Below are 114372 nucleotides of genomic sequence, written 5' to 3'. Positions count from 1 at the left end.
CCGGACGCCGGGGACGAACCACTCACGCGAACACCTCGTCGACGACCCGCAGCAGACGTTCCCGGTGCGCCCGCTCGACGACCGCGTGGACGAGCACCCGCCACATCGTCGCCACCACCGGCAGCAGGTCCGCACGCCCGGAGCGCACGTTCGACACGAGCTGCACCCCGGTGAAGTACGGCACGACGGTCCCGCCGAGGGCTTCGGGCGACAGGTCCGTGGTGACCTCGCCCCTGGCGACTGCAAGCCGGAACTCGTCGACCACACCCGCGATCCACTGCTCGTAGAAGCTCGCCGTCTGCCGGGCCAGGACACCGTGCTCCAGGGAGATCCGGATGCCGGCACGGACGACGACGTCGCGCATCAGCAGGTCGGCGATCCCGCGTGACGCCCGCACCAGCGTCCCGATCGGCGACGGGTCACCCGCGCTCATCGCCGCGAACGTCCGGGCGTTCTGCTCGTCGATCACGGCGAGCGCCACCGCGTGCTTGGTCGGGAAGGTCCGGTGCAACGCCCCCTGGCTGACGCCCGCGGCCCGCGCGATGCCGGCGATGCTCGCCGTCGCGTAGCCGTCGCGGTCGAACTCCCGCGCAGCCGCCTCGACGATCACGTCGCGTCGTCCTGTCCCACCCACGTCACGCACGGCTCAACGCTACCGGGCGGGAACGGGGGAGAACCCGGTGTCGCCCGGACCACGGGCACTGCCACGCTTGTCCCCATGAGCACACTCGCCGCCCGACCGCTCCCCCGGGCACGTCGGACCTTCGTCCTCGGCCTCGTCGACCCCCGGACCTGGCGCGACTTCGCCTTCCACATGGCGGCGCTGCCGCTGGCGATCGCCGGCTTCACCTGGTCCGTCCTCACGCTCTCGGCCGGCATCCCGTTCGCGGTCCTCTGGGTGGGACTCCCCGTGACGGCGTTCCTGGTGGTCGGGAACACCTGGTTCGGGGCCGCGTTCCGTCGGGTCGCTCGTGGGCTCCTCGGCGTGGACGTGCAGACGCCGCCCGCGCCGCGCGGTCGCCCCGGGGTCGTCGGGTGGACGACGGCACGACTCCGCCACGCACCGAGCTGGCGTGCGCTCGCCTTCGGCCTCGTCGCGTTCGTCACGTCGGTCATCGCCTTCGTCGTCACGATCACCGTCCTCGTGACCGCCGTCGGCCTGACCACCAACTGGGTCTGGTCGCACTGGCTCACGCCGATGACCGACGAGGACGGCGTGCTCCACTCCGGCATCCAGGTCGGCACCGTCTTCGTCGACACCCCCCTCATGCAGGCGGTCGCCACGGTCGTCGGGCTCCTGCTGCTGGTGTTCGTGTGGCCGCCGGTCAACCGTGGGCTCGCCGCAGGACAGGGCGCCCTGGTCCGCAGCCTGCTCGGCAGCACCACCGGTGAGCGCCGGGTCGCCGAGCTCACCCGGTCGCGCGACGACAGCGTCCGGGGTGCCGACGACACGCTCCGTCGCGTCGAGCGCGACCTGCACGACGGCACGCAGGCACGGCTGGTCGCCCTGGCGATGACGCTCGGGGACGCGCAGGACCGCCTGCAGGACGGGGAGGACCCCGCCTCGGTCGGTCGCCTGGTCGAGCACGCCCGGCGGTCGACGCAGGAGACGATCACCGAGCTCCGCGAGATCGCGCGCGGCATCCACCCCGCGGCGCTCGACGAAGGCCTGGAGGCTGCGATCGCCTCCGCCGTGTCCCGCACCACCCTGCCGGTGCAGGTCCGCCACGACCGCACCCTCCGGCCGTCGGCCGTCGTGGAGAGCGCCGCCTACTTCACCGTGGTTGAGCTGCTGACGAACGTCGTCAAGCACGCCAGGGCGACGCGCGCGCAGGTCGTGGTGTCGCGGGACGGCGCGGACATGCTCGTCACGGTCGAGGACGACGGCGTCGGCGGGGCGCACGTCTCCCTCGACCCGCAGACCGGCGGGACGGGTCTCGCCGGCGTGGCCGACCGCCTGCGCACCGTCGACGGGACGCTGACCATCGACAGCCCCGCCGGTGGTCCGACCCGCATCGCGATGCGCTTCCCCGGGGTCCCCGCGTGAGGATCCTCGTCGCCGACGACAACGTCATCCTGCGCGAGGGACTGGTGTCACTGCTCGGGTCCCGCGGACACGAGGTGTCGGCGGTCGCGTCAGGCGACGCGGCGGTCGCCGCCGTGCGGTCTGATCCACCCGAGGTGGTCGTGATGGACATCCGGATGCCGCCGACCCACACGGACGAGGGGGTCCACGCCGCGATCGCGATCAAGGCAGCAGCGCCGGAGGTCGGTGTCCTGCTCTTCTCCCAGTACGCCGAGGCTCGCTGGGCCCGCATGCTGCTCGACGTCGCCCCGGCCGGTGTCGGCTACCTGCTCAAGGAGCGGGTCGCCGACATCCGTCCGTTCCTGGACTCGGTGCAGCGCGTGGCGGCTGGCGGCCTCGTGCTCGACCCCGAGGTCGCGGCGCTGCTCATCGACCGCCGCACCGACCGGTTCGCGGCGCTGACCGCCCGTGAGCGCGAGGTGCTGGAGCTCATGGCCGAGGGCCGGACGAACGCCGCGATCGCCGATCGGCTGTTCCTGGCCCCCGGCACGGTCGAGAAGCACGTGACGACCCTGTTCAGCAAGCTCAGCCTGGCCCCGGCGGCGGGCGACCACCGCCGGGTGCTGGCCGTGCTGGACCACCTCGCCGCGCGACCGTGATGCGCGCGGGTGCGGCTCAGGCCTGGTCGGCGCGGAGGAACTCGGCGACCGGGGTGCTGCCGGTGTTGAACCGGTAGGTGCTGCCGGCGGTGCCACCGGTCTCGAGCACGTCGGCGATCACGTGCGCGACGTCGCCGCGGGACACGTTCGACGCCTCGCCGTCCCAGTCGACCTGGCCGGTGGGCTCGTCGTCGGTCAGGGTGCTCGGCGCGACGATGGTCCACTCGAGTCCGGAGTCGCGCACGACCGCGTCGGCGACCATCTTGGACTGGGCGTAGGCGAAGAAGTCGTTGTCCTGGGGAACGCCGTGGTCGAGCACCGAGCCGGACCACGACACCATGACGTACCGCTCGACGCCCGCGCGCGCAGCTGCCTGCACCGACAGCACGGCGGCGTCACGATCGATGGCCCAGGTCCGGTCCACCGATCCTCCGCCGGCGCCCGCTGACCACACGACGGCGTCCTGACCGCGCACCAGGTCCTCGAACCCGGCGATCGTCTGCTCCTGGATGTCCGCCACCTTGGGGTCGCCCCCGTGGGCGCGGGCCTCGTCGGCCTGCTCGGCCTTCCGGATGACGGACGTGACGTGGTGGCCCCGGTCGCTGAGGATGCGCGTCGCGAGGAGTGCGACCTTGCCGTGGCCGCCGAAGATGATGATGTCGCTCATGGCCTCGACGCTACGCGGGGCGCCTCAGCAGCAGGTGACCGCAGCACGGCTCGACCGCCCCGGAGACAGGAATCGCGTCACCGCGCCGAACCCGAATCGGCACGGCGACGCGATCACCGTACGTCACCGTGCCGAACCCGAATCGGCCCGGTGACGCCTTCGCAGAGGCCGGTACCAACGGCATCTGACGACCTGAGTAGCAAACCATCCGGAGGCAGGCCGCGAAAGGCCCCCAAACGGGAACGCGCGTTCTCTGGCTAGTGGCTTCGTTTCCCGTCCGGACCCCACGACCGGTCGCCGTCGTGCGCGGTCAGACCGGACGGCGACTGCCACCTGGCGGAGGGTGTGGGATTCGAACCCACGAGACATCTCTGCCCACCTGTTTTCAAGACAGGCTCCATCGGCCACTCGGACAACCCTCCACGACCCGACCACGTGGCGAGACGTGACCGGGTCCCTGGAAGTGTACCGGGCCTCCCGGCTGCGGAGCGTGTGGAACGCAGCAGACGAACGCTAGCGGGGCAGCGTGTCGAGCGCGGCCGCCAGGCCGTCGTCTGTGACGCCCCCGGTGATCTCGCTCGCGGCGTCGACGACGTCGTCCGGGGCCTGCCCCATCGCGACCCCGCGGCCGGACGTGGACGCCCACCGCAGCATGTCGATGTCGTTGCGGCCGTCACCGGCGGCGAACACCCGGGAGCGCGGGATGTCGAACCACTCGCGGACGCGTTCCATCGCGGTGGCCTTCGTCACGCCCTCGGGAGCGATGTCGAGCCACGCGGTCCAGCCGACGTTGTACGAGACCTTGTGCAGGCCCATGCGGTCGACGATCTGCAGGAACTCCTCGAGCCCGTGCTCGGGGGAGATCACCACGACGCGGGTGGCCTGCACGCCGAGCAGCTGCTCGAAGGGCACGTGGTCCCCGTGCTTCGTCATGGCGTCGTCGGGGAACTGCCCGGAGAGCAGGTAGCGGCCGTCGGGCGACTCGACGCCGTACGCGCCGTTCGCCAGGGCGCCCCGGATGGTCTGCAGGACGTCGGTCGGGTCGAAGGTCTCGACGTGGACGCGCACGTACCCGTCGATCGCTCCGGGGGCAGTGGAACGGCGGAGCGTGACGGCGCCGTTGGCGCAGACCAGGTACTCGGGCTGGATGCCGATCTTCTCGAGCACGGGCACGGTCATGCCCTCACTGCGACCGGTGGAGAGCATGACCTCGTGCCCGGCGGCCGCTGCGGCCCGGATGGCGTCGACGGTGGCCTGGGTGACGACGCCGTCCTCGCGCATCACGGTGCCGTCGATGTCGAGGGCGACGAGCCAGCGCTTGACGCGCGTGGCGGAGGCCGACCCGTGGGACGACGACGATCCGGGTGTGCTGGTCATCGGGGTTCGATCACCTCGACGCCGCCGAGGTACGGGCGCAGGACCTCGGGGATGACGACCGTGCCGTCCGCCTGCTGGTGGGTCTCGAGGATCGCGACGAGCCAGCGCGTGGTGGCCAGCGTGCCGTTGAGCGTGGCGACCGGGGCCGTCTTGCCGCTCTCGGTGCGGTAGCGGATGTCGAGGCGACGGGCCTGGAACGTGGTGCAGTTCGACGTCGAGGTGAGCTCGCGGAAGGTGCCCTGCGTCGGGACCCAGGCCTCGAGGTCGTACTTGCGCGCAGCACTCGTGCCGAGGTCGCCGGCGGCGGTCTCGATCACGCGGTAGTGCAGCCCGAGGTCCTGCAGCATCGACTCCTGGTACGCCATGAGCTTGGCGTGCTCGGCGTCGGCCTGGTCCGGGTGGACGTAGGAGAACATCTCGAGCTTGTTGAACTGGTGCACGCGGAGGATCCCGCGGTTGTCGCGGCCCGCCGACCCGGCTTCGCGCCGGTAGCAGGTCGACCAGCCGGCGTAGCGGAGCGCCTGGTCGTCCTCGTCCGGGAACGCCAGGATCTCGTCGGCGTGGTACCCGGCCAGGGCCACCTCGCTCGTGCCGGTCAGGTAGAGGTCGTCGGCTTCGAGTCGGTAGACCTCGGCCGCGTGCTCGCCGAGGAAGCCGGTGCCGGCCATCGTCTCCGGGCGCACGAGCGTGGGCGTGATGAGCGGGACGAACCCGTGCTGGACCGCGCGGTCGAGCCCGAGCGACATCAGCGCGATCTCGAGCCGGGCACCGAGGCCCTTGAGGAAGTAGAACCGCGAGCCGGAGACCTTCACGCCGCGGGCGATGTCGATGATGTCGAGCGCCTCACCGAGGTCGGCGTGGTCCTTCGGCTCGAAGGCGAACTCGGGCTTGGTGCCGACGGTGCGGAGCGTGACGAAGTCGTCCTCACCGCCCGCCGGGACACCGGGCAGGACGACGTTGGGGATCGCGCGGACGACCCGGTTGAAGGTCTCCTCGGCGGCGGTCGCGGTGGCCTGTGCCTCTTTCACGCCGGCGGCGAGCGCCTGGGCCTGCTGCACGAGCGCGGCCTTCTCGTCCTTCGGGGCCTTGGCGACGGTCTTGCCGAACGCGTTCTGTTCGGCACGCAGGGCCTCGTACGACGTGATCGCGCTCCGCCTGGCGGCGTCCGCGGCGACGGCCTGGTCGACGACGTCGACGGAGGCGCCGCGCGCAGCCTGTGAGGCCTTGATGACATCGGGTTCGTCGCGCAGCAGCTGTGGGTCGATCACCGGTCCATCCTAGCCAGGGCCGCCTGCGGCCCGGAGCGGAGTCCCCGTCCAGTCCGGTGCGCACTCCCCAGGGCTCGCCGGTACCGTTGTCGCATGCCTTCGCCCTCGGAGACCGCGCCCACACGCCCGGACGCCCTCGCCTCAGAGCGGCAGACCGCCGCCGTCATCTACAACCCGGTCAAGGTCGACCTGCCGAAGCTCAAACAGACGGTGGAGCAGCACCAGCGTGAAGCGGGCTGGAACGAGACCCTGTGGTTCGAGACCTCGGAGGAGGACCCGGGCGGCGGGATGACCCGCGAGGCCCTCGAGGCCGGCGCCGACGTCATCGCTGCCGCCGGTGGTGACGGCACCGTGCGCGCCGTGGCCGAGGTCGTGCACGACTCCGACGCGGCCCTGGCCCTGCTGCCGAGCGGCACGGGCAACCTGCTCGCGCGGAACATCCCCGCGCCGGTCGACGACCTGCGCGCGAGCGTCCACACGATCTTCCACGGTGAGGAACGCGCCATCGACTTCGGCACCGTGCGGGTCGAGCGCCCGGGCGGCGACCGCGAGGAGTTCGGCTTCCTGGTGATGGCCGGCCTCGGGCTCGACGCCCGGATGCTCGCGAACACGAAGCCCGAGCTGAAGAAGAAGGTCGGCTGGCTCGCCTACGTCGACTCGCTGGTCCGCTCGCTGCGGGACGCCGACGCGTTCGAGTTCCGCTACCGCCTGGACGGCGAGGGCAACCGCTCGGTGCGCGCCCACTCCCTGATCGTCGGCAACTGCGGCATGCTCCAGGCCGGCGCGACGCTGCTCCCCGACGCCGAGATCGACGACGGTGTGTTCGACATCGTCGTCATGCGACCCCGCGGGTTCTTCGGCTGGGTCCGGATCGCCGCCCGCATGCTGTGGGAGAACGCGATCCTGCGCTCGTTCCGCCGGTCCGCCCTCGGCCAGACGGTGATCGGCAAGCGCATCACCACCCGTGCCCGTGAGGAACGCCCGCTGCGCTACCTGCGCGGCGAGGAGTTCACCGCGCGGCTCGAACGTCCGGACGAGTTCGAGATCGACGGTGACCCGGTGGGCGAGGTCGTGGCCTTCCGTGCCTCGATCGACGCCGGCGGGCTGCGCGTCAAGGTCGCCGGGCCCGAGGACCAGACCCGCGCGACGCGGCAGGTGCGGGGCGCGCACCGCCGCTGAGTGCGGGCGGGCGTCAGCGCTCAGCACCGGCGCTGAGCGCGGGCGGGCGGGCGTCAGCGCACGTCGGGCACGCCGGAGACGATCGCCTGCAGCCACTCACGCGCCTCGACGAAGGCGGCGTCCGAGTAGCGCAGGGACACCTCGGTCTCCTGGCGGTCCGCCCGCGGGTACGACCCGAGGAACGTCACGCGGGGGCTGAACCGGCGCAGACCGAGCAGGGCGTCGGCGACCCGTTCGTCGCGCACGTGACCGTCGAGGTCGATGACGAACCGGTAGCGACCGAGCTCGTCGCCGATCGGCCGCGAGGACAGCAGCCCCATGTTGATGCCCCTGGTGGCGAACTGCTCGAGCATGTCGACGAGGGCGCCGGGGTGGTCGGCGGGCAGCTCGACGATGACGCTCGTCTTGTCCGAGCCGGTGCGCTCGGGGATCGAGAGGGTCTTCGACACCAGCACGAACCGGGTCACCGCGCTGCTGTTGTCGCCGATCGACTCCGCGAGCACGGCCAGGTCGTGGTGGTCGGTGATGCCGGGCGGGGCCACGGCGGCGTCGGCGGTCGGCACGGCATCGAGGAGGGCGACCGCGGCGGCGACGTTCGAGGACGCCGGGATGTGGCCGTGCCCGGGGACGTTGGCCTCGAGCCAGCGGTGCGTCTGGGCGTAGGCGACGGGGTGCGCGTTCACCGTGCGGACGTCGGCGAGCGCGGTGCCGTGCCGGGCGACGAGCACGAAGTCCACGGGGACCAGGTACTCCCCCACGATCCGCACACCCGGGATCCGGGCGAGGGCGTCCTGCGTGGCGCTGACCCCGCCGTCGACGCTGTTCTCGATCGCGATCACGGCGCCGACCGAGCGGCCGGACATCACGTCGTCGAGTGCCTCGCCGACGTTGTTGACGCTGCGCCAGGGCTTGCCGGCCGCGGCGTCGACGAGCTTCAGGGCCGCCTCGGTGAACGTGCCGGCCGGTCCGAGGTAGCTGTACGTGTCGGACTCGACCTCGGGCTGGCTCATGCCGCCGAGCCTATTGCACCGGCTCGACCCGCCCCGCGGCGGCCCGGGCCCGCTCAGTCGGTCGCGGTGCCCGTCAGCCGGGCCTCGCAGATCGCGGTGTCGTCCTCGTCGCGCGGGTACGTCAGCGCGGCGAACCGAGCGTCGGGGTCGAGCGTCGTCAGGAGGGACTTCGCGATCCCGTCGAGCTGCACGACCTGCTCGTCGGACAGGGCGTCGATGACGAACCGTCGCGCCGTGCGGACGTGGTCCGGGGCGGCCTCGACGATGGTCGCGTACCCCGCGTCGGTCAGCCGGACGTCGGTCGCCCGGCGGTCGTCCACGGACGGGCACCGCGACACCAGCCCGCGCTTCTCGAGTCGGGACACCACGTGCGACAGCCGCGGCAGCGAGGCGTTCGTGGCCGAGGCGAGCGCGGACATCCGGAGCGTGCGGGTGTCGGTCTCCGAGAGCATCGCGATGACCATGTAGTCGAAGTGCGTCAGGTCGGCATCCCGCTGGAGCTGCTGGTCGAGCGCTGCCGGCAGGAGCTCCATGACGGCGACGAGCTTCATCCAGGCACGCAGCTGCTCGCGCGTCAGCCAGGGGGTCTCGTCGGTCATGACCCCATCCTACGAAATGGTTGTCGTTTCAACTACTGATTCGGGCAGATCTCCGTGATGTCACTGAGCCGACGACGAGCGCGGCGACGACCACGACGAGCAGGACGCCCTCGACGAGCAGCAGTCGACCGGTGTAGTCGAACGGCACGACGGTGGGGTTCTTCGCCCCGTGGGCCTTCGCCGCGATCTCCGGCACGACCACCAGGACGAGCACGCTGCCGAGCACGACCGCGGTCTGCACGACGACGAGCACCCAGACGCGCAGGGCCCGACCGGCAAGTCGCAGCCCGAGGCCGACGAGCACCACGAACGGCGACAGGATCGCGTCGTGCAGGATCACCGCGGCGATGAGCCAGACCGCGAGGCCACCGATGCGGTTCGGCTTGACGGTGGTCACGAGGACGTAGGCGCCGAAGGCCAGCACCAGCACGCCGAGGACGACGAGCACGATCCGCGTGGCCCTCACGAGCGCACCTCGATCCGCTCGATCCACTTGGTCTGCAGCACGCCGGGCCGCCCGGGAGCGATGATCCGCGCCGGGAACCCGTGGTCCAGGTCGAGCGTCGCACCGTTCAGCTCGAGCGCGACGAGTGTCGTCGGGTCGGCCGCGTACTCCGGCCCCATGTCCATGATCCGGTAGCCGCCGTGGCGTTCCAGGCTCGTCACGCGGACGTCCGAGGACGGCTCCGCCTGCACGGCCGCGAGCAGGTCACGCATTCGGATGCCCTTCCACCTGGCCATCTGACTCCAGCCCTCGACACAGGAGATCGGCAGCGACACCTCGGTCATGCCGAGCGCGACGAGCTCCGCCCGCGAGAACGTCCGCGTCACGGCCGGCCCCACCACCGTGAGGGTCCAGTCGGCGGCCGTCGCGGTGGCGAGCACCCCGGCGGCACGCGCGGTGCGGTTCACCGGCAGACCGGCCGGACCGAGTCCGCGCTGGCGGGGTGCGAAGACGTTGAACGGTTCCCCGAGCCGCGAGGACTGCCCCACGGTCAGGACCACGACGCCGGCAGTGGCCGCCGCGACCCCGGCGAAGAAGCCGCGTCGGGCGACGCGCTCACGTCGACTCCCGTCGACGAGGCTCGTGCTGGGCGACACAGCACGCGGTCCGGCAGGCGCGTCCTGTCGCGCACCGCGAGCCTCGGGCGACGGACGGGAGGCTCGGGGCGGCTCCGCCACGCCGGTCGCGGGGGCAGCGGGGGCGCCGTCGACCCAGCGCAGGACGCGACCCACGACGCCCCGGGGGTACGGGGCGGACGCGGGGCGAGCCTCCAGGCCGGTGTACGGGGGCAGCTCGCTGCCCACCGTGTCGTCGCGGACGAAGCGACCCTCGGCGTCGTAGGAGTCCTTCGCACGCCAGTAGCGGACGATGACCGGCAGCTTCGTGGCGATGTGGATCACGAGCGAGCCGATGAGCACGTACGACAGCGCGTAGTGCACCTGGCGGAACGGGAACGGCCACGGGTACCACTGGTACGTGTTCACCAGACCGGTGCCGACCTGCACGATCGCCGCGGAGACGAACACCGCGATGGAGAGCCGTTCGAGCAGGTGCAGCACGCCACGCACGGGCGGGTCCTGCAGCAGCGCCGGCATCACCGTGTTGAGCTTGGCGAACAGGAGCGGGATGATCGCGATCCCCGCCGTGATGTGCAGGCCCTGCGTGAACTGGTAGAGCTGGGTCGGCCGGGTCGGGAACCGCATCCACGGCAGGGGGTCCTGCAGGAAGTGGCTGAACAGGCCGGTGCCGAAGCAGATCACGAACGCGATGCCGAGCAGGCGTCCGAAGACCACCGCGGAGCGCGCGTTCCGGTTCGGGGACGCCAGCACCGCGCGGCTGTCGCCCAGCAGACGGCGGAGCATCGGTAGCCTCGACGGATCATGCGACTTCGTCACGGCCATCTGCTCTCGACCGTGCTCGCCGTCGTCGGCGTGCTGGCCCTGGCGGGCGTCATCGCCGTCGGCGTCACGCATCTGGGGTTCCTCCGGTCCGGTCATCGAACGTCATTCGTTGCGTGGACCCTGATCGCTTGGACGGTCTTCGTCATCGCGGTCATCGCACTGCGGTTCGTCCCGGCCCGCCTGGTCACCATCATCGTCCTCGCGGGTGCACTCGTGGTGGGGATCGCCGCGATGGCCGGGCCGCCGAACACGAGCACCGACTCGGCGCGGTACTCGTGGGACGGCATCGTGCAGCATGCCGGGGTCTCCCCCTACGCGCACACCCCCCAGTCCGAGGCGCTGGCACACCTGCGGCCCGACTGGCTGTTCCCGGACAAGGTCGACGGCACGTGCGAGAACCTGAAACCGCGGCTGCACGGGCTCGGTGACGGCGCCGACGGCCACTGCGTCGCGATCAACCGCGTGGACGTCCCCACGATCTACCCGCCGTTCGCCGAGATGTGGTTCGCGCTGGTCCGCTCGGTCGTTCCCGCCACGGCGCAGTACTGGCCGTTCCAGCTCGCCGGGCTCGTCGTCTCGCTCGGCATCACCGTCGGGCTGCTCCTGGTGCTCCGCCGCACCGGCCGTCCGCTCTGGTGGGCCGCGATCTGGGCCTGGTCCCCGCTCGTCGCCGCCGAAGCGGTCACGAACTCCCACGTCGACGTCGTCGGGGCCGCGCTGGCCACCGGCGGTGCCGTGCTCGTCGCGTTCGGACGGCCGATCTGGGGCGGGATCATGCTCGGCGCGGCGACGTGCACGAAGCTCATCCCGGCGCTCGTGTACCCGGCGCTCCTCGGGCGATGGCGGGCGTGGTGGTCGATCCCGGTCGGCATCGCGGTGTTCGGGCTGCTCTACGTGCCCTACATCGCGTCGACGGGGACGAAGGTCCTCGGGTACCTGCCCGGCTACCTGACCGAGGAGGGCTACGAGGACGGGTCCCGGTTCGCCCTCGTGTCGCTGGTCGTCCCCGGTGACGCGGGCACCGTCGTGGTCGGGCTGGCCGTGCTCGTCGCCGCGGTGCTGGCCTGGCGGCTGTCCGACCCGAGCCGGCCGTGGTCCGGCGAGGTGCTCATGATCGGCGTGACGTTCCTCGCCGTGACCCCGCGCTACCCCTGGTACGCGCTGCTGCTCATCCCGTTCGTGGCGCTGTCCGGCCGGTGGGAGTGGTCCGCGCTCGCGCTCGCGATCGCCGTGCGCGGGGCTTGGCCGAACGTCGACGCCTACCGCTGGTGGCTCGGCGGCGCGGTGCTCGTCATCGTCGTCGTCACCCTGATCCGCACCGAGCGGTCGGACTGGGTGCGGTGGCGGGACCGGCTGGTCCCCGGGCGGGACCGGCGGCTGCACGTATCATCGCTGCCATGACCGCCCGCGCGCTCCCGTCGACGGGGCTCCTCCCCGTTCCGGCTGCCGGAGCTGCGCCTGGGTCCTCGGTGTTGCCTGCGTCCGGGCTGCTCCGCCGCGTGCGTGCCGAGTCCTCGATCCCGCCGCGACCCCTGGGCGACGACGGCCTCGTCGACCGTTTCGGCCGCCGCGCCGTCGACCTGCGGGTGTCACTGACCGAGCGCTGCAACCTCCGCTGCACCTACTGCATGCCGGCCGAGGGGCTGCCCGTCATCCCGACCGACGCGCTGATGACCGCGGCCGAGATCGAGCGGCTCGTGCGCCTGGGCGCCGACCACCTCGGCGTCCGGAAGGTCCGCTTCACCGGGGGCGAGCCGCTCCTCCGCGCCGACCTCGTCGACGTCATCGCCCGGTGCGCCGCACTCGGTGTCGAGCTCTCGCTGACGACGAACGCGATCGGGCTGGCCTCGCGCGCCACCGACCTCTGTGCCGCCGGACTCGAGCGGGTGAACGTCTCGCTCGACACCGTCGACCCGGACGTCTTCGCCACGGTGACCCGGCGTCCGTTCCTCGCCCGGGTCCTCGACGGCATCGCGGCCGCTGCGGACGCCGGTCTCGGGGTCAAGGTCAACGCGGTGCTGCTCCGCGGCGTGAACGACCACCTGGCGCCGGAGCTCCTCGCCTGGTGCCTGGAGCGCGGCCACGAGCTCCGCTTCATCGAGCAGATGCCGCTCGACCCCGGGCATGCCTGGGACGGCACCTCGATGGTCACCGCTGCCGAGACCCGCGAGCTCCTCAGCGACCAGTACGTGCTCACGCCGGACACCGCACCACGTGACGGCGCCCCGGCCGAGCGCTTCCGGGTCGTCTCGCGGGCGACCGGGCAGGACCTCGGCACGGTCGGCATCATCGCCAGCGTCACCGAGTCGTTCTGCGCCGACTGCACCCGCACGCGCCTGACCGCCGAGGGCCACGTCCGCAGCTGCCTGTTCTCCGACGAGGAGGCCGACCTGCTCGGGCCGATGCGCTCCGGTGCCTCGGACGCCGAGGTCCTCGACGCCTGGCGACTCGCGATGTGGGCGAAGCCGCGCGACCACGGCGACGACCAGGACGGCATGGTGCACCCGGCGCGCGGCATGTCCGCGATCGGAGGATGACGATGACCACGATCCGGTTCTTCGCCGCCGCACGGGCTGCGGTCGGCACGGACGAGCTGCGCTCCGACGCCCCGACGCTCGCCGAGGCGCTGGGCAGCGTGCCGGCCGTCGACCCCGAGCGGTGGGCGGCCCTGCAGGAGCGGTGCTCGTACCTGGTCGACGGCGTCACCACCCGCGACCGGGCGACCGCGCTCGCCGGGGTCGGGCTGGTCGACGTGATGCCGCCCTTCGCCGGCGGCTGAGACCCGGGGTGGGGGCGCGCGCTCCTTCCCATGACGCCCGCGATGGGAAGCGGTTTCGCGCGTTGCGGGTCGGAACTTCCCACTCGCTACGCGCGGGACAACCCCCTACGCGCGGAAGGGCCTCCTCCGCGCGAAACGACCCGCGCGCGCCCGACCCGCCCGGCCCCGCGCCTACGGGCTGACGGACAGGACGATGAACGCGGCGAAGATCACCAGGTGCACCCCGCCCTGCAGCCGTGTCGCACGACCAGGCAGCACCGTGAGCACCGCGGCGACGATCGTCAGCGCGAGCAGCACGATCTGCGCCGACCCCAGCCCGAGCAGCAGCACCCCGTCGGTGAAGAACGACGCGACGGCGATCGCCGGGATCGTCAGGCCGATCGACGCCATCGCGGAGCCCATCGCCAGGTTCAGGCTCGTCTGGATGCGGTTGCGCGCGGCTGCCTTCGACGCGGCGATGCCCTCGGGCAGCAGGATCAGCAGCGCGATGACGACACCGACGAACGACGGCGGGAAGCCGACCGCGGCCACGCCGGCCTCGATCGCGGGCGACTCCACCTTCGCGAGCCCGACCACGGCGACGAGCGCCAGCAGCAGCAGCCCGAGCGAGGTCAACGTCGCGCGGCTGGTGGGTCGCTCGGCGTGGGCGTCCTCGGACTCGGTCAGCACGCCGCCCGCCCGGTTGACGGGCAGGAAGAAGTCCCGGTGCGCGACGGTCTGCGTGACGACGAACAGGCCGTAGAGCGCCAGGGACGCCAGCGCCACGAACACGAGCTGCGCCATGGTGAACGACGAGTCGTCGGTGCCGGTGGTGAACGTCGGGAGCACGAGCGTCAGCACGGCCAGCGCCGCGACGGTCATGGTGGCCGCCGAGGCACCCTCCTGGTTGAAGCGCACGGTGTTGTGCCGCAGCGTCCCGATCAGGATCGCGAGCCCGACGAGCCCGTTCATCGTGATCATCACCGCGGAGAACACGGTGTCCCGCGCGAGTGTCTCGGCCTTCGGTCCGCCGGAGCTCGACAACGTGATGATGAGCGCGACCTCGATCACGGTGACCGCGACGGCGAGCACGAGCGACCCGAACGGCTCCCCCACGCGGTGCGCGACCACTTCAGCGTGGTGCACCGCGGCGAGGATCGTCCCGGCGAGCACCACCGCGACGACGACGACCGCGACCGTGCCGAGGTCGTGCATGACGAACGCCGGCACGAGCACGAGGGCGGCGATGATCGGCGTGCCGACCGGCCAGGCCCGGAGGATCCTCGAGGTCATCGGGCAATCCTGCCACCGACGCGGCCAGCTCACCGACGCGTCCGGCTCACCGACGTGGGGCGTAGACGTCCACCTCGTCCGGCGGAACCGCGATGCGCACCGCGTCCCCGCTCACCAGTCCGAGTCGGGCTGCCCGGGCCACGGTCACGTCGGCGACGAGCTCGCCAGCCCGGACACGGACCAGTCCGTCCCGCGGCTCGACCGTGCGCACCCGGCGCGCCAGCCCGGCACCGTCCCGCGTGACGACGGCGGCCGTCGGGTGGTACGCGGCCAGGACCACCCGCCCGGGAGGCTCGGTGCCGGTCCCCGACACCAGCTCGCCTCCGTCGTCGAGCGCGATCCCGGTCGCCGTGGCCGTCCCCGGGACGAGCGCGAGCCCGGAGAACGCGGCGCCGAAGGCACTGGTCGGGCGGCCGAGGACCTCGGCGGTGGTGCCGGTCTCGACCACCCGGCCGTGCTCGAGCACCACCACGCGGGACGCGAGGGCGACGACCTCGATCGGGTCGTGCGTGACCAGGACCGTCGGCCGGCCGGCGGTCGCCGTGACGAGGGCTGCCCGGACGTGCTCGCGGGCCTCGACGTCGAGTGCCGAGGTCGGCTCGTCGAGCAGCAGCACCGCCGGGTCCGCGGCGAGGGCCCGTGCGATCGCGACCCGCTGCGCCTGCCCGCCCGACAGGGAGCCGGGGTCGCGCGGTGCCAGGGCGAGCGCGTCGACGACCGTCAGGGCCGCGTCGGCGCGGAGCCGGGCCTCCCGTCCATGCACACCGGAGGCACGCGGACCGTAGGCGACGTTGCCAGCGACAGACAGGTGTGGGAACAGGTCCGGGCGCTGTGCGACCAGGCCGACCCGGCGGCGGTGCGAGGGCACGCGGTGCCGGCCGTCGTCGACGGTGCGGCCGCCGATGGACACCGCGCCGGCGTCGAGGCGGACCAGCCCGGCGACGGCCTCGACGACGGAGGACTTGCCGGCGCCGTTCGGCCCGATCAGGGCGACGCATTCGTCGAGACCGACCTCGAGTGTGACGTCGACGTCGCGGCCCCGCAGGACGACGTGGGCGTGCAGGCCGCTCATGCCGTCACCGGCCGGAGACCGGAGCGGACCGAGGTCGCGCCGATGACGACGACCGCGACCACCACGAGGACGAGCGCCAGGGCGATCGCGGTGTCCGGGTCGACCTCGCGCTGCAGGTAGATCTCGAGCGGCAGGGTCCGCGTGACGCCCTGCAGGCTGCCGGCGAAGGTCAGGGTCGCGCCGAACTCCCCGAGGGCCCGGGCGAAGCAGAGCACCAGGCCCGAGGCGATGCCCGGGAGTGCCCGCGGGAGCGTGACGGTGAGCAGGACGCGGGTCGGATCCGCGCCGAGCGTGGCGGCGACGCGCTCGTACCGGTCGCCGCTGGTGCGGAGGGCACCCTCGACCGACGTGACCAGGAACGGCATCGCGACGAACGTCTGCGCCATCACGACCGCCGCGGTGGTGAACGCGATGCGGACGCCGTGCGCGTCGAGGAAGCTGCCGACGGGTCCGAGCCGACCGAAGGCCGCGAGGAGCGCGAGCCCGCCGACGACGGGCGGGAGCACGAGCGGCAGCAGGACGACCGCACGGGCCACGCCGACCCAGCGGGAGCGGACGCGGGAGAACACGACGGCGAGCGGCAGGCCGAGGACGAACGCGATGCCCGTCGCGGCAGCGGCGGTGCCGAGGCTCAGGCCGAGAGCGGTCAGCGACGCGGGGGACGTGACGAGCGCGGCGAAGGAGCCCCAGTGCACCCGGCCGACCATCGCGAGGACGGGCACGACGACGAACAGGCCGCCGAGGACCGCGGGGACGGGGAGCCACCAGGGGGTCTTCACGGGGTGGGTCGCCGTGCGCTCACGGGGCGCCGAACCCTGCGTCAGCCAGGACCTTCTGTCCATCCTCCGATCGGACGTACGCGCTGAACGACCGGGCGAGATCGGCGTTCGCAGCTCCGTGCACCACGCCGATCGGGTAGGTGTTGACGACCTTCCGCGCCGCGTCGAACGTGACCCCGTCGACCTTGCCGCCCGCGCCGCGGACGTCCGTGACGTAGACCAGACCGGCGTCGGCCTGACCGGACTCGACCTTGCCGAGCACGTCGGTGACCGACTGCTCCTCGCTGACCGGGCGGAGCGTCACGTCAGCGGCCTGCTCCACCTTCTGCGTCGCCGCACCGCAGGGCACGGGCGCGGCGCACGTGACGACCTGCAGGCCGGGTGCGGTCAGGTCGTCGAGGTCGTCGATGCGCTTCGGGTTGCCGGGCGCGACGGCGATCTGCAGGGTGTTCGTCGCGAAGGCCGGTGCGCTGCCGTCGATCAGGTCGGCGGCGGTGAGCTTCTGCATGTTCGGCTCGTCGGCGCTCGCGAAGACGTCGGCGGGGGCACCGTTCTGGATCTGTGTGACGAGGTCGCTCGAGCCGGCGAAGGAGAACGTCACCGTCGTGCCGGGGTGCGCATGCTCGTAGTCCTTCCCGAGCGTGGTGAAGGTCTGCTGCAGGCTCGCGGCGGCGAAGACGGTGATCGAGCCCGTCGGGCCAGCGGTCGCCTGGCTCGTGCTGCTGGGCGTACTCGTGCCGCTCGCCGTGCCGCTCGCCTGGCCGGTGCTGCAGCCGGTGAGCAGCACCAGCGCTGCAGCTGCGACGGTGATCGTGGTCGTGGTCTTGCTGCGCACAGTGCGTCTCCCTCGGACGCAGGCGCGTCTCCTGGACACCAACCTAGCCGCAGATGCGACTCAGGTGGTGGGGAGCCCCTCGCGCTCCCATGCCTGCATGCCCCCGTCGAGCACCACCGCGGTGCGGCCGGACGCGGTCGCCTCGGTGGCCCACGCGACGGCGCGGGGGCCGCGGGCGCACACCACGACGACGACGCGCCCGTCGTCGGCCGGCAGGTCCTCCGGCGGCACGGCACCCGGCACGACACCCTGCGCGCGCTCCTCCGGCGTCCGGACGTCGACGACGAGCACGTCGTCCGCCGGGTCCGCGATCCGGGCGGCGAGGGCGGACGCGGCGATCACGGGCAGCACGGTGTCGTCGGCGGGGGCGTGCTGCGCCGGACGGTGCGACGCGGCCCCCCGGCGGAGCGGGCTCTCGGTCCAGCGCCACCGCCGGGCGTCGACGCTGAGCACCCGGCCGAGCAGGGGCTCGCCGAGTCCGGCGACCAGGGCGGTGACCTGCGCGGCCATCACGGAGCCGACCGCACCGCAGAGCGCGGGCAGGACACCGTCGAGCGCGCACGAGCCCTCGTCCGGCTGCACGTCCGGGTGCAGGTCGTGGAAGTCGACGACCCGGTCGTCGAACACGGTGACCTGCCCGTCGTACCCGAGGGCGCTCCCCCAGACGAACGGGACGTGCCCGGCCGCACAGGCGTCCGAGACGGCCCGGGTGACCAGCAGCGAGTCGGCGGCGTCGACGACCACGTCGTGCCCCGCGACGAGCCCGGCGTGGAAGCGCTCCACGACGGCGTCGACGCGGCACTCGGGGTCGACGGCAGCGGCACGCTCGGCGGCGACCTGCGCCTTGGGACGGCCGACGTCCGCCGCGGTGAAGAGCGTCTGCCGCGCGAGGTTCGACGGGTCGACGACGTCCGGGTCGACGATCGTCAGCCGGGCGATCCCGCTGCCAGCCAGGTACGCCACGACCGGGGCGCCGAGGCCACCGGCGCCGAGGACGAGGACCCGCGCCGCCGCGAGCCGCTCGAGCGTGCGGTCACCGCCGGCGTCGAGCGCGGCGGTGCGGGAGCCGAGGCGGCGGCGGGCCGGGGTGAGCGGGGCGGTGGCCGGGGCCGCGTGGTCAGGGGTCGGGGCGGTGTCGTCAGTCGTCGTCATCGGGGGTCTCCACGGTCACCATCGTGGCCTTGACCGAGGCGACGGCCACGGACCCGACCTCGAGCCCGAGGTCCCGGACGGCCTCGGCGCTCATGAGCGAGACGACCCGGTGCGGCCCGCACTGCAGCTCGACCTGCGCCATCACGGTGTCCGTGACGACCTCGGTCACGATCCCCACGAAGCGGTTGCGCGCCGAGCTCCTGACGGACGACGCGGGGTCGGGCAGCGCGCCGCCGTGGGCCTTCGCGTGCACGGCGAGTTCGCGCCCGTCGAGCACCACACGACCGGCATCGTCCGAAAGACGCGAGAAGGTGCCGGCGTCCACGAGCCGCCGGACCGTGTCGTCACTCACCCCGAGGTACCGCGCCGCGTCCTTGACCCGCAACCGACTCATCCCCGGATGCTAGCGGCTCTGCCCCACTCGACGCCCGCAGGTCCGACCCGTCGGATGCTGTGAGGGCTCCGAACCACAATGTGACATTCTCAGGAGCACGGGGCAGATCATCGGGTCGTCGCCCAGGGGCCGTCGATACCGTCGGCCCCGTGAGTTCCCCCCGTACCGGCACCATCGGCGTGCCCCGTCAGGTGTCCGCCCCCGCGGTGCGGACCCGGCTGCGTGGCGTGTCCGGCGCCGTCGGCCTCGCCGTCGTGCGGACCCCGGAACTCACCATCGGTGCCCTGGCCGTCCTCATCACGGCCGCCTTCTCGTGGGTGCCGTCGCTCTGGTACGACGAAGCCGCCACGGTCACGAGCGCCCAGCGGTCCTGGGCCCAGCTCTGGGCCGAGCTCCACTCGGTCGACGCCGTCCACGGCCTCTACTACGCCCTCATGCATGCGTGGTTCTGGCTCGTCGGCTACACGCCGTTCACCCTCCGCTTCCCGAGCGCACTCGCGATCGGCGTCGCCGCGGCCCTGGTCGTGGCACTCGGGCGCCGCCTGGGTGGCCGGCGACTCGGCATCGTCGCCGGTCTCGTCTTCCTCGCGCTGCCCCGTGTGCAGTGGGCCGGGTCCGAGGGCCGTCCCTACGCCACGATCACCACGCTGTCGGTCTGCCTGACCCTGGTCGGCCTCACCGCCATGCGTCGCACGCGGTCGCGCCACCACGCCACCCGCTGGTGGATCGCCTACGGGGCACTCGCCCTGGTCGCGGTCACGTTCAACGTCTACCTGTCGCTCGCCGTCGTCGCGCACGCCGTCGTCCTGCTCTGGACCCTGCTCGCCCGCCGGTCCGAGCTCCGGCGGGCCGACCTGTCCGTCCGCGCCCAGCTCGCACCGCCACTCGTGCCCGGGCGGGCGCTCGTGCGGTGGGCGATCGCGTCCGGTGCCGCAGCGTTCATCGCCTCCCCGTTCGTGCTCGCGGTGGTGTCGCAGTCCCGGCAGGTCGGGTGGATCGGCCCCGTCGGCGACCGCACCCTCGCGCAGGTCTTCGCCACGGCCTGGTTCGGCGCGGACGACGCCACGGCCGCCGTCGCCTGGACGCTGATGGTCGTCGGCGTCGTGGCCGCGGTCGTGCAGGCCCGTCGCCCCTCCCCCACCGTCCGGGCGCTCTTCCGGATGCAGGCCGTGCGGGTCGCACTCCCGCTCATGGTCGTGCCCACCGCGGCACTCGTCGGGGCGACGGCGCTCGGTGAACACCTGTACTCGCCGAAGTACGCCAGCCTGAGCCTGCCCTTCGTCGCGATCCTCATCGCCCTCGCCGTCACGCTCCTCCGCCCGCGGGCGTGGGTCGCGGGGGCCGTGGCGTTCCTGCTCGTCCTGTCCATCCCCGCGGCCGTCGCCGTGAAGCAGCCGATGGCGAAGCAGGACTCGACCTGGGCCAAGGCAGCATCGATCATCGCCGCCGCGCGGGACGCCCGCCCCGACGCCGACGAAGGAGTCGTGTTCGGCAGTGTCTACGGGCACCCCGGCACCACGGCCGACATCATACGGGTCTCCTACCCGTGGGCGTTCACCGGCATGACCGACCTGGGCGTGCGGAAGAACGGCGCCGAGACCGGTGTGCTGTGGAACCAGACCGGCGACGTCGCCACGACGGTGCCGGCACGCCTGGGCGACATCGACACCGTCTGGTTCGTCGGCGGGACCTCCCGCAACAAGGAGCCGAAGACCACCGAGGTGCTCGAACGACACGGCTTCGTCGCCGAGCAGCGCTGGAAGACCGGCACGGTCATCATGACGGAGTACGTGCGCGTCCGCTGACCTCCGAGGGCGTGGACGCTCGGTGTGCCATGCTGCCGTCATGCAGCACGACGTCCGCCCGATCGAGCCCGCCGACGCCGAACGGCTCGGCGACCTCCTCGCTCGGAACCGCGACTGGCTCGCTCCGTGGGACCCGGCCCGCCCCGAGACCTTCTTCACGGTGGACGGGCAGCGCGCCGAGATCCAGTCGGCGGTCCGGCGGCGACAGCAGGGCGTGATGATGCCGCTCGTCATCACCACCGACGGGGTGGTCGTCGGACGGATCAACCTCAACTCGATCGTGATGGGGGCGTTCTGCTCCGCGACGCTCGGCTACTGGGTGTCCGAGGACGCCGCGGGCAACGGCGCAGCGACCGCGGCGGTCGGACTCGCGACCCGGATGGCCTTCGACCGGCTCGGGCTGCACCGTGTCGAGGCGGGCACGCTCCCCCACAACGAGCGGTCGCAGCGGGTCCTCGCGAACAACGGCTTCGAGCGCTACGGCTACGCGCCGCGCTACCTCCGGATCGCCGGCGAGTGGCAGGACCACGTCCTGTTCCAGCGCCTGGCCGACTGAGCCCACCGGCAGCGCCCGGACGGCACGAGGCTCGTGCTGGGCGACTGTCCTCGCGGACCGAGGCCCGAGAACGGTCGCCAGGGACGAGCCTCGTCCCGCTCGAGGCGGGCGAGAGCGCGCGAGCGCGAGAGCGGTCAGTGCACCACGCGCGCGCCGTGCACCGGCCCGGTGGCACGCACCGCGACGAGCCCGGCGGCGCTCAGCGCGACCTGGACCTCGAGCGCGGCGTCGATGTCGGCGACCAGGAACGCGACCGTCGGCCCGCTGCCGGACACCAGCCCCGCGAGGGCGCCCGAGCGCTCCCCGACCTCGAGCGTGGCGGCGAGCCCGGGCTGCAGGTGCATCGCCGGGGCCTGCAGGTCGTTGTGCAGGCAGTCGGCGAGCAGGTCCGGGTCGCCGGCACGGAGGGCCTGCAACACGTTCGACTCGACGACCGGCGTCGACGGCGCCGGCGCGATGTCGGCACGGTAGCGCTCGCGGTGTTCGTCGAGCGCGCGGTACACGGCGGGTGTGGACAGGCCGTCGTCGCTGAGCGCGAGCACCCACTGGAACTCGCCCTTGGCCAGCGCGGGGCTCAGCTCGTCGCCGCGCCCGGTGCCCACCGCGGTGCCGCCGGCGAAGGCGAACGGCACGTCCGCGCCGAGCTCGGCCGCCAGCCGCAGGAGTTCGTCGCGACCCAGGGCCGTGCCCCAGAGCGTGTCGACCGCCAGGAGCGTCGCCGCGGCGTCCGCCGAGCCACCGCCCATGCCGCCCGCGACGGGCACCCGCTTGTCGATCGTCAGCCGCACACCGCCGGAGTACCCGGCGGTCTCCGCGACGAGCCGCGCGGCCCGGATCGCCAGGTTCGTGCCGTCGACCGGCACGCCCGTGGTGTCGACCGAGCCGGTGAAGGTCACGGTGAAGTCGTCGGCCGGTTCCGCGACGACGTCCTCGAACAGGGACACCGCCTGGTACGCCGTCGCCACGTCGTGGTAGCCGTCGTCCTGCAGGGCACCGACGGACAGGAACACGTTGATCTTGCCGGGAGCGCGCGTCCGAACGCGGGTCGGTGCCGCCAGCGAGGTCATGTGCCCAACCTATCCCGCTCCGCTCCCGCTGCCCTCCGCCCGCTCACGAGGCAGCAGCTCACGAGGCAGCCGCGAAGCCCCGCACCAGGTCCGCCAGGATGTCGTCGGGGTGCTCCAGGCCGATCGACAGCCGGATGAGCCCCTCGCCCACACCCGCGGAGGCCCGCTCCGACGGGGTCATCTGCACGTGGGTCGTCGACGCCGGGTGCACGACGAGCGACCGGACGTCACCGATGTTCGACACGTGGTCGAACAGCTGCAGTGCCGCGACGAAGCGACGACCTGCCTCGACGCCGCCGGCCAGGTCGAACGCGAGCACCGCAGAGGGACCGGCAGGGACGTACCGCTGCTGCAGGTGGTGCCACGGGGAGCTCGGCAGCCCGGCGTAGTGCACGTGCTCGACCTGCGCGTGGGCTTCCAGCCACGCGGCCACCGTGGCGGCGTTCTGCACGTGCCGGTCCATGCGGAGCGACAGCGTCTGGATGCCCTGCAGCACCAGGAAGGCGGTGAACGGGGCGATCGCGGGCCCGAGGTCCGCCGACAGCTTCGACCGGGTGCGCTGGATGAAGGCACGCCGTCCGAACTTCTCGGCGAAGTTCGTGCCCGAGAACCCCGAGTGCTCGGTCGTCGTGAGCTGCGGGTACTTCGCCGGGTACGCGGCCCAGTCGAAGTTCCCGCTGTCGACGATGAGCCCGGCGATGGCGCTGCCGTGGCCGGCCAGGTACTTCGTCGCCGAGTGCACGACGATGTCCGCCCCGTGCTCGATCGGCCGGACCAGGTACGGCGTCGCGATGGTGTTGTCGACGATCAGCGGGACGCCGGCGTCGTGCGCGACCCCGGCCACCCCGGCGAAGTCGAGGACGTCGCCACGCGGGTTCGGGATCGACTCCCCGAAGAACGCGCGGGTCTCCGGCCGCACCGCCGCGGCCCACTCCGACAGGTCGGTGGGGTCCTGCACGAAGGTGAACGCGATGCCGAGGTCCTTCAGCGTGGACGCGAACAGCGTGTAGGTCGCGCCGTACAGCGACGCACTCGACACGATGTGGTCCCCGGCGCGAGCGAGCCCGAGCACCGCGAGCGACGTCGCTGCCTGCCCGGAGGCGAGCGCCAGGGCAGCCACCCCGCCCTCGAGGTCGGCGATCCGACGCTCCAGTGCCGCGGCCGACGGGTTGTTCACCCGCGAGTAGGTGTGCCCCGGCGCGTTCAGCAGGAACCGGTCGGCGGCGTCCTCACCCGACGGGTAGACGAAGGCCGCGGTCTGGGCGATGGGCGGCACGTTCCCGCCGAAGCCCGGGTCGGACTTGAAGCCGGCCCGGATCTGCCGGGTCTCGAAGGCCCAGTCGTCCTCGACCGCCATCAGGACACCAGCCCCGAACCGACGGTCGACGACACGGCGTCGTCCGGCACCGACGCCCGCACGAGCGGGATGACCTGCTCGCCGAAGCGCTCCATCTCCTCGAGCTGCGGCGAGAACTGCAGCAGCAGCGTGTCGACGCCCGCGTCCTCGTACTCGCGGATCCGCGCCGCGACCTGCTCGGGCGTCCCGACGAACTGCGGCCGCAGCCCCCGGTTCGACACCGAGTAGTCCTCGAGCGAGGGCACGTGCTCGAGCTGCGACTTCGAGATGAAGTCCTGGTACGACTCGTACGCCTTGCCGTGCTGCACGTCGGTGATCCGCGCAAGCTCGGCCTGCGCCTCTGCTTCGGTCTCGCGGACGATCGCGTACGCGGCCATGCCGAACGCCTCGAACGGCGGCAGCCCCGCGTCCTCGCGACGCCGACGCATCTCGGCGATCTTCGACCGGAGCTCCTCGACGGTGCCGCCGTGCGTGACGTAGGCGTCGGCGTAGTGCGTGATGCTCGCCTTGCCGGCCTCGCTCTCGCCGCCGGCGTAGATGCGCGGGGTGACGCGCGGCTTCGGCTCCAGGTGGGCGTTCTCGACGTCGTAGTACTCGCCGTGGAACGAGTACGGCGTCTCGCGCCACAGCCCCTTCATGACCTCGACGAACTCCGCCGTCCGCTTGTAGCGGTCGTCGTGCTCGGAGAAGATGCCGCCGTACTGCCGCGCCTCTTCGGCCCACCACGCGCTCACCACGTTGAACGTGAAGCGGCCGCCGGAGATGTCGTCGATCGTCGCCGCCTGCTTCGCCGTCACGGCCGGCAGGTGGTACCCCGGCCGCATCGCCGCCATGATCTCGAGCCGGTCGGTCGTCGCCGCGATGGCCGCCGCGAGCGCCCAGGCCTCCAGGCTCGGGGCAGCCACGCCCTTGATGTCGTTGAGGTTGAGCTCCGGCACGAGCGTCAGGTCGAAACCGATCCGCTCGGCGCGCTGCGCCAGGCGCTTCACGTAGTCGAAGGTGACCGGCATCTGCTCGTCGTCGACGTTGCGCAGCCAGCCGCCGAAGAGCGGGGTCCAGTATCCGAATCGCACGGTGGTGGGTTCCTCAGGTGGTGAGCGGAGACGGACGGGAGGCTCGGTGCCGGTGGCGAGCCGGGCCTCCCGTCCGGTGGGTGGTCAGGTCAGGCGCGCGCCGGTGCGGTCGCGTACTCCGCGTCCAACAGGCCGCCCAGGTACCGGGCGATGGAGCGCGGGCCGGAGGCCGGCGCCGACTCCTCGACCGCGGGGTTGTAGTTCGTGTTCGTGTTGATGTCGTAGACGACGGTGCGGCCGTCGGTCGTCTCCATGAACTCGACGCCCGCGATCGTGACGCGCTGGTCGGCCAGGAACGTGCGGAGCTGCTGCACGAGCGGGTGGGCCGCCGTGATCTCGGTCCGGACGCTGAAGGCCGGCGGGGCACCCGCGGTCTCGGTGCCCGGGACGTCGCAGACGGCTCCCGCGATGGCCTGTGGGACCTCGCACGCGTCGGCGGGGCAGAGCTCGAAGCTGCCCGCGCTGGTGTCGACGCGGACGGCGTAGACGAACTCGCCGCCGACGAACTCGACGCGGGTGATGAAGGGCTCGCGCGCCGTCAGGTACTCCTGCAGCAGGGTGATGCCGTCGACGGGGGCCTCGAACTCGGGGCTGTCGACGTAGGCGTCGAACTCGGCGAGCGAGTCGAACCGGCGGACGCCGAGGCCCTTGCCGCCCTGGTTGTGCTTCGTGATGAAGGGGACGTCCTGGCCGTCGGTGAACGTCCTGGCGGCCTGCTTGAGCGTCGTCGTGCCGAACACGGCCGTGGTGCGGGGGACGTCGAAGCCGGCCTGCTGCAGGAGCCCGTGCTGGGCGACCTTCGAGACCTCGAGCTCGAGCACGTGGCTGCCGCCGACGACCTGCCGACCGGCACGTTCGAGCCAGCCGAGCACCGCGCGGGTGTACTCCTTGCTGTGCTCGTGCCCGCGGGTGTGCGAGCTCGCCGACATCCTCGACCAGTAGACGCCGGGCTCGGGTTCGGCGGCGAGGTCGATCTGCCCCTCGGTCAGCAGGATCTCCTCGACCGGGACGCCCTCGGCCTCGAAGGCGGCGGCGAGCGGCGGGAACCACTCGGGGTTCTCGTGGATGACGTACACGCGCGGAGTGGTCACGCGTCCACCCTAGGCACGGTCGGTCGGCGGGTGCCAGGTGTGTGACGTGCGGTGTCGATCCGACGACTCGTACTGGTGTTTCAGTATGCTGGCTCGTCATGCGCCTCGTGTTCATCGACGAATCCGCGAGGGACGATGCCTACTACTTCTTCGGTGCACTGATCGTCGATGCCGAAGCAGTCCGCTCGATCGAGCGGACCTTCGACGAGATCGCAGCGCTCGTGGCTGCCAACGTCCCCGGGTTCGTCCCCTCGACGGAGTTCCACGCAGTGGACCTCTTCCACGGGAAGGGCGCATGGTGCAGTGTCCCGCTCGGCTGGCGGATCAAGACTGCTCGCCTGTTGGCGAAGGCGCTCCAACGGTCATCCGCGGCCTTCGTCCTGCGAGGCGTCGACCTCCGAGCCCATCGAGCGAGGTACGGCTCCGCTGCCTACCCGGCGCATCTCCTGACACTGGCGCAGGTCCTGGAAGAGGTGGACGATCGTCTGCGTCTGTTGGACCAGCCGGAAGAGCTCGGTCTGGTCCTCGCTGACGAGCACCACTCCGCTGCGAACGCGCGGCGGAGTCTGCGCGACTTCAAGGTCGCGAGCGTCCCCGGGTACACGAACCGTGCTCTGACACGCATCGCCGACACGCTGTACTTCGGTCCCTCGCACGAGAGCCGGATGCTGCAGGCCGCGGACTTCGCGACGTTCTTCCTCAACCGCGACCGCACGATCGCGGAGTCTGACCCACGCGCTGCCAAGGCCGTGGCAGACGTCGTCCGGCGCATCCGCTCGATCACGATCAGGGAGTACGTCTGGTGCCCGGAGCCGCAGAGGACGACACAACGCCCCGCTGGTGGGCGGGGCGCTGGCGAGGTGCGGGAGGCTCGAGGCGTCCTGCGAGACCGAGGATAGCGCACGACCACCGACGTCCGCAGCGAGCGTCGGCGTCGGCCGCTCGGACTGGGCGGCTACTCGCTGAAGACCTGGGCGCCGACGACGCCCAGCAGTTCCAGCTTCTGGGCGTCCTCGCTGCCGGCGGGTGCTGTGAAGAGCAGGAGCGCCTGCGCCTGGTTCGACGTGTGCAGCACCTGGCAGTCGACGGTGATCCGCCCGAGTTCCGGATGCACGAAGGTCTTGTGGTCCTCCCACCGGCTGGCCACCTCGTGCAGGGCCCAGAGCGCGCGGAAGGCCTCGCTCTGCGCGTCGAGGTCGGCGATGAGCGCCGCTGCCCGACGATCACCGGGGCCCGCTGCGCCGACCGCGGCACGGAGGGCGGCGACCTGTGCCCGCGCGAGGCGCTCGTGCTGCTCCGGTGCGTACCGGGCGGGTTCGGTGTCGGTCATGAACCAGCGCCACGGCTGGTAGCGCGCGTTGCCGGTCAGACCGACGCTGCTGCCCAGGAGCGCAGCGCCGAGGCGGTTCTCCACGAGGGTCTCGCCGAGGTCGCTGACGACGATGGCGGGGGTGTCCTCGAGCCGGTCGAGCACCCGGAGGATCGCCGGGTCGACGTGGTCGGACCGGTGGACGCGGACCGGGGCGTTGTGGCCGGCGAGCCGCAGCAGGTGGTCACGTTCGTCGAGGCTGCACCGGAGCGCCCGGGCGATCGCGACGACCATCTGCTCGGACGGCTGCGGACCACGCTGCTGTTCGAGGCGGGTGTAGTAGTCGGCCGACATGCCGGCGAGGGCGGCCACTTCCTCGCGGCGGAGCCCGGGCGTCCGTCGACGGGCGCCGGTACCGAGCCCGACGTCCTCCGGGCGCAGGAGCTCGCGACGACGGCGGAGGAAGTCGGCGAGTTCGGGACGGTCCATGCGGACCAGTCTGCTGCGCGGCGCCCTTCGGAGCCAGGGACCGGCGGTCCCCCGATGTCCGGGCTCTGGATGACCGGTCGACGCCCGGGCATCGTGGTCGACATGGACATCACGAACTCGACCGTCTTCATCTCCGGCGCGACCTCGGGCATCGGCCTCGGGCTCGCCCTCCGACTACAGCAGGCCGGCAGCACCGTCGTCATCGGCGGGCGCCGGCAGTCGCTGCTCGACTCCCTCGCCGCCGAGCACGGGTTCGGCACCGTGCAGCTCGACGTCGATGACGCGGCCTCCATCACCGCGGCTGCCGCCTCCGTCACCGAGGCCTACCCGGCGCTCGACACCATCGTCACGATGTCGGGGATCATGCGCCAGGAGGACCTGCGGTCGTCGGCGCACCTCGCGGACGCCGAGGCGACCGTCACGACGAACTTCCTCGGAACCGTGCGGCTCGTCGACGCCTTCCTGCCGCACCTGCTCGCGCAGCCCGCGTCCACCGTCATGACGGTCTCGTCCGGGCTCGCCTTCACGCCGCTCGCCGCGACCCCGACCTACAACGCGATGAAGGCCGCCGTGCACTCGTACACGCTGTCGCTCCGGCAGCAGCTCGTCGGCTCCCCGGTGTCCGTCCTCGAGCTCGTGCCGCCGGCGGTCGCGACCGACATCCAGGGCGAGGGCGTGGACTTCGGCGGGATGCCCCTGTCGGCGTACCTCGACGAGGTCGTCGCGCTGCTGTCCGCCGGGGCGTCGCCGGAGGTCCTCGTGCAGAACGTGCTGCCGCTCCGGTGGGCCGAGCGCGACGGGACGCAGCAGCAGCTGATCGAGATGCTCGCCGCGCACTGAGGATGGTCGGGCGGCGGGCCGTCGCTCGGTGCGAGCTTGACCACCCCGTGCGCGGCTGTGCGCCCGCACGGGGTGGTCACCCTCGCACGGGCCGAGGGAGCGCGCACCGTGCGGCGTGCTGATCAGCCCTCGGACGGGCGCTGCCGTCCTCGGCGTCTCCGCAGGATGCGCTCCGTCATGCCGAAGCCCACCACGACCACGACCGCCAGCAGGCACAGCAGCGGTGGGACGTCTGCAGCCGTCCGGAGCAGGACGTGCCCGAGCGCGGCGACGATGGCGGAGGTGAGGAGCTCGGTGCGGGTCGAGACGCTGGCGGGAGCGTCGTCCTCGGGGTCGTCGTGACCACCCAGCGTGGCGAAGTTCGCGCCCCAGAGGACGATCCCGAGGGCCAGGAGCACCGAGACCCAAGCGACGTCGCTCTCCGGTGACACCAGGAGCCGCGACACCGCGATCCCGCCGACGACCAGCCCGGCGAGCACGAACAGCAGCGTGATGGTGATCGTCAGGCGGTTCGGGCGGTGCACGTCGAGAGCTTAGCGGCGGGTCGCGGGACCCCTGTCGCACGCTTCACTCGTACGACATGCAGAATATGATTCGACAGGCCGGACGATGCTCGGCAGGATGGACACATGGGGAACGTGCACCACGAGGAACACATCGGGACGTCGATGGCCTTCCGCCTGATCGGTATCGGCATGGTCCTGAGCAGTGTGGCGATCGCGGTGGTGCTGGTCACCGCACCGTCCAGTGCCGCTACCGAGCCGAACACCGTCGACCTCGTCGTCACCATCGGCACCATCGTCGTCATCGGCGTCTTCGGTGTCGCAATGGCGGTCGCGCGGATGTCCGTCGTGGTCGACGACGCCCTCGTCATCCGCATGACACCGTTCTGGTACCGCCGCACGGTGGACCCGGTGGACATCGTTGAAGCGCGCCCCGTGGAGCTGCGCGGCTCAGAGTGGGGTGGTTGGGGCATCCGCACCGGCATGGGGACGGGGACCGGCGTCCTCATGGACAACGGCCCAGGAGTCCGTCTCCGGATCCGGGGCAAGCGGGACCTGTCGTTCCGCTGCGAGAACCCACACGCGGTCATCGCCGCGCTCCACGCGAACGGAGCCGCCGCGGGAGCCGTCGCCAGCGGAGCGGACGAGCGCTAGGCCGCCGCGAGGACCGTCCGGCCGAGGCGCACGAACTCGTCGACGCCGAGCTCCTCACCGCGCGCGGTCGGCGCGATGCTGGCGGCCTCGAGCATCTCCGAGGCACTGGCACTGCTGCCGAACAGCCCGGAGAGCGCCTGCCGGAGCATCTTGCGACGCTGCTGGAAGGCGGCGTCGACCAGGGCGAACACCTGCGCACGCAGCGCTTCGTCCCCGGGTGGGTCGTGTCGCACGAACCCGACGAGGACACTGTCGACGTTCGGCACCGGCCAGAACACCTGGCGGCTGACCTGCCCGGCGATCCGCCACGAGCCGTACCAGGCGGCCTTGACGCTCGGCGAGCCGTAGACCTTGCTGCCCGGGTCGGCGGCGAGGCGGTACCCGACCTCGGCCTGCACCATGACGAGCGAGCGCTCGATCGACGGGAAGGTCGCGAGCAGGTGCAGCAGCACGGGCACGGAGATGTTGTACGGCAGGTTCGCGACCAGGTGCGTGGGCGCCACCTGCAGGTCGTCGGCAGACAGCCGGAGGGCGTCCTGGTGGACCACGGTCAGCTGCGCCGCAGGCTGCATCGACGACACCGTCGTGGCCAGTCGGGAAGCGAGCCGGGCGTCGATCTCCACCGCGGTGACCGGCGCGCCGGTCTCGGTGAGCCCGAGCGTCAGCGATCCGAGGCCCGGTCCGACCTCGAGCACCTGCGACGTCGCCGTCACGCCGCCCGCGGCGACGATGCGCCGGACGGTGTTGGCGTCGTGCACGAAGTTCTGCCCGAGCTTCTTGGTCGGGGTGACGTCGAGCTGGGTGGCGAGGTCGCGGATCTCGGCGGGACCGAGCAGCGCGCTCATTCGTCCACCGTCACCGGCTCGGCATCCCAGGCGCCGTAGACGAGCTCGGTGTTCGACGCGATCTGCGCCGCGAGCATCGAGGCATCGGTGCCGAGTGTCTCGGCCATGGAGCGGAGGGTGAGCGGGATCAGGTAGGGCGCGTTCGGCCGGCCGCGGAACGGCGTGGGCGTCAGGTAGGGCGCGTCGGTCTCGACCATGACGAGGTGCCGAGGGGCGACGTGCAGGGCGTCACGGAGGAGCTGCGCGTTCTTGAACGTCACCGTGCCCGCGAACGACATGTACCAGCCTCGTTCGGCGCAGAGCCGGGCGAGGTCGGGGCCGCCGGAGAAGCAGTGGAAGACGGTCTTCTCCGGGGCGCCGACGCGGTCGAGGACCTCGACCACGGCGTCGTGGGCGTCGCGGTCGTGGATCGTCAGCGCGAGGTCGTGCTCCTTGGCGATCCGGATGTGCTCCTCGAACGACCGGACCTGGGCGTCGCGGCCGTCGTCACCGGTGCGGAAGAAGTCGAGCCCGGTCTCACCGATCGCCCGGACCCGGGGCAGCGCGGCGAGCTCGGCGATGCCGGCGAGGTGCTCGTCGAGGAGTCCCTGGGCGTCGAGGGCGGGTGCTTCGTTGGGGTGCAGCGCGACGGCGGCGAGGACGCGCGGCTCGCGAGCAGCGATCGAGGCCGACCACTGCGAGGTCGCGAGGTCGGTGCCGACCTGCACGACACCGCGGACGCCGACGCTCGACGCGCGGTCGAGGTGCTCCCGGTAGTCGAGGGCGTTGTCCCCGCCGTCGGCGATCTCCATGTGGGTGTGGTTGTCGTACACCGGCACCACGAGCGCCTGCGGCAGCGGCGGGTAGGAGAGGTCCCGTTTCGGGTCCGCCGCGTCGCCGCGCGTGCGGAGGTGCGCGTCGCTCACGCTGCGCCCTGTTCCGCCTGCTCGATGCGCGGGAAGAGGCCGGACTCCAGCGGCGTGACCTGGTCGGCGCCCTGCCAGTCGAAGGCGCGGTCGACCCGCTGCTCGTCGATCGTGCCACCGGCGCCGATCGAGGCCCACAGCTTCGCGGTGGCCTTCGGCATCACCGGGGAGACCAGCACGGCGACGGTCCCGAGCCCGCGCAGTGCGGTCGTCAGCACGGTGCCGAGGCGCTCCCGCTGGGCATCGTCCTTCGCCAGCGCCCACGGCTGCTGCTCGGTGATGTACCCGTTCAGCGCGTCGACGAGCTCCCACGTCGTGGCGATGGCGTCGTGCGGCGCGAAGGCCTCGATCGCCGCGTCCGCACGCTCGGTAACGGACCGCGCCAGGTCGTCGACCGCGACGTCGGACGGGGACAGCGCACCCCGCGACGGCACGGCGCCGTCGAAGTACTTCTGCAGCATCGCGAGGATGCGCGACGCCAGGTTGCCGAACCCGTTCGCGAGTTCGGCCTGGTAGCGGGCGGAGATGTCCTCCCACGAGAAGTTGCCGTCCTGCCCGAAGGTGATGGCACGGAGGAAGTAGTAGCGGAAGGCGTCAGAACCGAACGTGTCGGTGATCTCCGAGGGCGCGATGCCGGTGAGCTTCGACTTCGACATCTTCTCGCCGCCGACGAGCAGCCACCCGTGGCCGAACACGCGCTTCGGGACCGGGAGCCCGGCGGCCATGAGCATCGCGGGCCAGATCACCGCGTGGAACCGGGCGATGTCCTTGCCGACGATGTGCACGCTCGGCCACAGGCGCCGGAAGGCCTCGTCGTCGTCGCTGCCGTACCCGAGCGCCGTGACGTAGTTGAGCAGGGCGTCGAACCACACGTAGAGCACGTGGTCGTGGTCCCACGGGATCTTGATGCCCCAGTCGAAGCTCGACCGCGAGATGGAGAGGTCGCGCAGGCCCTGCTTGACGAAGGAGACGATCTCGTTGCGGACGCTCTCGGGCTGGATGAACTCGGGGTTCGACTCGTAGAGGTCGAGCAGGCGCTGCTCGAAGTCGGACATCCGGAAGAAGTAGTTGCGCTCGGACAGGACCTCCACCGGGATCGAGTGGATCGCGCAGACCTGCTGGCCCTCGTACGCACCGGTGCCGGGGACCAGGTCGCTCGGCTGCTTGTACTCCTCACACCCCACGCAGTAGAAGCCCTCGAACTCGCCGGCGTAGATGTAGCCGTCGTCGTGGAGCTTCTGCAGGAACGCGGTCACGCCACGCTCGTGGCGGGCGTCGGTGGTGCGGATGAAGTCGTCGTTGGCGACGTCGACGGTGTCCAGCAGCGGCTTCCAGGCGTCGGTGACCAGGCGGTCGGCCCACTCCTGCGGGGAGACGTCGTTCGCCGAGGCGGTACGCAGGATCTTCTGCCCGTGCTCGTCGGTGCCCGTGAGCAGCCAGGTGTCGTCGCCACGCTGGCGGTGCCACCGCGCGAGGACGTCAGCGGCGACCTCGGTGTAGGCGTGCCCGATGTGGGGCACGTCGTTCACGTAGAAGATCGGCGTGGTGATGCTGAACGAGGAGCCGTCGGACATGCGGACCATCCTACGGGCGCGCCCAGACCTGATGACGCGCCGGGCAGCGGTCTGTGGAGAACCGGGCCGGGAGGCTCGTGGCGGGCCCGCACCGGGCCTCCCGTCCGGCCCTGGTCGCGACTACCGCGCGGCGAGCGCGCCTTCGTACAGGTCCCGCTTGGAGAGCCCTGTCGCGTCCGCGACGGCCGCGGAGGCCTCCTTCATGCGGGTGCCGGCGGCGACGCGCTCGAGGACCAGGCGGACGCCGTCCTCGATCGAGACGACGTCGTCCGAGGCGGACGCTCCGGCGACGACGACGCAGATCTCCCCGCGGACGCCGTCGGCTGCCCAGGCGGCGAGCCCGGCGAGGGAGTCCCGCTTGACCTCTTCGTAGAGCTTCGTGAGTTCCCGGCACACGACACCGCGGCGGTCGTCGCCGAACGCGGCGGCCATGTCGGCGAGGGTGTCGGCGAGCCGGTGCGGCGACTCGAAGAAGACCATCGTCCGCTGCTCCCCCGCCAGGGCCTCGAAGACCCGGCGGCGCTCCCCCTGCTTGCGCGTCGGGAAGCCCTCGAAGGTGAAGCGGTCGGTCGGCAGGCCCGACACGGCGAGCGCCATGAGCACCGCGGACGGCCCCGGGAGCGCGGTCACAGTCACTCCGGCGGCGGCCGCAGCCTCGACCAGGGGGAAGCCCGGGTCGCTGATCGCGGGCATGCCGGCGTCGGTCAGGACGACCACGTCGGCGTCCCTGGCGAGCTCGACGACCTCGGCTGCGCGGGCTCGTTCGTTGTGCTCGTGCAGCGGGATGAGCCGCGGACGGTTCTCGATCCCGAGGGCCCGCATCAGGTGGATCGCGGTGCGGGTGTCCTCCGCGGCCACGATCGTGGCGTTCGAGAGGGTCTCGACGAGCCGGCGCGACGCGTCGCCGAGGTTGCCGATGGGAGTTGCTGCGAGCACGATCACAGCCCCATTGTCGTCGCAGCGAGCCCGCGCGCCGCATCCGTAGGATCGTGCGGGTGACCACGGACCTGGCCGACGCGCCCCTCTCTGCGCCCGACGTACCCCGCGGGTCACGTCTCGACGACTGGTGGGGACGGCTGCTGTCGGTCGGCTGGCGGCTCGCCGCGTGGCGCTGGGGCGGCCCGATCGTGGTCACCGTCGTCGCCGCGCTGCTGCGCCTGGTCGACCTGGGGCGCCCGCACGCGTTGGTGTTCGACGAGACCTACTACGTCAAGGACGGCTGGTCAATCGTCCACCTGGGCTACGAGGGCACCTGGCCGGCGAATCCGACCGATCAGACGAGCCCGACGACCGATCAGCGGTTCACCAGCGGGCAGACCGACATCTTCACGAGCGCCGCGGAGTTCATCGCGCACCCGCCGCTCGGCAAGTACCTCATCGGGCTCGGCATGCTGCTGTTCGGCCCCGACAACTCCTTCGGCTGGCGCTTCGCCGTCGCGGTGCTCGGCATCGCGACGGTGTTCCTCGTCGCCGTGATCGCCAGGTCGCTGTTCCGGTCGACGCTCGTCGGGACGCTCGCTGGCGGGTTCATGGCGGTGGACGGCCAGGCGATCGTGATGTCGCGCGTCACGCTGCTCGACGGCATCGTGACGTTCTTCGTGCTGCTCGGGTTCGGCGCACTGCTGCTCGACCGGCGGTGGACGGAACGGCGGCTCGACCGCTGGGTGGCCGGCCGTGTCGCTGCCGGCCGCGACACGCTCTGGGGGCCGGTGCTCTTGTGGCGGCCGTGGCTGCTCGCGATGGGCCTGGCACTCGGGCTGGCGACGAGCACGAAGTGGACGGGGATGTACTTCCTGGCGTTCTTCGCCGTGTACTCCGTGCTCGTCGACATGATGCTGCGGAAGCGGGCGGGCATCGAGTTCTGGTCCTCGAGCGCGTTCCTGCAGCAGGCCCCCGTGTCGTTCCTGCTCACCGTGCCGATCGCCGCCGTCACCTACGTCGCGTCGTGGACCGGCTGGTTCGTGTCGAAGGACGGCTGGGACCGCCAGTGGATCGCGTCCGGAGGGCAGCGGTGGACGGGCGTGCTGTCGTGGGTGCCGGACAGCGTGCAGAACTGGTGGCACTACCAGTCGGAGATCTACGGCTTCAACATCGGCCTGCACACGCCGCACTCGTACCAGGCGAACCCGCTGCTCTGGATGCTGATGCAGCGCCCCACGTCGATGTACTACGTCGGCACGAACGCCGGGGAGTCGGGCTGCGCCGTGGACCGCTGCGGGGCCGCGATCACGGGCATCGCGAACCCGTTCATCTGGTACCCGTCGGTGGCCGCCGTGATCGCACTGCTCGTGTGGTTCGTGCTGCGCCGTCGGTGGGAGTACGGCTTCGTCGCGATGGGCGTCGGCGCCGGCTACCTGCCGTGGCTGCTCTACGTCGACCGGACGGTCTTCCAGTTCTACACGATCGCGTTCGAGCCCTACATGGTCATGGCCATCGCCGCCGTGATCGGGGTGCTGCTCGGGTCACGCGATGACCCACGACCCCGTCGCACCAGGGCCATCGTGTGGATCGGGGTGTACCTCGTGGTGGTGCTGCTCGCCTCGGCGTACTGGTACCCGATGTGGACGGCGATGCAGGTGCCGTGGGACTTCGTCCGGTCGCACTACTGGCTGCCGAGCTGGTTGTAGGCGGGGGCGCGCTGGTCGCCCGGGGGGTCCGGTCCGGACCATCCACCGGACGGGAGGCTCGGTGCCAGGCCGCCACGGGCCTCCAGCCCGGCGGGTGCCGGTCAGGGCTGGGCGTGCAGCGCGCGCTCGAGGGTCGCGCGGTCGAGCGGGTCACCGAGCATGCCGTCAGGACCCGTCGGGGGCAGGACGCCGTCGATGACGACCTTGGCGTAGCGACGCCAGGCGTCCGGGTCGTGCGCCCGCGTGGCGTCGGCGACCGAACCGATCATCGTGGTGAGCATCGGCAGGTCACGGTAGTCGAAGCCGTCGCGGACCACGCCGGCGTCCCGCGCACGACCGATGATCGCGGTGACCTGGCGTTCGAGACGGTCGCGCTCCTGCACGATCGACGGACGCGCCTTGCCGGCACGGATGATCGCGTCGGCGAGGGCGCGGTCCCTGGCGCGGAACTCGAACACGCCCATCAGGTACAGGCGGAGTGCCTCGCGCGGGTCGATCTCCTCGGCGGCACGTTCGGCTGCGGTGTTCATCGCCTCGAACTTGGTGGCGAGGAGGGCCTCGATCAGGGAGTCCTTGTCGGCGAACCGGCGGTAGACGGTGCCGACGCCGACGCCGGCTTCGTGCGCGATGTCGTTCAGCGTGACCGAGAGCCCGCGTTCCGCGAAGCACTTGCGCGCCGTCTGCAGGATCAGCTCGCGGTTGCGTGCCGCGTCGGCTCTGAGGGGCCGCTCGAGGTCGGCGTGCTGGTCGGTGGTGCTCACGTCCCTGACCGTAGTTGAACTTTCTGGGAACAAGCGGATGCACTCCGTCCGTTTTGGTCTACAGTAGGCGGAACCGGATGCCTGGCATCCGGTTCCACCACATCACTACAGTGCCCGACGGCGCGCGCTGCGAACACCCTCCACCCCTTCTCGAAGGAGGCCTGCTGTGACGGCAGAACAGACCGCGCCCGCACCCACCGGTTCGGCGCCCGCGACATCCGGTGCCACCGCACCGCGCAAGGACCACCGCTGGATCACCCTGGCGGTCATCGCCCTCGCGCAGCTCATGGTCGTGCTCGACGCGACGATCGTGAACATCGCGCTCCCCTCGGCACAGCAGGACCTCGGGTTCGGCACGGACCAGCGGCAGTGGGTCGTCACGGCGTACTCGCTCGCGTTCGGCTCCCTGCTGCTGCTCGGTGGTCGCCTGGGTGACCTCTTCGGCCGCAAGAACACCTTCATCATCGGGCTCGTCGGGTTCGCCGTCGCCTCGGTGCTCGGCGGACTCGCCGACTCGTTCGGGCTGCTCGTCGCCGCCCGCGCCCTGCAGGGTGCCTTCGGTGCGCTGCTGGCCCCGTCCGCGCTCGGCATGCTGACCACGACGTTCCGCGACCCGAAGGAACGCGGTCGTGCGTTCGGCATCTTCGGCTCGATCGCGGGTTCCGGCGCGGCCATCGGCCTGCTGCTCGGCGGCGTCCTGACCGAGTACACCTCGTGGCGCTGGTGCCTCTACGTCAACGTGGTCTTCGCGGTCCTCGGGGTCATCGGCGCGCTGGTGTTCATGGTGAAGCCCCCGAAGGCCAACCGTCCGCGCATCGACGTCCTCGGTGTCATCACGATCACCCTCGGGCTGGTCGGCGTCGTCTACGGGTTCTCGAACGCGGAGACCAACGGCTGGGACGACCCCGTCACGATCGCGATGCTCGCCGTCGGTGTCGTGCTGATCGCGGCCTTCGTGTTCATCGAGACCCGCGTCGCACACCCGCTGCTGCCCCTGCGCGTCGTGCTCGACCGTGACCGCGGCGGTTCGTTCGTCGCCATCGGCCTCGTGGCGATCGGCATGTTCGGGATCTTCCTGTTCCTGACCTACTACCTCGAGCAGACCCTCGGCTTCTCGGCGCTCCAGACCGGCCTGGCGTTCCTGCCGATGCCGCTGTCGATCATGATCTCGGCCACGCAGATCGGCGGCCGTCTGCTGCCCCGCGTCGGTCCGAAGGTCCTGATCTTCGCCGGTGGCCTCGTCGCCGCGACCGGGCTCCTGCTGCTCCTCCGCACCGACCTGGACAGCTCCTACGCGGGCACCGTCCTGCCGGCGCTGGTCGTCATCGGGCTCGGCATGGGCACGATCTTCTCGTCCGCGATGAACACCGCGACGACCGGTGTGGCCCGCGCCGACGCCGGTGTCGCCTCGGCCACGGTGAACACCATGCAGCAGATCGGTGGCTCGATCGGCACCGCGCTGCTGTCGACGATCTTCGCCGACGTCGTGAAGAACAGCCTCTCCGGGCTGTCCGCCGCCCCGACGAAGCTGCAGCAGGCCCAGGCCACGCTCGACGGCTACCACGCGGCGTTCGGCATCTCGGCCGGTGTGCTCGTGCTCGTCGCGATCGCCAGCGGACTGCTCATCAACCGACAGAGCGTCCGCCTCGAGAAGCTCGCGCACCTCAGCGCGAACGCCACGGGCAGCGTCCCGGTCGCGGCGCACTAGCGGTCGCACCACCTGCACGGCGGACAGCCCGCTCGACTCCGGTCGGGCGGGCTGTCCGTGTGTGTGGGGCGTCAGGGCTCCCCGATGCGACGCGCCCTGCCCCTGCTCGCAACTCGCCGCCCGCCCGACTCGGAACGACACCATCGCTGTCGTACGACCTCGACGTTGTCGTTCCGAGTCCGAGTCGGAGCGGGGACAGAAGCGCCCGTCGGCCACTCCCCCACAGCCGATCCCACCGCGCCTGCATTGCGCAGTGTTGCTGATCCACGGGGGCACGTCAGGGGTCCGCATTATCGTCGGACCCATGCCCCCCGTCCTGACCTCGCCGCTCGTGTCGACGCAGTGGCTCGCCGACCACCTCGGGGCGGACGAGCTCGTCGTGCTCGACGCCTCGGTGCACACCGCGGGGGTCGGGAACACCACGACCTGGAGCGCCGCGCAGGACTCCTACGAGCAGCGCGGGCACGTCCCGGGTGCTCGCTACGCCGACCTCGTCACCGACTTCTCCACGCCCGACGCCGACCTGCCCTTCACGCGGCCGTCGGCGGAGCACTTCGAGCGCGCCGCCCGGGCCCTCGGCATCACGAACACCTCCACGGTCGTGGTCTACGACGACAGCGTGGGCGAGTGGTCCGCCCGCCTGTGGTGGATCTTCCGCTCGTTCGGCTTCGACGACGTCGCCGTGCTCGACGGCGGGTTCGTGAAGTGGCGGGACGAAGGCCGCCCGGTGCGCATCGGCAGCCTCAGGAACCGCCCCGTCGACGCAGCCGATGCCTTCTTCGCGGGTGAGGAACGCCCGCTCTGGGCCGACCGCAGCCGTGTCGAACGCGCGGTCGACGGCTCGCAGCCCGCGGCCCTGGTGCTGGCGGCCGACGACAGCGTCCTCGGCACCGAGCACCCCCCACTGGTCCCGGGGACGACCCCGATCACGCTCGGGCACGTCATCGACCAGGACTCCAACGCGCTCCGACGCCGCGCAGCACTCGCGGACGTCTTCGCTCCCGTGCTCGGCGCGGACGAGATCGTCACCTACTGCGGCGTCGGCAGTGCCGCGTGCATGGACGCCCTGGCGCTGACGGTCCTGGGGCACGACCACGTGCAGGTGTACGACGGGTCGCTGGCCGACTGGTGGCGCCGCGAACCGGAGCCCATCGCGTCCTGACGGGCTCGGCGCCCCGGCACGGCGCACGGTGGACAGAACACCGCGGGCACGGCGCACCCACCGCGCGGCCGGACCACCCCGCACCACTAGGTTGGGCGGCATGAGCACCAGACGCGCAGTGGTCCTCGGCGGCACCGGCGGCATCGGCTCCGCCGTCGTCCGCGAGCTCCGAGGCAGCTCCGGCCGAGGCGGCGACGACTGGCACGTCGACGTCGTCGCACGCCACGGCGGGCCGGCAGCCGACGCCCTGACGGCCACGGGCGCCACGTTCGTCCCCGGGGACCGCCGCGACACGACCGTGCTCCGCGAGCTCCTCCGCCCCGGCGCCGACCTGCTCGTCGACACCGTCGGGCTCACCCGCGACGATGCCGCCCAGCTCCTCCCCTACCTGCCCGACGTCGGCTCGACGGTGTTCGTGTCGTCGAAGGCGGTCTACGTCGACGAGCAGGGCCGCCACGCGAACTCGCCCGAACGCCCCGTGTTCGGCGGCGCCGTGACCGAGATCCAGCCGACGGTGGCCGCCGCGGACGCCGACCCCACCAGCCGCGAGGGCTACGGCGCCTCGAAGGTGGCCGCCGAACAGCTGCTGCTCGACCACGGCTTCCCCGTCACCGTGCTCCGACCGTCGAAGGTGTACGGCCCGGGCATCGGCCGACCACGCGAGTGGTTCGTCGGCCGACGGGTGCTGGACGGCCGCGAGCGCGTCCTGCTGGCTGACCACGGCCGTGGCGTCGACCACACCACGGCGGCGAGCGGCATCGCCTCGCTCGTGCGCCTGGTCGCGGACGCGCCGGACCGTCGCATCCTCAACGTCGCCGACGAGACCGCTCCGAGCGTCCTGGAGATCGTCCGGACGGTCGCGGCGCACCTGGACCACCGTTTCGACGAGGTCCTGCTCGACGCCGACGCCCCGGCCTTCGTCGGCGTCACCCCGTGGTCGTCGCCGTCGCCGTTCGTCCTCGACACGACGGCGGCCCGCTCCCTCGGTTGGCAGCCACCGCGCTTCGAGCAGGCCGTCGGACCGGAGCTCGACTGGCTCATGGAGACCGCACAGCGCACCCCGGCCGACGGTGACGTCCCGTGGGCGTCCGACCCGTTCTGGGACCGCATGTTCGACTACGGCCCCGAGGACGCCGCCCTCGTCCTGCTCTCCATGGGCTCGGACTGACCCGCGTGGCCCGGTCCGAGGTCCTGTTCGTCGGCGGACGCTCCGGCGTGGGCAAGTCGACCGCGGCCGAGGCGCTCCACGACCTCCTGAGCGCTGCGGACGTCCGGCACGCCGTCATCGAGGGCGACGTCCTCGACCTGGCGCACCCGGCTCCGCACGTCGAGCACCCCGAGGCGCGGCTCGCCGAGCGGAACCTCGCTGCGATCTGGGCGAACTACCGGGAGCTCGGGCACCACCGGCTCGTCTACACGAACACCGTGTCGGTGCTCGAGGCGGACCGGCTCGCCGCCGCCATGGGCGACGACCCGCGCGTGGTCGCCGTGCTCCTGCGCGCCGGGGACGACACGACGGCGTCCCGCCTCGAGCATCGTGCCGGCGGTCGGCTCGCGGAGGACCAGCTGGCCCACAGCACCAGGACGGCCGGGAGGCTCGACACGGCTTCCCCGGACCGGGTCACCCGGATCGACACGGACACCATGGCCCCCACCGACGTCGCGCGTCGGCTCGCGTCCCTGACCGGGTGGCTCCCCGACTGAGGCTGTGGACGACGGCGTTCTCTCCCCACTTCGTCACGCCGCCGGGCCCGTTCAGCGGGGAGCGGGCACGCTGGATGGATGAACGACAACCGGCTCGGCACCGCCGTCAGCCCCTACCTCCGCCTCCACGCCGACAACCCGGTGGACTGGCGCGAGTGGGGGCCCGACGCCTTCGCCGAGGCACGCGCCCGCGACGTCCCGGTCCTGGTGTCCATCGGGTACGCCACGTGTCACTGGTGCCACGTCATGGCGCGGGAGAGCTTCGCCGACCCCGAGATCGCCGAGCTGCTCCGGCAGGACTTCGTGGCGGTCAAGGTCGACCGTGAAGAACGTCCCGACGTCGACGCCAGCACGATGGCGGCGGCCGCGGCGTTCACCGACCAGCTCGGGTGGCCGCTGACCGCGTTCATGACCCCGGACGCCCACGTGTTCTTCGCGGGGACCTACTACCCGCCGACCCCCGTGGGCGCGCACCCGGCGTTCCGCCAGGTCCTCGGCGCGGTGCTCGACGCCTGGCGCGACCGCCGGCCCGAGGTGCACGCGAACGCGTCGGCGATCGCGACCGCGATCCGGCAGGGGACGGCAGAGGCGACCGACGACGCTGGTGACGGGCGGGGCGGGGACGAGCCGAGCCTCCCGTCGGTCGACGTGATCCGCGGGGTCGTGGACGCGCTCGCCCAGGGTGAGGACGCCGTCCATGGTGGGTTCGGCGGCGCACCGAAGTTCCCCTCCGCGCCGTTGCTCGAGTTCCTGGCCGACGTCGCTGCGGACGGCGACGACGTCGCGGTGGGACTGCTCGAGCGGTCGCTCCTGGTGATCGCACGATCGGAGCTCACCGACGCCGACGGCGGCGTCTTCCGGTACGCGACCAAGCGCGACTGGAGCGTGCCGCACTACGAGCGGATGCTCTACGACAACGCGGGGCTCCTCGCGATCGCCCCGCGAGACCAGGCGCGGGGCATCGCCGACTTCCTGCGTGACACCCTCCGGCGAGGGGACGGCGCCTTCGTCGCAGCACAGGACAGCGAGTCGACGATCGACGGTCGCCGGGTCGAGGGCGAGTGGTACCGACTGCCACTCGGCGCGCGCGCGCAGTTCGACCCGCCGCCGCTCGACGACCAGGTCCTGACGGGGTGGAACGGCCTGGCGATCCGGGGCCTGGCGATCGCGGGTGCCCGGCACGGGGACGACGAGATGCTCGAGCTCGCCCGCGCCGCAGCGGACGCCGTGCTCGACACCCACGTGCAGGACGGCCACGTGGTGGTCAGGTCGAGCACGCCTCGGGGTGTCTCGACCGCGCCGCCGACGATCGAGGACGTCGGGCTGCTCGCGGAGGGGCTCCTCGAACTCGCGCTCGTGACGGGCGAGCTCCGGTACGCGACGGCCGCACGCTCCCTGGTGGACGACGGGCTGGCGGGGGCACTCGACGTCGACCCGGTGCTCGCGGCCTCGGGCACCGCGACCGGGGAACAGCCGCAGACCGCACTCCGGTCGGGCACCATCGCGCTCGCGAACGCCAGCGCGCTGCTCGGTGCGCTGACCGGCGACGACCGTCACCGATCCGCCGCAGGTCGTCTGGTCGCCGACCGCGCTCGCACCGGTACCACCCGTCCACTGGGCCACGCGGACGCCCTCGGGGTGGCACTCAGCCTGCAGCGGCCGTCGCAGGAGATCGCCGTGGTCGCGTCGGATGCTCAGGCGCTCCGCGAGTTCCGGACGCTCGCGGCCACCGCTCGACGCCCCGGTTCCGTGGTCGTCACCGTCACGCCGGAGCAGGCTCGGGCCTGGTCGGACGCCGGGTTCTCCCTGCTCGACGGCCGTGACGCGCTCGACCCCGCGGCGTACGTCTGCCACGACCACGTGTGCGCCCTGCCCGCACGCTCGACCGAGGAACTGACCGCGCAGCTCGCGTCGAGCTGACCGCGGGCGGTATCCTGGAATGCTCATGTCTCCCACGCCGCTCGTCATCACCTACCCGCCCGAGCTGCCGGTCTCGCAGCGGCGGGACGACATCGCCGCGGCGATCCGCGACAACCAGGTCGTGATCGTCGCCGGTGCAACGGGGTCCGGCAAGACGACGCAGCTGCCGAAGATCTGCCTCGAACTCGGTCGCGAGCACATCGGGCACACCCAGCCGCGCCGGATCGCCGCCCGCACGATCGCCGAGCGCGTGTCCGAGGAACTCGGCGGCGAACTCGGCGACCTGGTCGGGTACCAGGTCCGCTTCACCGACAAGGTCAGCGCGAACACCCGGGTCAAGCTGATGACCGACGGGATCCTGCTCAACGAGATCCACTTCGACCGCGACCTGAAGCGCTACGACACGATCATCATCGACGAGGCCCACGAGCGCTCGCTGACGATCGACTTCCTGCTCGGGTACCTGAAGCGGCTGCTCGTCCGGCGGCCGGACCTCAAGCTCATCATCACGAGCGCGACGATCGATCCGCAGTCCTTCTCGGCGCACTTCGACGACGCCCCCATCATCGAGGTCTCCGGGCGCACGTACCCGGTGGAGATCCGGTACCGCCCGCTCGTCGCCGACCAGCCCGACCCCGACGACGCCGAAGCCGACGACGAGACCGACTCGCGGACGGCCGACGCCGGCAGCAGCGCCGACGACCGCGACCAGCTCACCGGCATCACCGACGCGCTCGACGAACTCGCGCGCGAAGCACCCGGCGACGTCCTCGTGTTCCTGTCCGGCGAGAACGAGATCCGCGACGCCCAGGACGCCATCGAGGGCAAGCACTACCCCGGCACCGAGGTCCTGCCGCTGTACGGGCGGTTGTCCGCGGCCGACCAGCACCGGGTCTTCCAGCGCAGCGCGACCCCGGGCGTCCGGCGCCGCGTCGTCCTGGCCACGAACGTCGCCGAGACCTCGCTCACCGTCCCCGGCATCAAGTACGTCATCGACACCGGCACGGCCCGCATCTCCCGGTACTCCCCGCGCGCCAAGGTGCAGCGCCTGCCGATCGAGGCCATCTCGCAGGCCAGCGCGAACCAGCGCTCGGGCCGTGCGGGCCGCACCAGTGCGGGCATCGCGATCCGGCTCTACTCGGAGGACGACTTCGACCGCCGCTCCGAGTTCACCGACCCGGAGATCCTGCGGACGAACCTGGCGGCCGTGATCCTGCAGATGATCAGCCTCGGCTTCGGCGACATCGAGGCCTTCCCGTTCCTGCAGCCGCCGGACTCCCGCGGCGTCAAGGACGGCCTCGACCTGCTCCGCGAACTCCGCGCGGTGGACGCCGCCGGTGCGATCACGAAGTCCGGACAACAGCTCACCCGCCTGCCGATCGACCCGCGGCTCGGTCGGATGGTGCTCGAAGCCGGCAAGCAGGGCGTCGGACGCGAGGTCATCGCGATCGTCTCGGCACTGAGCATCCAGGACCCCCGCGAACGACCGCTCGAGAAGCGCGCCCACGCCGACCAGCTGCACGCCCGGTTCGCCGACCCGACCAGTGACTTCCTCACCCTGCTCGGCCTCTGGAACCACATCCAGGACAAGCAGGACGAGCTGTCCTCCAGCGCGTTCCGTCGGCTGTGCAAGGCCGAGTTCCTCAACTACCTGCGGATCCGCGAGTGGCAGGACCTGTACCGGCAGCTGTCCCGCGCCGCCAAGCAGGTCGGCGTCCACGTGGACAACGACCGCAGGGACGACCCCGACGCCGTCCACCGCTCGCTCCTGGCAGGGCTCCTCAGTCAGATCGGGCTGCGCGACCGCGAGAAGCGGGACTACCTCGGCTCCCGCAACACCCGGTTCGTGCTGTTCCCCGGCAGCGTGCTCGCGAAGAAGCAGCCCGACGCCGTGATGGCCGCCGAGCTCGTCGAGACCAGCCGGCTGTTCGCCCGGACGGCGGCACGCATCGACCCGCTGTGGACCGAACAGCTCGCCGGCGACCTGCTCAGGCGCACGTACGGCGAACCGCACTGGGAGAAGAAGCAGGGCGCAGCCGTCGCGTACGAGCGCGTGACCCTGTTCGGCGTGCCCATCGTGCAGCGACGACGGGTGCAGTACGTCCGCATCGACCCCGTGCACTCGCGGGAGCTCTTCATCCGGCACGCCCTGGTGGAGGGCGAGTGGGACTCACAACAGGCCTTCGACCGGGCCAACCGCGCGCTCCGCAAGGAACTCGAACAGCTCGAGGAACGCACGCGGCGCCGCGACATCCTGCTCGACGACGAGACCGTCTACGAGTACTACCACGCCCGCATCCCGGCCGAGATCGCGACCACCCGCGACTTCGAGGGCTGGTGGCGGCGGACGCGCCGGGACCAACCCGATCTGCTGACCATGCGGCGCGAAGACCTGCTCGACGAGTCCGCGGCCTCCGCTGCCGAGGACGACGCCGAGTACCCCACGCAGTGGCGGTCCGGTGACAACCGACTGGCGGTCCGGTACCGCTTCGAGCCCGGCGCCGAGGACGACGGCGTCAGCGTGCAGGTCCCGCTCGCGCTGCTCCCCCGGATGCGCGAGGAGGGCTTCGACTGGCAGGTCCGCGGGCTCCGCAAGGAACTCGTCACCGCGCTGATCAAGACCCTGCCGAAGCAGATCCGCAAGAACGTCGTCCCCGCAGCGGACTGGGCGGAGAAGATCGTCGACGAACTCCCCGAGGACGCTCCGACGACCCCGACCGAGAGCTTCCGCGCCACCCTCGCCAAGACCATCCAGCGCATGACGTACGTGCCGGTCACCGAGCAGGACTTCGACATGACACGGGTCCCCGCGCACCTGCTGCCGACCTACGCCGTCGTCGACGAGCGCGGCCGTCGGGTCGAGGCCGGCAAGGACCTCATCGCACTGCAGACCAAGCTCAAGGAGCGCACGCAGGAGAGCGTCGCGCGTGCCACGCAGCAGGGCGGTCGACGGGCAGGAGCCGCGCGGGTCGCGGATGCCGCTCCCGCAGGTCGGCTCGAGCGCTCGGGGCTCGTGGCCTGGCCCGACACGGACCTGCCCGAGCTGCTCGACACCAAGCAGGCCGGCGGGGTCATCCGCGCCTACCCGGCCCTGGTCGAAGAGGGCTCCGGACCCAAGGCCACGGTCGGCGTGCAGCTGTTGGCGACCCCGGCCGACCGGGCGGTGCGCATGCCCGCCGGTGTCCGTCGACTCGTGATGCTCGCGGTGCCGTCGCCCGTGTCGTACATCCAGTCGCACCTGACGTCGCAGGAGAAGCTCGCGCTGGCGGCCAGCCCGTACCCGTCGACGGCCGCGCTGTTCGACGACGTGCTCGCGGCCGTGGTGGACGCCGGCATCCGCGCCGCGCACCCCGACGGCCTGCTCTACACGCGCGCGTCGTTCGAGGCCGTCCGCGACTCGGTGTCCGCCGGCGTCGTGGACACGATGTTCGCCGCCGTGTCCGAGGTCGCCGCGGTCCTCGCTGCCCAGCGGAAGGCCGAACGCGCGATGAAGCAGGCGACGTCCATGGCACTGCTCCCCGCGCTGAACGACATGCGGCAGCAGCTCGAGCGCCTGGTGTTCCCGGGCTTCGTCGCGGTGGCGGGGCTCGACCGCCTCCGCCGCATCCGGGTGTACCTGCAGGGCGTCGAGGCCCGTGTCACGAAGCTCCTGCAGAACCCCGGGCGCGACGCCACCTGGATGCGCGAGGTCTCGGTCGCCACCGGCCGGTACGAGGACGCGGGCGGCACCTTCCCGCCGGTCGTCGGGGCACACCCCGAGCTCGTCCACGCCCGGTGGATGCTCGAGGAGTTCCGGCTCAGCCTCTTCGCGCAGGAACTCGGGACCGCCGAGACGGTGTCGCTGCAACGGATCACGAAGGCCCTGTCCTCCGCCAGCGCCTGAGGACTACTCTCACCGGCATGATCGGCACCTTCGACGTCCTCGTCCTCGACTGCGCGGACACCCGTGCACTCGCCCGGTTCTACGCGGAGCTCCTCGGCGGCGAGGTCGTGGCCTTCGACGAGGACTGGGCCGAGGTCGTGCTGCCGATCGAGGGCAGCAGGCCGCTGCTCGCGTTCCAGCAGGTCGAGCACTACCGGGCTCCCGAGTGGCCCGCGCAGGACGTGCCGCAGCAGATGCACATCGACGTGAAGGTCGACGACCTCGACGTGGGCGAAGCAGCGGTCCTCGCGATCGGGGCGACCGTCACCGGGAAGGCGAAGGACGACGCCGGCATCGAGAGCTTCCGCGTGTACCTCGACCCCGCCGGTCACCCCTTCTGCCTCATCCAGCCAGGCGACTGATCCCGGAGACCGTCCAGGCCCCAGTGGCATCGTCGCTGGCATGAGCACCACCGAGATCGACACCCGGTTCACCGAGCGCGTGGTCAAGCGCGCCGTCCAGAACGTCCGCGAAGGCGGCAAGCCCTTCGCCTGCCTGGTCGTCCGCGACGGCAAGGTCCTGGTGGAAGCCGCGAACCAGGTCGCGCAGTCCGGCGACGTGACGGCGCATGCTGAGATCTCCGCGATCCGTCTCGCCGCGGAGATGGGCATCACCGACCTCAGCGGCACGGACGTCTACGTCACCGCCTACCCGTGCCCGATGTGCCTCGGCGCGCTGTACTACGCCCAGCCGGACCGGGTCGTGTTCGCCGCGTCGCGCGAGCAGGAGTCGGAGCACTACGAGGACGGCAACCGCCTGATGACCCTCGACACGTTCTACGACGAGTACGCCAAGCCCGTCGACGAGCGCGCCCTGCCCGCGGAACAGGGGCCGAGTGAGGACGCCACCCTGCCGTTCCGCGAGTGGTCTGCCCGCCAGGACTGACCGTCCGGGCACCGCCCGCACTCAGCGGAGCGTGCCCGCCCGCTCCGCGAGCCGCTCGACGACGTCGGCGGCGATCTCCCCGAACGACGCGGTCGGTTCGCCGTCCGTCCACCGTTCGAACGCCGCGTCGAGCGCCAGCACCCCGAACTCCCCGCCGAGCCGCGCCCCGAGCACGTCGACGCCCTGCTGCGCGAACGCCGACGTCATGGCGGCGCTGATGCCGGCTCGCTTCAGCAGTTCGCGCTCGCGCAGCTCGGGGTGCCGCGCGACGATCGTCCGTCGCTGCGTCGCCTGGCGGTGCCGCTCGGCCGTGAACGCCAGCTCCCCCGCCCGGGTGAACGCCGCGGTCAGGTACTCGGCGACGGACAGCCCCGTCGGCAGCTCCGCGACGGCGGCGACGAGCAGGTCGGAGAGCGTGTCCTCGGTCCCGAAGACCACCTCGCGCTTGTCCGCGAAGTGCCGGAAGAACGTGCTGCGCGTCAGGCCCGCGCGGTCGGCGATCTGCGCCACGGTCGTCTCGTCGTACCCGGGGTCGACGAACAGGTCGAGCGCAGCGGACTCCAGCCGCTCGCGACCTCCTGATGCCCATCGACCCATGATGTTCATCTTACTGATGAGACTGCGTCCCATCATGTGTACAGTGATGGCACGCAGTCCCATCACCTCGTCAGGAGCAGCACATGCGCGTCTTCGTCGCCGGAGCATCCGGTTGGATCGGTTCAGCCGTCGTCCCCGAACTCCTCGCCCACGGACACCAGGTCGTCGGGCTCGCCCGATCTGACCGGTCCGCCGACGTCATCACCACCGCGGGGGCCGAGGTCGTGCGCGGCACGCTCGAGGACCTCGACGTCCTCCGCACGACCGCCACCACGAGTGACGGCGTCGTCCACCTCGGCTTCTCCCTCGACAGCGGCGGGTTCGACGAGGGCATCCGCATCGACGCCGCCGCGACCGACGCCCTCATCGGAGCCCTGGCCGGCAGCTACAAGCCGTTCATCGCGACGAGCGGGACGTCGGTCCTGCCCGGACAGGTCTCGACCGAACGCGACGCCCCAGACCTCACCAACCCGGTCGCCGGGCGCTTCCGGATCGCGGAGACGGTGCTCGCCGCAGGAGCGCAGGGCGTCCGCTCAGCCGTGGTCGGGATGCCCCGCTCGGTGCACGGCGACGGCGACCGGTTCGGCTTCGTCCCGATCATGATCGCCGCCGCACGTGAGCACGGCGTCTCCGGGTACCTCGGTGACGGCACCCAGCGCTGGCCCGCGGTGCACGTCCGCGACGCGGCCCGGCTCTACCGCCTGGCACTCGACGGCGCACCGGCCGGCACCCGACTGCACGCCGTCGGCGACGAGGGCGTCCGGATGCTCGACATCGCCGAGGCGATCGGACGACACCTCGCACTGCCGGTCGAGCCGGTCGACCCGGAGGTCTACGGCTTCCTCGGTGGCGTCTTCGCCATGGACCAGCCGTCCGCCGCACCCGTCGCGCACGAGCTCCTCGGCTGGTCGGCCGAGGAGCCCGGCCTGCTGGAGGACATCGAGGCAGGACACTACTTCCGCTGACAGGTCCGCCCGGTCGGAGGATGTGGTGGCTGGCCCACCACCGGACGGGAGGCTCGGGACCAGCCCGCCCCGAGCCTCCCGTCCGGCAGTGGGCCGGGCCACCCCTGGATCAGCCGCCGGCGCGCGCCTCCAACGCTTCTTCGAACTCCCGCCGCATGGCGTCGCCGCCCCGGCGACGCCAGTCGCGGACGACCGAGCCCCACCCGGAGACGGGGGCGCGACCGAGCAGGACGTCGTTGACCGCACTCGTGGCGAACGTGCCGATGGCCGGTCCCTTCGTGGAGTTCGTCGGCGAGTACAGCCCGTAGGTCGGGTTGGTGATCCCGTCCTCCAGCCAGGACGACAGCGACTCGTAGACGACGTCCGTCATCTGCGGGGCGCCCGCGTAGAACAGCGGGAGCGGGCACTCCGTGAAGTACTGCAGCGGGAACTCGCCGAGCGCGGTCTCGCTGTTGCCCGTCTTCGTGAGCACCGGAGCGCCGTCGCGGTACTCGAAGTCGCGACCCTCGATGCCGAACTTGCGGTAGAGCCAGGCCTCGGTGCCGAACGGCGACGCGCACCAGTCCAGCACGCCGAGCAGCATGCGGATGCGCTCCTCCGAGCCGGCGGCGAGCGCGGTGATGGCGTTGTTCGGGTCGCCGAGCCACGGCTTGGGCGTCGCGCCGCCGGGTCCGACGAACGGGGCCATCGTCATGCGGAACCCGCTGCCGGGCTCAGCTTGTTGGAGTAGGCCGGGGATCGCGCTGTAGCTGTCCTGCAGCATGAGGGCCGAGCCCTGCACGAACCAGACCTTGCCGTTGTAGGCGGTGACGCTGTCCGGGTGGACGAGGCCCTCGGCCAGGAACTTCCGCGAGGCCTCGAGCATGTCCTGGTAGGCCTCCACCTCGTACATGTGGCGGAGGCGGCCGCCCTCCTCCTCCCACTGGTTGGGGACGCCGAACATCGAGGCGAGGATGTTCGTCGGCACGGAGCCGAGGGCCCAGCGGTTGCGCTGCGGCTCCGAGACCTCGCGGCAGAGCGCGACGAACTCGTCGAGGCTCCCGAACGCCGGGTCCACGCCGAGGTCCTCGAACAGGTCCTGCCGGCGGTGCAGCACCCCGGTCGTGAGGGGCCCGCGCGGGACGGGCACGCCGTAGATCCCGCCGGAGAACACGGTGCCGCGCCACGACGCCGTGGGCAGGTTCGCCAGGTACGGGTAGTCGCGGATGCCGCTGCCGGACAGGATCCCGGTGAGGTCGGCCGCCTTCGCCTCGAGGAACTGCGGCAGGTACGAGAACGTGCCGAAGACGGTGAAGACGTCGCCGAGGGTGTCGCCGGCGACCTGCGTGGCGAACTTGTTCCCCCAGTCGGCGTTCGGGGTGATCGTGAGGTCGAGGTCGACGCCCATCCGCTCGTCGAGGCCCTGCCAGTAGGGGTTGCTGCCCTTCGAGGGCGGGACCGGCGAGTTCGTCGGGACGCTGCCGTGCAGCGCCGAGCCGTCGCCGGGCACCCTGGCCGTCGGCACCAGGGTCGACGGGATCCGTCGGAACGCGGACGGCATCAGGGCGCTGGTCTTGGGCAGCACCGGCTCCGGTCCGCCGGCCCACGGCACGTAGTCCGGCAGCGTGACGGCCCGGTTGATCGCCTTCACGTCGGTCGAGCGGGTCACGGTGTCGCAACCGGCCAGGAGGCTCGTGGCCGCGATCCCGAGACCGCCCGCGATGAGTCCGCGGCGGCTGATGCCGCGTGGTGCGTTGGTCGTCATGGGTCAGCCCTTCACGGCGCCGGTCAGGACGCCCTTGGCGAAGTGGCGCTGCAGGAACGGGTAGAGGACGAGGATCGGGACGATCGAGACGACGAGGATCGCCATCTGGATCGACGCCTGCGGGGGCAGGGCGTCGGAGCTCGTCCCGAGGTCGGACCCGCCGAGCTGCGCGTTGTTGATGACGTACGTCCGCAGCACGAGCTGCAGGGGCCACTTCGCGGTGTCGTTGATGTAGAGCAGCGCGTTGAAGAACGCGTTCCAGTAGCCGACCGCGTAGAACAGGCCGATCACGGCGAGGACGGCCTTGGACAGCGGCAGCACGATGCGCAGGAACACGCCGAAGTCCCCCGCGCCGTCGATCCGGGCGCTCTCGATGAGCTCCCGCGGGATCGCCATGAAGAACGACCGCATCACGATGACGTTGAACGCGCTGAGCGCGGTCGGCAGGATGAGCGCCCAGTACGAGTCGAGCAGGCCGAACTGCTTGACGACGAGGTAGTTCGGGATGAGCCCCGGCGCGAACAGCAGGCTGACGAGCACCAGGCTGAGCACGACACCGTGCCCGTAGGAGCCCGGGCGGCTGAGCGCGTACGCGAGCATCGCGGTGACGAACAGGCTGATGAGCGTGCCGACGACGGTGATGCCGACGCTGACCAGGAGCGCTCGGGTGACCACGCCGCCGGCGAAGATGCTCTCGTAGGCGCTGAAGTCGAGCCCCTGCGGCCACATCACGAAGCCGCCTGCGCCGTTGACCTGGCTCGAGGGCGCGACGCTCGTCGAGACGATGCCGAGGAAGGGCAGCAGGACGACCAGGCAGATCACGAGCAGGACGAAGCCCGTCAGCATCCGGCTGGGCAGCGGCGGCGCGTCCAGCGGCCGGTGCTTCCTGGCCTTCCCCGCCGGCACGGTGACACTGCGCGTGGCGCTCATCGGGACTCCTTCTGGTAGACGCCCGCTTCGCCGAAGACGTGCGCGAGCTTGTTGGCGCCGAGGACGAGCAGCACACCGACGACGCCCTTGACGAGACCGACGGCGGCGGCGACGCCCCACTGCCCGCCGAGCACGCCGTTGTTGTAGACGTAGGTGTCGAGGACCTCGCTCGCGGTCCGCCCGACGGCGGCCTGCTGGAGGAGGATCTGCTCGAACCCGACGGTCAGGGAGTCCCCCAGGCGGAGGATGAGCAGCAGGATGATGATCCCCCGCATGCCGGGCAGCGTCACGTGCCAGAGCTGCCTCCACCGGCTGGCGCCGTCCATCCGCGCGGCCTCGTACAGGCTCGAGTCGATCTGCGAGAGCACGGCCAGGAACAGGATCGTCGCCCAGCCCGTGTCCTTCCAGATCACCTGGCTGGTGAGCAGCGCGATGAAGCCGTTCGGGTTGCCGAGGAAGTCGATCGCGTCGCCACCGGCGGCCCGGATGGCGTTGTTCACCAGGCCGGAGCCGCCGAGGATCTGCTGGAACACCGCGACGACGATCACCCACGACAGGAAGTGCGGCAGGTAGAGCACCGACTGCACGACCTGCTTGATCCGTTCGGACAGCAGCGAGTTGAGCATGATCGCGAGCACGATCGGCGCCGGGAACACGAACACGACCTGTACGAGGGTGATGACGAGCGTGTTCCGCAGTGCGCCGAGGAACTCCGGGTCGCCGTTCACGATCACCGCGAAGTTGTCGAACCCGACCCACGGGCTGCGCCCCAGGGGCACGAACGGCAGGTACTCCTGGAAGGCGATGAGGTTGCCGAGCAGTGGCAGGTAGTGGAAGCCGAGCAGGAGCGCGACGCCCGGCAGTCCCATCAGCAGCAGGACCCGGTCGCGGCGGATGCGCTCCCACGTGCTCCGTCGTCCCGGTGCGCGGGGTGGCGATGCCGTCCCCCCGGTCGTCCCTGCCGTGCGGCGCACGCGGTCGTCGAGCTTCGTCACTCCGGGCCTCCTCCGTTGGATTCCTGAGGCGACCCTGTCGGGTGGGGCAACTGGTTGGCAACCCGTTGCCACGATGTTCCATCGTTGTAACGCGTTGGCGCGGTCCAGTGATCGCTCACCTTGCGACCACCGGTCCTGACCGCCGCCGCGCTACGGTTGCTCCATGCGAGCGACCGTGCGGGACGTGGCAGCCCTCGCCGGGGTCTCCCCGAAGACCGTCTCCAACGTCATCAACGGCGGCGTGGTCGTGCGGCCCGACACCCGCGAACGCGTCGAACAGGCGCTGGCGCAGCTCGACTACGTCCCGAACCTGTCCGCCCGCGGGCTGCGCAACGGCCGATCGGGTGCGATCGCGCTGACCCTGCCCGAGATGAGCAGTGCCTACTCCGCCGAACTCGCCCGGTGGTTCGTGGAGCTCGCCCGCGAGCGCGACTGGGTCGTCCAGCTCGACCAGACCGCCGCCGACCCCGAGCGGGAACGCCAGCTCGTGTCCCGCGCCCGGGCACATCTGGTGGACGGGCTGGTCCTCAACCCGGTGTCGCTCAGCGCCAGCGTGCTCGCGTCGACCGCTGGACTGCCGCCGACGGTGGTCATCGGTGAGGTCGAGCCGGAGCACGTCGACCAGGTCCACGTCGACAGCAGCGCCGCGGCCCACGAGGTCACGACCTACCTGCTCGACCACGGCCACCGCCGGATCGCGGTGGTCGGGGCACCCGAGCCGGGTGCCGACGGCTCGCAGGTCACCGCCACGAGCGAGCGACGGGTCAACGGGCACGAGGCCGCCCTCCGCACCGCTGGTCTCACCCCGGACCCGACGCTCCGGGTGCCGCTGCCCGGGTGGTCCACGGCCGACGCCGCCGGGGCCTTCGGTGTCTGGCTGGACACGCACCCACTGCCCGACGCGGTCTTCGCGTTCACGGACTCGATTGCGTTCGGCGTGCTGCACGTCCTGGCGGCGCGGGGCGTCCGCGTGCCGGAGCAGGTCAGCGTGGTCGGGTTCGACGACGTCGACGGTGCGGCGTTCGCGATCCCCGCCCTGACCACGGTGTCGTTCGACCGACGGGCCTTCGCGGACGCCGCCCTCGACCTGCTGACGGCACGGATCGCGGACCGCGACGCTCCCCCGTCGACCGTCGTGATCCCGCACCGGATCGTCGAGCGCGCGAGCGTCGCCCGGCGCTGACGGGGCGGCTGCGGCTGCGGCTGCGGCTGCGGCTGCGGCCACACGGCCATGAGCCTCGCGCCCCGCGACACGACTCGCGCTGCGGAAGGCGAGTTCTGTCGCGCAACACGAGCCTCGTCGCGTCTACCCACCGGGCACGGGCGTACTGCGGCAGGCAACCCCGCGTCAGCGCCGCGCGACTGCCTCGAGCACGGCGTCACGGGCCCGGGCGTCGCCGAGGATCCGGAAGTGCCCACCGACGGGCACCCGCACGTTCGTGGCCCCGGCGAGCGCACTGCCCCCGGGGATGAGCGTGTCGAACACCCCGTACACCGAGGTGATCCGCCGGTTCGCGTCGAGCTCCCGCGCCAGCCCGGCGAGCACGGGGTCTGCCGCCCGGAAGGCCCGCAGGTGCGGCACGGGCGCGAGGTTCGCGTACACGGAGCCGCCGAACGGGGTCGACACCGCGACCATCCGGTCGAGTCGCCCGTCGTGGTCGAGGTGCGCCATCGCGTACTTGCCGATCAGCCCGCCCTTGCTGTGCGTGACGAGCAGCACGTTGCGCAGGTCGAGCTCCTCGATGGAGGACATCACCTCTGCCGCCGAGATCGGGACCGGTCGGAGGTTGTGCCGCAACGACGCGAGCACGTGCACCGGGTGTCCCCGGTCGTGCAGGGCGTCCATGAGCGGCCGCATGAAGTGCCAGGTCTCGTAGACCCCCGGGATCACGACGACCGGCTGACCGTCACCGTCGAGGTAGTCGTCGGCGGTGGTCGGCCCGAGGCTCTGCACCTGCCAGCGGATCGCGTAGCACCAGTCGAGGACGGCCCACCACGCCCGTCGCACCAGTCCCACCCGGACGGGAGGCTCGGCTCGGCCCGTGTGGACCTGCCCACCTCCGTCACCGCTCACCGGGTCACCCACCGGGTCACCTACCGAGCCAGTCACCGGCTCGCCTCCAGCGCCTGCATCCGTCGGAACTCGTCGACGAGCTCCGCGAAGGCGCCCGGTTCGTGCTCCTGCACGTGGTGCGCCCCACGGAGTTCGGCGAGCGCCCCACGCTGGGCGACCTGCGCGAGCCGGGCGGTCCAGGCGCTCCTGGCGATCGGGTCCCGGTGGCCGCGCACGACGAGGACCGGCACGCGGAGGCGTCCGACGGCCTCGCGCATCGGGTACCGCATCATCGGGCGGAGCTGCCACCGGTACTGGCGGAGGCTCCGCAGGTAGTCCGTCACGAGGACCACGTTCATCCGCGCCGTCTCGAAGAACCCGTCGACGCCGAGCGACAGTGCCTGCTGCAGCAGGGTCCTCCGGTGGTCGTCGATGACCGGTCCGACGATGACCACGGAGTCGACCTCCTCCGGATGGCGGATGGCGGCTTCGACGACGACCTGCGCCCCCATCGACTGGCCGACCAGGATGCTCTCGTGCACGCCGCGGGAGCGGACTGCCCGCATGACGAGGTCCGCGAGCTCGGCGATCTCCAGCCGACGTCCGGCGCCGGGCAGGCCACCGAAGCCGGGCAGGTCGACCGTGATGGTGCGGTGTTCGCGGGCCAGGGCGATCTGCGACCGGTCGAACGACCGGTGCGACATGCCGATGCCGTGCACCAGCACCACGGTCGGCATGAGGGCATCGTGACGGCGGCCGGCCGGCGCGATCGTCCGGAGCCGGACGGGCATCCCGTCCACCGAGACCGTCTCCACCAGTGCGCGCACACCTCGACAGTACGCAGTCGTGGCTCGCAGTCGCCGGCGTGGACGTCGCGGGGGTGTCGCCACGTCGGCCGGCGCACTAGCCTCCGACCATGCGCAAGGTGACAGCAGGGCTGTTCACGTCGGTCGACGGCGTGGTGCAGGACCCCTTCCGGTTCCAGTACGACAGCTTCGACGACGAGCTCGGGGCGGGCATGACCACGTTCATGAGCCGCACCGACACCGTGCTCCTCGGCCGGAACAGCTACACCGAGTGGTCCGAGTGGTGGCCGGCCCACCCCGAGGACCCGTTCGGGCAGTGGATCAACCCGATCGAGAAGCACGTGGCCTCGACCACGCTCGGCGACGACCTGACGTGGGAGAACAGCTCCCGGATCCAGGGCGACGTGCACGACTTCGTGCGCGAGTTGAAGGAGCGGGACGGCGGCGACATCGCGGTCTGCGGCAGCGTCACGCTCGTCCGGAGCCTGCTCTTCGCGGGGCTCCTCGACGAACTGCAGCTCATGGTGCACCCGGTCGTCGCCGGCAGCGGGCGGAAGCTCTTCGAACCGACCGACCCGGCCACGCGCCTGCGGCTGGTCGAGAGCACCGTGACGAGCCACGGCAACGTCCTGAGCACCTACGCGCCGCGAGCCGACTGACGGCGGCGAGCCGGTCCTCCGATCGGTCGACCGAAGGGGTGGACCGGAGGATGGCGGAACCGGCGTACCGTTGTGGTTGCCGTTGACCGCATCACCCCGGAGCTCACCATGCCGCAGGACCCCCGCCCGCACGTCGTCATCGTCGGCGGTGGGTTCGCCGGGATCGCCGCCATGCGCGAGCTCGCCGACGCCCCGGTGCGCGTCACCCTCGTCGACCGCCACGTCTACAACATGTTCCAGCCCCTCATGTACCAGGTGGCGACCGGCGGCCTGAACGCCGGGGACGTGACCTACTTCCTCCGCAGCCTCCGCGCCCGGCAGGACAACGCCGACTTCCGCCACGGACTCCTGACGAACGTCCGACCGGACGAGAAGATCGCCGAGATGTCCGACGGGGAGGACCTGCACTACGACCACCTGGTCCTCGCCAACGGCGTCAACACGAGCTACTTCGGCACCCCGGGCGCCTACGAGTACGCCTACTCGATGTACTCCCGTTCGCAGGCCCTGCGCATCCGTGACGAGCTGTTCACCCGGCTCGAGGAGGCCGCCGCCAACCAGGGCCCCGACGAGATCAAGATCGTCATCGTCGGCGGTGGCGCGACCGGCGTCGAGATGGCCGGCGCGCTCGCCGAACTGCGCGACCAGGCACTCGAGGGCGCGTACCCGGAGATCCTCCGCGGCAACATCACCATCACGCTCGTGCACCGGAGCGGTGAGCTGCTGAAGCCCTTCGCGCCGCGGCTCCGTCGGTACGCGGCGAAGGTGCTGCGCAAGCGCGGGGTCATCCTCCGCCTGGACACCGGCGTCTCCGAGGTCCGCCGCGACGGCGTCATGACCGCAGACGGCGAGTTCATCCCCGCGTCGCAGGTCATCTGGGCCACGGGCGTCGCCGCGCACAAGGAGGTGGCGAACTGGGGCATGCCGCAGACGCACGGCGGGCGCATCCAGGTCAACGACGACCTCAGCGTGAAGGGGGTCGAGGGCATCTGGGCCGCCGGTGACATCGCCGCGCAGGACGACGCCCTCGCACAGCTCGCCCAGCCGGCACTGCAGGGCGGCAAGCACATCGCCAAGCAGATCGTCCGCACGCTCGAGGGCAAGCCGACCGAGCACCTCAAGTACCACGACAAGGGCACGATGGCCACGATCGGGACGAACGCCGCGGTGGCGCAGCTCCGGGGCGGCATCACGATGGTCGGACCCGTCGCCTGGGCCGCCTGGGTCGCGGTGCACATCGCGTCGCTGCTCGGCAACGGCAACCGCCTGTCGACGCTGTCCCACTTCTTCGTGCGCTACCTGTGGTTCATGCGGAAGCGCTCGATCCCGATCGTCGGGGACGTCCGCCCGGTGCGGCCGAACGGCGACCGCGAGCCCGAGCCCTGGCAGATGCAGAAGGCCGAGTAGCCGCGAGTACCCGCCCGAGGTACGACAGCGCACGACAGGGTCGCTGTCGTACGACCTCGGGGTTGTCGTTCGGCATCGGAGCACGCGGCACCCCAGCGAGCGCACGACAACCTCGCTGTCGTACGACCTCCACGTTGTCGTGTGGAGTCGGAAGCGCCGTGCGCTCCCGGCCACGCACCGGACGGGAGGCTCGGTGCCATGCCGGCACGAGCCTCCCGTCCGGTGGCGCGCAGCCGAGTCTCGCCCAGGCGGACACCGTGCGTCACGAACGCCGCGCACGCTGTCCGGTGGGCCGAGTCTCGGCCCGGCCGCCGCGCCCGGCTACCGCGCCGCGGCGGCGGCGTAGGCACCCGCCGCGATGTCCTCGACGAGCGTAGGGCCCGTGGGCTGCCACCCGAGGAGCTCCTGCGTCGCGGCGGACGACCCCGACATCTCCATCGCGAAGAACTGGCCGATGAACCCGAAGTGCGCGACGGCATCGGCCGGGTCGACCGAGGTGACCGGCAGCCCGAGGGCCTCGCCGATGGCCTCGGCGATCACCCGCGTCGGGATCGCCGTCTCGGACGAGGCGTGCATGCGCGTGCCCGCCGGTGCCTGCTCGAGGCCGAGGCGGACGAGCCGCGCGGCGTCGGACCGGTGCACGGCGGACCAGGAGTTGGTGCCCTCCCCGACGTAGGCGGACACCCCGTGCTGCTTCGCGGCGGCGGTGATCAGCGCGATGAAGCCGTGGTCGCCCATGCCGTGCACGGTCGGGGCGAAGCGGGCCGCGACGGTCCGGACGCCCTGGTCGACGAAGTCGAAGGCACGGTTCTCACTGCCGCCGCGCATCGCCTCGGGTCCACTGAACGGCGACACGTCGGTCTCGACGGCCGGTCGGTCCTGCGCGAGCCCGGCGATGCCCGAGGCCACCACGAACGGGCGGTCGGTGCCGACGAGCGCGGTGCCGATGGTCTCGACCGCGGCACGCTCGGCGGCGTTCGACGCGGCCGGGTTCGACCAGTCGTGCTTGTTGGCGAGGTGGACGACCGCGTCGGCGTCCACTGCTCCGCGGCGGATCGCGTCGAGGTCGTCGAGGTCGCCGCGGAGCGGGGTGGCCCCGGCAGCGGTGACGGCAGCAGCGGCGGCGTCCGAACGGACGAGTCCGGTGACGCGGTGGCCGGCGGCGACGAGGTCGTCGACGGTGGCAGAGCCGATCCAGCCGGAGGCTCCGGTGACGAACACGTGCATGGTGAGTCCTTCCAGGACGAACGAGTCGAACGAGTCGAATCAGGATGCGTCAGCAACCGATGTCACTGACTGACATCACCGTAGCATCCGATGTCATGCACTGTCATCAGTAGACTCTCCCCATGGCACGTTGGCAACCCGGCACCCGCGAGCGACTGCAGGCCGTGTCCCTGCGCCTCTTCGCCGAGCAGGGGTTCGAGCGCACCACCGTCGCCGAGATCGCGGCGGCGGCCGAGGTCACGGAGCGCACCTTCTTCCGGCACTTCGCCGACAAGCGCGAGGTCCTGTTCGCTGGACAGGAGGACTTCGTCGCGATGTTCCTCGACCCCGTCCGGACCGCACCCGCCGACACCCCCACGATCGAGCTCGTCAGCCGGGCACTCGAGGGCACGGCGGCGTTCTTCCCGGACGAGCGCCGTGCGTGGTCGCGGCGACGCCAGCCGATCATCGACTCCGAGCCGTCCCTCCGCGAGCGCGAACTCGGCAAGCTGGCGACGCTCACGGTCCGGATCGGCGAGGCCCTCCGGGAGCGTGGCGTCGAGGAACCCGGAGCCACGCTCGCGGCCGAGACCGCCGTCACGGTGTTCCACCTGTCGTTCCAGCAGTGGATCGCCCCGGACGAGGACCGCTCGCTCCAGGCCATCGCCCGCGAGCGCCTCGACGCCCTGACCGCCCTCGTGACCCCGTCGCAGAACGGACGTACAGGTCGATCTTGAGGTCGCTCATGGGCGGACGGAGCATCCTGGCAGGTCAGGAACCCGACCCCTGACGAGGAGGCGACTTGTCGACGAGCACGCTCGCGCAGGCCACGACCACTGGCACGACCGCGGCCCCGACCGCCGCTGACGCCGCTGCCGCGACCGGCACCACCGCCGGCACGACGTCCAGCACCACCGCAGTCCCCGCCGGCCCCCTCGCACACCGTGCCACGGCGCTCGACGGGCTACGGACCGTCGCGATCCTCATCGTCATGCTCTACCACCTGCACGTGGCGGGCTTCGAGGGCGGCTTCATCGGCGTCCAGGTCTTCTTCGTGCTCTCCGGCTTCCTCATCACGTCGCTGCTCCTCGGCGAGCAGCGCCGCACCGGCCGCATCCGCCTCGGCAGCTTCTGGGTGAAGCGCCTGCTCAGGCTGTACCCGGCCCTCCTGGTGATGGTCGCCGCAGGCATCGCGCTCTGGTCATGGGTCGGTGACTACAAGGGCGCGTCGTTCTCCGCCGGCGAGGCCGCCCTCATCGCCCTGACCTACACCGGCAACCTCTTCCGCTCGTTCTGGGACACCACGCAGGGCGTGTTCGGGCACACGTGGAGCCTGTCGATGGAGGAGCAGTTCTACCTCGTCTGGCCGCCCGTGCTCGTGCTCCTGTTCGCGGTCAGGGCCCACCGGCGGGCGCTCACCGTGGGGCTCGGCGTCGTGGTCGTCGGCGCGTCGATCGCGTCGTGGGCGAGCTACCGCACCCCGGGCGGCGGAGCGACCCCGGACGTCTACTTCTCCCCCGTGCTCGGCCTGGTCCCGCTGGCGACGGGCTGCCTGCTCGCGCTGCTCCTCGACGACGAGCGGGTCCGCGCGTGGGCGGCCGGGGTCGCCGGACACGTGGGCACCTGGGTCGGGCTCGGGCTCCTGGCGACCGTGCAGGTCGCGATCGGGGACGACTGGGGTCAGCACGCGTGGACGTTCGGCCTGCTGCTCCCCGCCACCGGCGTCGTCTCCGCGCTGCTGATCGGCGGTCTGGTCTCCGTCCGGACCCCGGTCTCGGTGGCGCTCTCGTGGCGCCCGGTGGCCTGGTTCGGTCGCCGCGTCTCGTACGCCGCGTACCTCTGGCACCCGCTGGTCATCGCTCTGCTCGGCACCGTGGTGTCCGGCATCGCCGGCGACTTCGCCTGGATCTGGCTGCTCGGCACCGCGATCCTGGTCGCCGTCGGTGCGGCCTACGCCGTCGAGGTGCCGATAGAACGGCTCCGCCGCCGCTTCCGGGAGGCTCGGCGTCTGCTGGCAGCGGAGCGTTCCGCCGCGCGGGTGGCCGAGTGACCCAGCACGTGGCCGGGTCGTCCACGGACGTCCTGGTGGTGGGCGGTGGCCCGGTCGGCGTCTTCCTCGCGGCGCTGCTCGCACAGTCGGGCGTCGCGGTGCAGGTGTGGGAGCGGCGGGACACCACCCCGACGGGGTCGCGGGCCATCGGCATCCACGCTCCGTCCCTCGACGCCTTCGCGGCAATCGGTGCCGACGTGCCGGTCCTGGCCGAGGCCACCCTGGTGCGCCGCGGAGTCGCCCGGAGCCGCGGCCGGACCCTCGGCACGCTGTCCTTCGCGCGGGCGTCGGACACGCACCCGTACGTCGCCACGCTCGACCAGCACCGCACCGAGGGCATCCTGCGCGACCGCCTGGCGGTCTGGTCCCCGGACGCCCTCCGCACGGGCACGAGCGTGACCGCCCTGCACCGTCACGCAGACCACGTCGACGTCGAGGGCACCGGCCCGGGCGGCGCACCGATCGCACTGCGAGCCGGGTTCGTCGTCGGTGCCGACGGCGCGCGCAGCACCGTCCGGGACCTGCTCGGGATCGACACCGTCGGGCGGGACTACCCCGACCGCTACGTGATGGGCGACTTCGCCGACCCCGAACCCGCGTCCGCCCGCTCGACGGCGTTGGTCGACGTCGGACCGGACGGCGTCGTGGAGTCGTTCCCGCTGCCCGACGGCCGCCGTCGCTACGTGACGCTCGTCGGCCGCGGGGCCCCTGCCGACGACGAGGTCGACGCCGCCACGCTCGCCAGGACCGTCCGCGAGCGCACGGGAGCCGCCGTCGACCCCGACACCTGCTCGATGCTCAGCGGCTTCCGGGTCCGTCGCCGCGAGGCGCTCCGCGTGGGGATCGGACGCGTCGTCCTGATCGGGGACGCCGCGCACGAGATCAGCCCGATCGGCGGGCAGGGCATGAACCTCGGCTGGCTCGACGCCGCCGAGCTGGCTCCCCTGCTGACGGCCGGGGTCCGCACGGGCAGCGCCGGTCCATGGCCCGCCTACGCCCGCCGCCGACAGGCGGTCGCCCGTCGTGCCGCGCGCCAGGCCGAGGCCAACATGGCGGTCGGTGGCCGTGCGGTGGGGCCGGCCGTGCTGGCTCGTGAGGCGCTGTTGCGGACGGCACTGGGCCTCCCGACCGGTGACCTGCTCGCCCGCCTGTACGCGATGCGGTGGGCCTGAGGCCCTCAGGCGACGAGCCGCGCCCCCGCGAGCCCCAGCTCCACCACGAGCACCAGTGACGACACGATGACCAGGCGGAACAGCACGCGGGTCGGTGGACCGGTGAGCACGAGACGGACGCCGACGGCGGCGAGCACGACGACAACGACCGTGCCGGTGAGCGCGAGCACGACGCCGAGGCCGCGCACCGGGTCGTCCCCGCCGAGCTGACCGACCAGGACGAGTCCGGCGGCGACCACGAGCGACGCGAAGGCGACGACCCCGGCGGCGTGCAGACCGAGCCGGTGGGGGAAGCCGCGGACACCGGTGGCGGCGTCGTCGACCAGGTCGGGCAGGACGTTCGTGCAGTGGATCGCGACGCCGAACACCGCGCCGGTCGCGATCGCCCACGCGGCGGGGAGCTGCGCGTCGGCACCGGCGGACACGGCGACGACGGGCAGCAACCCGAACGCGACGACGAACGGTGCCACCGACCAGACGGAGCGCTTCAGGCCGGCGTCGTAGACCCACCCCGCGGCCACCAGCACCAGGTGCGCGGCGGCGGCGACCGGACCGAGGAACAGGGAGAGGACGACGGCGGCGCCCGCGGTGACGAACGCGGCGTTCCGGACCGTCTCCTTCGCGATGAGGCCCCGGGCGACGGGCTTGTCCGAGCGGCCGACGGCACGGTCGCGGTCGGCGTCGATCCAGTCGTTCGCCAGGCCGATCGACAGCTGTCCGGCGACGACCGTCAGCGCGACGAGCACCACGAGCCACACCGGATGGCCGACCGCGGCGGCGATGACGGCGGCGAGCACCGTGACCGTGACCGTCGGCCCGGGGTGCGACGAGGCGAAGAGCAGGCGCGCCGGTGACGTCATCGGACCAGCTTACGGACGGGGTGTTGACATCACTGGCTAATGGTCGTAGCTTATGGCTACTGGCATTAGCCAGACAGCAGCCAGGAGGCCATCATGCTCGACCACATCACCACCGCCGACGGGACCATCGCGTTCGACGTCACCGGCTCCGGCCCGCTCGTGGTCCTCGCCCACGGCATGGGCGACAGCCGCCACGCGTACCGGTTCGTCGTCCCGCAGCTCGTCGCCGCCGGCTACCGGGTCGCGAACGTCGACATCCGCGGCTGCGGCGACTCGAGCGCCACATGGCCGTCGTACCAGCGCACGGACATCGCCCGCGACCTCGTCGCCGTGGTCCGTCACCTCGGCGGACCGGCGGTCGTGGTGGGGCAGTCGATCAGCGGCGGAGCGGCCACCATCGCCGCGGCGACCGCCCCCGACGTGGTCGTCGGCATCGTCGAGCTCGCCCCGTTCACCCGGAAGCAGGGCGTCGACCTCGTCGGGCTCCTGCGCAACAAGCACCACCGCGCCGGCACGCTCCAGCTCGCGAAGGTCATGACGACCGGCAGCCTGGCCGGCTGGATGGCCTACCTCGACATCGCGGTCCCGACGAAGCCCGCCGACTGGGTCCAGGAACGCGCCCGCATCGAGACCACCCTGCAGCAGCCGGAGCGCATGGCCGCACTCCGCGCCATGACGAAGACCTCTCCCGCCGACGCCGGCGCCCACCTGGCCGACGTGCGCTGCCCCGTGCTCGTCGTCGAGGGCAGCGCCGACCCCGACTGGGCAGACCCCCGCGCCGAGGGGCTGCGGGTCGTCGGCGACCTGGTCGAGGGCCTCGGGGAGGTCGCGGTCATCGAGGGCGCCGGGCACTACCCCCACACCGAGACGCCCGACCAGGTCGTGGCCCTGCTGCTGCCGTTCCTCCGCCGGACCGTGGGTGCCGGCGCTGCGGGTGCTGCGGGTGCTGCGGGTGCCGTGGGGCCTCGTGCCTAGGGCCGGGCTCGACCCCGCGACCGTCACCGAGGCCGCCGCGACGCTCGCCGACGAGATCGGCCTCGCACAGCTCAGCATGAGCGTCGTCGCCGAACGACTCGGCGTGAAGTCCCCCTCGCTCTACAAGCACGTCGACGGGCTGCCCGACCTGACTCGGCGCGTCGCGGTCCTCGCGGCGAACGAGCTCGGCGACGAACTCCGCGAGGCCATGCAGGGACTGGCCGGCGTGGACGCCCTCGCCGCCGCGGCACAGACCGTGCGGCGCTACGTGCAACGACACCCCGGCCGGTACGCCGCGACCGTCGGCACCCGTCCGACCGGGCCCGACGACCCCCTGGCCGCGGCGCTCGAGCGCAGCCTGGCGTCCTTCGCCGCCGCCCTCCGCGGGTACCGGCTCGACCCGGCGGACGAGGTGCACGCGATCCGCATGCTGCGCAGCGTGCTGCACGGGTTCGCCACGATCGAGGCCTCGGACGGCTTCCGCATGGGCACCGACGTCGACACGAGCTTCACCTGGATGATCGACTTCGTCGACCGGGGGCTGCGCGCGTCCACCGAGCGGTGACGGCGGACGGCGCGCCGTGCTCGCCCTGGTGCGAGGTTGCACACCCGGTGCGCGCTCAACGGGGCGCACGGTGTGGGCAGCCTCGCACCGGCTGACGAGACTCGCACGGTGCAGCGCTCGGGTCAGCCCGCCAGGAGCGCAGCCACCGCCTCGACGCGGGCCCGGCGGTGCGCAGCCCGGAGCCGACCCCCGCGGTCGAGCAGCACCAGGCCGTGCAGCGCCGCCCACAGCACCTCCGCGAGGACGTCGGGGTCACGGTCGCCAGCGATCACGCTCGTCGCCGCCAGGAGTTCGGCGTACCCGTCGGTCAGCTGGGGCGGGGTCTCCTCGGCGCCGAAGTGCAGGCCGGTGGCGCGGATGAACATGGCGTCGTAGAGCGATGGGTTCGCCGCCGCCCAGTCGACGTACGCGTGCGCGACGACGCCCACCGGGTCCGCGTCGGCGTCCCCGACATCGACCCGGGCGTGGTGGATGGCCGCGGCGAGCTCGGCGAAGCCCTCGAGCGCCACGGCCTCGACCAGGGCGTCCAGCGACGCGAAGTGCTTGTAGATGACCGGCTGGCTGTACTCGATCTCGGTCGCCAGACGGCGGGTGGTGACGGCTTCCCAGCCCTCCTGCTCCGCGAGTGACCGAGCCGACGCGACGATCAGGTCACGCTGCGCCGAGCGCTCGCGCTGCCGCCGGTCGGTCGTTGCCATGCGGCGATGGTAGCAGCAGCACGAATAGTTAGCACTGCTATTGAAGGCTTCGGCAAGCAGGGTCAGCGTTGCTACTACTTAGCACCGCTAACCCCAAGAGGAGCGGGACATGACCACTCACGAAGCACTCGCCGAGACGTACCTGACCATGCTCAACACGCACGACCCCGAGCTCGTCGACGCCTTCGTCGCCGAGGACTACCGCAACCACAACGTCGTCGTCGCCGACGGCCGTGCCGCGAACCGCACCTTCTGGGCCGCGTTCTTCCACGGTCTACCCGACGTCACGGTCACGATGGAGGACCTCGTCGTCGCGGGCGACCGCGTGGTCGGCCGCTTCGTCTACCGGGGCACGCACACCGGCGACCTGCTCGGCATCCCGGCGACGGGCCTGCCGGTCGAGATGCGGAGCATCGACATCTGGCGCGTCGAGGACGGCCTGTTCGCGGAGCACTGGGACGAGCTCAACCTGATGGAGGTCTTCCAGCAGGTCGGTGCCCTCCCGGCACTCGGCGGGGACCAGGGGTCCCGCGCATGACCGCCCTCATCCAGGTCGCCACCCTGCTCGCGGTCATGGGCACCGGGGTCGTCTACGGCACCGACGTCTTCTGCGCCATCGCCCAACGTCCGGCGCTCGCCCGCGTCAGCGACGCCGCCCTCACCGCGGTGATGGGCAACCTGCACCGCTACGCCGACGTCCGCATGCGCGTTCCCGGTGTCGTCGCACTCCTCTTCGCCCTGGTCGCGACCGTGCTCGCCGCGCTGTCCGGCCACGCGGCGGCGGGCTTCCTGGCGGGTGGCGCGTTCGTCCTGCTCGTGGTGTGGATGGTCGTCTACGTCCGTGTCAGCGCGCCGATCAACGCCCGGCTCACCGCAGCGGTCGACGCCCACGAGACCCCCGCCGACGCACGGTCGCTGCAGGACCGGTGGGACCGGGTCATCGTGCTGCGCGCGACCCTGCAGGGTGTCGCCCTGCTCGCGTTCGGCGTGGCGCTCGTCGCGCTCTGACCACGGCCGCCCGGACCCACCGGCTGGTGCGAGCTTGCCCACCCCGTGCGACGTTCTGACATCGCACGGGGTGGGCGACCTCGCACCGGGCCGCACAAGCGCGGGCACCGGGCACCGGGCACCGGGCCTCAGCCGCGCGACCGCCCCCGACGGATCCGCCGCGTCAGCAGCAAGCCGCCAGCGGCCAGGAGCGCCGCGGCGAGCATCCCCATCGGCACCAGGTCCGCGCCGGTGAACGCGAGCGCTCCGCCCGGTCGCTCGCCACCGGCTCCGGACCCGGCGTCTGCCGGGCTGCCACCGGCGCCGTCAGCGGCACCACCGCCTCCAGGCCCGGGCGCCCCCGCACCCGACGTGGGCCCGGTACCGGGAGTTCCGCTCGCCGGAGCCGTCGGCACCGGCACCGCCGTCACCGTGAATGCGGCTCGAGCGACGACGGCACCGTCCACCGACGCCGTCACCCCCACCCGCCCGGAGGCCGTGGTCGCCACCGGCAGGTCAGCCGAGAACGCGCCGTCTGCGTCCGACCGCACGGTCACCCCGCCGACGTCGGGCTGCGTCGCGAGCACCACGTCACTGGAGGCGGGGAACCCGGTGCCGGTGACGGTCTGCGTCCCGCCGGCCTCGACCCGCGGGTCGGCGACCTGCAGCGTCGGCGTCGCCGCAGCCGCGGTGGAGAACCGCACGACCGTGCTCGTCGTCACGGACCGCTCGGCGACCGGCACCGTCAGGGTGCGCGCGTCGGCGTCGTAGGTCCAGCCGGCCTGCGGGACGGCACGACCGTCGACGGTCACCGTGGTCGGCCGGTCGGTGGCGGTGAAGGTCGCGGTCCAGCTGCGGTCCCGCACCTGGCCGGCGAAGGAACCGTCCGCCGGGGCGATGTCGAGCTGCCCGCCGGCGGGCTGCTGCGTGTACCGCACCGCGGTGGAGGCACTGCCCGCCGCCGCCTTGCTCGTCGCGTCCGCCGTCGTGGTGGCGTCCAGGGCGGCGGTCGCGCCGGTCGCGCCCGTCCCGGTGTCCTCACCGGCGTCCTCGTGCAGGGCGAACGAGCCGTTCGCACCGGTCGCGACGCGGAGGGTCACGGCGTCGAGCGGTCCGGACCCGTCGTTCGTCACGTGGTGCGTCCGGGTCGGGACGATCCCGCCGCTCTTCACGAACACCGGCATGGCGTCGAGTCCGGTCGTCACCTGCGCGGTCGTGCCGCCCTGGTACGTCGTCCCGGTGAACCAGTCGGTCCAGGAGCTGCCGGCCGGGAACCACACCGAGCGCGTGGCCTTCCCGGACGTGTCGTTCGCGGTCGTGACCGGGGCGACGAGGACGTCCGGACCGTACAGGTACTCCGAGCCGGCCATGGCGTACGACTGCTGCGCCTCGGGGTACTGCAGGTAGAGCGGCTGCAGGATCGGGGTGCCGGTGGCGGTCGCCTGGGCGGCGAGCGTGTACGTCAGCGGGAGCAGGTCCTCGCGGAGGTTCAGGAACTGCTTCGCGGAGGCGTTCGCCGCGGCGGGGTACTGCCACGGGAGCCGGTCGCTGTGGTTGCTGTGCAGGCGGTCGATCGGTTGGAAGGTCCCGAGCTGCACCCAGCGGGCGTAGAGGTCCTCCGGCAGCTGGGTCGTCCCGGGTTCGGCCCCCGTGATGCCGTACTGGGCACCGTTGTGCCCGCCGATGTCGTGGCTGATCGACGCCAGGCCGGTCGCCGCAGACTCACCCGGGGTGTACCCGACCTCTGCGAGCAGCATGTCCCACGACGACGTGGTGTCGCCGGTGAAGTGCACGGTGGTGCGCTTGTCCGCCCACGGCCCGGTCGGCACGGGCTGCGGGTTGCCGTAGCCGCCCGCGGTCAGCGACCCGTACGCCCGCGAGAACGCGAGTCCGCGGCCGCCGAGCGCCTCGTTCGTGGCCTTCGCGTACTGCTGGTTGATGAAGGCGTCGGGGGTGACGCCGTTCGCCGAGTACTTCGAGACCTCGCTGCAGCACCAGTCGAGCCACCACATGTCGACGCCCTTCGGCTGCATCGCCGTGTGCAGGTCGAAGTAGGCCTTGAGCTGGTCGGGGTCGGACCAGTCGAACAGCCAGCGGTCACCGTCGCCCTTCGTGAGCTTGCCCTTCGCCGTGGCCTGCGCCTGGGCGAACCGGGGGTCGCTGCCCGAGATCGACGGGTGGATGTTGAGCGTGTTGTGGATGCCCTCGGCGTGCCAGTCGGCGAGCAGGCTCGTCATGTCCGGGATCCTGGCCGGGTCGACCGACCAGCCGTCCCACTTGCTGTCGCCCTCGTTCGTCGGGCTGCCGACCTTGTAGTCCGTGTCGATCGCCATGACGTCGACGGGGACCTGCTCGTCCTTGAACTGCTTCGCGATGGCGAGGTAGTCCGCCTGCGAGCGGTCGTAGTACTCGGAGTACCAGACGCCGTAGGCCCAGCGGGGCAGCAGCTTCGTCGGGCCGGTCAGCACGGCGAGCTCCTGCAGCGCATGGCGGTAGTCGGTGCCGTAGCCGAAGACGTAGCCGTCCTGGTACTGCTTGCCGCCGTGGTCGCTCGCGGGCGTGACGGTGTCCGTCGCCTGGTCGTACCCGGCCGAGGCGCTGTCGTCGAGGAGCGACCACCCGTCCTGGTACAGCAGGCCCGGGTTCGTCTTCACGGACCCGTTGGCGGTGTCGAGGTCACGACGGTAGCCACCGAGCGGGGCGTGCGCGGCGAGGACCGGCGACGCGGTGTCGACCGCCGCGACCGTGTCGAAGTTCACGTTGCAGTTCGCCGCGACGGTCGGGCAGCCGAGCACGACGTCGTTCGCCCCGGCGGCGAGGTGCACCGGCACCTGCACGGTGTTCCAGTAGTCCCACCCGCTCGTCGGCGGCAGTGTGGCTGTCGTGGTGGCCTGTCCGGTCGGGGCCGCGGTCAGGGTCGGCGTGGCGGTACCGCCGTTGGCGTAGCGGACCTGCAGCGTGTAGTCACCTGCCGCCGGCACACCGGTGACGTGGGTGGTCATCGCCGCGCCCGCACGCTCGAACCCGGCGACGAAGCCGTCACCGGCGGAGCCGTTGTGGTTCGTCGCTGCGGTGGCCGGGGCTGTGAGCGTCGAGTCCTCGGCCTGGCAGACCGCGCCGAACGCGCAGTCCTGCCCGGCGACGGTCGTGGTCGGGGCCGGGTACGCGGCACCCGTCGCCACGAGGGCCAGGCTGTCGACGTTGACCTGGCCGGAGTCACCCGCGGCGCGCTCGATGCGCACCGTGTGGGTGCCGGCGGGCAGGTCGACCGCTGTGGCGGCCGTGGTCTTCCAGTCGTCCCAGTTCGCACCGGGGGCCAGGCTGATCGTCCTCGCGGCGCCGCCGTCCACGGTGACGCTGAGCGTGCGGGTGGTGACCTTGCCGTCGCCGCCCTGCGAGTTCGCGTAGCGGAGGGCCAGGTCGTACGACCCGGCCGTCGCTGCGGTCGTCGCGAAGGTCATCGCATTGCCGACGGACTCGAAGCCCGCGGCGAACCCGGCACCGGTGAAGCCCGCGTGGTCGGTCGCAAGGGACAGCCCGGTGAGCCCGAGGGCCTCGGCCTCACACAGCGAGCCGATCGTGCACGACGGGGTCGGCGTGGACACCCACGGCGTCCCGGAGACCCGCTGCCCGGACGGCAGGGTCAGGCTGGTCTGCAGGGTGTCCTGCGTGAAGGCCCCGGAACCCTCCTTGTACCGGACGGTCATCGAGCCGGTGTCGAGCGTCAGCCAGCCGTCGCGCTCGGTCGTCGTGAACCTCGTCGGGGCGAAGTCGTCGCGGCCGATCACGTTGAAGGTGCTGCCGTCGGTGAACCTGCTGTCGCCGGCGTACTCCGTGCGGATCAGCGTCGGGGACAGGACCTCGAAGCGGGCCTGCCCGGACTGGACGGTGCGAGCGGCGGCGGCATCGGCCGTGGCGGGGAGCGCGGCCAGGCCGAGCAGGCCCAACACGGTCGTGCCGACGACGGCGGCGGCGAGGGCGCGCTGCCGCCCCCGGGATCGGACGGAGAAGGGACGCAACAGGGAACTCCTCGTGGACGACGTCGTCCATCGGGCCGGGGTCGGCCGGGGGTGCGGAGTGCCCTGATCGGCGCTCCGTTTACAACGCTGTAAACCATAGGACTCCCAGCACGCTCAGGGAAGGGGCACTGCGGCGATCGACCACAGCGATACGATCGGCATCGCGGGAACGGAAGTGGCGGATGACGGACATGGGCTCTCGGCACCGAGCCGGACAACGGCCTCGACACGACGTCGAGTCGCTCGTGGACGCCCTGGCGGCGCGGATGGACGGCGACACGGCGTCGGTGCGCGCCGCCGTGCTCAGCGTCCTGCACAGCCGCGAACAGCAGCACCTCGCCGAGATGGAGCTCCGCCGCGGCATCTTCGACCTCGCCGACCTCGGGGTCTCCCAGCGGGACATCGCCCGGCTCGCCGGCATCTCGCAGCCCGAGGTCTCCCGACGCCTGACCCGGCGAGCGCTCACGGCGTCCAGGCCGTCCCCGCGCGAGGTCATCTCCCAGCGCCAGGCCGGCCTGATCGACTCCGACACGATGGTGCGCGAGCTCTCGACGATGGCCATGACCCATCGGACACCGGCGCGCGACTCCGGCTACGACAGCGCCGCGGCCCAGACCGGCACCGCGAAGGAGCTCGCCGCGGCGTTCCAGGACGGCCTGATCAGCGAGGGCGAGTACGAGACGGTCCGCCGGGCGATCGCCGGGCGCCAGGGCCGGTTCACCCGCCCGTGAGCGACGTCGACACGAACGACCGCCCACTCCGCGACCGCACCGCCGACGACCTCGCCGCGTTCCTCCGGCAGGCCTGCCTCGACGACCCCTGGTCGGACGAGCCCGGCGCGAGCAGCCGACTCCGGTACGCCCCGGACGGCTTCCTGTACACGGCCGAGCGGCTGCGCCTGCACGAGGAACTGCTCGCCGCCCACACCGACCGGACACCGGCGCCGAGCGACGACGGCACCCTGGCGGTCGTCGTCACCGCTGGCCCGCCCGGGGCCGGCAAGTCGACCGCGCTGACCCGGATGCCCGAGCTCGACGACTACCGCCACGTCGACGCCGACGACTTCAAGGACGCCCTGCTCGAACGGGCCGCGGCGGACGGACTGCTCGATGCGTGGACCAGCCGCGTGCTCGTCGACGGCCGCCCGGTGCAGCCGCGGGAGCTCGCCGGCTTCGTGCACGCCGAGTCGACGGCCGTCGCGGACACCCTGCGCCGTCGGTCCCTCCGCGACGGCGAGAACGTCGTCGTGCACGGCACCCTGTCGAGTGTCGACTACCTCGACGACCTGTTGTCCGAGCTCGACGACGCCGGCTACGACCGCCTGAAGATCGTGGACGTGGAGGTCCCCTTCGACGCCGCGCTCGAACAGGCCACCGAGCGCTGGTGGCAGGTCCGCGAGCTCGGGTCGGACCCCCTCGGCGGGCGCTTCGTCCCCGAGGCAGCCATCCGCCGCTACTACCCGGACGGCACGGGCTCGCTGTGCCGGTCGAACGCGTCCGAGCTCGAGCGCCGCGCCACCGACCTCGGCTGGCACGTCACGGTCGAGCGGATCGGCTGACCTCCGGCGCAGGTGGACCCCCCGAACTGGGGCGAACTCGGCCCCACGGGCCGGCCTACGGTGAGGGCCGCGCGGGCACCCGCGCCCCGACGAGAGGTCCGACCGTGACCAGCAACGCAGCAACGCCCCGCTCCACCTCCGGTTCGACCTGGACGCAGAAGGGCGCGCTGCTCTTCGGTGTGGTCTTCCTCATCGTCGGCATCGCCGGCTTCATCCCGGGCCTGACCATGGACATGGGCACGATGTCCTTCGCCGGCCACGGCTCGATGGCCCTGCTGCTCGGCCTGTTCCAGGTCTCGATCCTGCACAACATCGTGCACCTGCTCTTCGGCATCGTCGGGCTCGTCGCGTCCCGCACCGCCAGTGGCTCGCGCCTCTACCTGCTCGTCGGCGGCATCGTCTACGCCGTCCTGTTCGTCTTCGGCCTGTTCACCGCCGGCATGACGAGCGGTGCGAACTTCGTGCCGCTGAACAGCGCCGACAACGTGCTGCACGCGTTCCTCGCCGTCGCGATGATCGTGCTCGGCCTGCTCCTGCCCCGTGTCGGGACGACCCGCACGCGCTGACCCGAGCACCACGCCGCGAAGGGCACGTCGATCCGTCGACGTGCCCTTCCGCGTCCCCGGCGGCCCGCCGTCCGGCGTCCGGCGTCCGCACGTCAACTGCCGCTGAGATCGCACTCCGTGTCGGCTCCGAGCGCGCCGACCCGACACGAAGTGCGATCTCACCGCCCGCGAACCGCCCGCGGAGCGCCGCGAAGCGCCCGCGCGCCGCCTCAGCGCCCGCGGACCGCCGCCGCGCCCGGCTCGGGCACCGCGTCCGCCCCGACGGCGACGGCCGTGCGGCGCCGCCGCCCGAGCACCCCCGACGCCAGCGCGATCCCCACCAGGATCACGACGCCCCCGACCGGCTCGTTCCACCGCACGCGCTCCCCCAGCACGAGCACGCCGAGCACCACCCCGACCACCGGTGTCAGGTACGTCACGGTGGACGCGCGCGCCGCACCCCATGCCTGCACGAGCCCGGTGTTCCACATGTAGGCCAGCCCCGTGCCGAGGCAACCGAGTGCGAGCATCGCAGCCACGATCCTCCAGTCCAGGTGCATCGCGCCGGTCGCCGTGACGGGCGCGACCACGAGCAGCAGCGCCGCGCCCAGCGTCAGCTGGACCGTCGTCAGGGTGACCGCGTCGTACCCGCTGCCGGCGACGAACCGGCGCATGTAGGCCAGACCGAACCCGTAGCAGGCGGTCATGCCGAGCAGTGCGAGCTGCCCGGGCACCGTGGCGAGCACGGCCGGGTCGCCGATCAGGCCCCACGGACCGACGAGGACCAGGACCCCCAGGATCCCCACCACCACACCCACGAGCTGTCGCCCCCGCAGCCGCTCGGCCGGCAGCAGCAGTGGCAGCGCGAGCAGCACCATGATCGGCGTGGTCGCGTTGTAGATGCTCGCCAGACCACTCGGCACGCTCTGCTCCGCCCACGCCACCAGGCTCGACGGCACCGCGTTGAGGAACACCGCGAGCACGAGCAGGTGGCCCCAGAGCTTCAGCGACCGCGGCCACCTCCGCCGCGTCACGACCATGATCACCAGCAGCGTCAGCGCCCCGAGCAGCACGCGTCCGAGCGCGACCTGCTGCGGCGAGAGGCCCTCGAGCCCGATCTTCATGAAGAGGAAGCTCGAGCCCCAGGTGAGTGCGACCAGGACGAACAGGAAGGCGTTCATGCCGCTAGTGTCGAGCCACCGCTCGGCATGAGGCAAACGCATCCCCCTCATGCACCCATGAGGGAGACGCATGAACCTCACCATCGCCCAGCTCCGCGCCCTGGTCGCCACCGTCGACCGCGGCTCGTTCACCGCAGCCGCCGCCGCCCTCGGCGTCGGGCAGTCCGCCGTCTCGCATGCGGTCTCCGCGCTCGAGCGCGAGGTCGGCGGCCCCGTCGTGCGCCGCGGCGGCACCGCGGCACCGACACCCCTCGGTGAACGCCTGCTTGGTCACGCCCGCAGCGTGCTCGCCTCCGTCGACGCCCTGGAGGCCGTGGTCCGGCCCGGCACAGCGCGCGGCACCGTGCGCCTCGCCGCCGTCCCCACCGTCTGCCAGGGCCTGCTGCCGCGGCTCAGGGAGCTGTGGGCGGTGACCCTGCCCGACGTCGACGTCCAGGTCTACGAGGGGGACGACGACGAGATGCCCGAGTGGCTCGAGGCCGGCACGGTCGACGCCGCCGTGCTCGTCGACCCGACCGTGGTGCCCGAGGGTGGGGTCGTCGTGGCGACGGACGAGATGGCCGCCGTGGTCCGCCGCGACCACCCGCTCGCCGACGCGACCGCGCTGACGCTCGACGACCTGCACGAGGACGGACTCGTGGCGGGGGGCGGCGGGTGCGAATACCAGATCCAGCGGATGCACGAGATCGCCGGGCAGCCCTTCCGGTACGCCCACCGGGTGCGGGAGATGAGCACGATGTTCGGGATGATCCAACGGGGCGAGGGCGTCTCGATCGTGCCGACGCTCGGCCGCGTGATGCTGCCGGCCGACCTCGTCATGGTGCCGACGCTCCCCCGGCTCGAGCGGACGCTGGTGTTGAGCGGGCCGTCCTCACGGGCGTGGCACCCGTTGGCGCGGGCGTTGGTCGACGCGGTCTGACGGGGCTCGGGCGGCGCGCGGGGCGCGACCGGGCGGCTCCGGGGTGCGTCCGGGGTGCGTCCCGAATGCGTCCGGGCTTCTCCGGGTTGGATGGGGTGATGCCCGAGACCTACGTCAAGACCTTCACCGACCCGAACGAGGCCGCCGCCGAGGCCGCCGGGCTGGAGTGGCTCGCCGAGGCCGAGGACGCCGGCGGCACCCGCATCGCCCGGGTGCTCGGTCGTCCGCGACCGACGGTCCTGGAGCTCGAGTTCGTCTCCGACACCGCACCGACGGCGGCCCAGGCGGAACGCTTCGGCCGGTCGTTGGCACACACGCACGCCGCCGGGGCCGCGCACTGGGGAGCGCCGTCGCCCGGGTTCCCGGCGAACGGGCCGATGCGGATGGGCCGCTCCCGTACGCCGTTCGTCCCCGTGTCCGATGCGCCGGCGACCTGGGGCGAGTTCTTCGCCGAGTACCGGATCCGCGACTACGTGTCGCGCATCGTCGACGCCGGCGGGTACGACGGGTCCGAAGCCGCCGTGTTCGAGCGCGTGTGTGCACGACTCGAGGACGGATCGCTCGGCTCCCCCCAACCGGCGCTCGTCGGGGACGGTCCGGCGCGACTGCACGGCGACCTCTGGGCGGGCAACGTGCTCTGGCCGCGGGACAGCTCCGAGCCCACGGGCGCCGTGCTCATCGACGCGAACCCGCACGGTGGCCACGCGGAGACGGACCTGGCGCTGCTGGCACTGTTCGGGCTGCCCCGACTCGAGACGGTCGTGGCGGCCTACGACGCCGAGTCCCGCCTGGCGCCCGGGTGGCAGGAGCGCGTCGAGCTGCACCAGCTCGCGCCGCTGCTGCTGCACGTGGTGCTGTTCGGCGGCTCGTACACCGACGCGGCGCTCCGGGCAGCGCGCCGCTACGCCTGACGCGCTCCCGCACCGTGCGCCGCAGCTCAGGTCGTCGGAGCCGCGGAGAGGTCGTACATCGTGACACCGTCGACCGTCTGCGCCTCGTAGTGCGCAGCCACCCAGGCGGCGATGCGCTCGGCCGCGTCGCTGCCCGAGGTGTTCGACGACCCCGACGAGCCCGACGAGCCGATGAACCAGTGGACCTCGCCGTCGGCGACGAGGTCACGGAACTGCGCGAGCGTCGGAGCCGGGTCCGTGCCGTTGTACCCGCCCACGGCCATGACCGGGTCACCGGTCGCGAGCTGGTACCCGGCTGCGCCGTTCGAACCCACCGTCGCCGCCACCCAGGTGAAGTCGTCGGTGTCCTTCGTCAGCGCGGCGACGACCTCGGAGGAGACCTCAGTGGACCCGCCGATGACACTCGCGCCACCGCCACCGCCACCGCCACCCGGTCCGCCCTGACCGCCCCCGGTGCCCGCGCCCGGCGCCGTGCCGCGCTGTCCGGCAGCACCACCGCCGGGCGCCGACCCACCCTGACCGCCTCCGGGCGCTCCACCGGCACCACCACCGGGGCCGCCACCGCCGGGGCGACCTCCGCCCAGGCCGCCTGACGAGACACTCGGTCCCGCCGACGGCAGGGCACCGGTGTGCCCGACGGTGACGGTCTGCACCGAGAACGCCGTCGGTCCGAGCAACGCGGCGACGAGGACCGTCGCGACCGTGGCGACCTCCACCCCGCGGCCGCGCCGGGGCAGCAGCACGAGGACGGTCGCCGCGACCCCGGCGGCGAGCACCACCCACCGGGTCCAGGGCTGCCAGGAGGACGCCTCGGAGAGCAGGCGGAACGACCACGCCGTGGTGAGCGCGACCATCACGGCCGCGATGACCCGCCACCACACCGACGCCCGTCGTTCCCACAGCAACCCGGCACCGATGCCGACGACGCCAGCGATGTACGGCGCGAGCGCCACCGTGTAGTACGGGTGGAAGATCCCGCCCATGAAGCTGAAGACCAGGCCCGTGACGAGCAGCGACGCCACGAGCACCAGCACCGTCGCGAGCCGTCCGTCCGTGCGCTTCCGGACGCCCACCGCGACGATCGCCACGATGGACAGCACGAGCGCCGTCGGCAGCAGCCAGGTGACCTGCGTCGCGAAGTCCGAGCCGAACAGGCGGGTCAGCCCGGTCGACCCCCACGACCCGGCACCCGTGGCGCCGCCCGGGACGACGCTGCCGGTCTCGTCCCCCGTGACGCGGCCGAGTCCGTTGTAGCCGAACGTCAGCTCGAGGAAGCTGTTCGTCTGCGAGCCCCCGATGTACGGGCGGGAGGACTCCGGCACGAGCTCGACGATCGCCACCCACCACCCGGCCGAGACCACGAGTGCGACCGCGGCGGCGAGGAGATGCCCGACCCGGCGCAGGACCGGCCGCGGCGACGCCCAGAGGTACACGCCGACGAGCGGAGGCAGGACCAGGAAGGCCTGCAGCTGCTTCGTGAGGAACCCGAGGCCGACGAGCACGCCGGCCCAGACGACCCAGCGCATCCGTCCCGACTCGACGCCGCGCAGCGTGAGGGCGATCGCCCCGACGGTCAGGAGCGTGAGCAGCGCGTCCGGGTTGTCGTACCGGGACATCAGGGTCGCGACCGGCGTCGTGGCGAGCGCGGCACCGGCGAGCAGGGCCGCCCCCGCGGAGAACCGCCGCCGGACGATCCGGTACAGGATCGCGACCGTGGCCACGCCCATGAGCGCCTCGGGGACCAGGATCGCCCACGAGTTCAGCCCGAACAGCCGCACCGAGATGCCGATCACCCAGAGGAACGCCGGCGGTTTGTCGACCGTGATCGCGTTCGCGGCGTCGGATGACCCGTAGAAGAAGGCCTCCCAGCTCTGGCTTCCGGCCTGCACCGCGGCGGAGTAGAACGCGTTCGCCCACCCGTTCACGGACAGGTTCACCACGTACAGCAGGCCCGTCGCCAGGAGCAGCCCGAGGAAGGCCGGGCGCTCCCACCGGGCCGCGGTGGTGTCGCCGCGCAGCAGGGAACGGAGTCGGGCGCGCGCCGCGCCGCGTCGTGTGGATCCCGGGCGGACCGCACCCGGTGTCGTCGTCGCTGTCATGCCACGACGGTGCCGAGCGTCGGTGGGTCCCGCGTCGCCATCGCCTGTGGAGCGGGTAAGGAAGCGTCTTAGGGATCGCATAGGGAGCGCAGAGAACCGGCCCGGTTCCGCCCGTCACGCTCCTGCCATGACCACGTACCCGATCCCCGTGTCCGACCGACGCGACCATGCGCACCCCGCGCCGGCCGCCGCGCGTCGCAAGCCGCTCGCCCGGCTCCTCCTCGGCGAGCGCGAGGACGCCCGCTGGCTCCGGCCGGCGTTCTGGGCGCTCCTCGTCCTCACCACCGTCGTGTACCTCTGGGACCTCAGCTCCTCCGGGTACGCGAACTCGTTCTACGCCGCTGCCGTGCAGGCCGGCACGAAGTCGTGGGAGGCGTTCTTCTTCGGCTCGCTCGACTCGTCGAACTTCATCACGGTGGACAAGCCACCGGCCTCGCTCTGGGTGATGGTGCTCTCTGCTCGGCTGCTCGGGTTCTCCAGCTTCAGCCTCCTGCTCCCCCAGGCGCTCATGGCCGTCGGGTCGGTCGCGCTCGTGTGGGGCACGGTCCGCCGGACGCTCGCCCGCCTCGGCACCACGACCGCGTACGTCGGCGCGCTCCTCGCCGGCTTCGTCGTCGCTGCCACCCCGGCGGCGGCGCTGATGTTCCGCTTCGACAACCCGGACGCGCTCCTCGTGCTCCTCATGACCGCCGGCGCGTACTGCACGGTGCGGGCGCTCCCGACGGGCAGCTGGCGGTGGATCGCGCTCGCCGGCGTCGCGCTCGGCTTCGCGTTCCTGACGAAGATGCTCCAGGGACTCCTCGTGCTGCCGGCCTTCGGGCTCGTCTACCTCATCGCCGCGCGCACCACGTGGCCGAAGCGGGTCGTCGGACTGCTCGTCGCCGCGGGCTCGCTCGTGGTCGGTGCCGGCTGGTGGGTCCTCGCCGTGGCGCTCTGGCCCGCGTCTGCCCGTCCGTACATCGGCGGGTCGACGAACAACACCGTGCTCGACCTGGTGTTCGGCTACAACGGCCTCGGCCGGATCTTCGGCGGCTCGGGCAACGGCGGCGGCGGCGGTGGCATGACGGGCGGCACCGCGGGCTCGTCGTTCGGCGGCTCGACCGGGCTGAACCGGCTGTTCTCGTCCGAGATGGGACTGGAGATCTCCTGGCTCCTGCCCGCGGCGCTCCTGGCGCTCGTGCTCGGCCTGGTCGTCGTCGGCCGCCGGAAGCTCGACGACCCGGTCCGCGCCGGCCTGGTCCTGTGGGGCGGCTGGCTGCTGGTCACGGGGCTCGTGTTCTCCTACATGTCCGGCACGATCCACCCGTACTACACGGTCGCGCTCGCACCGGCCATCGCGGGTCTCGTGGGCACAGGAGGCGCCCTGCTCTGGGACGCCCGGCACCGGATGACCGGCCGCCTGGGACTCGCGGGCATGATCGGCGTCACGGCCGCCTGGGGCTGGTGCCTGCTCGACGAGGACCCGACGTGGCTGCCGTGGCTCCGTTGGGTGATGCTCGCCGGCGGCCTGCTGTCCGCGGCCGCGATCGTCGTCGGCAGCGTCCCGTCGCTCCGCGAGCTCGTCACCGTCGGTGTCCTCGCCGGCACGCTCTTCGGCCTCACCGGCACCACCGCCTACGCGCTGGCCACCACCACCGTCGCGCACTCCGGCTCCATCCCCAGCGTCGGTCCGGCGGGATCGTCCGGCGGCGGGATGGGCGGGGGTGGCATGCCGGGAGGCTCTGGAGGCCCCGGCGGATCGGCCGGCGGACCGCAGACCGACGGCTCCGACAGCGACGGCGACTCCCAGCAGGGTCCCGGCGGCCAGCCGCCGACCGGCACGATGCAGGAGATGCCGGACGGCACGACCGGCGAGGCGCCCGGGAACGGGACGTCCGACGCAGAGTCGGGGACGAGCCTCCCGTCCGACAGCGGTGCGCGCTCGGCGGACGGTGGCGGCATGGGCGGCGCGAGCGCGTCGACGTCCTCGGCGCTCACGAAGCTGCTCGCCGCGACCGACACGACGTGGGCCGCGGCCGTCAACGGGTCGCAGTCCGCGGCGCAGCTGGAGCTCGACAGCGACACCGCCGTGATGGCGATCGGCGGTTGGTCGAGCGACCCGACGCCGACGCTCGCCGAGTTCAAGGCCGTCGTCGCGGCCGGCGACGTGTCGTACTACATCGCCTCCGGCAACGGCGGCGGCATGGGCGGTGGGTCCTCCACGGCGAGCGCCATCCAGGAGTGGGTCGCGGCGAACTACGACGCCACCACGGTCGGCGGGCAGACCGTCTACGACCTGACGAGTGGGAAGTAGGCTCGGCGCGATGTCCGACCGACCGCTGCAGCGCACCGACGGGTCGCCCGTCCGGGCCCTCGTCGTGGACGACGAGCACGCGCTCGCCGATGCCGTCCGCCTCGCGTTCGAGGCGGACGGCTGGTCGGTGCGCACCGTCCACCGGGGCCGCGACGTGCTGTTCGCGGCGCGGGACCACCAGCCGGACGTCATCGTGCTCGACGTCATGTTGCCCGACATCGACGGGTTCGAGGTCCTCGACCGACTCCGCGATGCCCGCGACGCGGTCCGGGTGCTGTTCCTGACCGCGCGGGACTCGTCCGAGGACCGGCTCGTGGGCCTGACGCGCGGTGGTGACGACTACCTCACCAAGCCGTTCGGCGTCGCGGAGCTCATCGCCCGGGCACGGATCCTCGCCAGGACGTCGCCCCGGGTCTCCACCGCGAGCGGCAGCACGGCGATCGTCGTCGGCGACCTGGAGCTCGACGAGGACGCCCGGACGGTGACGCGCGGCGGGGAGGCGATCGAGCTGACCCCGACCGAGTTCGAGCTGCTGCGGTACCTGGCGCGGAACGCGAACCGGGTGCTGCCGCGGGAGAACATCCTGGCGAACGTGTGGGGCATGGACTTCGGGTCGTCGTCGAACCTCGTCGACATGTACGTGTCGTACCTGCGGAGGAAGGTCGACCTCGGGCGGTCGCCGCTCGTGCACACGGTGCGTGGGGCCGGGTACGTGCTGCGGCCGGTGTCGTGAGGGTGCTCAGGGTGCAGCGGCGGGGCCGGGCACCGTCGCTCCGGTGGCGGATCGTCGGGGCGGTGGCGCTGCTGCTCGTGCTGACGAACGTCGTCGTCGGCGTCGTCACGGTCGTGGCGTACCGCGGGTACCTGGTGGGTCGGCTGGACGCGGAACTCTCCACGGCGGCGGACCGGACGCTCGGGCCCGGAGACGGACGGCAGCCACCACCTGGGGCTGGCTCTGGGTCGTCCGGCTCCGGGTCGCAACCGGACCCGGACAACGCCTTCATCGGGGCACCGGGGCAGGCTGCCGGGACGATCGTCGGGATCTACCGGGAGGGCTCAGCGGTCCTCGCCGGCTACACCGACGCCGCGGGCGTGCAGCACCGGCTGTCCACGGCCCAGCAGCGGACGCTCGCCACCGTCGACGCCGACCACGGGCCGGTCACGATCACGCTCGGGTCGCTCGGCACCTACCGGGCGCAGGCGATCGACTCCGGCAGCGACGTCTTCGTCACCGCGCTCCCCCTCGGCGACCTGCGGGCCTCGGTCGTCCGGCTCGTGGCGGTCATCGGCAGCGTGACGCTCGTCGGGTTGGCCGTCGCGGTGTGGGCGGGCGCGATGCTCGTCCGGCGGTCGTTGCGGCCGCTCGAGCACGTCGCCGCCGTGGCGTCGAGCGTCACCGGACTCGACCTGGAGCGCGGCGACACCGCGATCCCCGTGCGCGTGGCCCCCGCTGACCTCGTGCGGAACCGCGAGGTCGGGGCCGTCGGCACCGCCCTGAACCGCCTGCTCGGCCACGTGTCCAACGCGCTGACTGCCCGCCGCGACGCCGAGGCCGGCATGCGGACCTTCATCGCCGACGCCTCGCACGAACTCCGGACCCCGATCGCGACCGTCCGCGCGTACGCCGAGCTCTCGTCGTCCTCGACGGACGTCGACGCCATCCACCGCAACGTCGACCGGATCGGGCAGGAGTCCATCCGGATGGGTGCGCTCGTCGAGGAGCTGCTGCTCCTCGCCCGACTCGACGCGGCCGCCGCCCCGGCCCGCGCACACGCCCCAGTCGACCTGACCGCGCTCGTGGTCGAGGCCACGATGGACGCGCGGACGACCGCTCCGTCGCACCGGTGGACGCTGCAGGTCGACGACGACCCCGTCACGGTGTCCGGTGACGTCGCCCAGCTCCGCCGCGTGGTGACGAACCTGCTCGCCAACGCCTGGACGCACACCCCGGCGGAGACGGCGGTCGTCGTGTCGGTGCAGCGCGTGCCGGGCTCCGACCCCGCGGTCGTGCGGCTCGTGGTGGCGAACGACGGGCCGCCGATCCCCGCCCCGGCGCTGCCGTCGCTGTTCGACCGCTTCACCCGGGGCGAGGCGTCCCGCTCCCGGGAGCACGGCACGAGCGGCCTCGGACTGGCGATCGTGCGCGCGGTCGTCGAGGCCCACGGCGGTTCCGTGCGGGCGGCGTCAGAGCCAGGCCGCACGGCGTTCACGGTGACCCTGCCCGCGTAGCCGGGGCGGCGCCGGTCCCCTGGACCGCCGGACGGGAGGGTCGTTGCGGGCCCGCACCGAGCCTCCCGTCCATCTCGCCGTCGTCTGCCTGCCGGTTCTTACCGTGACCACAGGAGCGTGCTGCCGTCCCCATCGCCGCGCTGCCGAACCTGAGCAGCATGACGGAGACGAACCAGCCCCTCGACATCGACATCGACATCGTCGTCCCCTGCCACGACGAGCAGGACACCCTCGCGGCGCATGTCCGACGCCTGCACCAGTTCTGTCGCACCTCGCTGCAGCACACCTGGCGCATCACCATCGCCGACAACGCCTCGACCGACGACACCGCCCGCATCGCCGACGACCTCGCCGCGATGCTCGACGGGGTCCACGCCGTGCACCTGCCGGAGAAGGGACGAGGACGCGCGCTGAAGGCCGTGTGGAGCGCGTCCTCGGCCCGCGTGCTGGTCTACCTCGACGAGGACCTGTCCACCGACCTCGCTGCGCTCGAGCCCCTCGTCGCGCCGCTGCTGTCCGGGCACTCCGACATGGCCATCGGCACCCGTCTGGCCGGGGCCTCCCGGGTCGTCCGCGGCGGCAAACGGGAGTTCATCTCCCGCTCGTACAACCTGCTGCTCCGGAGCACGATGGGGGTGTCCTTCAGCGACGCCCAGTGCGGCTTCAAGGCCGTGACCAGCGCGGCGGCGGAACACCTGCTGCCCCTCTGCGAGGACGACGCGTGGTTCTTCGACACCGAGCTGCTCGTCCTCGCCGAACACGCGGGGCTGCGCATCCACGAGATCCCGGTGGACTGGGTGGACGACGTGGACTCGTCGGTGCACATCGCCTCGACCGCGACCGAGGACCTCAAGGGGATGTGGCGGGTCTCCCGCGGTCTCGCGACCGGCAGGATCCCGATCAGACCGGTCTACGAGGCGATCGGACGGCGGCCGTTCGCGACCCCGCACGTCGGCATCCTCGGGCAGGTCCTGCGGTTCGGCGCGATCGGCGTCGCGTCGACCATCGCCTTCGCGCTGCTGTACGCGCTGCTCCGTCCCGCCCTCGGCGCCCAGACGGCGGACTTCCTGGCGCTGCTCGTGACGGCGGTCGGCAACACGGCCCTGAACCGTCGCTTCACCTTCGGCATGCGCGGTCGCGCCGGCGCTGGCCGACACCAGATGCAGGGGCTGGTCGTGTTCGGGATCGCCTGGGCGATCACGTCCGGGTCGCTCGTCCTCCTGCACGCCTCCACGCCGGACGCGTCGCACGGGGCGGAGATCGCCGTCCTGACCGGTGCGAACCTGATCGCCACGCTGGTGCGCTTCGTGCTGTTCAAGGCCTGGGTGTTCCGCGCCCGGCGCCGCCCGTCCGTCGTCCCGCGTGGGACTGCCCCCGCGGAGGCGGCCACCGAGGCGCTCCCGGTGGTGCACGGCGGCACGGCGCGCTGACCCCGGTGCCCTCGCTCCGGGCGCGACGTGGGACGCACGCGGTCACCGTCCACTCCGTAGGCTCATGCCGGTGACCGACCTGCAGATCGCGCTGAACGGCGACACCGACCACCCCGCGATGCCCCGGACCGCCGAGGAGATCGCCGCGGACGCCGCCGCCTGCGTCGCCGCCGGAGCGACGCTCCTGCACCTGCACGCGTTCGACGACGACGGGCACGAGTCCCTCGCGGCGGGCCCGGTCGGCCGGATGCTCGACGCCGTCCGACGCTCGTGCCCGGGCATCCCCGTCAACGTCACGACCTTCGCCGAGATCGTCCCCGACCCGCGGGAGCGGATGGCGCTGATCAGCGAGTGGACCGTCCTGCCCGACCTCGTCGCGGCGAACCAGGGCGAGGAGGGCGTCGACGACGTCACGGCACTGCTGGCCGGTCGTGGCGTCGGGGTCGAGGCCTGCGTGCTGTCGCTGTCCGACGTGGACCGGTTCCTCCGCGCGGGGAACGCCTCCCGCTTCGTCCGACTCGTGATCGAGCCGCTCGAGGACGACCCGGCGGACGCCGTCGCCCTCGACGCCGAGATGGAGGCCCTGGTCGCCGCAGCGGGCATCGACCTGCCGCAGCTGCACCACGGCGTCGGGATCGCGTCCTGGTCGGTGAGTCGCCGGGCGATCGCACGGGGGCACGCCATCCGGACGGGGATCGAGGACACCGCGGTGCTCGAGGACGGCAGCCCGGCACTGTCGAACGTCGCGCTCACCAGGGCGGCAGCGGCGCTGATCGGCCACTGACCGGCGGTGTCAGACCCGAACGCGCCCGACACGGACGTCGCACCGTGCGCGCTGCTCCGTTCCGTGAGCGGTTGTCCACCCCGTGCGGCCGCGCAACCTCGCACCATGTGGTCAAGGTCGCACCGGGCACGCCCGCGCCAGGCACCGCTCGCACCAGCCACCGCCCGGCCCGCGTGAGTACCGTGGCGATCCCGAGACACGGACCGTACGTCCGCCGCTCACCATCTGCGAAGGAGCAGCGCATGACCGACACCACCGCATCCGACAGCAACGCGCACGACAGCACGCCGGACCCCGAGGGCACCGAGAAGCCCGGCGGTCTCGGCAAGGACGGCACCATCCCCGACCACCCCGAGGGCGTCGCCGTGGGGTTCACCGAGGACGGCTCGCACTTCAACCAGGAAGAGGACGAAGGCGCCGAGTAGCCCTGGCGACACCGCACCACCGGAACCGGTCCGAACCGCGCACATCCGCGGCTCGGACCGGTTCCTGCTGTCCCACGCCGAACGGCACCAGCCGCACGAGGCCCACCGGCACCGAGCCCCACCAGCCACGACGCGCCACCGCCCGCCCGACGGTGTTGCGCCCGCGGTATACCAGCCCGTAGCATCGCCTCACCGCACCACCCCCACAGGGCCCGACTGCCACCCACCGGTCTGCCCGCGGCGAGCGCTCCACCGTTGCAGCCTCCGTCGTCCGCTGCTGGCACCCGCTCCACTGGACACGCTCGTGAACCCCTCCCCCTTCGGTCTCTACGACCCTGCCCGCGAATCCTCCGCCTGTGGCGTCGGCTTCATCACCCGTCTCGACGGGACGCCGAGCCACGACGTCATCCGCAAGGGCGACGAGGCGCTCTGTGCGATCCCGCACCGCGGTGGCAAGTCCTCCGAGGGTGTCGGGGACGGCGCGGGCGTCAGCATCGACCTGTCGGTGGAGTTCTTCAGCGCGCTCACCGGCGAGCCGCTCCGGGCCGGCCACTTCGGCGTCGCGAACTGCTTCGTCCCCACCGACCCGACCGAGCGCGCCGCGGCGGAAGAGACCGTCGCGGACGCCATCGCGACGCAGGGCTTCGAGCTCCTCCTGGTCCGCGACGTCCCCGTCGACCACACGGTCGCGCGCCCCGAGGCCGAGCAGTACCAGCTCCCCGTCGTGCAGTGGGTCTTCCGCGCCCCCGAGTCCTGGCCCCGCGCCGAGGTCGACGCCGCCGCGAACCGTGCCCTGCTCGCGATCGAGGCCGTCTCCTACGGTCAGGCCGCCGAGCAGCACCTCGAGCACGCCGCCCTGTCGCCGCTGTCGCTGAGCGCCCGCACGCAGGTGCTCAAGGGCCGCCTGAACTCCGGCGAGGTCATCGGGTACTTCACCGACCTCCGCGACCCGCGGCACTCGGTCCGCACGCTGTACTTCCACACCCGCTTCTCGACGAACACCGAGCCGCACCCGACGATGGCGCAGCCGTTCCGCCTGATGGCGCACAACGGCGAGCTCAACACCGACCGGAAGAACCGGCTGTCCGACGAGGCGCTGGCGCGTGCCCGCACCCGGAGCATCGTGCGCCCGCCCGGCCAGTCCGACTCGAGCCGCCTCGACCAGACGCTGCAGAGCCGGGTGTTCGACGACGGGCTCGAGATCGTCGAGGCCGTGGTGACGCTCATGCCGCCGGCGTGGGAGAACGACCGCTCGCTGACGCCCGACGTCCGGGCGATGCTGGAGTACTTCTCGCTGTACGAGGAGAAGAACGACGGCCCCGCCGCGGTCATCTTCAGCGACGGCGACGTCGTGGGTGCCCGGCTCGACCGCCTCGGGCTGCGGCCGCTGCGCACCGTGCAGACCTCGGAGTACCTCATGGTCTCGTCGGAGTCCGGCCAGGTGACGTTCCCCGACGACGAGGTCGTGCACCGCGGCCGGATCGAGGCCGGCGGCATGCTCGTCGTCGACCACCGCACCGGCAGCCTGATGCGCACGGGCGAGGTGCTGGCGATGCTCGCTGCCCGCCGCGACTACGAGACCCTCCTCGACGCAGCGCGGGTGAACCTCGACGACCTGCCCGCGCCGGACTACGACCGCACCACGACCACCCTCGGCTACGACGGCGACCTGTCGCTGCAGGGCCGCTACGTGGCGTACTCGCTGAACCAGGAGAGCTTCCGGTTCATGCTCGACCCGATGCTGCAGAACGGCTCGGAGCGGATCTCGGCGATGGGCTACGGCAACGCCATCAACGCGCTCAGCGACACCGAGGGCGGCATGGCGAAGTACTTCTCGCAGCGCTTCGCCCAGGTCACGAACCCCCCGCTGGACTCGATCCGCGAGGCCGACGGCATGAGCATGCGCGTGACCCTCGGCAGCAAGCCCGACGGCACCGGCAGTGCCACCAACCCAGGCAGCGCCACCAACCCCGGCAACGCCACCGGTCCTGGCAGCGCCACCGGCACGCCCACCCGGCAGCTCGTCGTGGAGTCGCCGGTCCTCGGCCACCTCGACATGGTCCGCCTGCGCGACCAGGACGTCGTGCCGCTCGAGCGCTTCGACATGCTCTACACGCCCGTCCGCGACGACGAGCAGGGCAACGCCGACGCGATGCGCGCCGCCGTGCTCCAGCTCGCCGAGGACGTCGTCCGCTTCGCCGAGCACACCGGCGGCATCGCGGTCGTCTCGGACCGCGAGGTGTCCTCCACGCGCGCTCCCCTGCCCGTGATCCTGGCGGTCGCCGCCGTGAACCAGCGGCTCATCGAGACCGGGCTGCGGCTGCGGGTCTCCGTGGTCGCCGAGTCCGGCCAGCTGCCGTCGTCGCACCACGTCGCGACGGCGCTCGGCTTCGGGGCCGCGGCGGTCTACAGCCTCTCCGCCCGCCTGCGTGCCGAGGAGAAGTACCCGGCAGCGCCCGCACCGGCCGGTGAGCTGACCGCGACGGACCTCGCGCTGAAGCAGTTCCGGAAGGCCGCAGAGAAGGCCCTCGCGAAGACGATGGGCCGCGTCGGCCTGTGCACGGCCGAGAGCTACATCGGCGGCGAGTTCTTCGAACCGAACTACCTCGACACCCGCGACGACCTGTTCGCCCGCGTCTTCCCGCACATGCAGGCCCCGGTCGGCGGGGTCGGCTTCACCCGCATCGCGCAGGCGGCGACCGACTGGCACGAGCGCGCCGTCGCCGTGCAGGGCGACACCCAGGTGCCGCTGCTCGGCCTGTTCAAGGAGCGCTCGGACGGCGCCGGGCACTCGTTCGGCGTGGCATCGGTCCGCGGCTTCGGCGGCATGACCGAGGAGCGGCCGTCCTTCGAGCGCGCCGGCGACTCCGAGGCACTCCGCCTGCTCACGCTCGGCCAGCTCGACGACGCCTTCGGCATCACCGACGCCGCGTACCGCAACACCGGCTACGACCGGCTCAGCACGGCCGAGATCGACGCGTTCCGCATCACGCCCGGCTACCGCACGTTCCTGCAGACCACACACGAGGAGCGCTCCCGCCGCCCGAGCGCCCTCCGCGACGTGCTCGCGCTCCCCGCCGACGTCACGGGCATCGACACGGCAGAGGACTTCGCCCGCGAGCTCGGCCGGTTCTCGCTGACCGGCAACAGCAGCGTCACGGTGCGTGGGCTGCTCGGCTCACGTCCGTCTGCTGACGACAGCCGGTCGGGAGGCCCGGCTCGGTTCCGCCTGGAGCTCACGTCCACGGCGTCGCTGGGTGCGCTGCGCCACCAGGCCCTCGCGGACGGGCTCGGCCTGCTCTTCCCCGGCCAGGTGGACGTCGACTCCGTCGACGCCGACCAGGTGACGCTCCGCGCCACCGGCTCCGCCGTGGACCTGCTCGGGCTGCTCGAGAGCGCCCCGGCGAGCGTCGAGCTCGACGAGGTCCAGCCGGCACACGAGATCACCAGGACCCTGGCGTCCGGGGCGATGAGCCACGGCGCACTCGTCGCGACCGCGCACGAGGCCGTCGCGCACGGCACGAACATGGTCGGTGGGATGTCGAACAGCGGCGAGGGCGGCGAGCACCACACCCGTTACGGCACCATCCGCGGCTCGCGCATCAAGCAGTTCGCCTCCGGCCGGTTCGGCATCTGGGCGGGCTACCTCGCCGACCCGATGCTCGAGGAGCTGGAGATCAAGATCGGCCAGGGCGCGAAGCCGGGCGAGGGCGGCCAGCTGCCCGCGGCGAAGGTCACGGTCGACATCGCCGCGGCACGTGGTGGCACCCCGGGCGTCGAGCTCATCTCGCCGCCGCCGCACCACGACACGTACTCGATCGAGGACCTCGCGCAGCTCATCCACGACTGCAAGGCCGCCCGGGTGCGCGTGATCGTGAAGCTGGTGTCCTCCGAGGGCATCGGCACGATCGCCGTGGGCGTCGCGAAGGCCGGCGCGGACGTCATCAACGTCGCCGGGAACACCGGCGGCACGGGCGCCGCAGCCGTCACGAGCCTGAAGTACGCCGGCCGTTCCGCGGAGATCGGCGTGGCCGAGGTGCACCAGGCCCTCGTCGCGAACGGCCTGCGCCAGAAGGTCGTCCTCCGCTGCTCGGGCGCGCACCAGACCGGCAGCGACGTCGTCACCTCGGCGCTGCTCGGCGGCGACTCGTTCGAGTTCGGCACCACCGCGCTGATGATGCTCGGCTGCGTGATGGCGAAGAACTGCAACGTGAAGTGCCCGGCAGGCCTGACCACGAACGCCGAGGCGTTCGAGGGCGACCCCCGCGCGCTCGCGCAGTACCTGCTGAACATCGCCCACGACGTCCGGCAGATCCTCGCCCGCCTCGGTCTGCGCTCCCTGCGCGAGGCCCGTGGCCGCACCGACCTGCTCCAGCTCCTCGACCACCCGGCGAGCGTCGGGCGGCTCGACGTGCGGGCGCTGCTCACGCAGGTGCCCGAGAAGGTCGTCACCGACCCGGAGTACCTGGAGAAGGACTACGCCACCGACGACGCGCTCATCGAGCGGGTCCGCGAGGCCCTGCTCGTGCGGCACGAGCACAGCGTGACGATCGACGGTGTGCTCCTCGGCAACGCGGACAAGTCCGTCGGCGGCCAGCTCGGCATCGACCTGGAGCGCGTCCTCAACCACGAGCTCGGGGCCGACGCGCTGCAGGGTGCCCCCGCAGTGTCGACCGACGACCGCGGACGTCGGCGGCTCGTCGACGGTGCCGTGACGATCCGCACGAGCGGGTCCGCCGGGCAGTCCTACGGCGTCTTCAACAACGACGGCGTGACGCTCGACCACACCGGCACCGCGAACGACGGCGTCGGCAAGAGCCAGAGCGGCGGGCGGATCGTCGTCCGCGCCCCCGGTGGCGGCAGCTCCGAGCGCGGCGGCAACGTCCTGGTCGGCAACTTCGCCCTGTTCGGCGCGACGGGCGGCAGGACCTTCGTGCAGGGTGAGGCCGGCGACCGGTTCGCCGTCCGGAACTCCGGCGCGACCGCCGTGGTCGAGGGCGTCGGCGACTTCGGCTGCGAGTACATGACCGGCGGCGCCGTGTTCAACCTCGGCGGCTTCGGCAAGGGCCTCGGCAACGGCATGTCCGGCGGCTTCCTGTACCAGTACGACCCGTCCGGCCGGGTGGCCGAGCGCGCGAGCACCGACTCGCTGCTCGTCTTCCCGGTGCTCGACACCGCACGCGGCGCCTTCCACGAGGACGCCGCCCGGCTGCTCCTGGAGTGGCACCTCGAGGCGACGGGCTCCGAGCTCGCCGCCCGGCTGCTCGCGGACTGGGCGACCACGCGGACGCACGTCTTCGTCGGCATGCCCCGGGCGCTCCTGCTCACGCAGGACGCCGACGCGATCCTGGCCGGCTCGACGCGGAACGAGCTGCTCGACGAGCTCGCCGTCTCGACCGCGACCGACAAGCTCCGCGCGTTCAAGCTCGACTACCGCGACCGCCGCACGGTGCTCGGCGGCCGTGCCCCCGCGCTCGGCGACCAAGGCGGCGACATGTTCTCGCTCCTGTCGTCGTACACGGTGCTCGGCGTCGCCCAGGACCTGGCGCTCGAGCGGGTCCCCGGTGCCGTCGGTCCGGCCGACCCCCGCGTGCTCGAGGCCGTGCGGAACCTGGTGCTCACCGAGGACTTCTTCGTCAAGCAGCGGGTCGTGAAGTACCTCCGCGGCACGCTCGAGCGGTTCGCGGACGACCAGCTCGCGACCCTCATCGCCGTCAAGCGCCTCGACGACCACAAGCGTGCGCTCACGCAGCGGAACAACCGCAGCATGGACGCTCCCGGCACCACGGGCTGGATCATGCACCAGAACGCCAAGAACGACGGCCGGCTGCACGAGGCCCGCTTCGATGAGCTCCTCGCCACCGCGGCACTCGAGGACATCGCCCGTCGTGCCCCGCAGGCCCCGGCCGAGGCGGTGACCGCGTGAGCGTCCTGCCCCCGACCGGGCAGCTGATCCCGGTCGACGCCCCGTTCTCCGCCGCGCAGGAGTCCTGGCTCGCCGGGTTCATCGCGGGCATCGCCGCCGCCGGCACCACCACGGCCCCGAGCACGCCGACCACCACCGTCGACGTGCTGTTCGGCACGCAGACCGGCAACGCCGAGTTCCTCGCCGACCAGCTCGTGGCCGGTGCGACCGCCCGCGGGCTCGGCGGCCGGGCCCGTGCGCTCGACGACGTCACGCCGGAGGAGCTCGCCGGGATGTCGCACGTGCTCGTCGTCACCTCGACGTACGGCGAGGGCGAGATGCCCGACAACGCCGGCCTGTTCTGGGACGCAGTCCAGGCGAGCACCGTGCCCCGCCTCGACGGCCTGCAGTACGCCGTCCTCGGCCTCGGCGACACGAGCTACGACGAGTTCTGCCAGGCGGCGAAGCTCCTCGACACCCGGTTCGAGCAGCTCGGCGCCACCCGGGTCCACGAGCGGGTCGACTGCGACGTCGACTTCGAGGACCCCGCCGCCCTCTGGACCGCCGCCGTCCTCGACCGCATCGCCACGGAGACCGGGGCGACGGCCGGGACCGGCGCGACCGGTCCGGCGACCACGGGCACGACCGCAGCCGACGGGGCGGCGGCGACCCGGGCCTCCCGTCCGGGTTCGCAGTGGTCCAAGCGCAACCCGTACCCGGCGCGCCTGGTGGAGAACCGCCTGCTCTCCGACCCGCGGAGCGCCAAGGAGATCCGGCACTACGAGTTCGACCTCGGTGACAGCGGCATCACGTACGCGGCCGGCGACGCGCTGGCCGTGGTGCCCGTGAACGACGACGCCCTGGTCGACCACCTGCTCGAGCACCTCGGTGCCACGGGTGACGAGCTGTTCGACGGGCGCTCCGTGCGCGAACTGCTCCGCACCGACCGCGAGGTCCGGGCGCCGTCGAAGGACCTGATCGCCGACCTCGTGCAGCGGTCCCCGGCCAGCGAGCTCGCGGCCGTGGTGGCGCACGGCGACAAGCAGGAGCTCGACCGGTGGCTGTGGGGACGGGACGTGCTCGACCTGCTCCGCGACGCCGGCGACACGGCGCCGGGGCTCGACGAGCTGCTGCCGTTCCTCCGCCCGCTGCAGGCACGCCAGTACTCGATCTCGTCCAGCCCGCTCGCGCACCCGGACCGGATCCACCTGACCGTGGCGTCCGTGCGGTACGGCGACGACCACCGGAAGCACTCCGGGGTGGCGTCGACGCACCTGGCCGACCGTGTCCAGGTCGGCGACGAGGTCGGCGTGTACCTGCAGCCGAACGCGGCCTTCGGCGTGCCGGCGGACGGCGACGCCCCGTTGATCATGGTCGGACCGGGGACGGGCATCGCGCCCTTCCGCGGGTTCCTGCACGAGCGTGCCGCGAGCGGTGCGACGGGTCGCAACTGGCTGTTCTTCGGTGACCAGCACCGCGACACGGACTTCGTCTACGCGGACGAGCTCACCGCGCTGCAGGCTGACGGCGTGCTGACGCGTCTCGACCTGGCGTTCTCGCGCGACCAGGCGGAGAAGGTCTACGTGCAGACCCGGATGCGCGAGCAGTCACGGGAGCTGTACGCGTGGCTCGAGGACGGCGCGACCTTCACGGTGTGCGGCGACGCGTCCCGGATGGCGAAGGACGTCGAGGCCGCGCTGCTCGACGTCATCGCGACGGAACGCGGGCGGGGTGCCGACGACGCGGTCGACTACCTGGCCGACCTGCGCCGGGCGAAGCGGTACGTGCGCGACGTCTACTGATCGCCGTCGCGAGCACGAGGTGGTCGCCGCCCCCGGGTTCGGAACCCGAATCCTCTGCCGGGGACGGCGACCTCATCGCTCGATGCGCGCGGGAACCCCCTGATCCAGGTCTCCCGAGGCCCACGCGGCGCCCTGAGCCGGCGCAGGTCCGTGCATCGGGCGATGGACCATACGGTACGCGATGGTCCTGACGCGGTGGAACCCGTTGACGAAGAAAGTTCATGATGTTATACGTGCACGGGGCCGGACCGGTTGACGGGTCAGGCGTCGTCGGAGCCTGGTGCGACCGCTCGCGACCACGGTGAGTCGTCGGCGACGGTGGTGTCGGCCGGCTCGGGCGTGAGCACGAGTCCGGACCCGGACGACGCCGATGCGTAGAGCTGCTCGAGCCACGAGCGGTTGATCGAGGGCGTACGGCCGCCGGCGAAGCTGAAGTGCAGGCTCGCGTTCGGGTGCAGCCAGATGCTGCTGCGACCGTCCCCGTGCGTGACGTCGTCCTTCCACGAGAACACGAAGCGGTGGTCACGCCGCAGCAGGTTGACGATGACGATCTGCAGGTGCGTCAGGGCCCGGTCGTCGATGTGCAGGTCGAGTGCCTCGCCGGCGTAGATGAGCTGTCCCATGGCTCTGTCTACTCTCCTGTGCGTGCGGCCGCTGCCGGGTGTCCGCGGCGAGGGCCGGGCCGGACGGGATCGGGTGGGGTTGGGTTGGGCGGCTCCTGCGGTGGCGGGCGGATTCAGCGGGGGCGCGCTCAGCCGCGGGCCGCTGGGCGCCGGTTCCGAAATCGCGCGGTGACGGATCGGGTTCGCGATCCTCGGGCTTCGCCGACCGGATCCGTCAGCGCGCGATCGAGACACGGCTTGCCAGGCCGGCGGGCCGGCGGGCCGGCGGGCAGGCGGGGCAGCGGGGCAGCGGGGCTGGCAGGCGGGGCGGCGGGGCTGGCAGGCGGGCGGATCGGGGTCGGGGTCGGGCGCGTTCGGCTGGGGCGACCGCAGCGTGAGCGGGCGTGCTTGCGCATCAGCCGCCGGGCGGCGGATTCGAACTCGCGTGGTGACGAATCCGGTTCGCGATCCTCGGGCTTCGCCGACCAGATTCGTCAGCCCGCGAACGGGATACAGCCTGTCGGGTGGTGCAGCACCGGGCAGGGCCGGGCGGGGTCGGCCCTGCCCGGCGGGCGCATTGAGCCCTGGGCCGCCGGGCACCGGGCACCGGGCACCGGGCACCGGGCACCGGGCGGGATTGGAAATCGCGCGGTGACGGATCCGGTTCGCGATCCTCGGGCTTCGCCGACCGAATTCGTCAGCGCGCGCACGGGACACGGCCGGCGGGTCGGAGGGCGGGCGGGTCGGCGGGCGGGCGGGGTCGGCTTGGGCGGCCGCTGCATGAGCGTGCGCCCATGAGCCGCCGGGCGCCGGTTCCGAAATCGCGCGGTGATGGATCGGGTTCGCGATCCTCGGGCTTCGCCGACCGGATTCGTCAGCGCGCGAACGGAAGACGGCCTGCCGGGTGGTGCGGGCCAGGCCGGGCCGGGTCGAGCCGGTTTGGTCGAGCAGGAGGTCGGCGCGGCGGCTTGGGCGGCCGCCGCGGTGGCTGACCCATGCGGAAGGCACACTCGGGCGTGGTGCGCCGGCCGTGGGCCGCCGGGCACCGGGCGCCGAGCCCCAGGCGCCGGATCCGACATCGCGGGGTGACGGATCGGGTTCGCGATCCTCGGGCTTCGCCGACCGGATTCGTCAGCGCGCGATCAGGAAATGGCAGGGCCGGGCGGGGTGCGCGCGTCAATCGAGCGCGGCGCCCCATCCGGTGACCTGCGCGTCGAACCAGGCCGCGTCGCGGTTCCGCTCCCAGCCGTGCCCGGTCGGCTCGCTCACCGCCAGGGTCACCACGCCGGGGTGCTGCGCCGCGAACTGCTCGCTGAGCCGGAACGGCACGGTCGGGTCCCCCGGCGAGTGCACGACGAGCGTCGGCGGCAGGTGGTCGAGCGGCGGCGCGGACGGGTCGAGCACCCACGACAGCGCCCGGACGTCGACCGGCGACCGCAGTCCGACGAGCCGGCAGGTCCCCGGCGTGGCCATGCTGCCGAGCGCCAGGCGGACGACGACATCGGGCAGCCCGGAGCGTGCGGCTGCCGTCTGCACCGTCGTCGCCCAGTCGAGCGCGGGGGCGACCAGCACGAGCCCGACGATGCGTGCGCGGTGCGCCGAGTGCACAAGGAGTTCGCGGGTGATCGTCGCGCCCATCGACCAGCCGACCAGGACCAGCCGTTCTGCGCTGTGGGCGACGGCGTGGTCGAGGGCGGCCTCGACGTCGGGCCACTCGCGCGCTCCGAGGTGGGAGGCTCGAGCGTCCGACGGGGCCTCGCCGTCCCCGCGGAAGGACGGCACCAGCGAGGTCCAGCCGAGCGCGGTCGCCGCGGGGACGGTCCGGAGCGCGGTGACGCGGGTGGTGCGGATGCCGTGCACGTGGACGGCCCAGGTCCGGGACGCGGTGGTCCCGTCGTCGGCTGGCGGCGAGACCTGCCACGCGGGTGCCGGGCCCAGCGCCGTCGGGACGGCGACCTCGTTCCATGGGGTGCCGAGCACCGAGGGGTGGCGGAGCGCGTGGCCCGTCCAGCGGACCTCGGTGGGTGGCGCCCCGACGGTGTCGAGCACGGCGCGGCGGACGGTGCCCCGCGCCTCGTCGACGTCGAGCACCGGCCCGACCACGGTGTGCCCGACGACTGTGCGCCCGACGACAGCGTGCCCGACGACGCCGGCACCGGCGTCTCCGCCCTCGCCCTCGCCCTCGCCGTGCCACAGCCCGAACGTCCCCGCACTCAGCGTCTCGTCCGAGAGCGGCAGCGTGATCGACGACGCGTCCACGGCGAGCACCGGCGTCCACCGCTCCTGCCCGGGCAGCACGACCCGCCCCACGACCCGCCGGACGACGACGAGCAGGCCCAGCAGCACGACCACGACCAGGAGCACGACGAGCACCGCCACCACCACGCCCCCGCTCATCCGACCAGGCTCCGCGACAGCACTGACTCCGCCGACCGCACCTGCCCGGCCTCGGACGGCGTCAGCGTCTGCCCCTGCACCTCGGCGTCACGGATCGCGATCACCAGGTCGTAGGCCCGCACCCGTGGGTCCCCGCGCCGGCCCCGGTCGCGCAGGCCGTGCCGCCGGGCGATGCGCTCCAGCCGTCGACCGTGACGGACGTACTCGGCGTCACGGCTCCACCGCCGCATGGTCAGGGACGCCATGGCGGCCACGACGAGCACGATCCCGACGTAGAAGGGGGGGTCGAACAGGAAGCGCAGCACGACCCGGGTCGGTTCGTCGAACAGCTGGAAGTGGTCGGCCGCCATCGAGAGCAGCTGGTCGACGCTCGCCACCAGCACGAGCACGAGCCCGACCCGGAACACCACGAGCGCACCGGGACTCCGCAGGACGCCGCGCACCAGGGTCGACGCCGCGAGTGCCCCCACGACGCACATGTAGATCGTCCCGTACAGCCAGGTCGGGGTCTGGTGCAGCTCGTCGATGAGGAACGTGAACACCGTGCCGCCGCGGTCCTGGATGAACAGGAACGGCACCGTGAACGCCGCGAGCATCACGACGATCGAGCGCGGCCGCGCGAGCAGGGGCCGCTCGGGCAGGTCCTGGGTGCTCGCGCGGAGCATCAGCCAGAACGCGGTGGCGGCGAGCAGGTTCTGCGCGAGGTTGATGACGTTCGTGCCGCCGAGCAGCGCGTCGAGGTCCCGCTGGGGCACCACGCTGCCGAGCGTCAGGAGCCCGAGCGCGCCGACCCCCGTGGCCGCCCACGTGGCGCGGCCGCGGGGGTTCCGCCACACGTGCCGGGCTCGCAGCAGGAAGATCAGTGCCGCGCACCAGAAGGTGGCGGCGTGCAGGACGACCACTACCCGTAGGTCCGTTCGTCGGCGTCGACGGTACCGGCGAGCAGCACCTGCGCGAGGTCGTACGCGAACGCCTCGGCGAAGTGCTCGTCCGCACCACCGGCACCGACCAGGTCCGGTCGGTCATCGAGGGACCGCTGGCACACGTGTCCGCCGGAGACCCAGGTGTCGAAGCCGAGCTGCGTCGACGGCGGGGCGCCGGTGTCACCGCGGACCAGGTGCCCGAGCTCGTGCAGCACACAGTGCATCCGGTAGAGCGGCGGTGCAGTGGTCGGCACGAGGACCATCGCCTCGTGGTCGTGCTGCGCCACGAGGGCGGTCAGGCCGCCCCAGCTCGGTCCGTCGACGTCGACGACCCGGACGGGTTTGCCGACCCGTCCGGCGACGGCGTCGACGACGTCGGACAGGCGCGGGGCTGGCGGGAGCGACGCGACGAGGTCGCGGACCTGGTCGTGCATCGTCATCCCCTCGCAGTCGTCATGACAACGATACGGGAGGACCGGGGTACGCCCGTCCCGCGGCTCAGGCCGCGGGGGTGGTCGCCTCGTAGTGCCGCGCGCCGCCGAGCACGCCGGCGAACCGGAACGGGGCCGCCGTCACGCGGGGACGGGCGACGTCCTGGCTCGTCGCCGCGCCGTCGGCGTGCAGGGCGCGGTACGCGTCGACGGTCAGCGGCACACGGGCCTCGAGGTCGGCGCGGACGGCACCCTGGCGACGGTGGTCGCGGTACCCGGGGCGCACGACGCCGGTGATGAGCTCGCCGACGCTGCCCGAGCCGTAGCTGAACATCCCGATGCGGGTGCCGTCGAGGTCGTCGTCGAGGTCGAGCACCGCCGCGAGCGCGATCCAGAGCGACGCCGTGTAGGTGTTCCCGACCTGCCGGTTGTACGTGAAGCCGGTCTGCAGCTCGGTCTCGTCGAACGGCACGCCCACGTGCTGGGTGAGCTTGCGGTGGGCCTTGAGCGCCATCTTCGTGAAGGGCTGGTGGTGCACGAAGCGGTCGATCGTGTCGTAGGCCGGGCCCCCGCGCGCAGCGAGGTCGTCCCACGCGCCGATGAACGCGTCGACGTAGGCGCTGACGGACAGCCGCCCGTCGACCAGCGCGGTGGAGCGGTCGTTCGGCCGCCAGAAGTCGTCGACGTCCGCGGTGAACAGCCCGGACAGCGGCTCGATCTCGATCAGGTCGGGGTCGGCGGACACCAGGACCGCGACCGCGCCGGCGCCCTGCGTGGGCTCGGCGGCGGTGTCGACGTCGTAGCGGGCGACGTCGGCGGCGATGACGAGCACGCGCTCGTCGGGGTTCCGCGCGATGATGCCGAGCGCGAGCTGGAGCGCCGCGGCGCCGCCGTAGCAGGCCTGCTTCAGCTCGACGACGCGGACGGCCTGCGGCAGGCCGAGCAGCCCGTGCACGAAGACGCCGGCGGCCTTGGACTGGTCGATGCCGGACTCGGTGGCGAACAGCACCGTGCGGATCCCGTCGGAGCCGTGCCGGTCGATGACCTGCTTGGCCGCGGCGGCGCCCATCGTGACGATGTCCTCGTCGGGCGCCGGCACGCTGAAGGCGTCCTGCCCGATGCCGACGTGGTACTTCGCGGGGTCGACGCCGAGCCGCTCGGCCAGGTCGTCCAGTTCGAGCACGTGGTGCCCCGTCGCGACCGCCAGGTCGTGGATGCCGATGGCGCTCATGCTGCGTCGCCGCCCTTCGTCGTTCCGGCACGTTCCATGGCGACGTGCGCCGCCATGAGTTCACCGGGGTTGGTCTGCGCGGCGAGCAGGGACAGCTCGCCGCAGAGCACGGTCGCGGCGCAGAGGCCGGCGAGTCGCCGTGCGTTGAGGCCGGGCTCGCGGTCCTCGCGGCAGCCGAGGCGCACCAGGGCGTCCTCGACGACGGGCAGGTCGTTGCCCTTGCCGTTGCCGACCGTGCCGACGATGAGGTGCGGCAGCGAGCAGGAGAAGTACAGGTCGTCGCCGCGGGCCTCGGCGAAGGTGATGCCCTGCGAGCCCTCGACGATGTTCGCGGCGTCCTGCCCGGTCGCCAGGTAGAAGCCGAGCAGCATGTTGGCGTAGTGGGCGTTCGCGGAGCGCAGGGCCCCGGCGATCGTCGACCCGACCAGGTTCTTCGCGGTGTTCAGCTCCACGATGCGCTCGGTCGAGGACTTCAGGAAGCGCTCGACGACCATGCCGGGCAGGACGATCTCCGCGATCGTGTGCCGCCCGCGCCCGCGGATGCCGTTCACCGCCGTGGCCTTCTTGTCGGAGCAGAAGTTGCCCGAGATCGACACGTACGACAGGTCCGGCTCCCACGCCAGGATCGTCGGCAGCAGCGTGTCCGCGGCCTGCGTCACCATGTTGTGGCCGGAGGCGTCGCCCGTGGTGAACGCGAAACGCAGGAACAGCAGGTCCCCGACGATCTCCGGGTGCACCTCGATGAGCTTGGCGAACCGGCTCTGCCCGACGACGACCTGCTCGAGCTCGGCCTGGCGCGCCAGGATCCGTCCCGTGGCCATGTGTGCGGCGGCAGCGCTCGACGCCCGGACGACGACCGACCGGGTCATCCGCTCGTCGACGACCGTCGCGACGATGCCGCCCTCGACCATGCGCGAGATGCGGGCACCGCGGCCGACGGACGGCCACAGCGGCGACTCGTACGTGGCGAGGGGCACCTCGTGCTCGCCCTCGACCGCGTTCCCGCTGACCCGGATCGGACCGACCCAGCGGGTCGGGATCGGGGTCTGCGTGGTGGTCTTGTCAGCGGTGCGCATCGAGGGGGCCTTCCGGGGGTTGCACGGCGATGGTGAGGTGCCGGATGTCGTGGGCCTCCCACTCGCGGAGGATGCTCGGGATGTCGCCGTCCGCGGGGACGAGCGCGATGCCGCAGTCGCCGCCGCCGGCGCCGGACGGCTTGGCCGCCCCGCCGGCGCGCTCGACGACGTCGCAGAGCGTGGTCAGGCGGTCGGTCTCGATGCTCGAGCCGACGGAGTCGCCGAGTCGCTGCATGAGTCCGCGGGCCCGGCGGAGCGCGTCGAGTGTGCGCTCGGCGTCGCCGGTCTGGAGGCCCGTGGTCAGGTCGTCGACGCAGCTCCGGCTGTCGTCGAGGAACGTCGCGTAGCCGCCGTTGCGGTGCCGACGCACGGCGCCGACGAGCTTCGTGGTGGACGCCGGCGAACCGGTCCAGCCGACGAGCAGCCGCAGGTCCTCGGGCTCGGGCAGGCGTTCGACGTCGAAGCCCTCCCACGCGGCGGCGTCGTGCAGGATCTCCGACACGGTGCGGGACTCGAGGTGCTCGGCGAGACGCTCGCGGTCCGGGGCGCTGTAGCGGAGCCACCCGCCGAACGTGCTCGCGGCGAGGTCGCCGCCGGACGCGCGGGGGTTCACCCGGATGGTGGCGAGCAGGGCCGTCTGGAAGCGCTGGCGCTGGGTCAGCCCGAGGCCGTAGAAGCGGTCGAGGGCACCGACGGTCGCGACGGTCACGGCGGCGGACGACCCGAGGCCGAACTTGCGGCCGCTGGCGTCGTCGAGCTGGCTCATGATGCGCAGGTCGTGGAAGCGCGGCTCGATCCCGAGCTCGGCGCGGAGCTTCTCGACGAGGTCGATCGTCGCCATCACGTAGTCGTAGGGGTGGTGCTCGCGGTCGAGCGCCAGGCCGTCCTCGGCCCGGGTCCACGTCAGCGGCAGGTGTCCGTACTCCTCGGAGTGCACGCTGCCGGCGCCGTGGCCCTCGGCGACGGTGGCCGTGATGGCGCGGTCGAGGGCGATGAGCACGGACGGCTGCCCGGGCTCGACGACGGCGTACTCTCCGGCGACGAACAACTTGCCGTGGGCGCGGAACTCGATCACTCGGCGGTCTCCTTCTGGACGGGCTGGCTCCCCGTTCCTTCGGAGCGGACCACGCGCGCGGCGGGTCCTGTGCCGGACTCGATGACGTCGCCCAGGTGCCCGAGCGCGGACGCCACGGCACCGCGGTCCTCGGGCTTCGTGAGCACGACGACGTTGGGCCCGGCGTCGGCGGTGGCGTAGGCCTCGAGGCCGGATGCGCGCAGCTCGGCGACGGCGTCGAACACCGCGACGCTGCGGGCGGTGAGGTAGCGGATGGGCGGGAACGAGCCCTCGATCGTGGCGTGCATGCGGAGCGCGTTGCTCTCGGTGAGCTCGCCGACGCGGGTGAAGTCCCCGGCCGCGCAGGCGTCGAGCATGTCGGTCACGGTCGTGGTCGTCGACGTGACCCAGGCCGGGTAGAACGGCGACGTCGCGATGGTGCGGCGCATGGCCTCGCGCGAGCCGATCTCCTTCGGGCCGGAGTTGATCGTCACGACGACCATCGCCATCGGCGGCGCCGGGATCGTCTCGGCGAACGAGCCCTGGTCATCGCCCGCGTGCCAGACGGACACCCCGCCGGGGATCGACCGCGTGGCCGACCCCGACCCGCGCCGGGCGAGCCGGGACAGGTCGCGCTCGGACAGGTCGAGGCCGTAGGCCGCCGCGGCCGCCGTGGCGAGTGCCGCGAAGCCGGAGGCGCTCGAGGCCAGGCCGGCACCCGTCGGCACCGTGTTCGTCGACTCGACCGACGCGCGTGCGTCGCTCCCCGCCAGCTGCCGGACCAGGTCGAGGAACCGCTCGACGCGCGTCAGGGGACCGTCGTCGACGACGCGACCGTTCAGGACGAACGCATCACGGGCCTCCTGTCCGCTCTGCAGGGTGACGGAGGTCGTCGTCGGGAAGACGTCGAGGCCCATCGAGACGCTGCCCGTCGCGGGCAGCGCGAGGTCGGCGTCCGCCTTGCCCCAGTACTTCACGAGGGCGATGTTGGGGTGCGCGACGGCGGTGGTGGTCATCAGGCACGGTCTCCGATCCGAGTGGTCCAGGTGGCGGTGGCACCGGCGGCACGGAGCGCCTCGGCGATCCGGACCGCGTGGTCGCCGTCGGCGGCGAGGGTGAGGACGCAGCCACCCCGTCCGCCGCCGGTCAGCTTGGCGCCGAGGGCGTCCGCGCTGCGGGCGGCACCGACCAGGCGGTCGAGGTCGTCGCTCGACACGTCGAGGGTGGTCAGCAGTGCGTGCGCGGCGTCCATCGTGGCACCCAGCGCCTGGGCATCACCGTCCACCAGTGTCCCCCGTGCGCGTCGGGCCAGGTCGCCGATCTGTCCGATCACCGCATCGACCTCGGCGGGTGCCCGGTCGTGGTGCTCGCGGACGGCGGCGACGGCGTCACGGGTGTGGCCGGGGACGCCGGTGTCGGCGACCACGAAGACGAACTCCCCGGTGACGTCGACGGGCTCGATACGGCCGTCCTCGAACCACACGGGCACGTCGGCGACCACCCCGCGGGCGTCGAGTCCGGACGGCCGACCGTGGGCCACGCGTTCGCACTCCTGGATCAGGTCGTGGTGGGTCTGGGCGTCGAGCGTCACCCCGAGGGCGTCGGCGACGGCGGCCGTGACCGCAGCGGCGACCGCGGCGCTCGAACCCATGCCGCGGGCGGTCGGCACGTCGCTGTCGACCCGCACGTGGAAGTGCTGGTCCGTGACGCCGAGGTGCCGCAGGGTGGCGGTGACCGCCGTGACCGTGGGCATGACCGCGGCGGGGGCGAGGTCGAGCGGGCCGGTGTGCACGGCGGACTCGAGCCCGTGGCCGTCGCGGTCCGGGGTGGGCGTGACCGTGGCGGTGACCCGGACGTCGTTGACCGGGAGCACGAGGGCGGGTGCGCCGTACACCACGGCGTGCTCGCCGATCAGGATCGTCTTGCCGTGGGACGTCGACGAGCCGACTCGCGGGGTCGTTGTTCGTGCCGAGGCTGAGTGGTTGCTGGTCATCAGTGGTCCCGTCAGCCTAACGGCCTCGCTGCGCGCTCGCTCAGCAGGCGCTCGGAAAGGTTGTGCGCAACTCGGTTGTGTGCCACGGTGGAGTCATGCCCGTGACCGACGAGATGGTGTGCTTCTCCCTCTACGCAGCGACCCGCGCCACCACGCAGGCCTACCGCTCCATGCTCGAGCCCTGGGGGCTGACCTACCCGCAGTACCTCGTCCTCGTCACCCTGTGGGTGGAGGGCGACCAGACCGTCTCGGGTCTCGGCGAGCACCTGCAGCTCGACTCCGGCACCCTGTCGCCGCTGCTGCGCCGCATGGAGCAGTCGGACCTGGTACGCCGTGAGCGCCGCAGTGCCGACGAGCGCGTCGTCACCGTCACCACCGGCGAGCGCGGGCGTGCCCTGCGGGGTGAGCTCGCCGACATCCCCGGGCGGATCGCCGCCGGCACCGGGCTGCCCGACGAACGCGCCGCCGCCGAGCTCATCCAGACCCTGCACCGCCTCACCGAGACGATGCACGCCGCCGCAGCGCCCACCACGGCGCCGGCGGACCACTGACCCCACGAAGGAAAGGAACCTCCACCATGGACGTCCTCTACACCGCAGAAGCGATCTCCACCGGCGAGGGCCGGAACGGCCACGTCGCCACCAGCGACGGCCGCGTCGACCTCGACATGGCGATCCCGAAGGACATGGGCGGCTCCGGCAACGGCGCCAACCCCGAGCAGCTCTTCGCCGCCGGCTACGCCGCCTGCTTCCACTCCGCACTGCAGGGCGTGGCCCGCTCGCAGAAGGTCAAGGTCACCGACTCGTCCGTCGGCGGTCGCGTGCAGATCGGCCCGAACGGCCAGGGCGGCTTCCAGCTCGCCGTCATGCTCGAGGTCGTCATCCCCGGCATGGACCACGACCAGGCCCAGGCCCTCGCGGACGCCGCCCACCAGGTGTGCCCGTACTCGAACGCGACGCGCGGCAACATCGACGTCACCATCACCGTCTCGGAGGACTGACCCATGCCCGACTCCACCATGCGCGCCGTCGTCCACCAGACCTTCGCCGAGCCCGCCGACGTCCTGACCGTCGAGCAGCGCCCGGTCCCGCAGCCCGCCGCCGGCCAGGTCCTGGTCCGCACGGTCCTCTCCCCCATCCACAACCACGACCTGTGGACCGTCCGCGGCACGTACGGCTTCAAGCCCGAGCTGCCCGCACAGTCCGGCACCGAGGCGCTCGGCGTCGTCGAGGCCCTCGGCGAGGGCGTCACGAACCTCTCCGTCGGCCAGCGCGTCGCCGGCGGGACCTTCGGCGTCTGGGCCGAGTACTACGTCGCCGACGCGGCCGGGCTCATCCCCGTGCCCGAGGCGATGACCGACGAGTCAGCAGCCCAGCTCGTCTCGATGCCGTTCAGCGCCATCAGCCTGCTGCACTCGCTCGACCTGCACGAGGGCGACTGGCTCATCCAGAACGCCGCGAACGGCGCCGTCGGCCGCATGGTCGCGCAGCTCGCCGCCGCGCGGGGCATCAACGTCGTCGGGCTCGTGCGTCGCGCAGCCGGTGTCGACGAGCTCCGCGAGCAGGGCATCGAGCGCATCGTCGCCACCGACGCCGAGGACTGGCAGGACCAGGTCACGGCCATCACCGGCGGCGCCCCGATCGTCGCGGGCGTCGAGTCCGTCGGCGGGAAGGCCGCGGCCGACATCGTCTCGACCCTCGGCGAGAACGGCACGCTCGTCGTGTTCGGCGCCATGGCGTCGCCGACGATGGAGATCCCGTCCGGCGCCGTGATCTTCAAGCAGGTCACCGTCAAGGGCTTCTGGGGCAGTGTCGTGTCGCGGACCATGCCCGCCGACACGAAGCAGCAGCTCTTCGGCGAGCTCATCCAGCGCGTGCTGGACGGCTCGCTGACGCTCCCCGTCGCCGAGACCTTCGTCTTCGAGGACGTCCGCGACGCGGTCCGCGCCTCGGACACCGCCGGTCGCGTCGGCAAGGTGCTCCTGCGCCCGTAGCGTCTGGGACCCCGGACGGGAGGCCCGGTGCCAGCTGGCACCGGGCCTCCCGTCGTTCCCGGGGTGCGTGGTGCACCGCGTTCGCGCCTGTTCCTTCCCACACCGCCCGCGATGGCAGGTCGAAACGCGCGTTGGAGGTCGTTCCTTCCGACCTCCAACGCGCGGGATGACTCGCTCCGGGCGGTGTGACCTACTCGGCGTCGGGCTGCTGGTCGCGCAGGACGTCCCCGAGGGTCGACATCTCCGCCCCGTGGTCCGTGTACCGCCGGACTGTGCGTCGCGCGGCCGTGCGGGCGGCGCCGCTCAGGCGTTCGTTGCGGCGCGCGGCGTCGGCGACCCGGCCCGCGTGCCCCGCCGTCGAGAGCAGCACGTTCGCCAGCGCGCGGCCGGGGCCCGGGTCGGGGACGCCGCCGACGGACCACGCTGCCCGGACCTGGTCGTCCGGTGTCACCCCGCGGCGGGTGCCCATCCGGCGCCAGTCGGAGAGGACGCCCTCGGTTCGGTCGGCGGCTCGGTCGGCCTCGTCCACACGGCTGTGGTCCTGGGGCGCCGACGCTGCCGACTCGGCGCGGTCCCGCGCGGCGGAGTCGTCACCGCCGGCAGCGGCGATGCGGGCGGCGTGTGCGGCTGCGGCGGCAGCGATGACCTCGGACCTGTCCATCCGACGACCGTACCGCCGACGCCCGACGCCCGCTTCCCGACGCGAGCGTCCCGGTCCTGCTGCGTCCGCGTCTTCGGTTGCCGGGGTGGAGGCGAGACGCCGGCGTGTGGCTGCGAGACACCGGCGTCTGCGCGAGACACCGCCTTCGCCTCGAGACGCCGCCACTTTTCACTGCGTCTCGACGACCTCGAGGCGTCTCACCGAGACACCGGCGTCTCGCACGGCCGGGTACGTCAGACACCGGCGTCTCGGCACACCCGGGTACGTCAGACACCGGCGTCTCGGCACACCCGGGTACGTCAGACACCGGCGTCTCGCCAGGACACCGGCGTCTCGCCGACGCCGGGCGGTCAGGCGGTCAGGCCGCCAGGTGCGCGGCCAGGACGTCCTCGACCCTCGTCCACGGGTGAGGGCCGTAGCGGTCGTTGTCCACGTGGTGGAGCTCGGCCTCACCGCTGAACATGCTCACGAAGTACTGCATCCCCTGCCACGCCGGGAAGGGCTCGTCCGGGTCCTTCGACAGGCGCCGCCCGACCTTCGCCATGCCGGAGAGCGTCGTCGCCGTGCCCGCCCACTGCAGCCGGAAGGGCGTCCCGGTCAGGCGCGACATGGTGTCGGCGACGGAGCGGGCGGTGACCTGGTCCCCCGCGACCTCGACGACGCGCGGTGCGTCCGGGTCCAGGGCTGCCGCGGCGGTCACGCGCGCGACGTCGTCCTTCGTGGTGAAGTCGAGGACCTGGTCGGCTGACGACCAGAACAGCACGCGGCGGCGGTCGAACAGGATCATGGGCGCCTGTCCGGTGAGCATGTCGGCGAACGCGCCGTTGAGGATCGACGTGGCGCGGATCGGTGCCGCGTCGAGGGTGGCGGCGAACTCGCGGCGCAGCTCGAAGTTCCGGTTCGTCCCCGGGGTGATGGACCGGTAGTCGGCGGAGTAGTCGGACGGGATGAAGCGCGGCACGCCGGCCTCGACCGCGGCAGCGAGCAAGGCCGTCTGCGCGTCGACGATCACCGAGCGCGTGCCGCTGACCGCGGAGACGACGACCTCGACACCCGTGAGCGCCGCCACGAGGGCCGCTCGGTCGGTGTAGGCCGCGGTGACGACCTCGACGCGGTCGTCGCCGCCGTACTGCTCGGTGGCGGAGGAGCTGCCAGGGCGCGTGAGCACGCGCACCCGGGTGTCGAGGTCGAGGAGCGAGCCGACGATGCGGCCCCCGAGGTCTCCGGTGGCGCCGGCGACGAGCACGGTTGTTGTCATGTCCTCGACACTACGGACGCAGCAGACCTGGGGCACAGGGCACGAGCCTCCAGGCCGCACGACACGGCGTGGCGCGACGCGGGGACGTCAGCCCGCGAGTCGGCGCAGTCCCTCGTCGATCGACACGCTGGGCTCCCATCGGAGGTCCTGCCGGGTGCGTCGCTGGTCGAACCAGTGCGACGTCGACAGCTGCTCGGCCAGGAACCGTGTCATCGGCGGCTCGTCCTCACCCGGGCGGACGCGCCACACGGCCTCGACGAGGGACCCGGCGGCACGGGCGACGCCCGCGGGCACGTGCCACCGCGGGGCCGGCACGCCGGACGCCCGGCAGATGCCGTCGAGCAGGTCCGCGACCGGCCGGGGCTCCCCGTTCGTCACGACGTAGGCGTTGCCGTGCACCTCGTCGGCGTCGGCTCGGTCGAGCGCGGCGACCATCGCGGAGGCGGCGTTGTCGACGTAGCAGGAGTCGATGAGCGCGGCACCGCTGTCGAGCAGCGGGAGTCGTCCTCGTGCGGCTCGGTCGACGATCCGGCCGACGAGCTGCGTGTCGCCGGGCCCCCACACCAGGTGCGGGCGGACGGCCACGACGGCGAACCCGGGCGCGTCCGCGGCGAGGGCGAGCAGTTCCGCGGCGGCCTTCGTGCGGGCGTAGTCACCCCGCGCCTGCGCCGGGGAGGCCGGTGCGGCACCGTCGCCGGAGATCGACGACCCGGTGTGGGCGACCGAGGGCGACGACACGAACACGAACCGGGACACCCCAGCAGCCCGCGCCGCGGCCAGGAGCGTCCGCGTGCCCTCGACGTTCACCCGCTCGAAGTCGGCCGGGTCACCCGCGAGCGAGACCTTGGCGGCGAGGTGCACGACGGCCTCGACCCCGTCCACCGCATGCGCGACCGCAGCCGCGTCGGTCATCGTCCCGAGCACGTCCGAGACCCCGGACGCCGCTGGGACACCCGCGCCGGCCCGCCCGGACGGCCGACGCTGGAACGTGCGGACCTCGTGGCCGGCGTCCCGCACCGCGCTCGCGACGGCCTGCCCGAGGAACCCGCTGGCCCCCGTGACGAGGACCTTCACGGTCGCACCATCCGCCCGCCGCTGAGCACCGACGTCGCCCAGCGCGCCAGACGCGTGCGGTCGACCTTCGAGTTGTGCCGGATGTCGGTCGGCAGCACCGGCACGACGAGCACTGCGGCGACGGACACCCCCGCTGCCGCACGCACGGCCGCGGCGAGCTCCGACGAGGCCAGGCTCGGCTTCCGCGCTGCCGGTACGGTCTCGACGACCGCGACGACCTGCTGGGTGCCGCTGGGTCCGATGCCGGCGACGCCGACCCGTCCCACGCCCTGCACGCGCTCGATGCGCTGTTCCGGCCCGACGGGCGTCAGCACCCCCGACGGCGTGGTGATGACGTGCTGCAGCCGCCCCTCGACCCAGAGCTGCCCGGAGGCGTCGAGGTGGCCCACGTCACCCGTGCGGTGGCCGCGCGGGTCGGTCAGCCCGAGGCGCGACGCACGGTTCGTCCGCCACAGCCGGTCGTACGCCTGGCGCACATGCGGGGCCGCGACGACGATCTCGCCCGTGACGTCGGGCTCGTCGGTGAGCTCGCCCGACGGGACCCCGGACGCCGACAGCGGCGCGATGCGCACCTGCACGGACGCCGCAGGACGCCCCACGCAGACCCCTCCGGCACCAGCGCCAGCGCCGTCACCCACGGCGGCCGAAGCAGCCGCCCGGATCGCGGGCAGGTCGACGTCGGTCATGAGCAGCCCCTCGGTCATGCCGTAGGGGGTGTGCGCGCTGGCGTTCGGCATCAGCCGGGTCGCCGCGGTCAGCAGCGCCGCCGACACGGGAGCGCCCGCCGACAGGAACAACCGCACGCGGCCGAGCGCCGCCCGCTCGGTGGCGTCCAACGCCGACGCGGTGGCGACCACGTTCGCGAGCGCCGCCGGGGACAGGAACACCACGGTCGCGTCCGCAGCCGACACCGACGCGGCCACAGCCGAGGCGGTGAGCGTGCGCGGGGCGGTGACGTTCATGTCCGGCGCGACGGACCGGGCGCCGAGCGCGGGCCCGAGCAGCGCGAACGGTGCGAAGCCGGCGACGAGCCCCGTGCCGACCCCGATGCCGTACTGCGCCGAGAGCACGTCGCGGACGGCCCCGAGCTGCGCGTGCGTGTAGACAACGCCCTTCGCGGGACCGGTCGACCCGGACGTGAAGAGCACGGCCGCCGGGGTGTCCGACGGCGGGGCGTCCGGCAGCGCGGTGCCGCCGGCGAGACGACGGGCACCACGGCGTGCGACCCCGGCGAGCGTGTGCTCGACCCGGAGCGCCGCACGCGCGGGAGCCGGCAGCGCGAGCGTCGCGATCCGCCGACCGGGCCACCCGAGCGCCCGGGCGGCCGCCAGACCGGGCAGCGCCCCGATCACCCAGTCCGGCCGTGCGCCCTTCACGGCGCGTGTGAGGCCGCGCAGGCCGAGTCCGGCGTCCGCCACGACCACGGTCGCGCCGATGCGGATGCAGGCGTACAGGGCAGCGGTCAGGTCGGCACCCGGCGTCACGAGCAGCGAGACGCGGTCCCCCGGCTGGACGCCGACGTCGAGCAGCCCCGCTGCGACCTCGTCGACGCGTCGCGACAGCAGGCGCCAGCTGATCGTCCGGGTGCCGCCCGGCGTCGCCATCTCGACGAGGGCCGCGTCGTCCGAGTCGCGGAGCACGTCGAGCGCCGCCCAGAGCGGACGTGCGTCCCCAGCAGGAGCGGCCGGGAGGCTCGGCTCGTCCCCGGTGGGCACGTGGCCGTCCGGCAGACGGTCCCCCAACCAGTCGAACATCGTGCCGGCGACGTCGGCATCCTCCGGGAGGAGGTGGCCGGCACCCTCGAAGCGGTGTACGTCGGCGTGCGGGAGCCGGTCGGCCAGGTCGTCGAGGTACCGCTCCAGGAACACCGGGTCGCGCGGCCCCCAGAGCAGCAGCGCGGGGACGTCGAGCGCGGCCACGCCGGACGCGATCCGGTCGAGCTCACGGGCGCTCGGGTGCGCGGCGTCGACGGGGATGTCCGCGACGAAGCCGCCGATGCCACCACGCCGGGCAGCGCCGCGGTACGGGGCACGGAAGCCGTCCGCGACGGCCCGGTCGAGCTTCGGGTGCGCGATCGCCAGCGTCGTCTCGAGGAAGGCGGGCGTGACGACGGTGCCGCGGCCGAGGACCTGCGGGCGGAGCGCCAGGCGCAGCGGCGCCGGGACCGGGGCGTCGTCGGGCTGGTGCACAGCGGTGTTGCACGTCGTCACACCGACCACGAGGTCCGGGTGGTCGACGGCCCAGCCGAGGGAGACGACTCCGCCCCAGTCGTGACCGAGGGTGACCACGGGCCCGGTCAGCCCGAGCTCGTCCGTCAGTGCACCGAGGTCCGCGACGCGCTGCGGCAGGCCGCGGAGGACCCCGGTGCGCTCCGAGAAGCCCATGTCGAGCTGGTCGACGGCGACCACGCGCCAGGCCGGCCCGCCGGCGGCTGCGACGTCGAGCGAGGTGCGGAGCACCGACCGCCACAGGTAGGACCACGTCGGGTTGCCGTGCACGCACAGCAGCGTGCCGACCGGTTCCACGCCGAGCGCGGCCAGGGACCCGGCCGTGTCGAGGAGGTGCCAGGTGCGCTCGGAGTGATCCGAGCCTCCCGACCGGACCGCGCGGTCTGTCGGCACCGTGACCAGGCGCGACCACGCGGGGTCGAGGCCGGGCAGCGAGGGCGGCTGCGTCGCCGGAGCGGTGCTCGCGGCGACGCGGGGCAGCCCCGATGTCACCAGCGGAGTTCCATCATCGCCGTGTTGATGCCGGAGCCGACCCCGCCGAGGAAGACGCGGTCGCCGGGGCGGATGCGTCCGCTCGCGACCTCGTCCGCCAGGGTGATCGGGATCGACGCCGGGCCGACGTTGCCGAAGCGCTCGTACGTGGTGGGGACCTTGTCGCGCGGGACGCCGATGGCCTCGACGAAGGCGTTGGTGTGCACGTCGGAGACCTGGTGCAGGACGTAGCGGTCCATGTCCGCCCAGTCGAAGTGGGCGCGGGCCTCGTTCCAGGCCGCGACGACGAGCTCCATGCCGCCCTTGAGCAGCATCTTGGCGTCCGTGAACATGCCGTCGACGCTGCCGACGCACAGGTCGTACCACTGGGTCGCCGCACGGGTGACGCCGCCGACGATCCGGTGTCCACCCGGGTGCATGTCCGCCGGGCCGAGCACGGCGGCGGCAGCGCCGGAGCCGAGCGTCAGGCTGGCGAACTCGCTCATGAAGTCCTTGCGGTTCCGGCCGCCCTGGTTCAGGCGCTCGATCGTGTTGAGCTGCACCTGGTCGGCGTCCTCGCCGTCGACCACGAGTGCGTACTTGATCTGCCCGGAGTCGATCATGCCCGCGGCGACGCTCATGGCGTTGACGAACCCGAGGCAGGCGTTCGCGATGTCGAAGTTGATCGCCGACGACGGCAGTCCGAGCCCGTGGTGCAGACGCACGGCGACCGAGGGCTCGAGGTGCGGACGGGTGACCGACGTGTTGATGAGCAGGCCGACGTCCTCCGGCTTGATGCCCGCCTCGGCCATGGCACGGCGTCCGGCGTCGATGGCGGCGTCCTGGAACGACTGCCCCTCACCCCAGTTGCGACGCTCCTTGACACCGGCCACGCGCTCGAGCAGCCCCATCGGCAGACGCAGGCGTCGGAGCACCCCGCGGAGCTTCTCCTCGATGTCCGCCGAGGTCGTCACCCGCTCGGCCACCGTGGTCGCGACCGAGAGCAGCGCGACGTTGTCGTGCCTCGCCGTCGCGTTGCCGGGCCGCTCGGTTTCAGTGGTCGTCGACTCGTCGACCGGCCGTTCCGTCATGATCGTCACCGATACATACTTCCGCATCCGGCCTGGATGCGCGATCCGGATGCGCTCGGTGGTCCGTTTCCCGGGAGTGAAGCATTGCGTTCGTTATTGATATTTCGTATGCTGATGCTCACACCCGAGGATCGGAGATCGCATGCCCCCGCTGAACAAGACCACCACCGCCGCCGCGCTCCTGCTGGCCTTCGCGCCGTTGGCCGTGCCCGACATGGCCGCCGCGACGGAGGCCACGGTCGAAGCGACTTCCACCGAGGACGGCACGGCGCCGGTGTCGGCTGGCGAGGCATCAGAAGCGGCGGCGGCGCTTCCGGAGCCCGTCGACGAGACCGCCCCGGCGCCGGGACCGACGGCGCCTGTGCCAGTGCCGGAGCCGCCGACAGAGCCTGAGCCATCAGCAGCACCGAAGGGGCCCGCTCCCACTCCCACGCCCACGCCCACGCCCACGCCGAGCGTCGCTCCGGATGCGGCGCACGAGTCCGCCGAGATCGCTCCCAGCGCGACCGACGTGACGCTGGTCGCGGAGGGCGGAGGTACCTTCAGAGCACTACCGGGGCAGCAAGTCGACGACTTCTCATCGTTGAACCTCAAGAACCGCGGGTCTGTTGCTATCCCCTCTCGGGTGCTGGACCTCACGTGGACGATCACCGGCCCCGCCACCTTCCCGGCGCGCCTTCCCTACGCGGTCTCCAACTCCGGCACCGCCAACGTGGTGGGCTGCACGTACAGCGCCGACCGCAAGACGAACACGTGCACCAACGCGAACCCGCACCCGTTGAACCTGGGCGGGGCGAACTACGCGCACATCCGTGTGCCCTTCAAGGTCGACGCTTCAGCCATGCCAGGGGACACGATCACGCTCGTCGGCTCCGTCGCGCCCAACCCCGGATCCGACCTCGAGAACACCAGCGACCAGACCTCCACGACACTGGTGATCACCGTCGACCTCACCCCTGCGGTCATCGACGTGCCCGCAGGGAAGGTCGGCCCGAAGCCGGTCATCCACGGGCGGGGCGTCCCTGGTGGGACCATCGACCTGACCGTCGGCGACCAGCAGCTCGTCACCGTGCCGGTCGAGGACGACGGCACATGGAGGTTCCCCGTGACCGAGGCCCTCGCTGAGGGGCCGGTCACGGTCACGGCCATCCAGCACCGCAACGACATGACGGCGAAGCCGACCACCGCGACCCTCGACGTCGACGCCACTGCGCCGAGCGCCCCGACCGTCGACGACCCCGGAACGCTCGCCGACCCCACCGGTCCGATCACGGGCAGCGCCGACCCCGGCTCCACGGTCATCATCCGCGACGAGGACGGCAACGAGCTCGGGCGCGGGGTCGCGAAGGACGACGGGTCGTTCTCCGTCGAGCTGGACGCACCGCTGCCCGAGGGGTCGACCGACCTCGAGGTCGTCGCTGCGGACGCCGTCGGCAACGAGTCCGAGGCGACCAGCGCGACCGCGATCGTCGCCGACACGACCCCGCCAGCAGCACCCGAACTCGACCGTCAGGACCTGGCGACGCCCACGGGCCCGGTCACCGGCACCGCCGAGCCCGGCTCCGTCGTCGTCATCCGCGACGAGGACGGCAACGAGCTCGGTCGTGACATCGCGAACGACGACGGCGACTTCGCAGTCGATCTCGACGTGCCGCTCGACGAGGGCGACCATGACCTGGTCGCGGTGGCGAAGGACGACGCCGGCAACGAATCCGCCCCGACGCCGGTGACGGTCACCGCTCCGGACGTGACGGCACCCGACGCCCCGATCAGCACGACGCCTGAGTACCTGGCCGACGGCAGCGGTCCCTTCACCGGGTCTGCTGAGCCCGGCTCCACCGTCATCATCCGCGACGAGGACGGCAACGAGCTCGGCCGCGACGAAGCGAACGGCGACGGTCAGTTCGAGATCGTGCTCGACCAGCCGCTCTCCGACGGCGCGCATGAGCTCGAGATCGTCGCGCAGGACACGGCCGGGAACGTCTCGAACCCGACGCCGATCACGGTCGACGTGGACGACGCCGCTCCGAACCCGCCGGTCGTGACGAGCCCGTCGGACCTGTCCGACGGGAAGGGCCCCATCACCGGGACCGCCGAGCCCGGGACAGTCGTCATCATTCGCGACGAGGACGGCAACGAGATCGGCCGCGACACCGCGAAGGAGAACGGCGACTGGACCGTCGAACTCGACGAGCCCCTCGCCGACGGGTCCCACGACCTCGAGGTCATCGCCTCCGACAAGGCCGGGAACGTCTCCACGCCGACCCCGACCACGGTCGACGTCGACACGATCGCGCCCGACGCGCCGGTCGTGACCAGCCCGTCGGACCTGTCCGACGGGAAGGGCCCCATCACCGGGACCGCCGAGCCCGGCGCGACCGTGGTCATCCGCGACGAAGAGGGCAACGAGCTCGGCCGCGACACCGCGAAGGAGAACGGCGACTGGTCCGTCGAACTCGACGAGCCACTCAAGGACGGCAAGCACGACCTCGAGATCGTCGCCGAGGACACGGCCGGCAACACCTCCGACCCGACGAAGACCACTGTCGACGTCGACACCGAGGCCCCCGACGCCCCGAAGGTGACCAGCCCGGCTGACCTCGCGGACGGGAAGGGTCCGATCACCGGGACCGCCGAGCCCGGGACGGCGATCGTCATCCGAGATGAGAACGGCGACGTCATCGGCAGCGACACCGCCGACGAGAACGGCAACTGGACCGTCGAACTCGAGGAGCCACTGAAGGACGGGTCCCACGACCTGGAGATCGTGGCTTCCGACAAGGCCGGCAACACCTCCGACCCGACGGACACCACGGTGGACGTGGACACCAAGGCGCCCGACGCCCCCATCGTGACCAGCCCGTCCGACCTGTCCGACGGGAAGGGCCCGATCACGGGTACCGCTGAAGCCGGCGCGGTCGTCGTCGTCCGCGACGAAGACGGCAACGTCATCGGGCAGGACGAAGCCGACGAGAACGGCAACTGGACCATCGAACTCGACGAACCCCTCACCGACGGCAAGCACGACCTCGAGGTCGTCGCCTCCGACAAGGCCGGCAACACTTCCGACCCGACGGACACCACCGTCGACGTCGACACGAAGGCACCCGACGCACCGAAGGTCACCAGCCCGACCGACCTCGCCGACGGGAAGGGCCCCATCACCGGCACCGCCGAGCCCGGCGCGACCGTCATCATCCGCGACGAAGACGGCAACGTCATCGGACAGGACGAAGCCGACGAGAACGGCAACTGGACCGTCGAACTCGACGAGCCGCTGAAGGACGGGTCCCACCACCTCGAGGTCGTCGCCTCCGACAAGGCCGGGAACAGCTCCACGCCGACGGACACCACCGTCGACGTCGACACGAAGGCACCCGACGCACCGAA

The 114372-nt window shown here is 72.4% G+C and carries 100 protein-coding genes and 1 tRNA gene (1 of these 101 only partly in view); 48 read left to right on the top strand and 53 right to left on the bottom strand.

Going from position 1 to position 114372, the window contains the following annotated elements:
- On the bottom strand, positions 1 to 26 hold the beginning of the coding sequence (locus ITJ54_RS11950; RefSeq protein WP_194628541.1) for a hypothetical protein. 709 nt of this gene lie to the left of the window's left edge; the window shows 26 of its 735 coding nt (coding positions 1–26); its start codon is at positions 24 to 26; the stop codon falls past the left edge of the window.
- Positions 23 to 643: a TetR family transcriptional regulator gene (locus tag ITJ54_RS11945; protein ID WP_194628539.1), complete on the bottom strand. Its 621-nt coding sequence runs from the start codon at positions 641 to 643 to the stop codon at positions 23 to 25. The genes ITJ54_RS11950 and ITJ54_RS11945 overlap by 4 nt, the downstream gene beginning before the upstream one ends.
- Positions 644 to 718: 75 nt before the next feature.
- Here ITJ54_RS11945 and ITJ54_RS11940 point away from each other — a divergent pair, with 75 nt between their 5' ends.
- Complete coding sequence (locus tag ITJ54_RS11940; RefSeq protein WP_194628537.1) at positions 719 to 2047, top strand: sensor histidine kinase; 1329 nt, start codon at positions 719 to 721, stop codon at positions 2045 to 2047.
- The gene (locus ITJ54_RS11935; protein WP_194628535.1) at positions 2044 to 2685 is read left to right on the top strand and encodes a response regulator transcription factor; all 642 of its coding nucleotides are present in this window, start codon (positions 2044 to 2046) and stop codon (positions 2683 to 2685) included. The genes ITJ54_RS11940 and ITJ54_RS11935 overlap by 4 nt, the downstream gene beginning before the upstream one ends.
- A gap of 16 nt (positions 2686 to 2701) precedes the next feature.
- On the opposite strand, the gene ITJ54_RS11930 is transcribed toward ITJ54_RS11935, so the two are convergent.
- The 4 genes from ITJ54_RS11930 to serS all read right to left on the bottom strand — a co-directional run bounded on the left by ITJ54_RS11930 (position 2702) and on the right by serS (position 5997).
- Entirely contained in the window at positions 2702 to 3352 is a 651-nt protein-coding gene (locus ITJ54_RS11930) for an SDR family oxidoreductase (protein ID WP_194628533.1), read from the bottom strand.
- A 334-nt stretch (positions 3353 to 3686) separates the two neighbouring features.
- A tRNA-Ser gene (locus ITJ54_RS11925) sits at positions 3687 to 3774 on the bottom strand.
- Between the two features lie 91 nt (positions 3775 to 3865).
- The gene (locus tag ITJ54_RS11920; protein WP_194628531.1) at positions 3866 to 4729 is read right to left on the bottom strand and encodes an HAD family hydrolase; all 864 of its coding nucleotides are present in this window, start codon (positions 4727 to 4729) and stop codon (positions 3866 to 3868) included.
- Complete coding sequence (gene serS / locus ITJ54_RS11915) at positions 4726 to 5997, bottom strand: serine--tRNA ligase (protein WP_194628530.1); 1272 nt, start codon at positions 5995 to 5997, stop codon at positions 4726 to 4728. Before serS ends, ITJ54_RS11920 begins: the two co-directional genes overlap by 4 nt.
- A gap of 93 nt (positions 5998 to 6090) precedes the next feature.
- On the opposite strand from serS, the gene ITJ54_RS11910 reads away from it, so the two are divergent.
- The gene (locus tag ITJ54_RS11910) at positions 6091 to 7176 is read left to right on the top strand and encodes a diacylglycerol/lipid kinase family protein (protein WP_194628529.1); all 1086 of its coding nucleotides are present in this window, start codon (positions 6091 to 6093) and stop codon (positions 7174 to 7176) included.
- A 53-nt stretch (positions 7177 to 7229) separates the two neighbouring features.
- Here the strand turns inward: ITJ54_RS11910 and pheA are convergent, their stop codons facing one another.
- The 4 genes from pheA to ITJ54_RS11890 are packed head-to-tail and all read right to left on the bottom strand — an operon-like array spanning position 7230 to position 10651.
- On the bottom strand, positions 7230 to 8186 hold the full coding sequence (gene pheA / locus ITJ54_RS11905) for a prephenate dehydratase (RefSeq protein ID WP_194628528.1): 957 nt from the start codon (positions 8184 to 8186) through the stop codon (positions 7230 to 7232).
- Between the two features lie 53 nt (positions 8187 to 8239).
- Complete coding sequence (locus tag ITJ54_RS11900) at positions 8240 to 8785, bottom strand: MarR family winged helix-turn-helix transcriptional regulator (protein WP_194628527.1); 546 nt, start codon at positions 8783 to 8785, stop codon at positions 8240 to 8242.
- 28 nt (positions 8786 to 8813) lie between these two features.
- Positions 8814 to 9251, bottom strand: coding sequence for a hypothetical protein (locus ITJ54_RS11895; RefSeq protein WP_194628526.1), 438 nt, complete (start codon positions 9249 to 9251; stop codon positions 8814 to 8816).
- A complete protein-coding gene (locus ITJ54_RS11890; protein WP_228509309.1) occupies positions 9248 to 10651 on the bottom strand; it encodes a molybdopterin-dependent oxidoreductase in 1404 nt (467 codons plus the stop codon). Before ITJ54_RS11890 ends, ITJ54_RS11895 begins: the two co-directional genes overlap by 4 nt.
- Positions 10652 to 10669: 18 nt before the next feature.
- Here ITJ54_RS11890 and ITJ54_RS11885 point away from each other — a divergent pair, with 18 nt between their 5' ends.
- Genes ITJ54_RS11885 through ITJ54_RS11875 form a run of 3 tightly spaced genes read left to right on the top strand, consistent with a single transcriptional unit; the run spans position 10670 to position 13469 of the window.
- Positions 10670 to 12091 carry a glycosyltransferase 87 family protein gene (locus ITJ54_RS11885; protein ID WP_194628524.1) on the top strand — a complete coding sequence of 474 codons (1422 nt, stop codon included), beginning with the start codon at positions 10670 to 10672 and terminating at the stop codon, positions 12089 to 12091.
- A complete protein-coding gene (gene moaA / locus ITJ54_RS11880; protein WP_194628522.1) occupies positions 12088 to 13227 on the top strand; it encodes a GTP 3',8-cyclase MoaA in 1140 nt (379 codons plus the stop codon). Before ITJ54_RS11885 ends, moaA begins: the two co-directional genes overlap by 4 nt.
- A gap of 2 nt (positions 13228 to 13229) precedes the next feature.
- The gene (locus ITJ54_RS11875; protein ID WP_228509308.1) at positions 13230 to 13469 is read left to right on the top strand and encodes a MoaD/ThiS family protein; all 240 of its coding nucleotides are present in this window, start codon (positions 13230 to 13232) and stop codon (positions 13467 to 13469) included.
- A gap of 171 nt (positions 13470 to 13640) precedes the next feature.
- Here ITJ54_RS11875 and ITJ54_RS11870 read toward each other — a convergent pair whose 3' ends face one another.
- From ITJ54_RS11870 to ITJ54_RS11845, 6 genes are read right to left on the bottom strand one after another with little or no spacing between them, the layout of a single operon-like run.
- Positions 13641 to 14741 carry a calcium:proton antiporter gene (locus ITJ54_RS11870; RefSeq protein WP_194628518.1) on the bottom strand — a complete coding sequence of 367 codons (1101 nt, stop codon included), beginning with the start codon at positions 14739 to 14741 and terminating at the stop codon, positions 13641 to 13643.
- Between the two features lie 46 nt (positions 14742 to 14787).
- On the bottom strand, positions 14788 to 15813 hold the full coding sequence (locus ITJ54_RS11865) for an ABC transporter ATP-binding protein (protein WP_194628516.1): 1026 nt from the start codon (positions 15811 to 15813) through the stop codon (positions 14788 to 14790).
- Positions 15810 to 16655: an ABC transporter permease gene (locus ITJ54_RS11860; RefSeq protein ID WP_194628514.1), complete on the bottom strand. Its 846-nt coding sequence runs from the start codon at positions 16653 to 16655 to the stop codon at positions 15810 to 15812. The genes ITJ54_RS11865 and ITJ54_RS11860 overlap by 4 nt, the downstream gene beginning before the upstream one ends.
- The gene (modA, locus tag ITJ54_RS11855; protein WP_323741702.1) at positions 16612 to 17427 is read right to left on the bottom strand and encodes a molybdate ABC transporter substrate-binding protein; all 816 of its coding nucleotides are present in this window, start codon (positions 17425 to 17427) and stop codon (positions 16612 to 16614) included. The genes ITJ54_RS11860 and modA overlap by 44 nt, the downstream gene beginning before the upstream one ends.
- 60 nt (positions 17428 to 17487) lie before the next feature.
- Positions 17488 to 18579, bottom strand: coding sequence for a HesA/MoeB/ThiF family protein (locus tag ITJ54_RS11850; RefSeq protein WP_194628512.1), 1092 nt, complete (start codon positions 18577 to 18579; stop codon positions 17488 to 17490).
- Positions 18566 to 18973 (bottom strand): TOBE domain-containing protein, encoded by a 408-nt coding sequence (locus tag ITJ54_RS11845; protein WP_194628510.1) that lies wholly within the window; start codon positions 18971 to 18973, stop codon positions 18566 to 18568. The genes ITJ54_RS11850 and ITJ54_RS11845 overlap by 14 nt, the downstream gene beginning before the upstream one ends.
- A 149-nt stretch (positions 18974 to 19122) precedes the next feature.
- On the opposite strand from ITJ54_RS11845, the gene ITJ54_RS11840 reads away from it, so the two are divergent.
- A complete protein-coding gene (locus ITJ54_RS11840) occupies positions 19123 to 20778 on the top strand; it encodes a glycosyltransferase family 39 protein (protein WP_194628508.1) in 1656 nt (551 codons plus the stop codon).
- Between the two features lie 40 nt (positions 20779 to 20818).
- Entirely contained in the window at positions 20819 to 21334 is a 516-nt protein-coding gene (locus ITJ54_RS11835) for a GNAT family N-acetyltransferase (protein ID WP_194628506.1), read from the top strand.
- A 134-nt stretch (positions 21335 to 21468) separates the two neighbouring features.
- Here the strand turns inward: ITJ54_RS11835 and ITJ54_RS11830 are convergent, their stop codons facing one another.
- The 4 genes from ITJ54_RS11830 to ITJ54_RS11815 all read right to left on the bottom strand — a co-directional run bounded on the left by ITJ54_RS11830 (position 21469) and on the right by ITJ54_RS11815 (position 25922).
- The gene (locus tag ITJ54_RS11830; RefSeq protein ID WP_194628504.1) at positions 21469 to 22401 is read right to left on the bottom strand and encodes a 4-(cytidine 5'-diphospho)-2-C-methyl-D-erythritol kinase; all 933 of its coding nucleotides are present in this window, start codon (positions 22399 to 22401) and stop codon (positions 21469 to 21471) included.
- A 58-nt stretch (positions 22402 to 22459) separates the two neighbouring features.
- Positions 22460 to 23758, bottom strand: coding sequence for an O-acetylhomoserine aminocarboxypropyltransferase/cysteine synthase family protein (locus ITJ54_RS11825; RefSeq protein WP_194628502.1), 1299 nt, complete (start codon positions 23756 to 23758; stop codon positions 22460 to 22462).
- Complete coding sequence (locus tag ITJ54_RS11820; RefSeq protein ID WP_194628500.1) at positions 23758 to 24831, bottom strand: LLM class flavin-dependent oxidoreductase; 1074 nt, start codon at positions 24829 to 24831, stop codon at positions 23758 to 23760. The genes ITJ54_RS11825 and ITJ54_RS11820 overlap by 1 nt, the downstream gene beginning before the upstream one ends.
- An 89-nt stretch (positions 24832 to 24920) precedes the next feature.
- Positions 24921 to 25922 (bottom strand): ATP-grasp domain-containing protein, encoded by a 1002-nt coding sequence (locus ITJ54_RS11815; protein ID WP_194628498.1) that lies wholly within the window; start codon positions 25920 to 25922, stop codon positions 24921 to 24923.
- Between the two features lie 98 nt (positions 25923 to 26020).
- Between ITJ54_RS11815 and ITJ54_RS11810 the strand changes: the two genes are divergently transcribed.
- The gene (locus ITJ54_RS11810; RefSeq protein ID WP_194628496.1) at positions 26021 to 26821 is read left to right on the top strand and encodes a DUF3800 domain-containing protein; all 801 of its coding nucleotides are present in this window, start codon (positions 26021 to 26023) and stop codon (positions 26819 to 26821) included.
- 56 nt (positions 26822 to 26877) lie between these two features.
- Here ITJ54_RS11810 and ITJ54_RS11805 read toward each other — a convergent pair whose 3' ends face one another.
- The gene (locus ITJ54_RS11805; RefSeq protein ID WP_194628494.1) at positions 26878 to 27720 is read right to left on the bottom strand and encodes a helix-turn-helix transcriptional regulator; all 843 of its coding nucleotides are present in this window, start codon (positions 27718 to 27720) and stop codon (positions 26878 to 26880) included.
- 102 nt (positions 27721 to 27822) lie between these two features.
- On the opposite strand from ITJ54_RS11805, the gene ITJ54_RS11800 reads away from it, so the two are divergent.
- Entirely contained in the window at positions 27823 to 28560 is a 738-nt protein-coding gene (locus ITJ54_RS11800; RefSeq protein ID WP_194628492.1) for an SDR family oxidoreductase, read from the top strand.
- Positions 28561 to 28682: 122 nt separating this feature from the next.
- Here ITJ54_RS11800 and ITJ54_RS11795 read toward each other — a convergent pair whose 3' ends face one another.
- Positions 28683 to 29084, bottom strand: a complete 402-nt coding sequence (locus ITJ54_RS11795; protein ID WP_194628490.1) for a hypothetical protein — start codon at positions 29082 to 29084, stop codon at positions 28683 to 28685.
- 105 nt (positions 29085 to 29189) lie between these two features.
- On the opposite strand from ITJ54_RS11795, the gene ITJ54_RS11790 reads away from it, so the two are divergent.
- Entirely contained in the window at positions 29190 to 29717 is a 528-nt protein-coding gene (locus ITJ54_RS11790) for a hypothetical protein (protein WP_194628488.1), read from the top strand.
- Here the strand turns inward: ITJ54_RS11790 and rsmA are convergent.
- The 4 genes from rsmA to rsmI all read right to left on the bottom strand — a co-directional run bounded on the left by rsmA (position 29714) and on the right by rsmI (position 33983).
- Positions 29714 to 30562: a 16S rRNA (adenine(1518)-N(6)/adenine(1519)-N(6))-dimethyltransferase RsmA gene (rsmA, locus tag ITJ54_RS11785; protein WP_194628486.1), complete on the bottom strand. Its 849-nt coding sequence runs from the start codon at positions 30560 to 30562 to the stop codon at positions 29714 to 29716. The two genes, ITJ54_RS11790 and rsmA, sit on opposite strands and share 4 nt — an antisense overlap.
- Positions 30559 to 31467, bottom strand: a complete 909-nt coding sequence (locus ITJ54_RS11780) for a TatD family hydrolase (protein WP_194628484.1) — start codon at positions 31465 to 31467, stop codon at positions 30559 to 30561. The genes rsmA and ITJ54_RS11780 overlap by 4 nt, the downstream gene beginning before the upstream one ends.
- Positions 31464 to 33041 (bottom strand): methionine--tRNA ligase, encoded by a 1578-nt coding sequence (metG, locus tag ITJ54_RS11775; protein ID WP_194628482.1) that lies wholly within the window; start codon positions 33039 to 33041, stop codon positions 31464 to 31466. The genes ITJ54_RS11780 and metG overlap by 4 nt, the downstream gene beginning before the upstream one ends.
- A 120-nt stretch (positions 33042 to 33161) precedes the next feature.
- Complete coding sequence (rsmI, locus tag ITJ54_RS11770; RefSeq protein WP_194628480.1) at positions 33162 to 33983, bottom strand: 16S rRNA (cytidine(1402)-2'-O)-methyltransferase; 822 nt, start codon at positions 33981 to 33983, stop codon at positions 33162 to 33164.
- Positions 33984 to 34036: 53 nt separating this feature from the next.
- Here rsmI and ITJ54_RS11765 point away from each other — a divergent pair, with 53 nt between their 5' ends.
- Positions 34037 to 35668, top strand: coding sequence for a dolichyl-phosphate-mannose--protein mannosyltransferase (locus ITJ54_RS11765; protein WP_194628478.1), 1632 nt, complete (start codon positions 34037 to 34039; stop codon positions 35666 to 35668).
- Between the two features lie 101 nt (positions 35669 to 35769).
- Here the strand turns inward: ITJ54_RS11765 and ITJ54_RS11760 are convergent, their stop codons facing one another.
- Positions 35770 to 36429, bottom strand: a complete 660-nt coding sequence (locus tag ITJ54_RS11760) for a TetR/AcrR family transcriptional regulator (RefSeq protein WP_194628476.1) — start codon at positions 36427 to 36429, stop codon at positions 35770 to 35772.
- A gap of 166 nt (positions 36430 to 36595) precedes the next feature.
- Between ITJ54_RS11760 and ITJ54_RS11755 the strand changes: the two genes are divergently transcribed.
- The 8 genes from ITJ54_RS11755 (at position 36596) to ITJ54_RS11720 (ending at position 47730) form a co-directional block, all read left to right on the top strand.
- Entirely contained in the window at positions 36596 to 38137 is a 1542-nt protein-coding gene (locus ITJ54_RS11755) for an MFS transporter (protein ID WP_194628474.1), read from the top strand.
- A 304-nt stretch (positions 38138 to 38441) separates the two neighbouring features.
- On the top strand, positions 38442 to 39299 hold the full coding sequence (locus ITJ54_RS11750; protein WP_194628472.1) for a sulfurtransferase: 858 nt from the start codon (positions 38442 to 38444) through the stop codon (positions 39297 to 39299).
- A gap of 100 nt (positions 39300 to 39399) precedes the next feature.
- Positions 39400 to 40467, top strand: a complete 1068-nt coding sequence (locus tag ITJ54_RS11745) for an NAD-dependent epimerase/dehydratase family protein (RefSeq protein WP_194628470.1) — start codon at positions 39400 to 39402, stop codon at positions 40465 to 40467.
- Between the two features lie 5 nt (positions 40468 to 40472).
- Positions 40473 to 41003: an AAA family ATPase gene (locus ITJ54_RS11740; protein WP_194628468.1), complete on the top strand. Its 531-nt coding sequence runs from the start codon at positions 40473 to 40475 to the stop codon at positions 41001 to 41003.
- A 78-nt stretch (positions 41004 to 41081) separates the two neighbouring features.
- Positions 41082 to 42923 carry a thioredoxin domain-containing protein gene (locus ITJ54_RS11735; protein WP_194628466.1) on the top strand — a complete coding sequence of 614 codons (1842 nt, stop codon included), beginning with the start codon at positions 41082 to 41084 and terminating at the stop codon, positions 42921 to 42923.
- Positions 42924 to 42948: 25 nt separating this feature from the next.
- Positions 42949 to 46806 (top strand): ATP-dependent RNA helicase HrpA, encoded by a 3858-nt coding sequence (gene hrpA, locus ITJ54_RS11730; protein ID WP_194628464.1) that lies wholly within the window; start codon positions 42949 to 42951, stop codon positions 46804 to 46806.
- Positions 46807 to 46823: 17 nt separating this feature from the next.
- On the top strand, positions 46824 to 47207 hold the full coding sequence (locus tag ITJ54_RS11725; protein ID WP_194628462.1) for a VOC family protein: 384 nt from the start codon (positions 46824 to 46826) through the stop codon (positions 47205 to 47207).
- Between the two features lie 40 nt (positions 47208 to 47247).
- Positions 47248 to 47730 carry a nucleoside deaminase gene (locus ITJ54_RS11720; RefSeq protein WP_194628460.1) on the top strand — a complete coding sequence of 161 codons (483 nt, stop codon included), beginning with the start codon at positions 47248 to 47250 and terminating at the stop codon, positions 47728 to 47730.
- A 21-nt stretch (positions 47731 to 47751) separates the two neighbouring features.
- On the opposite strand, the gene ITJ54_RS11715 is transcribed toward ITJ54_RS11720, so the two are convergent.
- Positions 47752 to 48327, bottom strand: coding sequence for a TetR/AcrR family transcriptional regulator (locus ITJ54_RS11715; protein ID WP_194628458.1), 576 nt, complete (start codon positions 48325 to 48327; stop codon positions 47752 to 47754).
- 83 nt (positions 48328 to 48410) lie between these two features.
- On the opposite strand from ITJ54_RS11715, the gene ITJ54_RS11710 reads away from it, so the two are divergent.
- Positions 48411 to 49292, top strand: a complete 882-nt coding sequence (locus ITJ54_RS11710; protein WP_194628456.1) for an SDR family oxidoreductase — start codon at positions 48411 to 48413, stop codon at positions 49290 to 49292.
- A 109-nt stretch (positions 49293 to 49401) separates the two neighbouring features.
- On the opposite strand, the gene ITJ54_RS11705 is transcribed toward ITJ54_RS11710, so the two are convergent.
- Genes ITJ54_RS11705 through ITJ54_RS11695 form a run of 3 tightly spaced genes read right to left on the bottom strand, consistent with a single transcriptional unit; the run spans position 49402 to position 52961 of the window.
- A complete protein-coding gene (locus tag ITJ54_RS11705) occupies positions 49402 to 51036 on the bottom strand; it encodes a hypothetical protein (protein ID WP_194628454.1) in 1635 nt (544 codons plus the stop codon).
- Between the two features lie 3 nt (positions 51037 to 51039).
- On the bottom strand, positions 51040 to 51966 hold the full coding sequence (locus ITJ54_RS11700) for a carbohydrate ABC transporter permease (RefSeq protein WP_194628452.1): 927 nt from the start codon (positions 51964 to 51966) through the stop codon (positions 51040 to 51042).
- Entirely contained in the window at positions 51963 to 52961 is a 999-nt protein-coding gene (locus tag ITJ54_RS11695; RefSeq protein ID WP_323741701.1) for an ABC transporter permease, read from the bottom strand. The genes ITJ54_RS11700 and ITJ54_RS11695 overlap by 4 nt, the downstream gene beginning before the upstream one ends.
- Positions 52962 to 53124: 163 nt before the next feature.
- Between ITJ54_RS11695 and ITJ54_RS11690 the strand changes: the two genes are divergently transcribed.
- On the top strand, positions 53125 to 54144 hold the full coding sequence (locus ITJ54_RS11690) for a LacI family DNA-binding transcriptional regulator (RefSeq protein WP_194628450.1): 1020 nt from the start codon (positions 53125 to 53127) through the stop codon (positions 54142 to 54144).
- Positions 54145 to 54309: 165 nt separating this feature from the next.
- Here ITJ54_RS11690 and ITJ54_RS11685 read toward each other — a convergent pair whose 3' ends face one another.
- A complete protein-coding gene (locus ITJ54_RS11685; RefSeq protein ID WP_323741700.1) occupies positions 54310 to 54978 on the bottom strand; it encodes an alpha/beta hydrolase in 669 nt (222 codons plus the stop codon).
- 89 nt (positions 54979 to 55067) lie between these two features.
- Positions 55068 to 55841, bottom strand: a complete 774-nt coding sequence (locus tag ITJ54_RS11680; protein WP_194628448.1) for an alpha/beta fold hydrolase — start codon at positions 55839 to 55841, stop codon at positions 55068 to 55070.
- Between the two features lie 89 nt (positions 55842 to 55930).
- Here ITJ54_RS11680 and ITJ54_RS11675 point away from each other — a divergent pair, with 89 nt between their 5' ends.
- Positions 55931 to 56479: a dihydrofolate reductase family protein gene (locus tag ITJ54_RS11675; protein ID WP_194628446.1), complete on the top strand. Its 549-nt coding sequence runs from the start codon at positions 55931 to 55933 to the stop codon at positions 56477 to 56479.
- Positions 56480 to 56587: 108 nt separating this feature from the next.
- Positions 56588 to 57886 carry an NAD(P)/FAD-dependent oxidoreductase gene (locus ITJ54_RS11670; RefSeq protein ID WP_194628444.1) on the top strand — a complete coding sequence of 433 codons (1299 nt, stop codon included), beginning with the start codon at positions 56588 to 56590 and terminating at the stop codon, positions 57884 to 57886.
- A 321-nt stretch (positions 57887 to 58207) separates the two neighbouring features.
- On the opposite strand, the gene ITJ54_RS11665 is transcribed toward ITJ54_RS11670, so the two are convergent.
- Positions 58208 to 59113 (bottom strand): SDR family oxidoreductase, encoded by a 906-nt coding sequence (locus ITJ54_RS11665; RefSeq protein WP_194628442.1) that lies wholly within the window; start codon positions 59111 to 59113, stop codon positions 58208 to 58210.
- Between the two features lie 122 nt (positions 59114 to 59235).
- On the opposite strand from ITJ54_RS11665, the gene ITJ54_RS11660 reads away from it, so the two are divergent.
- From ITJ54_RS11660 to ITJ54_RS11650, 3 genes are all read left to right on the top strand, one after another.
- Positions 59236 to 59829 (top strand): TetR/AcrR family transcriptional regulator, encoded by a 594-nt coding sequence (locus ITJ54_RS11660; protein ID WP_194628440.1) that lies wholly within the window; start codon positions 59236 to 59238, stop codon positions 59827 to 59829.
- Between the two features lie 65 nt (positions 59830 to 59894).
- Positions 59895 to 61142, top strand: coding sequence for an acyltransferase family protein (locus ITJ54_RS11655; protein ID WP_194628439.1), 1248 nt, complete (start codon positions 59895 to 59897; stop codon positions 61140 to 61142).
- Positions 61139 to 62314 (top strand): FAD-dependent oxidoreductase, encoded by a 1176-nt coding sequence (locus ITJ54_RS11650; protein ID WP_194628438.1) that lies wholly within the window; start codon positions 61139 to 61141, stop codon positions 62312 to 62314. Before ITJ54_RS11655 ends, ITJ54_RS11650 begins: the two co-directional genes overlap by 4 nt.
- Positions 62315 to 62319: 5 nt before the next feature.
- On the opposite strand, the gene ITJ54_RS11645 is transcribed toward ITJ54_RS11650, so the two are convergent.
- Entirely contained in the window at positions 62320 to 63174 is an 855-nt protein-coding gene (locus ITJ54_RS11645) for a UbiA family prenyltransferase (RefSeq protein WP_194628437.1), read from the bottom strand.
- A gap of 93 nt (positions 63175 to 63267) precedes the next feature.
- Here ITJ54_RS11645 and ITJ54_RS11640 point away from each other — a divergent pair, with 93 nt between their 5' ends.
- Together ITJ54_RS11640 and ITJ54_RS11635 are read left to right on the top strand one after the other, a co-directional pair.
- Entirely contained in the window at positions 63268 to 64149 is an 882-nt protein-coding gene (locus ITJ54_RS11640; RefSeq protein WP_194628436.1) for an alpha/beta fold hydrolase, read from the top strand.
- A complete protein-coding gene (locus tag ITJ54_RS11635) occupies positions 64127 to 64714 on the top strand; it encodes a TetR/AcrR family transcriptional regulator (protein WP_323741699.1) in 588 nt (195 codons plus the stop codon). Before ITJ54_RS11640 ends, ITJ54_RS11635 begins: the two co-directional genes overlap by 23 nt.
- Before the next feature lie 122 nt (positions 64715 to 64836).
- Here the strand turns inward: ITJ54_RS11635 and ITJ54_RS11630 are convergent, their stop codons facing one another.
- Positions 64837 to 65412, bottom strand: a complete 576-nt coding sequence (locus ITJ54_RS11630) for a TetR/AcrR family transcriptional regulator (RefSeq protein WP_194628435.1) — start codon at positions 65410 to 65412, stop codon at positions 64837 to 64839.
- A 109-nt stretch (positions 65413 to 65521) separates the two neighbouring features.
- Between ITJ54_RS11630 and ITJ54_RS11625 the strand changes: the two genes are divergently transcribed.
- Complete coding sequence (locus tag ITJ54_RS11625; protein ID WP_194628433.1) at positions 65522 to 65950, top strand: ester cyclase; 429 nt, start codon at positions 65522 to 65524, stop codon at positions 65948 to 65950.
- Positions 65947 to 66420, top strand: a complete 474-nt coding sequence (locus tag ITJ54_RS11620; RefSeq protein WP_194628431.1) for an anthrone oxygenase family protein — start codon at positions 65947 to 65949, stop codon at positions 66418 to 66420. Before ITJ54_RS11625 ends, ITJ54_RS11620 begins: the two co-directional genes overlap by 4 nt.
- A 128-nt stretch (positions 66421 to 66548) precedes the next feature.
- On the opposite strand, the gene ITJ54_RS11615 is transcribed toward ITJ54_RS11620, so the two are convergent.
- Complete coding sequence (locus ITJ54_RS11615; RefSeq protein WP_228509306.1) at positions 66549 to 70418, bottom strand: TIM-barrel domain-containing protein; 3870 nt, start codon at positions 70416 to 70418, stop codon at positions 66549 to 66551.
- Positions 70419 to 70609: 191 nt separating this feature from the next.
- Here ITJ54_RS11615 and ITJ54_RS11610 point away from each other — a divergent pair, with 191 nt between their 5' ends.
- The 3 genes from ITJ54_RS11610 to ITJ54_RS11600 all read left to right on the top strand — a co-directional run bounded on the left by ITJ54_RS11610 (position 70610) and on the right by ITJ54_RS11600 (position 72542).
- On the top strand, positions 70610 to 71149 hold the full coding sequence (locus tag ITJ54_RS11610; RefSeq protein ID WP_194628429.1) for a hypothetical protein: 540 nt from the start codon (positions 70610 to 70612) through the stop codon (positions 71147 to 71149).
- Complete coding sequence (locus ITJ54_RS11605; protein ID WP_194628427.1) at positions 71146 to 71976, top strand: zeta toxin family protein; 831 nt, start codon at positions 71146 to 71148, stop codon at positions 71974 to 71976. The genes ITJ54_RS11610 and ITJ54_RS11605 overlap by 4 nt, the downstream gene beginning before the upstream one ends.
- A 104-nt stretch (positions 71977 to 72080) precedes the next feature.
- The gene (locus ITJ54_RS11600; protein ID WP_194628426.1) at positions 72081 to 72542 is read left to right on the top strand and encodes a DUF4383 domain-containing protein; all 462 of its coding nucleotides are present in this window, start codon (positions 72081 to 72083) and stop codon (positions 72540 to 72542) included.
- A gap of 209 nt (positions 72543 to 72751) precedes the next feature.
- Here the strand turns inward: ITJ54_RS11600 and ITJ54_RS11595 are convergent, their stop codons facing one another.
- Positions 72752 to 73702, bottom strand: a complete 951-nt coding sequence (locus ITJ54_RS11595; RefSeq protein ID WP_194628425.1) for a DMT family transporter — start codon at positions 73700 to 73702, stop codon at positions 72752 to 72754.
- A 70-nt stretch (positions 73703 to 73772) separates the two neighbouring features.
- Here ITJ54_RS11595 and ITJ54_RS11590 point away from each other — a divergent pair, with 70 nt between their 5' ends.
- Both ITJ54_RS11590 and ITJ54_RS11585 read left to right on the top strand, forming a co-directional pair.
- Complete coding sequence (locus ITJ54_RS11590) at positions 73773 to 74621, top strand: LysR family transcriptional regulator (RefSeq protein ID WP_194628424.1); 849 nt, start codon at positions 73773 to 73775, stop codon at positions 74619 to 74621.
- A 98-nt stretch (positions 74622 to 74719) separates the two neighbouring features.
- Complete coding sequence (locus ITJ54_RS11585; protein WP_194628423.1) at positions 74720 to 75532, top strand: fructosamine kinase family protein; 813 nt, start codon at positions 74720 to 74722, stop codon at positions 75530 to 75532.
- A 26-nt stretch (positions 75533 to 75558) separates the two neighbouring features.
- Here the strand turns inward: ITJ54_RS11585 and ITJ54_RS11580 are convergent, their stop codons facing one another.
- Positions 75559 to 77631, bottom strand: a complete 2073-nt coding sequence (locus ITJ54_RS11580; RefSeq protein WP_194628422.1) for an ArnT family glycosyltransferase — start codon at positions 77629 to 77631, stop codon at positions 75559 to 75561.
- A 127-nt stretch (positions 77632 to 77758) separates the two neighbouring features.
- Between ITJ54_RS11580 and ITJ54_RS11575 the strand changes: the two genes are divergently transcribed.
- From ITJ54_RS11575 to ITJ54_RS11540, 8 genes are all read left to right on the top strand, one after another.
- On the top strand, positions 77759 to 79924 hold the full coding sequence (locus ITJ54_RS11575) for an ArnT family glycosyltransferase (RefSeq protein ID WP_194628421.1): 2166 nt from the start codon (positions 77759 to 77761) through the stop codon (positions 79922 to 79924).
- 10 nt (positions 79925 to 79934) lie between these two features.
- Positions 79935 to 80657, top strand: coding sequence for a response regulator transcription factor (locus ITJ54_RS11570; protein ID WP_323741698.1), 723 nt, complete (start codon positions 79935 to 79937; stop codon positions 80655 to 80657).
- Between the two features lie 11 nt (positions 80658 to 80668).
- Complete coding sequence (locus tag ITJ54_RS18330; RefSeq protein ID WP_194628419.1) at positions 80669 to 82153, top strand: sensor histidine kinase; 1485 nt, start codon at positions 80669 to 80671, stop codon at positions 82151 to 82153.
- 158 nt (positions 82154 to 82311) lie between these two features.
- Entirely contained in the window at positions 82312 to 83583 is a 1272-nt protein-coding gene (locus ITJ54_RS11560; RefSeq protein WP_194628417.1) for a bifunctional glycosyltransferase family 2/GtrA family protein, read from the top strand.
- Positions 83584 to 83653: 70 nt separating this feature from the next.
- A complete protein-coding gene (locus ITJ54_RS11555) occupies positions 83654 to 84367 on the top strand; it encodes a 3-keto-5-aminohexanoate cleavage protein (RefSeq protein WP_323741697.1) in 714 nt (237 codons plus the stop codon).
- 242 nt (positions 84368 to 84609) lie between these two features.
- Positions 84610 to 84792, top strand: a complete 183-nt coding sequence (locus tag ITJ54_RS11550; protein WP_194628405.1) for a hypothetical protein — start codon at positions 84610 to 84612, stop codon at positions 84790 to 84792.
- A 304-nt stretch (positions 84793 to 85096) separates the two neighbouring features.
- Positions 85097 to 90718 (top strand): glutamate synthase-related protein, encoded by a 5622-nt coding sequence (locus tag ITJ54_RS11545; protein WP_194628404.1) that lies wholly within the window; start codon positions 85097 to 85099, stop codon positions 90716 to 90718.
- Entirely contained in the window at positions 90715 to 92499 is a 1785-nt protein-coding gene (locus ITJ54_RS11540; RefSeq protein ID WP_194628403.1) for a sulfite reductase subunit alpha, read from the top strand. Before ITJ54_RS11545 ends, ITJ54_RS11540 begins: the two co-directional genes overlap by 4 nt.
- A 260-nt stretch (positions 92500 to 92759) precedes the next feature.
- Here the strand turns inward: ITJ54_RS11540 and ITJ54_RS11535 are convergent, their stop codons facing one another.
- From ITJ54_RS11535 to mvk, 9 genes are all read right to left on the bottom strand, one after another.
- Entirely contained in the window at positions 92760 to 93122 is a 363-nt protein-coding gene (locus ITJ54_RS11535) for an ATP-dependent DNA ligase (RefSeq protein ID WP_194628402.1), read from the bottom strand.
- A 1155-nt stretch (positions 93123 to 94277) separates the two neighbouring features.
- Positions 94278 to 95498, bottom strand: a complete 1221-nt coding sequence (locus ITJ54_RS11530) for an alpha/beta hydrolase family protein (RefSeq protein ID WP_194628401.1) — start codon at positions 95496 to 95498, stop codon at positions 94278 to 94280.
- Positions 95495 to 96400 carry a hypothetical protein gene (locus ITJ54_RS11525; RefSeq protein WP_194628400.1) on the bottom strand — a complete coding sequence of 302 codons (906 nt, stop codon included), beginning with the start codon at positions 96398 to 96400 and terminating at the stop codon, positions 95495 to 95497. Before ITJ54_RS11525 ends, ITJ54_RS11530 begins: the two co-directional genes overlap by 4 nt.
- Positions 96400 to 96855, bottom strand: a complete 456-nt coding sequence (locus ITJ54_RS11520) for a hypothetical protein (protein ID WP_194628398.1) — start codon at positions 96853 to 96855, stop codon at positions 96400 to 96402. Before ITJ54_RS11520 ends, ITJ54_RS11525 begins: the two co-directional genes overlap by 1 nt.
- 64 nt (positions 96856 to 96919) lie before the next feature.
- Positions 96920 to 98083: a hydroxymethylglutaryl-CoA synthase gene (locus ITJ54_RS11515; RefSeq protein ID WP_194628396.1), complete on the bottom strand. Its 1164-nt coding sequence runs from the start codon at positions 98081 to 98083 to the stop codon at positions 96920 to 96922.
- Entirely contained in the window at positions 98080 to 99159 is a 1080-nt protein-coding gene (locus ITJ54_RS11510; RefSeq protein WP_194628394.1) for a hydroxymethylglutaryl-CoA reductase, read from the bottom strand. Before ITJ54_RS11510 ends, ITJ54_RS11515 begins: the two co-directional genes overlap by 4 nt.
- Positions 99146 to 100234 carry a phosphomevalonate kinase gene (locus ITJ54_RS11505; protein WP_194628392.1) on the bottom strand — a complete coding sequence of 363 codons (1089 nt, stop codon included), beginning with the start codon at positions 100232 to 100234 and terminating at the stop codon, positions 99146 to 99148. Before ITJ54_RS11505 ends, ITJ54_RS11510 begins: the two co-directional genes overlap by 14 nt.
- Entirely contained in the window at positions 100231 to 101229 is a 999-nt protein-coding gene (mvaD, locus tag ITJ54_RS11500; RefSeq protein WP_228509305.1) for a diphosphomevalonate decarboxylase, read from the bottom strand. The genes ITJ54_RS11505 and mvaD overlap by 4 nt, the downstream gene beginning before the upstream one ends.
- Positions 101229 to 102206 (bottom strand): mevalonate kinase, encoded by a 978-nt coding sequence (gene mvk, locus ITJ54_RS11495; RefSeq protein ID WP_194628390.1) that lies wholly within the window; start codon positions 102204 to 102206, stop codon positions 101229 to 101231. The genes mvaD and mvk overlap by 1 nt, the downstream gene beginning before the upstream one ends.
- Before the next feature lie 95 nt (positions 102207 to 102301).
- Between mvk and ITJ54_RS11490 the strand changes: the two genes are divergently transcribed.
- The 3 genes from ITJ54_RS11490 to ITJ54_RS11480 are packed head-to-tail and all read left to right on the top strand — an operon-like array spanning position 102302 to position 104199.
- A complete protein-coding gene (locus ITJ54_RS11490; protein ID WP_194628388.1) occupies positions 102302 to 102757 on the top strand; it encodes a MarR family winged helix-turn-helix transcriptional regulator in 456 nt (151 codons plus the stop codon).
- A 26-nt stretch (positions 102758 to 102783) separates the two neighbouring features.
- Entirely contained in the window at positions 102784 to 103206 is a 423-nt protein-coding gene (locus ITJ54_RS11485) for an organic hydroperoxide resistance protein (protein WP_071278111.1), read from the top strand.
- Between the two features lie 18 nt (positions 103207 to 103224).
- Positions 103225 to 104199, top strand: a complete 975-nt coding sequence (locus tag ITJ54_RS11480) for a zinc-binding dehydrogenase (protein WP_194628780.1) — start codon at positions 103225 to 103227, stop codon at positions 104197 to 104199.
- A gap of 190 nt (positions 104200 to 104389) precedes the next feature.
- Here ITJ54_RS11480 and ITJ54_RS11475 read toward each other — a convergent pair whose 3' ends face one another.
- The 5 genes from ITJ54_RS11475 to ITJ54_RS11455 all read right to left on the bottom strand — a co-directional run bounded on the left by ITJ54_RS11475 (position 104390) and on the right by ITJ54_RS11455 (position 110982).
- Positions 104390 to 104860 (bottom strand): hypothetical protein, encoded by a 471-nt coding sequence (locus ITJ54_RS11475; RefSeq protein ID WP_194628386.1) that lies wholly within the window; start codon positions 104858 to 104860, stop codon positions 104390 to 104392.
- 358 nt (positions 104861 to 105218) lie between these two features.
- Entirely contained in the window at positions 105219 to 106118 is a 900-nt protein-coding gene (locus ITJ54_RS11470) for an NmrA family NAD(P)-binding protein (protein ID WP_194628385.1), read from the bottom strand.
- 87 nt (positions 106119 to 106205) lie between these two features.
- The gene (locus tag ITJ54_RS11465) at positions 106206 to 107192 is read right to left on the bottom strand and encodes an NAD-dependent epimerase/dehydratase family protein (RefSeq protein ID WP_194628384.1); all 987 of its coding nucleotides are present in this window, start codon (positions 107190 to 107192) and stop codon (positions 106206 to 106208) included.
- Complete coding sequence (locus ITJ54_RS11460; RefSeq protein WP_323741696.1) at positions 107189 to 109912, bottom strand: alpha/beta fold hydrolase; 2724 nt, start codon at positions 109910 to 109912, stop codon at positions 107189 to 107191. Before ITJ54_RS11460 ends, ITJ54_RS11465 begins: the two co-directional genes overlap by 4 nt.
- The gene (locus ITJ54_RS11455) at positions 109909 to 110982 is read right to left on the bottom strand and encodes a 3-oxoacyl-ACP synthase III (protein ID WP_194628776.1); all 1074 of its coding nucleotides are present in this window, start codon (positions 110980 to 110982) and stop codon (positions 109909 to 109911) included. The genes ITJ54_RS11460 and ITJ54_RS11455 overlap by 4 nt, the downstream gene beginning before the upstream one ends.
- 625 nt (positions 110983 to 111607) lie before the next feature.
- Between ITJ54_RS11455 and ITJ54_RS11450 the strand changes: the two genes are divergently transcribed.
- Positions 111608 to 114372, top strand: a 2765-nt coding sequence (locus ITJ54_RS11450) for an Ig-like domain-containing protein (protein WP_323741695.1), incomplete at its 3' end; no start/stop codon positions are given.

The organism is Curtobacterium sp. VKM Ac-2865 (assembly GCF_015350905.1).
GTDB lineage: Bacteria > Actinomycetota > Actinomycetes > Actinomycetales > Microbacteriaceae > Curtobacterium.
Note: the sequence above shows the minus strand (reverse complement) of the source record. Positions and strands in the feature narration are given on the sequence as shown.

Excerpts from the sequence above, each read along its gene's own strand:
- ITJ54_RS11940 (WP_194628537.1), top strand. The coding sequence starts at position 719 with ATGAGCACACTCGCCGCCCGACCGCTCCCCCGGGCACGTCGGACCTTC.
- ITJ54_RS11930 (WP_194628533.1), bottom strand. The coding sequence starts at position 3,352 with ATGAGCGACATCATCATCTTCGGCGGCCACGGCAAGGTCGCACTCCTC.
- ITJ54_RS11920 (WP_194628531.1), bottom strand. The coding sequence starts at position 4,729 with ATGACCAGCACACCCGGATCGTCGTCGTCCCACGGGTCGGCCTCCGCC.
- ITJ54_RS11910 (WP_194628529.1), top strand. The coding sequence starts at position 6,091 with ATGCCTTCGCCCTCGGAGACCGCGCCCACACGCCCGGACGCCCTCGCC.
- pheA (WP_194628528.1), bottom strand. The coding sequence starts at position 8,186 with ATGAGCCAGCCCGAGGTCGAGTCCGACACGTACAGCTACCTCGGACCG.
- ITJ54_RS11900 (WP_194628527.1), bottom strand. The coding sequence starts at position 8,785 with ATGACCGACGAGACCCCCTGGCTGACGCGCGAGCAGCTGCGTGCCTGG.
- ITJ54_RS11890 (WP_228509309.1), bottom strand. The coding sequence starts at position 10,651 with ATGCTCCGCCGTCTGCTGGGCGACAGCCGCGCGGTGCTGGCGTCCCCG.
- ITJ54_RS11885 (WP_194628524.1), top strand. The coding sequence starts at position 10,670 with ATGCGACTTCGTCACGGCCATCTGCTCTCGACCGTGCTCGCCGTCGTC.
- moaA (WP_194628522.1), top strand. The coding sequence starts at position 12,088 with ATGACCGCCCGCGCGCTCCCGTCGACGGGGCTCCTCCCCGTTCCGGCT.
- ITJ54_RS11875 (WP_228509308.1), top strand. The coding sequence starts at position 13,230 with ATGACCACGATCCGGTTCTTCGCCGCCGCACGGGCTGCGGTCGGCACG.
- ITJ54_RS11870 (WP_194628518.1), bottom strand. The coding sequence starts at position 14,741 with ATGACCTCGAGGATCCTCCGGGCCTGGCCGGTCGGCACGCCGATCATC.
- ITJ54_RS11865 (WP_194628516.1), bottom strand. The coding sequence starts at position 15,813 with ATGAGCGGCCTGCACGCCCACGTCGTCCTGCGGGGCCGCGACGTCGAC.
- ITJ54_RS11860 (WP_194628514.1), bottom strand. The coding sequence starts at position 16,655 with ATGGACAGAAGGTCCTGGCTGACGCAGGGTTCGGCGCCCCGTGAGCGC.
- ITJ54_RS11850 (WP_194628512.1), bottom strand. The coding sequence starts at position 18,579 with ATGACGACGACTGACGACACCGCCCCGACCCCTGACCACGCGGCCCCG.
- ITJ54_RS11845 (WP_194628510.1), bottom strand. The coding sequence starts at position 18,973 with ATGAGTCGGTTGCGGGTCAAGGACGCGGCGCGGTACCTCGGGGTGAGT.
- ITJ54_RS11835 (WP_194628506.1), top strand. The coding sequence starts at position 20,819 with ATGCAGCACGACGTCCGCCCGATCGAGCCCGCCGACGCCGAACGGCTC.
- ITJ54_RS11830 (WP_194628504.1), bottom strand. The coding sequence starts at position 22,401 with ATGACCTCGCTGGCGGCACCGACCCGCGTTCGGACGCGCGCTCCCGGC.
- ITJ54_RS11825 (WP_194628502.1), bottom strand. The coding sequence starts at position 23,758 with ATGGCGGTCGAGGACGACTGGGCCTTCGAGACCCGGCAGATCCGGGCC.
- ITJ54_RS11810 (WP_194628496.1), top strand. The coding sequence starts at position 26,021 with ATGCGCCTCGTGTTCATCGACGAATCCGCGAGGGACGATGCCTACTAC.
- ITJ54_RS11805 (WP_194628494.1), bottom strand. The coding sequence starts at position 27,720 with ATGGACCGTCCCGAACTCGCCGACTTCCTCCGCCGTCGTCGCGAGCTC.
- ITJ54_RS11800 (WP_194628492.1), top strand. The coding sequence starts at position 27,823 with ATGGACATCACGAACTCGACCGTCTTCATCTCCGGCGCGACCTCGGGC.
- ITJ54_RS11790 (WP_194628488.1), top strand. The coding sequence starts at position 29,190 with ATGGGGAACGTGCACCACGAGGAACACATCGGGACGTCGATGGCCTTC.
- rsmA (WP_194628486.1), bottom strand. The coding sequence starts at position 30,562 with ATGAGCGCGCTGCTCGGTCCCGCCGAGATCCGCGACCTCGCCACCCAG.
- metG (WP_194628482.1), bottom strand. The coding sequence starts at position 33,041 with ATGTCCGACGGCTCCTCGTTCAGCATCACCACGCCGATCTTCTACGTG.
- ITJ54_RS11750 (WP_194628472.1), top strand. The coding sequence starts at position 38,442 with ATGCCCCCCGTCCTGACCTCGCCGCTCGTGTCGACGCAGTGGCTCGCC.
- ITJ54_RS11745 (WP_194628470.1), top strand. The coding sequence starts at position 39,400 with ATGAGCACCAGACGCGCAGTGGTCCTCGGCGGCACCGGCGGCATCGGC.
- ITJ54_RS11735 (WP_194628466.1), top strand. The coding sequence starts at position 41,082 with ATGAACGACAACCGGCTCGGCACCGCCGTCAGCCCCTACCTCCGCCTC.
- hrpA (WP_194628464.1), top strand. The coding sequence starts at position 42,949 with ATGTCTCCCACGCCGCTCGTCATCACCTACCCGCCCGAGCTGCCGGTC.
- ITJ54_RS11725 (WP_194628462.1), top strand. The coding sequence starts at position 46,824 with ATGATCGGCACCTTCGACGTCCTCGTCCTCGACTGCGCGGACACCCGT.
- ITJ54_RS11720 (WP_194628460.1), top strand. The coding sequence starts at position 47,248 with ATGAGCACCACCGAGATCGACACCCGGTTCACCGAGCGCGTGGTCAAG.
- ITJ54_RS11715 (WP_194628458.1), bottom strand. The coding sequence starts at position 48,327 with ATGGGTCGATGGGCATCAGGAGGTCGCGAGCGGCTGGAGTCCGCTGCG.
- ITJ54_RS11710 (WP_194628456.1), top strand. The coding sequence starts at position 48,411 with ATGCGCGTCTTCGTCGCCGGAGCATCCGGTTGGATCGGTTCAGCCGTC.
- ITJ54_RS11705 (WP_194628454.1), bottom strand. The coding sequence starts at position 51,036 with ATGACGACCAACGCACCACGCGGCATCAGCCGCCGCGGACTCATCGCG.
- ITJ54_RS11700 (WP_194628452.1), bottom strand. The coding sequence starts at position 51,966 with ATGAGCGCCACGCGCAGTGTCACCGTGCCGGCGGGGAAGGCCAGGAAG.
- ITJ54_RS11690 (WP_194628450.1), top strand. The coding sequence starts at position 53,125 with ATGCGAGCGACCGTGCGGGACGTGGCAGCCCTCGCCGGGGTCTCCCCG.
- ITJ54_RS11675 (WP_194628446.1), top strand. The coding sequence starts at position 55,931 with ATGCGCAAGGTGACAGCAGGGCTGTTCACGTCGGTCGACGGCGTGGTG.
- ITJ54_RS11670 (WP_194628444.1), top strand. The coding sequence starts at position 56,588 with ATGCCGCAGGACCCCCGCCCGCACGTCGTCATCGTCGGCGGTGGGTTC.
- ITJ54_RS11665 (WP_194628442.1), bottom strand. The coding sequence starts at position 59,113 with ATGCACGTGTTCGTCACCGGAGCCTCCGGCTGGATCGGCTCTGCCACC.
- ITJ54_RS11660 (WP_194628440.1), top strand. The coding sequence starts at position 59,236 with ATGGCACGTTGGCAACCCGGCACCCGCGAGCGACTGCAGGCCGTGTCC.
- ITJ54_RS11645 (WP_194628437.1), bottom strand. The coding sequence starts at position 63,174 with ATGACGTCACCGGCGCGCCTGCTCTTCGCCTCGTCGCACCCCGGGCCG.
- ITJ54_RS11640 (WP_194628436.1), top strand. The coding sequence starts at position 63,268 with ATGCTCGACCACATCACCACCGCCGACGGGACCATCGCGTTCGACGTC.
- ITJ54_RS11630 (WP_194628435.1), bottom strand. The coding sequence starts at position 65,412 with ATGGCAACGACCGACCGGCGGCAGCGCGAGCGCTCGGCGCAGCGTGAC.
- ITJ54_RS11625 (WP_194628433.1), top strand. The coding sequence starts at position 65,522 with ATGACCACTCACGAAGCACTCGCCGAGACGTACCTGACCATGCTCAAC.
- ITJ54_RS11620 (WP_194628431.1), top strand. The coding sequence starts at position 65,947 with ATGACCGCCCTCATCCAGGTCGCCACCCTGCTCGCGGTCATGGGCACC.
- ITJ54_RS11610 (WP_194628429.1), top strand. The coding sequence starts at position 70,610 with ATGGGCTCTCGGCACCGAGCCGGACAACGGCCTCGACACGACGTCGAG.
- ITJ54_RS11595 (WP_194628425.1), bottom strand. The coding sequence starts at position 73,702 with ATGAACGCCTTCCTGTTCGTCCTGGTCGCACTCACCTGGGGCTCGAGC.
- ITJ54_RS11590 (WP_194628424.1), top strand. The coding sequence starts at position 73,773 with ATGAACCTCACCATCGCCCAGCTCCGCGCCCTGGTCGCCACCGTCGAC.
- ITJ54_RS11585 (WP_194628423.1), top strand. The coding sequence starts at position 74,720 with ATGCCCGAGACCTACGTCAAGACCTTCACCGACCCGAACGAGGCCGCC.
- ITJ54_RS11580 (WP_194628422.1), bottom strand. The coding sequence starts at position 77,631 with ATGACAGCGACGACGACACCGGGTGCGGTCCGCCCGGGATCCACACGA.
- ITJ54_RS11575 (WP_194628421.1), top strand. The coding sequence starts at position 77,759 with ATGACCACGTACCCGATCCCCGTGTCCGACCGACGCGACCATGCGCAC.
- ITJ54_RS11570 (WP_323741698.1), top strand. The coding sequence starts at position 79,935 with ATGTCCGACCGACCGCTGCAGCGCACCGACGGGTCGCCCGTCCGGGCC.
- ITJ54_RS11560 (WP_194628417.1), top strand. The coding sequence starts at position 82,312 with ATGACGGAGACGAACCAGCCCCTCGACATCGACATCGACATCGTCGTC.
- ITJ54_RS11550 (WP_194628405.1), top strand. The coding sequence starts at position 84,610 with ATGACCGACACCACCGCATCCGACAGCAACGCGCACGACAGCACGCCG.
- ITJ54_RS11535 (WP_194628402.1), bottom strand. The coding sequence starts at position 93,122 with ATGGGACAGCTCATCTACGCCGGCGAGGCACTCGACCTGCACATCGAC.
- ITJ54_RS11530 (WP_194628401.1), bottom strand. The coding sequence starts at position 95,498 with ATGAGCGGGGGCGTGGTGGTGGCGGTGCTCGTCGTGCTCCTGGTCGTG.
- ITJ54_RS11520 (WP_194628398.1), bottom strand. The coding sequence starts at position 96,855 with ATGCACGACCAGGTCCGCGACCTCGTCGCGTCGCTCCCGCCAGCCCCG.
- ITJ54_RS11515 (WP_194628396.1), bottom strand. The coding sequence starts at position 98,083 with ATGAGCGCCATCGGCATCCACGACCTGGCGGTCGCGACGGGGCACCAC.
- ITJ54_RS11510 (WP_194628394.1), bottom strand. The coding sequence starts at position 99,159 with ATGCGCACCGCTGACAAGACCACCACGCAGACCCCGATCCCGACCCGC.
- mvaD (WP_228509305.1), bottom strand. The coding sequence starts at position 101,229 with ATGACCACCACCGCCGTCGCGCACCCCAACATCGCCCTCGTGAAGTAC.
- mvk (WP_194628390.1), bottom strand. The coding sequence starts at position 102,206 with ATGACCAGCAACCACTCAGCCTCGGCACGAACAACGACCCCGCGAGTC.
- ITJ54_RS11490 (WP_194628388.1), top strand. The coding sequence starts at position 102,302 with ATGCCCGTGACCGACGAGATGGTGTGCTTCTCCCTCTACGCAGCGACC.
- ITJ54_RS11485 (WP_071278111.1), top strand. The coding sequence starts at position 102,784 with ATGGACGTCCTCTACACCGCAGAAGCGATCTCCACCGGCGAGGGCCGG.
- ITJ54_RS11480 (WP_194628780.1), top strand. The coding sequence starts at position 103,225 with ATGCGCGCCGTCGTCCACCAGACCTTCGCCGAGCCCGCCGACGTCCTG.
- ITJ54_RS11475 (WP_194628386.1), bottom strand. The coding sequence starts at position 104,860 with ATGGACAGGTCCGAGGTCATCGCTGCCGCCGCAGCCGCACACGCCGCC.
- ITJ54_RS11470 (WP_194628385.1), bottom strand. The coding sequence starts at position 106,118 with ATGACAACAACCGTGCTCGTCGCCGGCGCCACCGGAGACCTCGGGGGC.
- ITJ54_RS11455 (WP_194628776.1), bottom strand. The coding sequence starts at position 110,982 with ATGACGGAACGGCCGGTCGACGAGTCGACGACCACTGAAACCGAGCGG.